The sequence below is a fragment of the Opitutia bacterium genome (genome assembly GCA_016217545.1).
Taxonomy (GTDB): domain Bacteria; phylum Verrucomicrobiota; class Verrucomicrobiia; order Opitutales; family Opitutaceae; genus Didemnitutus.
Map to the genome: position 1 here is coordinate 1 of JACRHT010000003.1, position 113991 is coordinate 113991.

The window sequence follows — 113991 nt, forward strand, 5'->3', positions numbered from 1 at the left end:
GCGCTGCATCGCCGATACCCGGCGCCGCCCACTCGCATCGCGATTCCCCGTATCGATCACCTCCGCAACAATCGTTCCCATCGCGACACTCTACCGCGGAAACTCCGCGCCGCCTACGGGGACGCCGACCGGACACTTACGGACAGCGGAGGCTCTAGTTTCTCGGCTGATGTGGTCGGTTTTCGGTAATTCGCACAGTGCTCTGGCCAAGTCTGCCGGAGGCAGCGAAGCCAGAGCACCGTGCGGACAAAGAAGGTTATAGTCTGTGCGCCACGCTTCAGTCTTATGCTGTGCGTCAGCGATCGTGAAGAACAGATGGACGTTCGGACACTCGTCGCGCTTTTGAATGGTCACTGTTCGCCTGAATAGCAAAAAAGGCCTTCCTCAATAGACGCCGTAGTCAATCCGTCTGAGAAGATTCGCCACATCCTTTCGGCCCTTCTCCGTGCGCATGACCCGTAGCGGCACTTTGCCTCCCAAGCCAACCGCCGGCTCGCAGAGCCAGCGCGCCAAGACAGACGCCGATTCGAAGCAGGAAATGCCTGCCAAAAACACCTCCCGATCGATTCGGCCAATTTGCCTGCGGCAGTGCTCGAGCCTGCGGATTTCAGCCACCAGACTTGCGTCGAGGCGACGCCTTTCGCTTGGGGTGAGCAGGCCGAAGACCTTTGGCGGTGCCTCCGGTCGCTCAGACGTGTTTTTCGTATTCGGTTTCATCATGCCGGCGGAGATGTTAGAGTTCATCCTGTTCCGGAGAGCTGGACCAGGATCGTATTAATGTCTGCCGAACCATGGCGAAGAATCCGTGTGTTGTGATGATCCACATAAAAGCAGCTTCGCACTCAGCCTCGGCCATAGGATGGCGTGCGCCCGCTCTTGGTTGATCTCTGTTTTTGCGACGCCATAACGTGACCGTAGGCGCGGAGCGCGGCGCGGGTCGCAGAGACGACGGCGTGCGAGGTGCCTCCCAATTCATAGCGGGATCTGGTATTTTGAACGGACCCGCTCTAGGTCGACTATCGCCAATCGGGGTGGCCCTCCGCCCTGCAATTCTCCCTGAGGGAAAGTGCGCTCCCAATAGCGTCCGTCATCGGGATCTTGGTAGAGGACTTCCCAGTCCCCCCATTGCTTGCTGGAAGCAATCTTTTTAAGGTGATGCGAGGTCAACCATTCAATGCGCGCAGAGACGGCATCTGCCTGCAATGTGTTGTCTTTCTGTATCCAAGCGCCCGAAAGATCGTGCTCGTTCGGCTGTAGTTTCATAGATATGCTTTTAGTGGACCTCGGTGATCGTTGCCTTTTCCGGGATTGGCCCATTTGGAACGACAAATTCACTAGCCTTTCCGGCGGTCTGCCCTTTTCCGACAAAACCTGGATTTGTTCGATTTATTGGCGTAGCCAGCCCTTCTGGCGTAGGAAACTCGATGACTTTGAACCCAGTTGGGCTCTCAGGAATGGTTAGCACGGTGGCGACCTGTTGCGCGTTCAGTCCTTTCAATTGTGCCGCATCTGCCACGAAGACATCAGGCGCTGAAGGGGCCCCCAGCGTAGTTGTCTTCAGTCCATTCGGAATGACTCGCGCCACTGTTTGAGGAACAGGGTTGGCAATCTGCGCCGCTGCGACACTGGATTCGCCAGACGCTAACGCGCCTTTGATGCCACCAGCAAGTCCTTGGGTTAGCTTAACGCCACCGTAAACTATTGCTGCATCTTCCGCGACGTTGGCCACGTTGCTAACCGTCGGATTCTTGATCGCCGCTTTCACATCTCCCGTGATTTTGCCCGGAAATCCAGAGACGATTTTCGGAATGCGATCGACGTTCGCTACTAGACTGGGTGCTCCTGTGCCAACTTCAACAGAAGCCAAGGCAAGCCTCCCGACAGTCGTTTCATAGCCTCCCAGTTTCCCCGATGCATTCTTTGCAGCCAAGTCCTGCTTTGCTGCTGCGATACTCTGCGGCAGCGCATTTCGGAAAACGTGAACCGTCGAGTCGAACGCTAGTTTCGGAAGCGCAGCGAGCCCATACCCCATCGCTTTCCAATTGTTACCCGCTGCCGTGTTTGCTTTCGATTTTCTCAACAGCCCATTGTCGTTTGGATCGTCGATACTAAAGCCTGATCTGTCCGTAAAAGTCAGCGGATTGTTGGCGACGTAGCTATACCGGTTGTAGCTCTGCAAGTTTCCCGGAGCCTGCACTACGATGTCGGCAGACAGCATTCGACCCAAGAGGGGATCGTAGATGCGCCCGTTCATATTCACCAACTCCAAGCCGTCCATCATCTCATGGCCGGTAAACCCACGGGGCGTGAGGGTGTTCAGGTCGTAGGTTGACGTCGAAGGTGTGCCGTTCCATGTTGCGGGATCGCGGCGCTGGCCCCAGGCGTCTTCGCTGTAGCGGCCGCTCTGGCCGCTCGCGCTGCGGGCGGTGACCGCGCTGGCGTCGCCGTAGCGCGTGATGCTCTCGATGGAGCCGAGATGATCGTGATGGTAAACCCAGGTCTCGGGAGTGCCGCCTTGGTTGAGCGAAGGAATCTCGACGGCGCCGACGGTGCCCTCGGGCGCGGACACGTAGAGGCGCACGGTCTTTTGCTGCCACACTGGCGCGCCGGTGGCGGCGGTGTTGACGTAGTCGACTTCCATCGCCGCACCGACGGCGTAGAGCTTTTTGCGCGTGTAGTGTGAAGGCGCAGAGCTGGCGCCGCCGCTCATGGCGTCGAACTCCAAGTGTGCCACGCGCGAGCGGTGCGCGTCGTAGAGAAATTCGCTGCCGGTGGTGACCGAACCGACGGTCTTGGCCATCCAGCGGGGTTTGTCGAAGCCGGTCCATTTCAACGACCATTTCTGCCAGTCGGTATTCCCTTCGGTGCCCTTGGTCCGCGTCTCGAGGTTGCCGTTGGCGTCGTAACCCATCGTGTAGCCGAAGGCGCTGGTGACGGCGTGAGGCTTCGTTGTGCTGTAGATGTAGGTGTCGCTGTCCGCGCCGGCGACGCTCTTCTTCGTCGCGATGTTGCCGTTGGCTTCATAGGTGGTGTCACCTTGCGTCGTCGAACTGGTCAGGCGATTGAGTGAATCGTAACCTAGGGTTTCGGTGAGGTCGCCGCTCGTGCGTTTACGCAAATTGCCGAGGCCGTCGAAGGTGACGCCGAGATTCTGGATGTCGGTGTCGCCCGCGGCCGGGCCGGTTTTGATCGAGGTGAGCACCCCGTCGCTGGCGCGATAGGCGCGCATCGTCCAATGTCCGGAGCCCTTCTGGATTTTGACGGGGCGGTCGAGGTGATCATAGCCATCGGTGGCGGCTGCCTGCCACCAGACGCGCGCCGCCGTGTCGGCGATTTGCGTGACGTGACTCTGGTCGTCGTAGCTGTAGGTGAAGCCGAAGTTTTCCCAGAGGTAGGGATAATCGCCGGGCGCTTCGTGCGCCGCAGGTCGCCAATAGTAGCGAACCGTCGCAGGACGACTGACGCTGTCGTATTTGGTATGTGTGTAGAACCATTTGCCGTCGATCGTTGTGAGCACGATTTCCGGGCGTCCCTTCGAATCGTAATAGAAATATTTCGTGCTTCCGGGGTCGGTGTAGCCGGGGGCATTGCTGAGAGCGTGTTCTTCGCGGGCGAGAGAACCAATCCAACCTTTGGTCGCCGCGACATCGTAGTAAAACCACGATGCTGCTTCCACAGGCGCGCCAGTGCCGAACTGGGTAGTGGTGCGGGTTTGCGGCCGACCTAAGTGATCGAACGCGGATTCGGTGACAGCTTTGTTTGCATCTTTCTGGCTAACGACCTGGCCGAGAGCGTTGTTGGTGTAGGTCCAAGCGCCTTTGTCGGGGTCGGTGAGCGTCGCCTGTCGTCCGAGCGCGTCGTAAGTGGCGGTAATTTTTTGCGTCTGCCCCTTGAGGATCGTCTCTCGCATCCGGCCGAAGCCATCGAGCTTGAACTCGAGCGAAGCGGTGCTGCTGCCGCCGGTGGTGGCGCTGATCGTGCCCGGCGAATTGTCGGCGTTCCACACCTTCACGGTGCGTCCCTTGGCGTCAACGAGGGTCGTGGTGGCTTGCGCTTCCGGATTCACCCCGCCGAGAGTGTCCGCATCGACTGAGACCGTTGTCGTTCGGCCGTTGTAGGTGGTCGAGGTGACGGTGCCATTGGGAGCGGTTACAGTGCTGACGCGCCCGAGCGCGTCGTAGGTGGTTTTCGTCCAGAGCTTGTTGGTGTCCGTAGTTTCCGAGGTGTAGGCATTCGAGACGGCGACGATCTGCCCGAGAGAATTGTAGGCGGTATCGGTGGTGGAGGTCTGCGAGGCGTAACCCTCTTTCACGACTCGGATCGCTCGTCCCAAGCGATCAAAATACGTGGTGACCGTCGGCTGGCCTGTGGCCGTCACTTGGACTTTGTAGACCGACGTGAGCGCAAGACCGGTAACTCCGGTCGGCGGTGAAACGCTGGCGCTGGAGTCCAGCGAATAGGTGGTGTCAGTTTGGAGACTCTTGAGCACGTCCTGGACCTGCGTGACGCGACCAAGGGCGTCGTAGATCGTGGTGGTTTCGGCGGCGTTGGGATCGGTGACGTTCGTGGGCAGACCGAGAATCGGATCGTAAACGATTTTGGTCGCATGCAGGTAAGGGGCGGCGTTCTGGACCGTCTTCGGCAAATCGAACGTCGCGTCGAAATCGTAGTCGGTCTCGGAGCCGGCCTTGAACGGGACAGACGAGGTGGAGTAGCTGCCAATGGTCTGAAGGCCGGTGGCAGTCGTGTTGGCGATCTCGGTTTTATACACGCGGCCCCGCGTGTCGCGCGAGTAAGTGGTGGTGAGATCGAGGTCGGTCTCGTCGGCGTCGATCGTCTCGGTCTCCACCAGCGGAGTCTGCACGACACCGTCGATCCAATAGCCGAAAGTTTTCTTGGGCGACGCCTCGGGCGCGGCGCTTGTGCCGTAGCCGCCGCCCCACACGAAAGTCTGCACGTCCTTCACCAGACCGGTTAGCCCACCAGAGGCAGGATGATAACTGGTGACGACTTTCTCGCCGTAATCGTCGCCATAGTCTGTCGTGAGCGTCGTGAGATTCCCGTAGGTGATTTTGCGCGGAAGATGACCAGAAATTGTCGAAAACGTCATGACTCCCGTGACGGCATTCGCTCCGGTCGACGTCGTGTCCGATGAATTGAACGACTCCGGCAAGGCCGTATGCACCGATGTCTCCTCATCGAACAAAGACTCGGCGGTGATTTTGATATATTCGCCGCTTTCCTTGGTCCGCGGGAACAGCGCCTCTGGCTGAGATGAAGGCGAGGCGAGGTTCAGCGTGAAGTGGGCGGTGGTTGAATCTTCCCAGCGGTATTCCGTCGCGCGTGAGATGTAGGGCCAGACCGTGCCCCACGCGGTCGGGTCGTCTTTGGATTTCACGACCTCATCGAAGACAACAGTGTTGTCGTGCGAGGAGAGGATGCGGAATTGAGCTTTGGTGCCGTTCGCCTCGGCTCCCTCGACCGGTCCTTCCCAGTAGCGATAGGTCTCCTCACGAGCGGTCAGACCCGTCATCGGAAACGACTGCGCGAGGAACTGATATTTGAAGAGTTTGGTTTGTTGGTCGAGAGTGACGAAGGCGTGGAAACCAAGGCTGCCGCGGCCGGAAAGATCCACGCGATTGCCAGCGTATTGGTAGCTGAGATGCTGGCGCTCATCGCCGGCGAAATTGCCGCCATTGTCCCGATACAAATCCGCCACAACTACTTGGCGACGGCTCTCGCGAATGGGATAGGCTACTGTCGCACCGGAGGTATAGATGGCGTCGGACGAGATTGGTGCGTAGATAAGCGCCGTTTGTGCACCCAGCCCATTGGCGATATCGACGATGCGGTGATTGTCGGTATGCGCAGCGGCGGCAATTGCGCACGCTTCCGGAAGCTCGAAAATGGTGGAATTCCGCCGTAGCAGAAGGATGCTCTCGGCCCCGTTTCCTTGGCCATCGATGGCCGCGACATCCCAGCCGAAATCGCCGGCGACGTTGTATTCCGTGCTGTCGCTGCTGGAATCAATCAGGGCAATTGGATTGGCCGTGTCGAATCCTCCTGCCTTTGCGAGGACGCAACGCCAACCTTTGGTCGGCGAATACCACGCGAAATCCTTCCTGCCGTCGGCGTTCCGATCCAGGAGCAGAACCGCGCTAATATCGAATCCCTTAACACTCTGAAATGTCTCGGTCGTTGTTTCGAAATTCTCGACGAGAACGTCGACCGTGCCGGATCGCTGGATAAACGTGTCGACCACACTACCGTCCACTGAGATGGCCGCAGGTAGTGTGGCAAAGGCAGTAGAGTCAAAATGCCCGTCGCCCTTGGAGAGCGCAACCCGCCAACCCGACTGCGCATCGAACTGCCCTCCTGCATACCGAGTGGCTTGGAAACAGAGGACATCGTCCAAGCCGTCTCCGTTGATATCGCCCACAAGGGAACGGAAGCCACCGGAGCCGTCGGTCCCGCCGTAACTTTGGCCAAAATTTCCGATCGTCTCAACGAAACCAAACGTCCCATTGCCGGTGTTGCGAAGGGCATGCATGGATAGAAAAACGCTCGGATGATAGGGGTCACTGGCATCGAGTTCGTTTTGCGTGGCAATGAGGTCCGAACGTCCATCCCCATCGAGATCGCATCTCTGCAACGTGTAGCCTCGTCCCAATCCAGGGTCCGGCAGCGGCAGATTTGGGAGTTCCGTATCTGTGAACGTTATGTTGGCGCCGGAAAGAATCGGCTGCACCCAATGCAAGGTGCCGTTGGCGGTATTGACCGATATGGTTCCCGCGCTCCCGGTCATTTGGTTTTCCGCCCACCTGTAAGCGGATTCAAAGCCGTCGATGGTGATAATCGGAGGAGGTAGACCGAAACCCGCGATACTCTGCACAGCCATCTCCTGATAGATCAACTCGTCGATTCCATCGCCGTCCAAGTCCACCACTACCGCAGACCCAGGCAGGCCGCGATTTTCCAGGTCCAAATAACTGACGACTCCGCCTTTTGTGCTCATGGGCACCCGATCGGCGAATCCGGTGCCGGTCGACAATGCCAGATACCATCCTTGATTCTGCGCGGGATTGGAGGTGCCGTAGTTGTGCCACACCAAATCCGATTTTCCGTCTCCGTTGAAATCACCGACGGCCACCGGCCCGGGGCCCCAGCCAAAGACACCCCAAGTTCCAACGGGGGCCGTGTAGCTGCTCCAAGATCCGTCTCCGTTTGGCGTCGCGACGACATAGTTGGTTCCCTCGAGGAAAAGGACGTCGCTGCGTCCATCGCCATTAAAGTCGCCTTGCCAGTTCGCTCGCAACGTGTGGCTGCTCGATGGTTCGAATGCAGCGCCGGGGGCGGATAGCACTGTGGGAGCTGCTCCCCAAGTCACCACCGTTCCCGGTGCTGATTGCAAATCGTAGTTCGCGCTCTGCGGGTTGGCGAACGCGGGGGTGATGGATTTGAGATGGGTGCGCCCTGCGGTAGCGGCGTCCTCATAGGCGAGCGAATATTTCGTGGCCAGCTTGTCGCTCGAACCGACTTTTATGTAACCCTCGATCGAAGCCAACCGTTTCGTGCTGTTTACATGGCGTCCCGCCAGATAGTTTTGTGCAACGTTCGTCCGAGCTTCGTAGGTGAAGGAAAGATAAGCCTGTGGATCGATCGACTCGCTGCCGCCGGTGTAGTCAATCTTCGTGAGGAGATGTTCGCCCTCACCTTGATCAGCGTAGGTGAAAGAGAGGAAATTCCCCGTGCGATCCTCAACACGCTTCAGGGCGTAGGCGTAAGCGGCTCCGGTAGTTTCACCGCCGGCTGACTGAAACCCGTCGGTGGTGTTCGAGTATTTGCCGAAAGTATACTTCATCCCCTCCTTGTCTTCCATGACAAAAGTATCGACATTGTTGTCAGCACCGCTGGCAGAAATGGTCACGAACGAGTCGACCTCGGTGCGATACGTGCTACCCGGTTTGAAATGAGTGTTCGTTGAGCTGGTCAGAATGAGACGTTTCCCTTCGAGGTAGAGTTGATCGTCGGCAGTGAAGGTGACGCCTCGGACTTCGTTATCGCGGGCCAGAATCGAACGACCTCGGGTGATGGCTTGAGGGAAACCCGTCGAGATCGAGAAGCCTACGCCAAGGGGACCATCTCCCGATTGACTATTGTAGGTCAGTGCCAGTTGCGGCTGCACCCCTTGCCGCCCCGGAGGAACCCTGAGCTGTATTGTGTAGTTCGCGGCACCGCGGTTGTCCACGGACACGCTGCCGGGAAGTGTGCCGACCAGATCGGCGGCATCGAGCGCCACCGACGCAGCGAACATTGCCAACAGCGTCGACAGCATGGCAACGCAGCGACGCGGGGAAGGTGAGAAGATCGATCGCATGACCCAAAGAGACTACGGTTTGCTCGAGTCTTTCGACTGCGTGCGGGAAAGAGATTTTTGCAGCATCGTCTGCAAGGCGGCGCGATTTGCGGTCGAATCGGGGTTGGCAACTTCGGGCGCGCGCAGCGGAGCGTGCGCCGCATACATCCGACGCGTGGCTTGCACTTCGGACGCGGTCGCGGGAACAGCGTCCGTTCCGTCAGGAGCGCCCGGAGGCGTGGAAGGTTCGGTCGTCGATGGCTTCGGGTCGACGCGGTCCGCAGAATTGGCAATCGCTGGTTCGGTGACCAGCGCTTCTGCAACCGATGCGATGGGCTCGGAAGTTTTTGGCGCAACGGGCGGCATCGTCTGAACTTGGGCGATGGCTGACGTGGCAGGGACGGTCGTCTTGCGTGCGACCGGGGATGCTTCGTGCGGAGCGTTATGCTGAGAGCGCTGCCATAGCCACAGTCCGGCGATCAGTGCCAGACCGAAGCACAAGACCAACAAATGCCGGACGGAACGGTTTGATGGGTTCATGGCGCGTCAGTGGCGGAGATCGCGCCGGTGGTTTTGTTCACCTTGTAATAAACGGCGTCAGGTGCGGAGAGAACCAAGTTGCCCCCGGGAGGGAGGGCGGAGGCGCTGTCGGCGCGGTTGGTCGGATCGGTGCCCGCAGCGTATTCGGCGAGGTCGGTGCGTCCGTCGCCGTCGGTGTCGGTCGGCGCTGCTGCCGCAGACTTCGGATCGAGGCCGTAGTGGACTTCCCATCCGTCGGGCAAGCCGTCCCCGTCGGTGTCTGCAAGGACGGGGTTGGTGCCAAGGCGATACTCTTGCAAATTTGTCAGTCCATCGCCGTCGGGATCGGCCTTCTGATCGACTTCGGTGACGCCAAAATAGAACCGCTCCCACTCATCGGAGAGCAGGTTGCCGGTGGCCGGATAATCGAACGGGTTGAACTCGATCGCACGGAAGAAAAGTTTCGGCGCGATGGTGTTCTGCCCCGTGTTTGTCGGATCGTAGTCAATCGCCGTCACGACGGTGAAGGGCTCATCTGCACCGCTCGGGTTCGTCGCGGGAAGAAAACTCCAGGTCTGCAAGTCGAGCGAAATCTGGACGAGATAGTGGCGACCGGAGCGGCCCCACCAACTGAAGCGCCACGTCGGCGGGTCGGTGTCGCCAATCGCCATCGTCGCCCCCATGTTGAGATCGGTGACCGTTTGCGAGAAGACGGACGGGATCGCGCCGAAGACTAGGCCAGCAAAAAAAATCAGATACCGAATGCGCTGCGTGTTCATCGCTTCGCCTCCGTTTCCAACCAGAACGTTATGACCGGACTTGGTGGCGGAGCTTTTCTCCGCTTCTCTTCCGCGGCCAACTCGTCGGCTTCCCGTTTGACGAGGTCGCTTCTGAGTTTGGGGCCGTTGAGCTGCGCGTAAGCGTGAAGGTAGTCGAGCAGATCGAGGCCTTTGGGCGCAGTTTTGGAGTCGTTGTTCGATCCGAGCAGAACGTAGTCTGCATGTTCAGCGCTGAGGTGCTTCAAGCCGTCTGTTGAAACGTTGGTGGGGGCTTCGTTATCGACTGCGCACACGAACGGAAACCAGAGAAATACGGCGCCCTTCGTCTCGATGTCGGTTAGCTGCGTTAGCAGGCGAAAATCGATGTTCGAGAGTGCGCGATAGGTTACGCCCTCCTCCTGCCATGACAGTTCTGTCACCGTGCGCGTCCCAACGTAGACATTCGCGGTGACTGTGATCGTCTCGTAAGATTTGGTCGCGCGGCGCGCGGCGGTCGCTTGCTCTTCGACTGTAGGTTCGGGCCGTGGCGCAGGTGCGTGGGCATGGGGAAGAATCGGCGGCTTCACTCGCACAAACGTAACCGTGTGGTCGCCGTGGTTCTCCACCTTGCGCGCGAGCACATCGAATGTCAGCTTGGCGCCAGTCGTGCTTGTCTGCGCTGCCGCGGGCGACGCCAGCAGTAGAGACGCGCACGCACAGAAAGGCCACCCCATCCCGAGGGATATTTTCATGAGATAAATTGAACCGCACCGGTGGCCCGGCCGGCGCGGCATGCGGATACTGCGCCAAACTGCATCGGGCCGACAATACGATTCTTTCGAGTGTGCATCATTTTACGGCATATTGTGCCGTTCTTAAAACTCTCAATTCACGGCATGATGGGGCGTGCCTTCGCCAACCCATATTCGCCGCGATCTCGTGAAGTTCGGCGCAAAACTCCGTCGGGAGCGACTGGCGCGGGAGGTTACTCAAGAACGATTGGCGGAACTGGCTGACTTGAACGTCCGCACGCTCCAAAAAATCGAGGCGGGGGAAACCAACGTTCTCGTGACGACTGCCATGCGGCTGCGCCGTGCGCTCGGCTGTCCATGGGATTCCGTTCTTCAAAAATAGCGCTGCGCTTGATGGAAAAGTGAGCGTCAATGCGGTTGCATCGTGTGCGCTAAAGGTAAACGCCGCGATCGATTGCTCGTAGGATACGCGCCACCTTTAGCCTCCCAGCAGCGGAGCGCATGACATCAAGGGGCGCCTTGTTGCCGAGAGTAGGTGCCGGTAACGGATTTTCTTCGCAGCTCAGTCGCCACCGCGGTTCGATCCGCCGCCCCCTGAATTTCTTTCAAGAAACGTTCAAAGAGGGTGTGTTTGCCAAGGGACTATCCGCGCGCCAAAGCTTGATCGTTTCACCCTTAGGAGATTCGAAAAGCGACATCGGGTATATCTTTTGATCGGTTTGCCGGTCTTGAAGCAGAAGGCCAAGTTTCAACTGCCAAATCTTGAATTGCTCGATCATTGCGACGGTGGTGACTTCGACCTCCCGTCCGTTGCTCCGAATCAGTTGCTCCTGGAAGTAGCCCAAAGAAAAAATCCTAACGTGAAAGCCCTCTGGGGCGTAGGGATCCTCCGATATCCACGCCTCGAGGAGGTGATCTGGGACATCATGTAGCTTCGCATTGGGGTGTGCCCGAATCCAAGCCGTGCTCGCTGCCAAGACCTCCTCGTGAGTCATCGGTTTCATCAACTTACGGTCTAACGCAGGCGGCTGAAGGTCAACCAGAAATGGTCCACCGGTGGACCCAAAACGAGCGGATGTTCGCCTACGATGGCGCGGCATGCCAAAGTCAGGATCATCGCGTCGTAACCTCGCCGGTAAAGTCGTGTTGAGGCTCCGGAAAGCCCAAGGACTCACACGTGAGCAATTGGCCGCAAAGCTGCACATTCGCGGTTGGGACGTGACACGCAAGGTGGTCGAGCGGATCGAAAATGGTCGGCGAGAAATCAACGATCTCGAGCTTCGCGTGTTAGCGCGTGCATTACGTGTCCCTATAGAAACGTTATTTGAATCGAACTAGCGGCCTATCGGTGAATACCGCGTTCATATCACGGCGGAATTTATTCATGGCAGCCGATTCCAGCAAAACGAAGTCTGACGGGGAGAGCGATGTATGGGATGCGGAGCGTCTCTGGATCGAAGGCGGTGAGCCTCGGCGAGAGATGGTCTCCTCCTTCATCGCGTGCGGAGATCTCGTAATTCTCGCGGGCGCACCCAAATCCGGCAAAAGTCTGTTGGCTTCGCAGCTTTGCCTCCAATTGTTGCGCGGCAGCGGCAATCTCTTTGGGCATCCTGCGCTAGCGATTAAACCGGCATCATCAGAGCGTCCGGGGTGGCGCGTGCTTTTCGTGTCTTTAGAAATGGAGCCGGATGCAGTGTGGGGACGTCTGTGCCGACAGGCTGAGAAGCTTGGAGTTTCGATTTTGGAGATACCGGGGGTGGCTCGCGGTTTCGCGAAAGCTCGCCCCAGTGAGGGGCATAAACGCAACGCCGCGCATAGCCCTCTGCCGCTTTTCCATGTGTTCCAGATCAACGGAGAAAAATCGTTTTCTATCAGGCGCCGCTCCAAAAAATCAGGCGTTTCGCTAGACGCTGCAGCGCGCAAATGTTGGCAAGACATCGTCACCCGAGTGCTGCCTGACGTCATCGTGTTTGATTCACTATCTCAGCTCCACGACTGCGATGAAAATGCGAACATAGACATGCGGCATGTGCTCCATGAGCTCGATAGCTTATGCAACTACGAGACGTCCAGTGGGCGTCAAAGACCCGCCAAGGTCATCATCCATCATACACGAAAACCATACGGAGATCGCTCATACGGAGCTACCGCTGCCACCTCGATTCGAGGAGCGTCGTCAATTCATGCCGAAGCTGACCTCGCGATTACCATCACCAAGTTTCAAGGCGTGCGCCGAGATCGCGAGGTCATGCTCACGTGCAGTTCGCGCCACGCAGCGCAGCTCGATAATTTCTCCTTGGAGCGTGAGGACGAGGGTTTGACCTACAAATACAACGGCGGGGAGACGCCCCGCACCGCGCGCCGTCACCACGAGAAGCTGTCCGCGGTCCATCGGATACTTTCGTCGGGGAAGCAAAATCTCACTGAGACTGAGATTATTCAAGGTGTCGCGCTGATAACCCGCGACCGCGGCACGTGGGCACGCATGTTGGTGAAAGACCTTGTTCACGTCGGTTTATTAAAAGAACTCGGCAAGAGCGTGAAAGGTAACCCGGCGCGCTTTGCGCTACCCCCTGAACACACCCGCGATTCTTGGATGAGTCTAGCGCTCGGCCATACGGAGATTAGTGAATCAACCTCACAGTCGAGTCGTGAGCGACCGTGACGTTTACGGAGACCGAAAGCAATGGCATGGCAGCGCCGCAGTCGCCGATGGAAAAAAGCAGGTCCGAGACAAAACCTGATCGGCCCAGCAATTCAGCGCATTCGACGGAAGCACCTGCTCACTCAGGCTGCCCTTGCCTCGAAGTGCTGCGAAAGCGGGTTCGAACTTGGGCCGACGGAAGTTGCCAAGATCGAGTGCGGAGTGCGCTGCATCACGGACGTCGAAATCGCTGCGCTCGCGCGAGTGCTGGCGGTCGAGCCCGGTGAGTTTTTCTTGGCGGAACCAGTCATCGAAGAACCCAATCCGGTGCCCAAGGGCCTTTTGCGTGCTCGACCGCTGGCTAAAAAGTCATAGCAGGCGGGTATTTCCATTATCGGAATAAATAGCCTAACGATATTCAGCCACAGATACTTGCTGTTGGCTGCCCGGCATGGATTCGAACCATGACTAGGCGAGTCAAAGTCGCCTGTGCTACCATTACACCACCAGGCAGTGGAGCGGCCGAAAGAAGAGCGCGCACCGGGGCGGGTCAAGGGCGGAATCGTCAATCCGTTCGCCCCTTCCCGGCGCCTCGGCTTCAGCGGGCGCGTTGCCGGTCAGCCTGCCGTTTTCCCAGCCAGACGCTCAACCCCAGCCACGCCATCGACAACGGCACCGCCACCAGCGAGATGCCCGTGAACCCGAGACCTAGCGCCGCCAGCCCCGCGTAGCTCCAACTCGCGAGCTGGTCGCCGCCGCGATACACCACCGTGTCGATGAAAACCTTCGCCTTGTAGCGGTCCTCGCGTGGCACGACGGTGTAGAGGACTTCGCGCGCCGGCCGCGCCAACGCGAAGTTGCTCACGCGCCGCGCCACCTGCACGACGACGAAAACCGCCACCGTCGGCGCCACCGCCAGCGCCCCGAATCCCGCGGTGCTCAACAGCGGCAGCGCGCCGAGCGTGAGCACGACGCCGGCCCGCGGCATCAGCCGTCCGGTCAGCAGCAATTGGCAGGCGAGGGTCAGCGTGTTCACCCAGAAATCCAAGTCGGCGAAAAACGCCGTGCGCGCCGCACGCTCCGGAAAATGCTGCTCCGCGATCGTCGCCTGCTGGAAATAAAGGAACGTCGACGTGATCGTGTAGAGCAGCATGAACACCGCGATGCCGGCCAGATACGGCGAGCGGAACGTGTGCGTGAGACCCGCGAGCACGCTGCCACCCACCGGCCGCTCCGCCTCCTCGCCCGGCGCCGGCCGCCGAAACGCCGCGCAGACTCCGCCGAGTCGTCGCGACGCGAACACCGCCACCTCGAGCAACGCGATCGCCGCGAACAACAGCCAGTGCTGCCCGAGTTTTTCCACGAAGCCCGACGTCAGCGCCGAGCCCGCGATGCCGCCGAGCGTCGCACCCGCCGCGAGGAAACCAAACAGCCGCTTCCCCTGCTCCGCATCGAACACGTCGACGATGAACGACCAGAACACGGACACGACAAAGAGATTGAACACCGACACCCAGATGAAGAACGCGCGGCCGATCCACACGTGCTGCGCCGGCGTCGCGACCGCGAGCAGCACCATGAACGCCACGAGGTTCACCATGAAGAACCGATACGTGAGCGCGATGAAGCGATCGCGCCGCCACCGCCGCACCGCCCAGCCGAACAGCGGATTCACCGCGAGCATAGCCACCAGCGTGCCGGTGAAGAGCCACGGCAGGTTCTTCACCCCGCCGGCGACGCCGAGCTCGTCGCGGATCGGCCGCAGCACGTAGTAGGACAGGAACAGCGCGAACACATAGAGCCACGCCCACGCCAGCGCGCGCGACTCCGAGGGTTGCACGACGAGGAAGCGCCGCAGGACGGCGGTCAAGGGATCCGGCCGCGAAGGCACGGTTCCGGGCGGAGGCGTGGAGGGGAATGCCACCGCGCGACCGTAGCAGGCCCCGCGACGGCGTCAGCAACGTTGCGGCGAAGCGAGCAACCCGTGCGACGACGCTGACCGAGGATCGGACGCGCGTCCCTTCGCCCCGTTCGCCACCGCACTCCGGCCGGCGGCCGGAACTCAGCCCGCGGGCTTCAGCCAGTTCTCCTGCAACCGCCGGGCCACGTCCTCGAATTGCGCGCCGCTGGCGGGCTTCTGGATATACTCGGTCGCGTTCAATTCCAGCGCGCGCCGGCGATCATCGGCGCGACCTGAGGAGGAAAACACGACGACCGTCAGTTCGCGGAGCTTCGCCTCGCGGCGAATCCAGCGCAGCACCTCGAAACCGGAGAGCAGCGGCAGGTTCAAATCGAGCAACACGACGCGCGGGAACGGATGCAGCACGCGATCGTCGTAGGGCGGATCGCCGCGCAGGTAGTTCACCGCCTGCTGGCCGTCGGAGACGCAGTGCAGCGGCGCGCGCAGGCCGGCGCGGCGGAAGGCGACGTGCATGAACAGCACGTCGTCCGGCTCGTCTTCCACGTAGAGAACGGAGTCTTGCGCCATGGTCACGCGGCCTTGAGGTCGAGCCAGAACCGGCTGCCGCGGCCGAGTTCGGATTCCACGCCGACGGAGCCGCCGAGTCGCTCGGCGACTTTCTTCACCAGCGCGAGGCCGATGCCGGTGCCCTCGTAATTCTTGCTCAGCCGCTGGAACATGCCGAACACGCGGCCGAGCATCGCCTCGGGGATGCCGATGCCGTCGTCCTCGAACCACACGCGCACCCAGTCGCCGCGGCGCTCCGCGCGGACGATGACGCGCGGCACGTGGCCGGGCTCGACGAATTTCACCGCGTTGCCGAGCAGGTTGGAGAAACACTGGGTGAGCGCCGCCTCGTTGCCGAGCACGCGCGGGAAATCGCCCGCCATCTCCACGCGCGCCAGCGGCGGCTGGAGATTCGGGTAGGAATCGAGGATGCCGCGCAACAGCGGCGCCATGTCCATCGGCTCGAGCGCGAACTCCTGCCGCACCGTGCCGCTGTAGCTGAGCGCGTCGGTGATGAGCCGGTCCATGCGGGCCGCGGCGGTGCCGATGCGGCGGAGGTATTCCTTGCCGTCCGCGCTGAGCCGGCCGGAGCACTCCTCCGCCAGCATCGCCGCGAAGCCGTGCATCGCGCGCAGCGGCGCGCGCATGTCGTGCGTGATCGTGTAGGAGAAGTGCTCGAGATCCTGCACCAGCTCGCGCAACTCCGCGGTGCGCGCGGCCACGGTGGCGTCGAGCTGCCCGTTGGTCCGCTGGAGCTCGTTGCGCAGGCGGTGGCATTCGAGCAGGAGCGAACACTGCGCGGCCACCCACTCGATCATGCGAAACTGCTCGGCGGTCCACGCCCGCGGGTGCTCGGAGTAGATTTTCACCGCGCCCACCACCGCGCCGCGCATGCGCAACGGCGTCGCGAGCACCGAGCGGAAGCGCCGGCCCGCCGCGCCGGGCGCGATGAGATCGGGCCGCGCGTCGAGATCGTCCACGAACGCCGTGCGATCGTGCGCCATGACGACGGCGGCGAACGATTTCGCGAACGGCCACCGCATGCGGTCGAGCGGGCCGACGCCGCTCTGCGCAAGCACGACGAGATCGTCGCCCGAATGCTCGACGATGGCGACGGCCGCCGCCGCTTCGTTGAAAAGCCGCAGCACGGGCTCGCAGATGCGTTGTGGCAGTTCGTCGCCTTGTTCGACGAGCTGGAGCGACTCGAGCAGGGTCTGCAGGAGGCTCTCGCGGCGCGCGATCGATTGGTTCGCGATCTGCAGCTCCTCCGTTTGCGCGGCGAGTTCCTCGGTCTGGTGCTGGAGTTCCTCCGCCTGCTGTTGGATTTGCGCGTTCTGCTGCGCGAGCTCCGCGCTCTGCGCGTGCAACTCCTCGTTCTGGCGCGCGATCTCCTCCTGTCGCGCGGATAATTCGTGGTTCGCCTGCTCGATCACCAGCCGCTTGCGCTCCAGCCGGTCGAAGAGATTCAGGATCAGGTTCACCGCCACGGCGACCACGACGGTGTTGATCCACTGCATGCCCAGCTGGAGCGCGCCGAGCGGGCTCAGCGTGCCGATCGGGTCGAGCACGTAGACGGCCTTGTAAGTTGCCAGGAGCAGGAACGCGCCCGTCATGCTCCACAGCAGCGCGCGGTCGCGATGCCACAGGCAAAGCAGGAGCGGCAGGCCGTAGCTCAGCGAGATGTTGCTGTTCCGAAACCACACGAGACGCAGCGCATACATCAACGCGAAGCTCGCCGCGAAGATCGCCACGGACACCAACCGGTTCGGCGGGCGCGGGGCGTGGGAGAGGGCGGCGAAGTCGGCGGGACGCATCACTCGGACAGACGTTGATACAGCGCCGGGCCCAGCCGCCGCAACGGCAGATAGTGCGGTGGCTTCTCGGCCTTGCCCGTCATCAGCACGCCGCCGGGCGCGAGCTGGTCGCAGAGATATTCCCACGCGCGGGCGGCGTGCGCCTCCGTGAGGTAGATCGCGACGTTGCGGAACAGGATCACATCCCAGCCCGCCGTTTCCTCGAACGAGAAGAGGTCCGCCGCCTGCCAGCGCATCGCGCGCGTGAGCGACGGGCGCGCACGATAGCCCGACCGGTCCGCGTCGAAAAACCGCGCGCGCCACTCCGGCGGCACGCGCGCCATCGCCGCTTCGGAAAACCACCCCACGCGCGCAGACGCGATCGCGTCCGTCCGGCAATCGACGCCGCACAGCTCGCTCCCGCCGATCACGCCCGCCTCGGCCAGCAGCATCGCCACCGAATAAAGCTCGTTGCCCGTGGACACGCCCGCCGCGTAGACGCGCAGGCCGCACCGCGTGCGCAACAGCTCCGGGATCGCCTCGCGCGCCAACTGGTCCCACACCGCGCGGTCGCGAAAAAAATCGGTGACGCCGATCAACACGGTGCTCAACACGCTGTCGACCAGCTCCGGCCGCGCCGCCAAAACCTCGCGCGCCGTCGAGGGCGTGGGCACGCCGAGGTGGCGCAGGCCCGCCGCGAGCCGTCGCTCGAGCGCGTGCGGCCGGTAGGCGCGCGCATTGAGCCCGGCCCGCTGCAACAGCCACGTGAGCAGCGGGTCGTGGAGTTCCCCCTCTCGCGGAAAAGTGCCCGCGCCCGCCGGCAGGAACCGCACGCGCAGATCCCGCAACGCGCCCGCGGGCGCCCCGGCGAAACCCGCGGCCTCTTCCCGACCCTGAAAGTAGATGTGCGCGAGATTTGCCATGCCGGTCGCGCGACTGCAATGGATGCGCCGCCCATCGTCAGGGGCAAAATGGCCCTGCCGACCGCTTCCGGAATTTCCCTGATGACGGCGCCCGGACGCAGCCCGGCCGAGGCGGAGCGGCGCAAAAAAATCTCCACGGTTGACGGACCTTTTGCGGGCGCGTTTCCTGACCTCCCAAATGGGAGCGAAGACCACCGGCCACACCGAACTGAAGTTCAAGCGCATCGTCCTCAAGCTGAGCGGCGAAGTCCTCCGCGGGCGCGGCACCGAGCCGATCGACGACGCCACCCTCGAGGCGATGTGCACCCAGGTGAAGGAAATCCACGACCTCGGCGTGCAGGTCTGCATCGTCATCGGCGGCGGCAACATCTTCCGCGGCCTCCAGGGCGCCAAGCGCGGCATCGACCGCACCACCGGCGACTACATGGGCATGCTCGCCACCGTCATCAACGGCCTCGCGCTCATGGACCGCCTCGAAAAACTCGGCGTCAGCACGCGCGTGCAATCAGCCATCCCGATGAACCAGATCGCCGAGCCGTTCATCCTCCGCCGCGCCATCCGCCACCTCGAAAAGGGCCGCGTCGTCATCTTCGTCGCCGGCACGGGCAATCCGTATTTCTCGACCGACACCACCGCCGCCCTCCGCGCCTCCGAGCTGCACGCCGACATCATCATGAAGGCCACCAAGGTCGACGGTATCTACGACAAGGACCCGAAGAAGCACGCCGACGCCGTCAAATACGACACCCTCACCTTCATCGACGCCCTCAAGCAGCGCCTCAACGTGATGGACTCGACCGCGTTCTCGCTCTGCATGGACAACAACGTCCCGATCCTCGTGTTCGACCTCAACGACGAGCACGCCATCCGCAAAGCCGTTCGCGGCGAGAAAGTCGGCACGCTCGTCAGCAACTGACGGCGGCGGACGCCGCCGAGCTGAGAGCGAAGAGTCCAGAGTCTGGAGCGCTCCAAATCCCGCTCTTGGCACGCAGTCCTCTTTCGCCTCAGCTCTAGACTCTCAGCTCTCAACTCTAGACTATTCTTCCCATGACCTCCGCCACCCTCGCCGACGCCCAAGCCCGCATGAAGAAGGCCGTCGACCACACGCTCCACGAATTCTCCACCATCCACACCGGCAAAGCCTCGCCGGCCATGGTCGAGTCCGTGATGGTCGAAGCCTACGGTTCGATGATGCCGCTCAAAGGCTGCGCCGCCATCACGACGCCCGACCCGCGCATGATCCAGATCCAGCCGTGGGACAAGGGCCTCACCCGCGCCATCGAGAAGGCGCTCCAGATGGCCAATATCGGCGTCAACCCCGTCGTCGACGGCCAGGTCATCCGCCTCCCCTTCCCCGAACTGTCCAAGGAGCGCCGCCAGGAATTCGTGAAGACCGCGCACCGCCTCGCCGAAGAGGGCCGCGTCGCCGTCCGCCACGTCCGCCGCGACGCCATGGAAGCCACCAAGAAGCTCAAGAAGGACGGCAAGATTTCCGAAGACGACGAGAAGCGCCTCGAAAAGGAGGTCCAAGTCGCCACCGACAAAGCGATCAAGGACATCGACGCCCACCTCGCCCACAAGGAAAAGGACCTGATGACGGTCTGAGGCGCGCGCAACGCGCGCCAGCCGTCAGCTCTCAGCGATCAGCTGTCAGCTTTTGTTTCGATCAGCCCGCGCAACCCGCGCGGGCTTTTTGTTTCCCGCCGATCCGCCTCGTTCTCGTTCCTCGTTCTCTTTCTCGTTCTCGAGTTCCCGATCCCCACAAACTCCCGCTCTCGCTCCCGAGAGAACGCGAACGGGTAGGAGAACGAGAACGATTCTCCGCCTCCCGCCCCGCCTTTTTCCTTCCCTCTCCGCGCTCCGTCCTCTGTCTTCAGTTCTCCGTCCTCCGCTCTCTTGCCCGACTTCGAACTAGACTCTCCCTTCCCGCACGCCGGCTCCGCGCCCGCGATCGACTTCCGCGCATCGCTCAACGACGAGCAGTTCACCGCCGTCACCGCCGAGCCCGGCCCGCTGCTCGTCCTCGCCGGCGCCGGCTCCGGCAAGACCCGCACGCTCACCTACCGCGTCGCCTACCTCCTCTCCCAGGGGGTGAAGCCCGGCGAGATCCTCCTCCTCACCTTCACCAACAAGGCCGCGAAGGAGATGCTCCACCGCGTCCACGAGCTCACCGGCGTCGAGCCCGCGCGCTTCTGGGGCGGCACCTTCCACTCCATCGGCAACCGCGCGCTGCGCATGTTCGGCGACGCCATCAAGCTCCCGAAAAACTTCTCCATCCTCGACGCCGACGAGTCCGAATCGCTCCTCAAGCAGTGCGTCGAGTCCATCGACAAGCTCTTCTTCAAGGACAAGACCAACCCCCGCCCCAGCCCGCTCTTCAGCGTCCTTTCCCTCGCGCGCAACAAGCAGTGCTCCGTCGTGGACCTCGTCGAGCGCCAGTTCCCGCACTACCGCGAGATCGCGCACCTCTTCCCGAAATTCGCCGCCGCCTACGACAAGGCGAAGCGCGAGCAATCCGTCGTGGATTACGACGACCTCCTCGAACTCTGGCTCCGCCTCCTCACCGACGCGCCCGACGTCGCGCAGTATTTCAACCACCGATTCCGCCACGTCCTCGTGGACGAGTATCAGGACACCAACACCATCCAGGCCCAGATCGTGGACAAACTCGCCTCGCACCACCGCGTCATGGCCGTGGGCGACGACGCGCAGTGCATCTACTCGTGGCGCGGCGCCGAGTTCGAAAACATCATGACGTTCCCCGACCGCCACCCGGGCACCGTCATCCACCGCATCGAGGTCAACTACCGCTCGACACCCGAGATCCTCGACTTCGCCAACGCCGTCCTCAACACCGCGCCCAAAGGCCGCCACTTCGAAAAAGAACTCCGCGCCGCCCGCAAACACGGCCCGAAGCCGTCCGTCATCCAGGCGATGGACGACCGCGAGCAAGCCGCCTTCGTCCTCAAGCGCATCGAGTCGCTCGTGCAAGACGACGGCGTCTCGCCCAAGGAGATCGCGATCCTCTACCGCTCGCACTTCATCGCGCTCGAGATGCAGCTCGCGCTCTCCCGCGCCGGCATTCCCTACGTCATCACGTCCGGCGTGAAATTCTTCGAGCGCCAGCACGTCCGCGACCTCATCGCGCTCATCCAATTCGTCTACAACCCGAGCAACACGCTCGCGTGGCAACGCTTCGCCATCCTGCTCCCGAAGGTCGGCGAAAAAGGCGCGCAGAAAATCTACGCCGCCGCGCTCGACCACGCGAAGCTCCTCCAGAAAAACTTCATCGACGCCCTCGCCGAGGACGACGTGAAGACCAAGGTCCCGAAGGACGCCAAGGACGACTGGCCCAACTTTTGCGCCTCGCTCCAGCAAGTCGCCGCCGCGATGGACGCCGGCAAACCCGCCGACGCCGTGCGCATCGCCATCGACGGCTGGTATGGCGACTACATGCGCGGCGCCTACGCCGACTACCTCGACCGCCTCGAGGAATTGAAGGGCTTCGTCGGCTTCGCGTCCCAATTCACGACGATGCAGGAAATGCTCACGCAAGTCGCGCTCCTCAACGGCGAGACCGCCGAAAAGGAAGTCGAGCCCACCGACGACGCCATCCGCCTGACGACGGTGCACCAAGCCAAAGGCCTTGAATACGATGTCGTCTTCGTGATCGGCGCCGCCGACAACCAGTTCCCCACCCGCCGCTCGATCGAAGACGGAGACGTGGAAGAAGAGCGCCGCCTCTTCTACGTCGCCGTGACGCGAGCCAAGAACGAGCTCTACATCAGCTACCCGAGAGTAGCGACGCGCGCGGGTCCGGGAGGGATGATGTTACAGCCGTCGAGGTTCCTGTTGGAGCTTCCCAACGACCTCTATGATGAACTCCGCATCAAGCGGAGTTGGGGTTGGTAACCGACGGCAGGACTTGTCCCGCCGTAGCCTCGGCGTAGGCGGATGCTGCAACCCTCACGCTTCCTGCTCGAACTCCCGAACGACCTCTACGACGAGCTGCGGATCAAGCGTTCGTGGGGCTGGTAACGAGACGATATCATTCCTTGTCAGGGATATCTTTAATCTTAAGGCAGGTGTCGAAGGACCCAACGTATGTCACCTCTTTCTCGTGGACCCATTTTGCCACTTTTGAGAACCACCGCAGACTCTGATCAATTTCGTTAGCGAACGAATACTCCTTGGACTGAACCTTCAGAATTCCGCTTCCGAACAATTCCAAGGCCTCATCCTTATCGATGACAAAACTGTGGTCCTTGTAGTGATTGACCAAGTGAGACGCCAGAGAGTTTGGCGTTCGCTTCGCACCCACGGTCTTACCAGCAAGCAACCGAGAAGCATACTGTATCGCTGATTCATTAATCCGCTCGAAATAACCCAAGATTCCCAGATCGAGTTTATTCTGCAGATACTTCGCAAACATATCGGCACTGCCCGGATGCTCTGAGACCATCTTGGCCAAAGTTTGAAGCGCATTTGTCATGGAAAGCGCCGGTATCTGGCCGAGTTGCGGGTCAATCGGACCAAGCTCACTCATGGCACCCATGTGAATTTCATCGGCGCCCAAAGCAAGCAGCGTGGCGGCTGACTTTGCTCGTCGCGGCACAGCAACAACAAATTTCTCCTTCGAAACCGCCTTGCAGTTCTTGCTGATCAAGTAGGCAGGTTCGATACGACCACCTCGGCTGCCGATAATGAGTAAAATATTCTGCTGCTTCTTGAAGCTGCAGACCGAGGTGTAAATGCGATCTGCGTGGTCTTCGCCAATCGTGTTCGATTGATCGAGAAAAAGGAGTGGGTTGTAGCCAGAAAGCCCTGATTTTCCGAATTCTTCACTGATGTAAAGTGGGATATGCTTCTTCAATATCTCCTCAGCCTCCTCCCATTTCTTGTGAAACAAAGCGTCGAAGATAATCTGTGAGTTAGTTTTTTGGGCTGGCGCAGGAGTTTCCGCGGATGCCGAGGGAGCGGAAGGGGGTAAGCTGTCGGTGCTCATATTTTTTGATACGATAAATGTTTCCGTCATCATTAAGCAGACTTGTTCTTAGCCTCCACGCTCGCCTTGAGCGATTCCTCCCACTCGCGCCGTTGTTCGATCGCCATTTCTTTTGCCAACGCATTGCTGCCAACGACCGAGATAACGAAGTAGCGAGTCTTCGTTTTTCCTCCGGAAACCGGCGTGCCGGTCACGATCCAAGCTGGGTATTCGTAACGGTGTTTCCCGCGAATCACGATCTTCATTCCCTTCCGCACGCCAACGATGCCAGAACGGTTCGTGCGTTTCGGCCGGATTGCCTGCTCGTAGGAATTGAGCGCGGGGCGGCTCTTCAATTCCTCGTCACGGCACTTTATCGCCTTTTCGAGCGCTTTTTCTTTCCCGCCACATTTCGCGTCGGAGAACGAACGGTGAAAGATACCGCTGGCTCGGATTATCTTCACCTCCCAACAGTGCTGCTTCTTCGGTTCGTCGACGTCGATACGAACGATGTGGGGTATCGCGGAGTTACGTGAGGGCATAGAGATTCCTTAGCGTTTGGCCCGCACCGGATCGTTACCGCGCGCATCTGAATGCGTCAATGGCTCACTACCCAACTCCCGAGCACCAGATTGAACCACGGATTTCACGGATCACACAGATCAGACTCCGCCAAGGCTTCGGCCGACAGCTCCGCCTTCCCTCGGCGCTCCATCCGTGCCATCCGCGCAATCCGTGGTCAAAAAATTCCGGTCGCCGCGGCGCGCGCCGCGCTTCCACTTGGAGATTTGACGCGCTCCCGCGCCCGCGCATCGTTCGCCTCATGCCACGCCGCAAGTTCCAGCAACTCGTCGAGGAGGCCAAGCAACTCCCCTACGGCGAACGCGCGGAACTCATCGAGCAGCTCATCGCCGCCTCCGCACAGGACATCGACCCCAAGATCGAGCAAGCCTGGGGCGACGAAGCGATGCGCCGCCTCAAAGAAATCGAAGACGGCAAAGTGCAGATGATTCCCGGCGAGGTCGTGGCGGCCAAGATGCGGAAGATCCTCGGCCGAGAGTGAAACCACACGCCCTCCACCCTGAGGCCGATGCGGAATACGAGGAGGCGGTCCGATATTACGCCGCCGTCACGCCTGACCTCGGCGGACGGTTTTTCGACGAGATCGAACGCCTGATGGCTGAAGCCGCCCGGATGCCGAAAGTGTTTCGCTTTATCCACCCACCCGCCCGGCGCGTCCTCGCCCAAGATTTTCCGTTCGGCATCATCTACGTCGATCAACCCGACCGCATCTGGATTCTCGCCGTGATGCACCTCCACCGCGCGCCCGGCTACTGGCGGCACAGTCTTTCGCCATGAAGGCCCGCAAACTCGACGCCCGCACGAAAGCCATGCTTGCAGCCATGCGCCGCGCCGCGAAAACCGCCCGTGCGACCGCCCGAGCCACCGGCACCAAGCTCTGCTACATGCGCGACGGCAAAATCGTCGCCGAATCGCCGTAACACCCATCTCCTCAAATCAACAAACAACGGCCTGACCCCATCAGCTCGGCGCACCGAATTTTCACGGCTAAGAACGCCAATCGTTGAGGAGGATCCGGCTCGCGGTGCGGGGCCGCGACCGGTAGGCACACGTCGCATGAAGTTCTTCTGTTTCCTCGTCCTCGCGATCGGCTGCTGGGCGACGCCTGCCGCCACCGCGATGACCTTTGTTCACCCCGGCGCGCGCAATGCCGCGGCGGAACTGGACTTCGTCAAGGGCCGCATCCGGACCGGCGCCCAACCGTGGACCGGCGAACTTGAGCGGCTCCGGGCGTCGGCGTTTGCGACCCGGACACCCCACGCGATGAAGCGCGTCAACTCCGCCTCCTCCGACGAGAACGTCGTGCGCGACGATGCGATCGCCGCCTACGCGCAGGCCTTGCTGTGGACCTTCACCGGCGAGCCGGTTTACGCCGCGCGGTCGCTGGCGATCCTCGACGCTTGGTCTGAATTGGAAGGCTTCACAGCGGGCACGCAGCAGGACCGCCTGCTGGCGGGCTGGATCGGCGCGGTGCTCGCGCCGGCGGCGGAGATCATGCGCGGCCACCCGGCGTGGACGGCAGACCGGACCGCCCGGCTCGCGGCGATGTTTCGACGCGCCTTCTACCCGCAACTCGAGCCCGCCAGCACGTGGAACGGCAATGTCGACCTCACCCAGATCGACGCGCTGCTGGCGATCGCGGTCTTCAACGAGGACGAGCCGCTGTTCCGCCGTGGGCTGGAACGGCTGCGCGTGCGGAGCGTGGCCTATTTTTATCTGGCGACGGATGGCTCCTTGCCCGCCTCGATTGCCGGCGACGGCGGCGACGTGCGGAAGTTTTGGTTTCAACCGCGGCGTTGGGTCGACGGGCTCACGCAGGAAACCTGCCGCGACAACGGACACCACAGCCAGTTCGGCCTCGGGTCGGCGCTGAACGCGGCGGAAACGGCGTGGCATCAGGGCGTGGACGTCTACGCGGAGCACCAAGCCCGCTACGTGGCGGCGATGGAGCTGCTCGCCGGGCAATTGCTCGCGGGCTCCATGCAGGGTGTGAGCGCGAACGATGTCCCGACCTCCAGCCGCTTTGCCACGTGGGAGCTCGGCTACCACCACTACCATCACCGCCGCGGGCTCGACCTGCCGAACACGCGCCGCCTGTTGGAGGAACAGATTCGCCCCCGCGCCGAGCGCGCGAGCTGGAACCTGGTGTTCGAGACGCTAACGCACGCCCGGTGAGGCGGGATTACCTTAGTCGCCCACTTACGCGTGGCGGCGGCCAAGCCGACGGGGTCAGGCCGTCGTTTGTTGCAGGCGGGTCAGCCAGAAAGGGTCAGGCATCCTCCGGGCGGATTCCGATCTCGTCACAGAGAGCACCGAGGCAAACAGGAGAACATGGATCAACCTACGCCGGAGGCTACGGCTGACAGGGCACGACGCCGCGCCCGTAGCCGCTGTCGGCCTCCCTTTGCTCTGTGCCTCCTCCGTGCCCTCTGTGTCCCAGCGTTTCCGCGCCGGTTCGGGATCCGACGCAGCCCAATTCGACGGATTCAGTCCGTTATCTATTGTCGAACTGCGCGCCACACTCGCTGCTGTTTTTTGGCCACGGATTTCACGGATCGATTCGGATTAGCCGGATCCGTTTCATCCGCCCAATCCGTCATATCCGTGGTCAAAGAAATCGTCCGCCTGCGGCACGCGCGGCGGTTCCACTTGGAGATTTGACGCGCTCCCGCGCCCGCACATCGTTCGCCTCATGCCACGCCGCAAGGTCCAGCGACTCGTCGAAGAGGCCAAGCAACTGCCTTACGGCGAGCGCGCCGAACTCATCGAGCAGCTGATCGCCGCCTCCGCGCAGGACATCGACCCCGCCGTCGAAAAGGCGTGGGGCGATGAAGTCATGCGCCGCCTCAAGGAAATCGAGGACGGCAAAGTGCAGCTCATCCCGGGCGAGGAAGTGATGGCGCGAGCGCGCAAGATCATCGGCCGGAAGTGAAGCCGTTTGCCTTTCATCCCGAGGCCGACGCAGAGTTCATCGCCGCGCTGGAGCGTTATGCCAGCATCACTCCCGAGCTAGGTCATAGGTTCTACGATGAAATTTACCGTCTCGTTGCTGAGGCGCGCACCATGCCGAAAGTGTTTCGATTCATCCATCCTCCCGCCCGGCGCGTGCTCTCCAGCGATTTCCCTTTCGGCCTGATCTACGTCGATCAATCCGACCGTATCTGGATTCTCGCCGTGATGCACCTCCACCGCGCGCCCGGCTACTGGCGGCACCGCTTGCCCCGCGCATGACGCAACGCCTCGATCCGCCCACGAAAGTCACGAACTCAGCGATGCGCCGCGCCTTCAGAACTGCTGTCCGCACCGCCCGAATCCATGGCCCGAAAATCTGGGTCATGATTGCATTGCTATTGCTGGGCTCTCAATCGGCGCAGGGCGCATCCGAGGCCAAGGGACAGGAAGCCCAGATTGACCGATCACCCGCAACGGTCGCGGAGGCGAAACCTTCGCGGGTGTCCCTCCGGTTCGCCTCCGGGATTCGCGCGATTTTTGAGGATAGCCAGGGGCGCTTCTGGTTCGGCAGCCACAACGAGGGTGTGAGCCGTTGGGATGGGCACGAGTTTGCCTACTTCACGGTGGCCGATGGCTTGAGCGGAAATCAGGTCCGCACGATTCAGGAAGATGCGGCCGGAAACCTGTGGTTCGGAACCGACCACGGGATCAGCCGCTTCGACGGCAAATCGTTCACCACCCCAGTCGGACGAAATCAGGACGACGGGAACGTCGCGCTGGGACAGACTTGGCGCAAGGACGCCGGTGATCTCTGGTTTCTCGGCGATAGCGGACAACCAGCGGCCCCGTTCAACGGCCAAGGCGTGTATCGCTGGGATGGCCGGAGGATGGAATTTCTGCCCTTCCCGGTGTCAGCTGATGGCGCCACCCGTGACGACTACCGCGTCACCGCCATCACCCGCGGGCGCAACGGGATGATCTGGTTCGGGACGTATCCGGCGGTGTTTGGCTACGACGGACGAAACTTCACGACCCTCGACGGCCGAACCTTGGGCCTCACGGCGGAAGACGAACCGTTTCACGTCCGCAGTGTTTTCGAAGACAGCCGCGGCGTGCTGTGGATCGGCAACAACGGCCTCGGCGTGCTGCGGTATGACGGTCGATCCCTGTCCAACTTCACCAAACAGCACGGCCTCGATCTCAAGGACAAGGGCGCGGCGGAATCCTTGAATCGGGTGTTCTCCATCGCCGAAGACGCGGCCGGCCACTTGTGGTTCGGCACCCGCGACAGCGGGGTGTGGCGCTACGACGGTGAGCGGCTGACTCACTTCACCCCACGCGACGGACTGACCGGCGCCATGGTGTGGACCATCTATCGCGACCGACGAGACAGGCTCTGGTTCGGCTTGGGCGACGGCAGTGTCTACCGCTTCAACGGCACGTCGTTCGACAAGGTCTATTAATCACCCGCTGACCGAGCCGAAGGGATCATGGGCCGAGCGGCACGCCGCGCTCGACGCCGTTTCTTAGTCACGGATTTCACGGATCGATTCGGATTAGCCGGATCCGTCTCATCCGTTTTCATCCGTCCAATCCGTGGTCAAAACACCGCCGGCCCGCGGCACGCGCCGCATCGCAGTTCGCGGTCTTGAATCAACCCTCTCGCTTCGTTCAATCTCGCGCCTCTCCCGCTCACCCATGCCCCTCTCCAAATCTCCCGACGCCTTCAAACTGCGCACGCTGTTCATGGGTTCGCTGGGCGAGATCCCCGAGAGCCACGCCCGCACCGCGGGCCCGAAGCAGCTCGCCGCCTGGCTCAAGGAAGGCCTCATCGAGCATCGCCGCGCCGATAAACTCTACGCCCTCACCGCCAAGGGCGAAGCCCGCATCCGGTAACTTTCAGACGAAGCCCGATCTCGTCACAGAGACCACCGAGGCAAACCGGCGCACACGGAGAATTTCGCGGCGTTCGCAGCCGCCTCAGCCCTCCTCAACTCTGTGATCCCTCGGTGCACTCTGTGACTCTACTCTGTCACGGAGGCACGATCCCCGAGCGCGCGACGCAGACCACGCTCCGCCGTCGTTCGCGGCTCCGCGCTTGCACCGCTTGAAATTGCCGCGAACTGCACCGGTGCGATCTGCCCCGGCCCTCGACCGCAACGGCTCCGCCGGTAGGTTGCCCGCGATCCCCGCACGACGCATGAAGGAAACCCGCGACGACCTCGTCCTCAGCACCCACCCGGCTGACCAGCAACCGGCCGCCATCCACGCTTACCTGACCCGTTCCTATTGGGCCGAGGGCATCCCGCTCGAACTCGTCCGCCGCAGCCTCGCCCATTCGCTCTGCTTCGGCGTCTTCGATCGCGGAGCACAAGTCGCGTTCGCGCGCGTCGTGACCGATCGCGCGACGTTCGCCTACCTATGCGACGTCTACGTGCTCGAGTCCCACCGGGGGCGCGGCCTCGCCTCGTGGATGATGGACGCGATCGGCCGGCATCCCGATCTCCTCGGCCTGCGGCGTTTTCTCCTCGCGACGCGCGACGCGCACGGTCTCTACGCGCGCCATGGCTTCGCGGCACCGAAGAACCCCGCCGCCTTCATGGAAATCAGCCGGCCCGGCCTCTACAAATCGACCGCGGCAACGGGACGCGCCAACGCGGATTCGCTCCGGCAGGAGCAGTGACAAACCAAGCGGAGCCAGAGGACTCGCCCGCTGGCGCATCGCTTGAGGATCGCCCAACCGTCGCGGCCCGCCGGGCGCAACGTTGGCCGCAGCCGAACCGTCGCCTTGGCGGCCCGATATAGACAATTGGGCGCGGCTGATTAACCGGCTGGCGCAGACAAGGACTTCTCAGCGCATCTCGCGAGCCATCCCACGGCGCGTTTGCGACGGTGCGTTCGCCTGCGCGCCGCGGCGCCGCGTGGCCATCCAGCACCTTCCGCCGCACCTCCCTCCGTCACCGCATCACCATGAGAAAACACCTCTTCCGCGTTGCCCTGCTCTGCGTCGCCTTCGCCACGGCCGAGGCCACGGACGCCAGCTGCGATTTCCAAAGCGTCGGCGATCCACGCAACGGCCTTCTCTTCATCGCCAAAACCCAGCGCACCGCCCTGACCCTCCAAAGCGCGCTCGGCCAGTTCCAGCAAATCGCGAGCGACGCCGGCTACGAACTCGGCAGCGAACTCATCACCGGCGACAGCGGTCGGCTCTCGTTCCTCCAAACGTCCAACAACCCCGCCCTCGTGTTCTGGGTCGATGCCGACAGCACCGGCAACGTCTCTCTCAGCGTGAAGCTGGCGCGCGGCCAGAAAACCGACGCGGCCGCCGTGAAATCCGAGTTCTGCACGCTGCTCGGCAAACTCAAGTCCGGCCCCGAAGGCGAGGTCCTCGCCTCCGCCGCGCGCGCACGCCACGGACTGGGACGCGTCATCGCCGCCGACGCCGTGAAACTCGCCGCCGACCTCGGCCGCGAGGTGAAGAGCGTCCTCAGCTCGCCCGCCGCCAAGGGCAAACTCAGCAAATTCCTTATCGGCACCGGCACCTACGCCACCTCCGGCGAATACCAGGAAGCCTTCGCGCCCATGGAGGCCAAATACCTCGGCCGCAAATACGAGATCGACGGCCAAATCTACACCGTGTCCCGCAACACGATCACCGGCGAGATGCAGATCAACTACCTCGTCACGCCCAAGCGCGGCCTGCTCGGCATCAAACAGGAGGGACAATACAACAACCTGAATTTCCAAATCCACTGCACGCTCGCCAAGGACCAGGCGCGGCTCTTCACGACCCTCACCGAGGGCAACTGGGTTAAACTCACCGGCACCGTCACCGAAATCCGTCCCGACGGCCTCGAGCTCACCAACTGCCGCCAAGCCAACTGAGCGCCGCGCCCGGAGACCGTTGAGTCACTCCCGCGGTCCCAGCCGTCCAGCCCGCACGCCGTCGCAAACGAGCCGACGCGAGCGCGCCAAGCGCGCGAACCAAGTCGGATGGTGGGCCGACGCCCAAACCTGCGCCGCGCCCGTCCGCGCCAATCCCTGAACCGCGCCAGTCCGCGCCCGCGTCAGGGCTTCGACTCCTGCGGCGCCGTGCGTTCCTCCAGCGAACCGGTCTTCGTCGTCTTCAAACCATCGAACAGCCGGAGTTCACGCCCGCTGGTGTCCACATACGACCGGACCTTTTGCGTCAGGCGATCGAGCCAGCGAGCGACACGAGCAGGACGCAACGAGAGAGAAGGATTTCATGGCATTGCAGGCGCGCTCCCGCAGGCCGGCCCGCGCTGTGGGAGTGTCGCGTAGCCTGCCACCCACTGCGGCGGCTTCAAGGCGTGAAGCACCGTCCGCGAACGCGCGGGAGGGAAAAAACCTTTCGCTCGCGCCGGGCGCATCCGTCACGAACATCCGCGCAGCTTCCACCCCGCTTCCCCATGTCCACGAACTTCACCACGCCCGGCGTCTACATCAACGAACTGAACGCCTTTCCCAACTCCGTCGTGCCCGTCGCCACCGCGATCCCGGCTTTCATCGGCTACACGCCGCGCGCCTCCTACAACGGCAAATCCTACACTGGCTTGCCCGTGCCCATTTCCTCGTGGCAGGAGTTCCTGCTCTATTTCGCCGCGCTCGATCCCGCCACCGCGCAGCCGCTCTCCACGCACCAGCAATCGACGCCGGTCTTCTATCCCGCCGCCACGACCGCCCCGACGCCCGACCTCGTCATCGCCGGCCACGCCTACGACGTCCGCCCCGACGCCGGCACGCTTTTTTACCTCTGGCACAGCGTGCAGCTCTTCTACCAAAACGGCGGCGGCACCTGCTACGTCGTCTCCGTCGGCCCTTACGGTCCGCTGCGCCAAAACGCCGGCAGCTCGAAATCCGCGCCGCTCGCCAACCCCAACGTCCGCCTCGCCGACCTCTCCGGCGCGCTCACTGCGCTCCAGCAAGTGCCCGCGGTCACTCTCATCGTCATCCCCGACGCCACGCTGCTCCCCGCGGCCGACTACGCCACGCTCGCCCAGCAAACGCTCGCGCATTGCGGCAACATGCAGACGTGCGTCGCGCTCCTCGACGTCATCGGCGGCGCCGCGCCGAATCCGCAGACGTGGTTCAACGACACGATCACGCCCTTCCGCACGGCCGTCGGCCTCCAGTCCCTGTGCTACGGCGCCGCTTACTACCCGTTCCTCCAGACAACGGTGCTCGCCGCCACCGACCTCGACTACCGCAACGTGGGCGGAGGCGCCGCAGCCCTCTCCGCGTTGCTGCCCAGCGCGGCCACGGCGCCGCTGAAAACCCTCCTCGCCCAAATCGGCTCCACCGCTCCCGGTGCGCCGACGCCTGCGCAGCTCGACACCGCGCTCCGCGCCGCGAGCCCCGCCTACGCGCAGCTTCAGGCCGTGATGCTCGCGCAAGCCAACATCCTCCCGCCGAGCGGTGCCGTCGCTGGCGTCTACACGCTCGTCGACAACCAAAACGGCGTCTGGAAAGCCCCCGCCAACGTCGCCCTCTCGGCTGTCACCGGCACGACGCTCGCGATCAACGACACCATGCAGGCGCCGCTCAACGTCGACGCCGCCACCGGCAAATCCATCAACGCCATCCGCGTGTTCCCCGCTCTGGGCCCCGTCATCTGGGGCGCGCGCACGCTCGACGGCAACAGCGACGACTGGCGCTACGTGAACGTCCGCCGCACCGTCATCATGCTCGAACAGTCGATGAAGTTGGCCGCGCAGCCCCTCATGTTCGAGCCCAACACCGCCAACACCTGGTCGCTCATCACGAGCATGCTAAACAATTTCCTCACCAGCCAATGGTCGCAAGGCGCCCTCGCTGGCGCGACGCCGGCCGCAGCGTTCTCCGTCGCGTGCGGTCTCGGCACCACGATGACGGCCGACGACATCCTGAACGGCATCATCAATGTCAGCGTGAAAGTCGCCATCTCGCACCCCGCGGAATTCATCGTCATTAATTTCCAGCAGGTTCAGCAAACCAGCTGAGCGCCCGAAGCTCCACGCACGCCACGCGCGAACCGTGGCGAAGACGCGGCTGATCGCTCGAGCTGTCGGCCACAGGAGTGCTCACCGAGCGCACCGAGGAAAATCGGCGCGCCCGCCAATCCGCCGTTTTTCCCGCCGTCGAATTCGGCACACGCGCAAGTTCCATCCCGGCCACTGAACGAGCGGCGGCCGCCTTCCCGCGCTGACGCTTTTGCCGCATCGAGAGCGCACTTTTTCGTCTCCCTGTCGGGCTCGACTGGCTTTTGTCCATGAACAACTTCCGCACAATCTTCGTGCAAGAAACGCAGAGCGCCGATCGCATTCGGCGTTAGCATGGGAACTCGAATTCCCATGCACACACCGATGGTTAAGTTCCGCCTGTTCCGTTCCATCACACTCATGTTTGCCACCGCGCTCGGCGCGGTCGGCCTCTTCGCTCAGACCGCGCTTACCGAGCTCACGTTCAACAACTCGGGCGATCGGCTGGCGAACACCGGCAGCGGCGGCACCACGTTTGCGAACACCGGCGTCAGCTTCACCACCGGACAAAATGGCGACGCCGCATCGTTCGACGGCAGCAGCTACCTCACCGCGAGCTCGGCGGGACTCACCACCGGCATGACCATCTCGTTCTGGATGAAGACGAATTCCTACGGCGGCACGGACCCGAACGGCAATTGGTATGAGGGTTCGGGTTTGGTGGATGCCGAGCAAGCCGGCACGCACCCCGACTGGGGCGTGAGTCTCTGGCAGGGCAAAATCGCCTTCGGCATCGGAGCCGGCGACCAGCACATGGGTCTCGGCGAGGCCGGGTCGACCATGATCTCCAACGCGTCGGTGAACACCAACAACTGGGTCTTCGTCGCCGCCACGTGGGACACCTCCGGCACGATGAACATCTACATCGATGGCGTGTTGGACAGCACCTACACCAACGTCAACCGCACCGACCCGCGCGATGCTTCCTACACCTACTACATCGGCGCGGACTCCGGAGCTTTCGACGGCAACCACCCGAGCAAATACTACACCGGCCTGCTCGACCAAGTGGCAATCTACAGCACCGCGCTCAACGGCACGCAGATCTCCAACCTTTACACCGCCTCGGCCGTCCCGGAGCCCGCCACCTACGCCGCGCTCGCCGGCATCGCGGCCTTGGGCTTCGCCGCCTATCGCCGCCGCCGCTGAAGCGATTCGCAGACGCCTTTCCGAAAGCCCGGCCCCGCGCCGGGCTTTTTTTTCGCCCGCGTCCGCTCCCACGACGCCGGGAAGACTCCGCTCAGAACTGCACGTTCGGCGCTTCCTTGACCGACGGCGGCACGCTGAAGAAATCGCCCGGCTCGAAACCGAAGGCGCGCGCCACGAGATTGCTGGGGAACGTCTCGCAGCGGTTCCGGAAATCGCGAACGTTGCCGTTGTAGAAGCGGCGCGCGGCTTGGATGCGATTCTCGGTGTTGATCAGTTCGGTCTGCAGCGCGCGGAAATTCTCGTCGGACTTCAGCTGCGGGTAATTTTCCACCACGACCAGCAATTGCTGCAGCGCGGCCACGAGCCCGGCCTCGTCTACCGACTGCGCGGCGACCGGCCCGTGGTTCGCGGCGCAACGGTTGCGCAGCTCGACCACGCGCTCGAGCGTCGCGCGCTCGTGCGCCGCGTAGCCTTTCACTGTCTCGACGAGGTTCGGGATGAGATCGTAGCGCCGTTTCAGCTCGGTGTCGATGTTGGCCCACGCATTGGCGACGTAGTTGCGCAGGTTGACGAGGGAGTTGTATTGCACCGCGACCCAGAGCAGCGGCGCGACGACGAGGAACAACAGCAGGACGCTCATGACGCTTGGGAAAAGAGATACGCGGGCAACAGGCGGCGGATTTCGAGCAACTCTTGCAAGCGCCCCTCGATCTCGTCCGGCTCGAGACGTGAATCGAACAGCAGCGCCAGCACGTTGCCATCGAGTTCGATCGACAGGTCGCGGTGCCGCAGGAGGAATTCCATCATCAAGCCGTGGCAGACATCGTAGGCGAATTTCTTGTCGGGACTGCGCACGCAAAACGCGCGGGAGAATTCCGCCGACTCGAAATCGATGTCCTCGTAGCCGACCGCCTGTGCGAGCTTCGAGAGCAAACCTTCCGGAGAGATCAGCAGCTCAGGAAACGTGCGCGGCAAGACCAGCAGCACGACCGAGAAACGATGATGATGGGTGTGACGCCCGCCCTTGGAGTGGGAATACGTCTCGTAGTGGTAATCGAAGGCCATCACCTGCTCGCCCTGATACTCGCCGTCGAGACAGTTGGAGACGTAGCGGTTCGAGCCTTGGTTGAGCTTGTCCAAGAATTCGAGGCGACCCGCGAGATCGGGATCGTCGTCGGCGCGGAAGTCGAGGCCCAGCTTCGCCGCAAGCGCCGCCATCGCCTCGGTGCGCTGCCGCGCGACCCAACGTCCGAGCAGGATGAGTCCGACGACGACGAGCGCGATCAGGACGAACAGGAAAACTTGCACGGCGGCTCTTGTAGCGGATTTTCTGCGGCCGCGATATTACAAATCGGCCGGACGTTCGCTCGACTGCGGAACCACGCGCGCAAACAACGCAGCGAGATCATGGCGACTTCCGCCGGGAATTTCCGTCCGCTCCTGGCGCGCGCGGCGGGGCCTCCACAAGTTTACGCGGGGCGAGTGCGTCCTCGTGGACGCCGCGAATCCCCGCCTCGAGCGGTGGCGCGCCGCGCTCCAACTCCGGCCCGGAACCGTCGAAGCCGCGCTCGCCGAACTTGAAGGATCACAGCGTCCCGCGACGAGCGCGCTTCCCGCCCTTCGCAACAACTCGAGTCGGGCCAATCGCCTCAGACCTCGCAGGCGAGATAAGCGATCTTGAAGCCGTTCGAGGCGACGCCGGTCGCGATCCGACGGAAACCGAGCCGCTCGTGAAAGGCGTGCGACTCGGGATTGGGCGGATCGAGGTTCACGTCGCAGCAGAGAAAGCGCGCTCCTCGCTCGCGCGCCACCTGCGCCACCGCCGCGTAGAACGCCCGCCCGATGCCGCGCCCGCGTTGCTCGCGGGCCAGCGCAACCTGACAGATGTAGTAGAACGGCTCGGCCAGCAACCGACGGAGCTCGGCCATTTCGGTGTCGTCGTAGGTCGAGTCGCGGGGAAAAGAGAGAAGGTAGCCAATCACGTGTCCGCTCGAATTCACCGCGACGAGGTGATGCCCCTCGCCCGCCAGGAGCCACGGCAGATCGCCTGCCTCGATGGTGGCCACCGCCGGACGATTCTCCGCATTCAAGCGGAGCACGGCATCGCCGTCGGCCGAAGTCAGGGGGCGGAGCATCCAGTCGCGCGAGGACATCGGAGATACGAGGCGGCGAGCGGGCGGTTATTCCGCGAGCGGCAACTTAAACGCCGACTTCCCGTTTGCCTCCGCGCGCACCCGCGCATTTCGTGACGCTCTCCTCCACGCCATGAAAACCCCGAAGGCCGAGAAATTGTCGGCGAAGCAGCGCGAGGAATTGCTCGCAACGTTGTCCGCGCGCTTCGCGAAAAACATGAACCGTCACGCCAAGCTCGATTGGGCCGCCGTGCAGAAACGCCTCGACGCCGCACCCGCCAAGCTCGGTGCGCTGCACCAGATGGAGTCGACCGGCGGCGAGCCGGACGTCATCGGGCAGGACGCGAAGACCGGCGAGTTCCTCTTCGCCGATTGCGCCCCGCAGAGTCCGGCGGGACGCCAGAGCTTGTGCTACGACCGCGCGGCGCTGGACGGGCGCAAGAAATTCCCGCCGAAGGGCTGCGTCACCGAACTCGCGGAGTCGATGGGCGTGGAACTGCTCGACGAAGCGCAGTATTTCGCGCTGCAGAAACTCGGCGAGTTCGACACCAAGACGTCGAGCTGGCTGACGACGCCGTCGGAAATCCGCGAACTCGGCGGCGCGATCTACGGCGATCGCCGCTACAATCGCGTCTTCATCGGTCACAACGGCGCCGATTCCTACTACAGCGGCCGCGGCTTCCGCGGATTGTTGCGCGTGTAGCCCGCTGGCCGCGGCGAATCCGGCAGGAGCCGTCGGCCGCCACGAGCGTCACGCATGTTCGCGCATCAGCAACACGCGGCCGGGCGCGCGCGACAGTCGCCGCCGCCGCACGATCGACGTCTGCGCGCGCCTACTCAGCCGATTCGCCGACGAGCGAATTCAGGTAGACCTCGAGATTCGTGTAGCCGGATCCGCCGCGAACGGCGGCGCCGTCGCCCGCGTTTTTCGGGTCGAGGCCGTGTGCGGTCTCCCAAGCGTCAGGGATGCCGTCGCCGTCGGTGTCCCAGCCGGCAGGGCGATGCACTTCCGGATAATCGTCCCAGCCACCCACGTCGTCCTGTGAATCAGGCAAGCCCCGCAAACCGGTCTTGCCGCCCTTGAACTTCGCGGCGCCGGAGCGGACCTCGCTGATCACACGTTGATCGTGCGGATCGAGCGCAGGAAAATTGCAGCCCACGTTCGCGAGCACATCCGCGTAGGCTTCCTCGGCCGTTTGCGTGCGGACGTGCGACGGGAAGAAATCCGTGTCAGACCATGGGCTGTAGTATTCCGGCAAGCGGCCGCCGCGCTCGGTGGTGGCGGTGCGCGCCTTGTCCTGCTCGTCGGCGCCGAAGTGCCCGGGCATGACGTTGCCGGCAACGTGATACCGCTGCGTGCCGGGGAAGTTGCCGTATTGCGCATTCAGCGCGTGGAAGAATTTCGTGGCCGGGCCGGGCTTGTAGTAATTGGCGACGAAGTTCACCTCGTGCGCGCCGCCGTCCGTCGTGCGGTTCTTCCAGTTGTAGACGACGTTGTTCCGGATATCGAGGCGGCCGGCGTAGGTGTAGCCGTGAGCCCGGTCGAGTCCGCCGGCGAGGCTCCAGTTGCGGCCGGCGCAGTGCGCGAGGAGGTTGTGGTGAAAGCTGCCAATGTCGCCGCCGATGCTCGCAGCGTAGCCGTGCTGCGTGCCGGGCGGGTAGTTTTTGTGGCCGGCGTCGTTAAGCGCCTCGGAGATGAGCGTCCACTGGAGCGTGATGTTGTGCGCGCCGCGCGAACTGAAGGCCTCGTCGAGCGTCCAGCTGATCGAACAGTGGTCGATGATGCAGTTGTTCGCGCTGGCCATGCCCATGCCGTCGAGTGTCGTGCCGGACGTGTTGCCCGGACGCACGCGGAGGTAACGGATGACGACGTCGTGCGCACCGAGGATGCCGAAGTTGTAGTTCGCCAGGCAGACGCCGAGGCCCGGCGAGGTTTGGCCGGCGATGGTGAGGTTCGAATTCGCCGCGCGCACCACGAGCTTGGATTTCAGTCGAATCAGGCCCGACACCTCGAACACGACCGTGCGCGGTCCCACAGCCTCGACTGCCGCGCGCAGGCTGCCGGGGCCGGAATCATTGAGATTGGTGACGACGATGACGCGCCCGCCGCGACCGCCTTGGGCAAAACGCCCGTAGCCCTCCGCCGAGGGGAACGCCAGCGGCCGGACCGGCTCGTCGGCAGCGCGCAACGACAGGGCGGCGACCGCAGCAATCAGTGCGGGCCGCAGGAAAGCGGCGAACGAAAGACACATGCGAAGGAAAACCATCGGTGGCGGCCGGAAAGTGGTGTGGCCCAAGACGCCGCGAGCCAAGGCAGGATTACGCCCGCGCGCGATTAGGACGCAGCGGCAGGCAGGACTATTTCCGGCATGATTTCGCAACGGATGCGCAGGTGCCGCCGGACAACGAGCCGATGTAACAGTAGCCACAGGCAGGCCCGCCGGTGGCCATTTCCCCCATGACCGATTGGAGTGAGCGATTCGAAACCGGAGATCCGCAGATCGATGCGGACCACCGTGAATTTTTCCTCCGCATCGAAGCCCTCAAGGCAGCGTTCGCCGCGGGAGCGCCGACGAACCGCGCGGCGGAGTTGTTGCAGTTGCTGCACGAGCACGCGCTGGCCCATTTCCAACGCGAGGAGCTCGCCATGGCTCGGGCCGGCTGCGGCGCGCACATCGAGAACTGCACGGCGCACCGCGAATTCGCGCGCAAGCTGGACGGTTGGACGCAGCTGCTTTGCCTCTCGGGCCCGACTCCCAGCCTGGTGGAGGATATCCACCGCGAGTCCGCGGCGTGGATGCGACATCACATCCTGCGCGTCGACTGCCGCCTGCGCGGCTGCCTGGCCGCGAAGACAAACCGGATTGCGACAGCGGCCGATGCGTGACGCACCGGCGTCGCGCGAGCGGTTCCAAGGACATTCTCCCGGACGAATTCACGTCGGCTTCATCGTCGTTTCACGGTCGGCCGGCAGACTCGCCGCATGATCAAAGACAGACTTCTGCTCGCTGCACTCCTCGTCCCTGCCCTGCTCTTGCTCGTGCCGCTGATTGCCATGCGATTCACCGACGAGGTGAAGTGGACCGGCTCCGACTTCGTCGTCGCCTACGTCGTGCTGGCCAGCGCGGGGCTCGCGTTCCGTTTTCTTTTTCGCCGTGCCGGCAATCCCGTCGCGCGCCTCGCCGCCCTCGCTGCGGTGGGCACGACGCTTTTCATGACGTGGGTGAACCTCGCCGTCGGTCTCGTCGGCCGCGAAAGCCATCCGGCCAACGCGATGTATCTCGGCGTGCTCGCCATCGGCGTCATCGGTTCCCTCGCGACCGGTTTCCGGCCCGACGGCATGGCGCGCACCTTCTTCGCGATGGCCGCCGCGCAACTGCTCGTGCCGGCAATTGCGCTCTACGTCTGGCAAGTGGAGCCCGTCATTCCCGTCGCGCACGTCTTCGGCGCGAACGCCTTCTTCGCCTTCCTCTTCGCAACCACAGCGCTGCTATTTCGAGCGACAGCGGACCAACCGCCGCAGCCCGCGGCTGAGCGGTCGCACTGATCAAGCCGCCTTCTCGCTTTGCGCCGAGCGACCGAACGCGCACCGGCGCACTGCGGCGCGGCATCCGCGTCTCGCGCCACGCCTTCAACCGCGCCCCCACCCCCTGGCGAACACCACATTCGCCCTCTGCCAAATGTTCGTAATACGAACAATCAGGCCGGCGGGCTCGATATCTCGGATTGCTCGGGCTGTCGACTGAGCCACAGCAACAACTGCAACGCCCGCTCCGCATCGGGCATCGCCTTCCCCTCGAAGAAATACTCACCGATCCGCGCGCGATGGAGATCGAGTTCGCGCGCGAGCAGGGCACGGTCCCCTCTCTTGATCAGCCGTCTTTTCACTGCGGACGCGAGCGCATTCCAGAGCGGCGTCTCGACGCTGGGACGGAGCGTGCCGCCGCGTCGCGCGCGTGGCTTTCGCGCCTCGACGCGCTTGCGGGTCTCACGCGCAAGCTCGCGCGCGGCGGATTCCAAAATGTCAGCAATCGCAAGCAAGTGGGCCAAACGGGCTGGGGTGTATTCAGGCATGAATGTTCGTATTACGAACATTGCTGAAATGCGAACCGGTTCGGGAATAGGTGCGGCGAGGAGGGCGGTGTTTCGACGTGCAGCTTCGCGCCGGACATGCTGAAACGGTCGCATGCTCATCGATCGCCTGCAGGCCTTCACGCTCGCGCTGCCGCACGTGACCGTCGTCGCCCAGTGGGGCGGGCTCGTCTACAAGGTCGCGGGCAAGGTCTTCCTTGTGCTTTCCCTCGACGGCACCTTGCTCGAAGGCGTGTGCTTCAAGTGCACGCCGGACGAGTTCGACGAACTCACCGAGATCGACGGCATCGCGCAGGCGCCCTACTTCGCCAAGCGCCATTGGGTAAAGCTGTCCGACACCGCCGCGCTGCCCGAGCCGCAGCTGCGTGAGCGCATCCGGCGCAGCCATCAGCTGGTCGCGGCCGGTTTGCCGAAGAAGACGCGCCTCGCGCTCGGTTTGGACTAGGCCGGTGCGAGAATCCCCGCGGAGGGCACCGCGCCGGAAGCCGGCGCGCGTGGGGTGGCTTCCCGTCGAGCAACTTGCCTGCAACCGCCCAAGGCCGCGTTTCGTAGCACTGTCGTGTCGCGGGAGTTTGCTCCTGCGGCCCGTTCAACGCCGCCATGGAAAAATCCGCTCCCACCGCACCAAACCGGCCCGTCGCCGACCGCCGGTTCTACGCATTCGCCACCGGGCTCCTGCTCGTCCTTACCGTGGCGGGTTTCCACCATTTTTATCTGCATGGTCGCGCGTCTCCCGGCCGCGAGATCACGCCGCCGATCCGCGGACTCGTGCTGACCCACGGAGCGTTGATGACGATCTGGTTGTTGCTCGCGCTGGCTCAACCCTGGCTCGTAGCCACACGCAACGTGAAGCTGCATCGCCGTCTCGGACTCTTCGGGGCGGGGCTCGCGATCGTGCTGGTGGCCGTGGGACTGCGCATCGCGGTGGCCTCGGCCGCCGTGACGCCGGCCGGGGTGATGATCGGCCCGCTCACGCCGCGACAATTCATGGCGGTGCCTTTTCTCGGCATCCTGCTGTTCGCCGCGCTCGTGACGCTCGGCGTCCGGCTCCGCGCCGACGCGGGCTGGCACCGCCCGTTGATGTTTCTCGCCACGCTCTCCGTTTGCGCGGCGGGACTTGGGCGCATCCAGTCGCTCACCGATTTTTTCGTCCGGCACGGCTGGTATGGCGTCTTCGGCGATTTCTGCGGCGTCGTGACGTTCGGCGCGCTCGCCGTCGTGGCGCACGGAGCGCTAACGCGCCGTTTCGACCGGCGACTGGCGGCTGGCTTCGCGGCTTTCGCGGTCGCCTGCACTGCCATCGCTCAGGCGACGACGAGCGCAAGTTGGGCCGCGGTGGCCGACGTCTTGTTGCGCTGACCTCGTGCGGGGCAGCTTCGGCCCAATTTTCCTTTGCTTCCCGGTCCCGGCTCTCCGCAAATGGCGCGGTGGGCTCCACGACGAACGTCACCCGACGTGCAGCCTCACTTCACGCACCTCCGTCATGGGCCCTTCTCCGACTCACCTCAGCGCGCGCAGCATTCTGCGCTGGCAGGCCATCGGTTTCTCCGCACTCGTCGCCGTCATGTGGGTCGTGGAGATATTCCGCATCCCGCACCTCCTGTTCGGCGAGTCGTCGGATTTCATCCTCGCGCGGCCCGTCATCCGCACGCTGACCGTCCTGGCCGTGTGGGCGCTCGTGCATTTCACCACCAAGCGTCTGCTGCGTCGCCTGCACGAGCTGGAGGAGTTCCTCCTGATTTGCGCGTGGTGCCGCAAGGTCGGCGACGGCGACCGCTGGCTGTCGGTCGAAGACTATTTCGATTCAAAATTTGCCACGGGCACGAGCCATGGCATCTGCCCCGAGTGCGCCAAGCAGCAACTCGACGCCCACCACCAGCGCATGTGCGCGGCGGTGGAGAAACCCGTGGGCGCTTCCGGCGATTGAGCGCGCCGCGCGCGGTCAGCGGCTGAAGAGTTCCTGGACGGTGCGGATCGCCTCCTGCTCGTCCTCTCCGCTCGCTTCGAGCTCGAGCGTCGCGCCCATCGCGGCACAGAGAGCGAGAACGCTGAGCAGGCTGCGCACGTCCGCAATCCGTTCCGCACTGCGCAAGCGGATCTCGGCGCGGAACTGCTGGGCCGCCCGCACCAAGCGCATGGCTTGCCGCAGATGCAGTCCTTCGGGCCACGGCACTCGGACTCGCGTGTTCTTCATTTCGGCTGTGACTGCGGCGAGCCGCGCGGGTTCACCGAAAATCGCAATCTCCGGATTTCTCCCGCGGCGTGCGGCGCACCGGCCACCCCGTCCCGCAAATGGAGCGCCCCTTGCCGCGCTGCGGAGAGCACGGAAAGGGGCGCGGGGGAAACGCGACGACGACAGCCGGGGAATTACCTGACCGTGCCGGCGGGCACCTGCACCGCGATCTGGTTGGGCACGGCGTAGAACGTGCCGGCGGAGAGCACGTGGCTGAGTGCGATGCGGCGCGGCTGGAGATTGGGCATGGGCGCGACGCTGGTGAACGTCTGCGGATTGTGGCACGAGAAGCAGTTGCCGACCGTCGCGGGCGTCGTGGTGCCGGCGGCGTTCTGCACGAAAGTCTCTGCCGTGCTGTTCGCGAGATTCACCGAGCCGACGGCGTTGCTCTGGTTGCTGTTCAGGTTGTAGGTGCCGGCATCCATCCACACGGTGCCGATGAGGTCGTAGTGGGCGAAGGTCGACTGCGGCTCCTTCTGCGTGCGGAAAAACCGCTGGGCGGACAAGTTGAGCGCGGCGATGTTGGCGGGGCCGTTGAGCGAGTGGGTTTCACTGCCCGTGGCGTTCCAGAGCACGACGTTGGTCGACGGCGAAAATTTCTGCGTCGCGGCGTCGAAGGTGTAGCGCGGGGTCTGCGTGACCGTGCTGTTCGTCGTCACTGTGGTCGAGGGCGTGCTGAGCGAGGTCACCGAGCTGGTGGTGCTGACGGTGGTCGCGGTGCTCGGGATGTTGCACTGGCCGAAGGGCGTGTTGCCGGCGTAGAGGGTGAAGTTCTCCGCCACGCTGGTGCTCGGTGCGGGCTTGTTGGTGCCGTCGGGCACGCGCGGGGAGTTGAGACGATGCTCGAACGTGGCCCAGAGAAACTCGGGGTGGTTGATCGTGTGGCCGACGACGTGCAGGCCGAGCAGCGCGACTTTCACGAGCTTGGTCTGGCCGTTGGGCGACGCGTAGAGGGTATTGTTGGGCGTGAGCGCGACGCCAAGGACCGGGACGCGAGCGAGCGTGACGTAGGCGCCGGGAGGCGGCATCTCGCCGTCGTCGAGGCGCAGCCATGTGGCCTTGAAGACGGCGGCGCCGACCGGGAAGTGGTCCGCGTCGGTGTTGGCCTGATAACCGCCATTGGAGACGAGGTTGCGCTTCGCCGTCTCGAAGTAGGCGTCGTTCATGTGCACGGAGGCGTAGATCGGGTAGCCGTTGGGTGCGACGAGCAGGTTGCCGTCGGCCTCGACGATCGCGCCCGCGCCCTCGATGTGCGGCGCATCGGCCGGATGCGCAGCGCGGAGGCCGAGATGGAGCTCGCGCGGCGCGCCGCCGGCCGGCTTGAAGAGATCCTCCGGCGTGTGGAGCGAGAGGAAGCGCGGCGTGCCTTGGCCGTCGAGCGCCGTCGCCCAAGTGAAGGCTTCCCACGACCATTCGTGGAACGCGCAATCGCGCGCGCCGATCGGCGTGTCCTGCGTGGGGAACGCGGCGCCGGGCTTGAGATAGTTGGGCAGGTTTTCCTGCCAGCCGTTGGGCGGACAGGCCTCGGGCACCGGAGCGGTTTCGGCGGAGGCGACATGCACGGCGCAAAGGCCGGCGAGAACGGAAACAAAGCGCAGCAAGGCGCGCGCGTGGACAGGGCGTTTCATGGGGGTAGCGATGGAGACCACAGGCTCCACGTTAGGAATGCGACCCGCGCGGCTGGTCGCGCGAGTTGTTCCACGGAGCCTGCGACTGGTTCTCCTTGGCCCCGGAGAATTTCGTCGCCCGAGACCCAACTCACCCGTCTCCGCGGCGGCAAGACCGAAGCGGCCGCGATCGCGCCGCAGGAGACGCGCGCGAAGCAGCCGGCGCGTCAGGCCGAGCGGTAGTGATCCTTCACGGCGTAGCCGCGCGCCACGAGTCCGAAGATCGCCGCCGCCACGAACGCGAAGGCCGCGAAGAAGAACATCTGGAACGCCGTCACGCCGAAGCCCGTGGAGGCGATCATGCCGGTCACGGCGTCGTTCTTCACCGCTGCGTTGGCGACGAGCACCCAGAGGTTGCCGATCGTGACGGACAGCAGCCAGAAGCTCATCAGCGCGCCTTTCATCGATTGCGGCGCCTGGCTGTAGGCGAACTCCAGGCCCGTGGCCGACACGAGCACTTCGCCGAGCGTGAGCAACACGTAGGGCAGCACCTGCCACGCAATGTTCACCTTCGCGCCGTCGTCGAGCGAGAGCTGCAACCAGCCGATCACGATCCACGACAGCGCGGCGAACGCGATGCCGAGCGTCATGCGACGCAGCGCCGTGACTTCGAAGCCCATCCGTCGCAGCGCGGGGAACAGCACGAGGTTGTTGAACGGAATGAGCAGCATCACGAACAGCGGATTCAGCGCCTGCATCTGCGACGGCTCGATCGTGGCGAAATGCCCGAAAATCGTCGCGAGCAGCGGACTCGATTCGCGCAACGCCGCCGCGTCGAACAGGTGCCACGCCTCCATCGCCTTGCCCTGCAGCACCCACGTCGAAGCCTTTTGGTCGAAGAGCGACCAGAACGGCGTCACGAGCGCGAACAGCACCAACACGCGCAACACGCCGCGCACGCCCTCGACCGCCTCGTCCGGATGCGCGCCGCGCGCGCCCTCGAGCTGCAGCCGCACGCCGATGCCGCCGAGCGCCACGATGGCGACGATGGCGAGGCAGACGGCCTTCACGAAATTCTCGAAGCCGGGCAACCAGTAGAAACCCAGCGCGGCCACCAGCACGCCGAGCGCCGCGAGCACTTTGCCCGCTGTGCCGGACATCAGCGCCGTCCAGCACACCCGCAGGAACGAGTGCGGGTCGGGCGGCGTCGGCGGCACCATGACGTATTTCTTCCGGCCCGCCCACAGCACGACCGTCGAGAGGAACATCAGCACGCCCGGAATGCCGAACGCCACCGCCGGCCCGAATTGCTTCAGGAAAATCGGCATGAGCAGCGACGCGAAGAACGACCCGAAATTGATGATCCAGTAGAACGCATCGAACACCACCTTCGCGCGGTGCTTGTTGGTCGAGTCGAACTGGTCGCCGACGAACGACGAGATGCACGGCTTGATGCCGCCCGAGCCCAGCGCGATGAGGAACAAACCGGTGTAGAACCCGACGCGGTTGTCGACGAACAGCGCGAGCATCCCCTGCCCCACGCAGTAAACGAGGCTCAGCCAGAAGATGACGTTGTATTTGCCCCAGAGCCGGTCCGCCAACCAGCCGCCGAGCAGCGGGAAGAAATACACGCCGATCACGAAGGTGTGGAAAACCTCCTTCGCCGCGCCGGCGCGATCGCCCTCCGGCAGATACATCAGCAACGACGACACGAGGAACACCGTCAGGATGTTCCGCATGCCGTAGAAGCTGAAGCGCTCGCAGCCCTCGTTGCCGATGATGTAGGGGATCTGGCGCGGGATCGGCACTTTGGCCGGTTCGCTCGCCGGGGTCGCAGGGGCGGTCGGGGAACTCATGGGGATTTTCGCCCCACGCTGCGGAGAACCGCGCCGAAATTCAAGGGACGAGTCGCGCGGGAAATCGGATTGCCGCCGCGCATTCGTTGCGACGGGATGCGTCCGGGGCCCATGACCATCCGTTCTCGACTGTTGATTCTGATTGGCGCGCTCGGCGTTTTTTCCACCGCCATCTTCTTCGGCCTGGAGCTCCTGCAGCAGCGCGAATACGAGGCCATCCGGGTGCGTCGCGAGCGCGAACTCGCCGCGCGCCTGCAATCGACGCTCGCCGAGAATTCCGGCGCGCTGCGGCGCTACGTGCGCAACTACGCCGCCCGACCGGCGCTGGCGGAGTTTGTCGCGACCCGCGACGCGCGCTGGGCCGAGCGCAACCTGCAGGACCGCCTCGACACCTACCGCGTCGACGCCGTCTGGGTGCTCGATGCCAGCGGCGCCACCATCCACGGCTTCAAACGCCTGACCGGCGAACTCACGAGCGAACCCCCGCTGCCGCAGGCGGAGTTGCAGCCGTTGCTCGCCGGATCGTCCGGGACTCTCGATTTCTTCTGCGTGATCGGCGGCGCCCTGCACCAGATGTTTGGCCAACGCATCAGCGCCAACCCGGAGCGGGCCCCGACGGGCGCCTGGCTCGTGGCCGCCCGCGTTTGGAACGCGCCGCTCCTGGAGGAAATCGCGACAGCGGCGCAGGGCCAGATCAGGCTGACGACCAGCGCCCACACGCCTGACGCCGTCGCCCACGGGGAGATGGAAACCTGGCAACCGCTCAAGGATCACCGCGGGCGCGTGGTCGCCGGCCTCGATTTTCACGTGCTCGACCCGCAGGCGAGCGACGTCGACGAGGAAAACACCGAACTCACGCTCTTCGCGCTCAACGCCGTCGGCACCGTGCTCATCGCGGGACTCCTGCTGCACTTCTGGATCTGGCGCCCCCTCGCCACGCTCCAACACAGCATCATCCAGAGCGACACCACGCCGCTGTTGCGCCTGATCCATCGGCGCGACGAGTTCGGGCGGCTCAGCCGCATCGTGCACAGTTCCCTGCGCGATCGGGAGGCGCTCGCCCACGCCCTCGAGGCGCAGGCCCGGGTGGGACGCGATCTGCACGACAGCATCATCCAACGCCTCTTCGGCGTGGGCATGTCCCTGACCAAGATAGAAACCCTCGCCGGAACCGATCCGGAAGCGTCGAAGCAACTGGCCGTGCAGACCCGCGCTGACCTGAACCACGTCGTCGCCGAGTTGCGCGGCTACATCGAGCGGACCGACCCGCGCCCGAGCGAGGGCGCATTTGCCGATGCCGCCCGCGCGATCGGCCAACAATTGCGGGGCAGCGCCGCCACGGAGATATCCGTCGACATCGACGAGGCGCTGGCCAGCCGCTATCCCGCGCTGATCCGCGGTCAGGTGCTTCAGTTCGCCCGCGAAGCCATGAGCAACGCGGTCCGTCACGGCGAGCCCAGCCGCGTGGAACTCAGCTGGTGCGCGGCGGAGCGCGGCTCCGTGCTGCGCTTGAGCGACGACGGCGGGGGCTTCGAGATCGCGGGCATCGACACCCGCGGCCGCGGCCTCGGCAATCTCACCGAACGCGCCATCGTGCTCGGCGGCCGCTTGAAAATCGACTCGCGACCGGGCACCGGCACCGAGATCACGCTGCACCTCCCGCCCCCCGAACGCTCGCCGTGAAAAATCCCGCAACCGCCCCGATCCGCATCCTCCTCGTCGACGACAGCGCCATCGTCCGCCACGGCATCCGCGCGGCCATCGAGTATGCGGCCGCCGGGCGCCGCCTCGAGATCGTCGCGGAGGCCGCGACCGCCGCCGATGCCCTGCGCGAAGCGCAGCGCGTGCAGCCGGATGTCGTGCTGCTCGACCTGCGGCTCCCCGACACCAGCGGCATCGCGATCTGCGGCGAGCTTCGCGGGGTCGCCCCCTCGGCGCGCGTCATCGTGTTCACTTCGTCCACCGACAGCCGGGCGATCTACGACGTGATCGTCGCCGGCGCCCATGGCTATCTTCTGAAGGAGATCGATCCCGCCGCGCTGGTCCAAGGCATCGTCGACGGCCACGCCGGACGTTCCGTCTTTTCGCCTGATATCGCCGGGCGCATGGTCGACATCTTGCGCGACGGCCACGCCCGCCTCGACCGCGCCGCGTGCCTGCAGGAACTCTCGCCCCAGGAACGCCGGGTCCTCGCGGCCATGGCGGACGGCCAGACGAACAAGGACATCGCCCAACTCCTCGGCCTGAGCGAGAATACCGTGAAGAACTACATCGGGCGGGTGTTCGAGAAACTCGGCGTCCAACGCCGGTCGCAGGCGATCGGGCTTTATTTCGACAACAAGGCCCGACCGACCACCCCCTAGGTAATTTCCGGCCTAGTGCTTGCCACCCGAACGCTAGAGGCCCTTCGCCCTACCGGACCGGGCGGAATTCCGGCAGATTGGGGCCGTGAAGCAACCTTCCGTCCCCTCCTCGACCGCACGACCGCGCCCGCGCGCCGTTTGCGCCGCCTTCACCTTGGTGGAAGTCATGTTCGCGTCGCTCGTGATGATCTTCGCCATCACCACGTCGATCACGGTGATCCAACGCGGATTCAATGCCATCGATTCCTCGCGCAACTACGTCCTCGCCTCGCAGATCATGCAAAGCGAGATCGAGCGCATCCGCGTGTGTCCGTGGACCAGCACCGGCACCGTGACCGGCGTCGTTGACTACACCGATAATTCCCCTGCCGTCGCCATCGACTCCGCCTTCACCGCCAACCCCGCGGTCGGTTCGCGTTTCACCCTCACCCGGAGCGTGAGCGACCTCGCGACCAACCTCCGCCAGTTCACCGTCACGGTCAGCTGGCGCAACTACGACGGCCGGCCGCTCTCGTGCTCGATGACGACCTTCTACGCGCGCTACGGCCTCTACGATTTTTTCGCCTCATGAAACCTGTCCGCCTCCGCCCCCGCTCCGCCGGCTTCACTCTGGTCGAAGTCATGGTCTCCGGTGTCCTCGGCTCGATCGTCCTCACCGGCGTGATGACCTCGTTCCTGATGATGGGACGCAGCGGCCAGCTGCTCTACAACTACAACAACATGGCCGGCGCCGCCCGCACCGCGCTCGAGGAGTTCGGCCAGGATGTCCGCATGGCGAGCGCCCTCACCTACAACAGCGCCACCTCGGTCACGCTCACCGTGCCGGACAACTACGCGGCCAACTCGAATCAAGTGACCTACGCCTACGGCACGGTCACCGTCGGCACGACGACCTACACCAACTGCTTTTACCGCCGGCCCGGCGGCAGCGCCTCCGCCGCGGCCGCCACCCCGCTCGTTCGCAACACCACCGCCTGCACGTTCACCCGCTACGACGTCCTCGGCACCGCCGTCGCGACCGACGCCGCCACCAAACGCCTCGAGCTCGCCATCAGCGTCAGCACGCGAAACCAGACAGTCCCTTCCGCGACCGACAACATCCTCTCCGCCACCTATGTCCTCCGGAACAAATAGGTCCGGTGAGCGTGGCGCGGTGTTGATCGTCGCGATGCTCCTCGCGGCCATCATCGCGGTCGCCCTCGCCTCCTTCATCAAGCTCAGCACCAGCTCGCTCAACCTCGGTCGACGCAACTTCTACGGCACCGCCGCGCTGAACCTCGCCGAAGCCGGCCTCGAGCGCGCACTCTACTGCGTCAACCGCAACCAAGTCGACGGCGTCGCCCTCGCGACCGCCTGGTCTTCCGCCGATGGCTGGACCACCAACAGCGGCACGCACGTCGCCACCGCGACATTTTCCGGCTTCACCCCCGGCCCCAACGCCACGGGCAGCACCAAGGTCTACGTCCGCAACTACGACCTCACGGGCACCGTGCTCATGGTTGCGAAATCCACCATCACCGTGCCCGACGGCGGTCCGCCGCTGGAGAAATTCATCGAGGTCACGCTCGCCAGCCGCTCCGTCTTCGCGGGCTTGGTCGCCAAGACCTCGCTGCGCGGCGACAGCAATCTCTACGTCGACAGCTGGATTTCCACCAACCCGTCGACCGGCGCCTTCACTCCCTACTCCACCGCCGTGCGCCGCGGTTTCGGCCCCCTCGGTGTCGTCGCCTCCGGCAACGGCGCCCTCAACGTCGGCGACAATCCCACCATCTACGGCACAGTGAACACCGGCGGCGGCACCATCGGCAGAAGCGGCTCCGCCAAACTCACCAGCACGCCCGGCGGCTCCGGCTGGAACACCGCCCTCGAGAACAGATCGTTCACCTACGCCTTCCCCACCGTCACCGTGCCCACGCCCTCCGCGGTCAACACCATCTCCACCAACATCACCTCGAACGTTACCTTCCCCCGAGGCGGCGACGTCGCCGCCTCGGACGGCAAATACTACTACAACTTCGCCTCGGGAAAGGTCATTTCCTACGCCGCGAACACCATGACGATCAAACAGCCCGTCGTGTTCATGATGACCAACCACACCGGCGTGAACGCCATCTCCACCAGCGATCACGCCACGTTCACCTACGGCACCGCCGCGGGCGACAACGGCTCGCTGACCATTTACACCAACGGCAACATCAACTTCGACTCCGGCGCCAACTGGTTCGCCAACGGCGCCCCCGCCCGCACCACGATCTACGGGACCGCATCCAGCAGCCAGACGTTCACCACTCGCGGCGGCGGCACGTTCTACGGCTCCGTCATCGCCGAGAACGCCGCCATAAATTTCGACTCGGGCACCAACGTCATGGGCGCCTTTTGCTGCAATACGATGCAACTGCTCGGCGGGGTGAATTTCCACTACGATGAGGCCCTCGGCTCCAGTGGCGGCGGCGGCTATCGCATCACGAAGTGGAAGGAGCTGCAGACCGCGGCCGAGCGGAACGTCTACGCCTCCGCCCTGAGCTTCTGACCCGGCGCCGCCGGTTCGCGCGGCGGCAGTGGCCGGCATTTTTTTTTGCGACTCTCCCTCGCCCGGCGGGTTTTTGGAGCACCAACCGCGCTGTCCCTCCGCCGTGCCCACGCCCGGCGGGGCCGCGCCATTTGCCCGCTCGCCCATGCTTCAGGATCTCCGCTTCGCCCTCCGCCAGCTCGCGCGCTACCGCTGGTTTTCCCTCGCCGTCATCGTCACTCTCGCCCTCGGCATCGGCATCAACACCACCGTCTTCACGCTGGTCAACGCCGTGCTCTTCAAGCCCGTGCCCGTCCCCGGCGGCGAGCGGCTCGTGGCCGTCACCCAGCAATGGCCGGAAAATCGCTACAACCGCGGCCCGGTCTCCTATCCCGAGTTCGAGGCTTACCGGACACAGAATCGCACGTTCGAGGGCCTCGAAGCCGTGGACCGCGCCGGCGGCATCATCGCAGAACCGGCCACGCCGCCCGAGAACTACGGGATGGGCGTCGTTTCGCCCGGACTTTTTTCGCTCCTGAAAACCCAGCCGATCCTCGGTCGCGCGTTCACGCCCGCCGACGGCGCCGCAGGCGCGCCCACCGTGCTCATGCTCAGCCACAAAGTCTGGCAGCAGCGCTACGCCGGCGCCTCCGACGTCATCGGCCGCACCGTCCGCCTCAACGGCCAACCCGCCACGATCGTCGGCGTCATGCCCGAAGGTTTCAAATTTCCCGAAAACGAGGAGTTGTGGACCGCGCTGCGTCCCACGAAGGAACTCGCCGACCGCCGCCATCGCAGCCTGATGCTCTTCGGCCTGCGCCAGCCCGGCGCCAGCGTCACCGAGGCCCAGACCGACCTCAACGTCATCGCCGCGCGCATGACGAAGGAATTCCCCGATACCAACAAGGACGTCGTGCCGCGCGTCCAGACGTTCCACGACCTGTTCAACGGCGGCCCGATCAAGCTCATCTTCCTGCTCATGCTTGGCGCCGTCGGCTTCGTCCTGCTCATCGCCTGCGCCAACGTCGCGAACATGATGCTCAGCCGCGCCATCGCCCGCGGCCGCGAGATGGCCGTGCGCGCCGCCATGGGCGCTTCGCGCACCCAGATCGTCCGCCAGCTGCTCATCGAGAGCGTGCTGCTCAGCGTGCTCGGCGGCGCGATCGGGCTCGGCCTCGCGCAATTCGGCGTGCACGCCTTCGACCTGGCCTCGCAGGACGTCGGGAAACCCTACTGGATCCAGTTCACGATGGACTGGCGCGCGTTCGTCTATTTCGCCGCGATCTCCGTCGGCACCGGCATCGTGTTCGGCCTCGTGCCCGCGCTGCGGGCCTCGCGCGTCGATCTCACCACGGCGCTGAAAGACGGCACCGCCGGCGGCACCGCGCGCGGCGGCAAGCTCACCGGCGCGCTCGTCGTGTTCCAGTTCGCCGCCACCGTCATGCTCCTCGCCGGCGCCGGCCTCATGATGAAGAGCTTCTTCGCCGTGCAGCGGATCAATCCCTTCGTGCCCGCCGAGCAAATCCTCGGCGTGCGCCTCGCGCTGCCCGACGGCAAAGGCGAACGCTACGAGACACCCGAAGCCCGCAAGGCGATGCACGAACGACTGCAACAGCGCCTCGCCGCGCTCCCCGGCGTCAAGCAGGCCGTGCTCACGTCAGATTTCCCCGGCCTCGGCTCGCAGCACCGCACGGTCGAAATCGAAGACAAGCCCACGCCGGACCCGAAGCGCCCCAACCAAGCCGCCGTGATCTTCGCCACGCCGGACTACCTGCCCGCCATCAATCTCCCCGTCCTCGTCGGCCGCGGCCTCAACGACTCCGACGGTGCACCCGGCAAGGAATCCGCCGTGGTCACGCGCGAGTTCGCCGCGCGCTATTGGGGCGACGAATCTCCCCTCGGCCGCAAACTGCGCTTCCTCGGCGAGGACCAGAAGCCCGGCCCGTGGATCACCGTCGTCGGCATCAGCGGCGACCTCGTGCAAAGTTTCCAGCAGCGCAACTCGCCGCCGCTCGTGTTCATGTCCGACCGGCAGGAACCGTGGGCTTGGATCGGCGTCATGCTGCGCGCGGAAGGCGATCCCACCGCGCTCACGCCAGCCGTGCGCGCCGCGGTGCAGGAGATCGACGCCGACCTGCCGCTCTTCCAGGTGCGCACGCTCAAGGAAGCCATCGCGCACGAGAGCTGGTTCCTCGCCGTGTTCGGCTCCCTCTTTTTCGCCTTCGCCGCCATCGCGTTGCTGATGGCCTCCGTCGGCATCTATGCGGTCGTCGCGCAAAACACCGCGCGGCGCACGCGTGAGATCGGCATCCGCATGGCACTCGGCGCCACCGCCACGAACGTCGTGCGACTCATGCTCGGGCGCGGCCTGATGCAGCTCGGCCTCGGCCTCATCATCGGCTTCGGCGGCGCCTTCGCCACCACGCGGCTCATGGACACCATTCTCGGTCCGACCTCGCCCACCGACCCCCTTGTGTTCGTCAGCGTGGCCGCCCTGCTCGGCGGGCTCGGGCTTTTCGCCTGTTGGCTCCCCGCGCGCCGCGCCGCGCACGTCGCGCCGACCGAGGCGCTGCGCGCCGAATAGTCGCCGCCGAACGCCGCCACCCGTGTCGGGTCAGCGCAGGAAATCTGCAACCCGCGCACTGCCTCGCGGGTGATAACAAGCAACACAACACCTGCGTCCCGCCGTTCCATCCGTTCGGCGAACTTCGTCATTGGATCGACACCATGCTCAACGACCTCCGTTTCGCCCTGCGTCAACTCACGCGCCACCGCTGGTTTTCCCTCGCGGTGATCGTCACCCTGGCCCTCGGCATCGGCATCAACACCACCGTCTTCACGCTGGTGAATGCCGTGCTCTTCAAGCCGCTGCCGATTCCCGGCGGCGAGCGGCTCGCCGTCGTCACGCAGGACTGGCCTGAGGGTCGCCTCACGCGCGCTCCGCTCTCGTTGCCGGAGTTTCGCGCCTACCAAAGCCAGAATCGCACCTTCGAGGGCCTCGAAGCGATCGAGACCAGCGTCGGCGTCATCGCCGAGCCGGGCGTCTCGCCCGAGCGCTACAGCATGGGCGTGTGCACGACGGGATTGTTCGGCTTGGTGAAAGCGCAACCGATCCTCGGCCGCGCGCTGTTGCCGAGCGATGGCACCCCGGGCGCGCCGACCGTGCTGCTCCTCAGCCACAAGGTCTGGCAACACCACTACGCCGGTGCGCTCGACGTCGTCGGTCGCTCGGTGCGCCTCAACAGCCAGCCGGCCACGATCATCGGCGTCATGCCCGAGGGCTTCCGCTTCCCCGGCAACGAAGACCTCTGGATCGCGCTCACGCCGACCCACGCCCGTGAGGACCGCGCCAACCGCAGCCTCGTGTTCTACGGCCTCCTCAAGTCCGGCGTCACGGCGGCCGAAGCGCAGGCTGACTTCGCCGTCATCGCCTCGCGCCTCGCGCAGCAATTCCCCGACACGAACAAGGACTACATGCCGCGCGTGCAGACCTTCCACGAGCGGTTCGCCGGCGGCCCGGTCAGGATCATTTTTCTCTTCATGCTCGGCGCCGTCGGCTTCGTCCTGCTCATCGCCTGCGCCAACGTCGCCAACCTCACGCTCAGCCGCGCCCTCGCGCGCCAGCGGGAAATTTCCGTCCGCGCCGCCCTCGGCGCCTCGCGCTCGCGCCTCGTGCGCCAGCTGCTGGTCGAAAGCGTGTTGCTCAGCGTCATCGGCGGCGCGTTCGGCCTCGGCCTCGCGCTGGCTGGCGCGCACATCTTCGACCTCGCGACGCAAGACATTGGTCGACCCTACTGGATCGACTTCGCGATGGATTGGCGCGCCTTCGCCTACATCTCCGCGCTCTCCATCGCGGCCGGCCTCGTTTTCGGTCTCGTGCCGGCCCTGCGCGCCTCACGCGTCGACCTCAACACCGCGATGAAGGACGGCACCGCGGGCTACTCTTCGCAGGGCGGCAAACTCACCGCCGCGCTCGTGGTGTTCCAGTTCGCCGTCACCGTCATCCTGCTCGCGAGCGCCGGACTGATGGTGCGAAATTTCTTCGCCGTTCAGCAGATCAATCCGTTCGTCCCCGCGCGCGAAATCCTCGCCGTGCGCCTCTCCCTGCCCGACGGCCCGGGCGAGCGCTACCACTCCGCGGCGGCGCGCCAGGCGATGCACGAGCGTTTGCAACAGCGTCTCGCCACCATTCCCGGCGTCACCCACGCCGTGCTCACCTCGGATTTCCCCGGCCTCGGCTCGCAGCACCGCGCCGTCGAGATCGAGGGCAAGCCCGCCGCCGACCCCAAGCAGCCGTTCCAGGCCGCCGCCGTTTTCTCCTCTCCCGACTACCTCGCCGCGATCAACCTCCCCGTGCTCGTCGGCCGCGCGCTGAACGCCGCCGACGGCGTCCCCGGCAAGGAAGCCGCCGTCGTCACCCGCCAATTCGCCGCGCGCTACTGGGAAGGCGAGTCGCCCATCGGCCGCCGCTTCCGCCTCACCGGCTTCGACGGAGTCGCGGGGCCGTGGGTGACGGTGGTCGGCGTGTGCGGCGACATCGTGCAGAGCACGCAGGAGCGCAACGCGCCGCCGCTCGCGTTCCTCTCCAATCACCAGGAACCGTGGGCATGGATCGGCGTGTTGCTGCGCACCCAACGCGACCCGACCGCCCTCGCCGCCTCCGTGCGCGCGGCCGTCCAGGAAATCGATCCCGACTTGCCGTTGATGCAGGTCTACACGCTCAAATCGGCGATCGAGCAGGAGCACTGGTTCCTCGCCATCTTCGGCTCCCTCTTCTTCACCTTCGCCGCCATCGCGCTGCTCATGGCATCCGTCGGACTCTACGCCGTCGTCGCGCAGAACACCGCCCGCCGCACGCGCGAGATCGGCATCCGCATGGCGCTCGGCGCCACCGCCGGCCGCGTCGTGCGTCTCATGGTCGGCCGCGGACTCGCGCAACTCGGCGTCGGCCTCGCGCTGGGATTTGCCGGCGCTCTGGCCGCCGCGAAACTCATGGCGAACATGATCGGCGCCGTCTCGCCGCGCGACCCGCTCGTCTTCGTCTCCATCGCGCTGCTGCTCGCCGCCATCGGCCTGCTCGCCTGCTGGCTGCCCGCGCGCCGCGCCGCCCGTGTCGCGCCGACTGAAGCGCTCCGCTCCGAGTGAGCGCGCGCGCCGCCGTTCCGCCCGATGAAAAATCCGGGGCGCGTGTAACGCCCCGCCGCTTGCGCGCCCGCGCAATGACGTGCATTTTGCGGGCGCAATGAAAACTCTCCTCATCGTTCTCGGCGTGCTCGCCGCGTTCGTCGGTCTGATCGGCATCGCTGCCGTCAGCAGCTACAACGGCCTCGTCAACCGCTCGCAAGCGGTCGACGCGCAGTGGGCGCAGGTCCAGAATGTCTACCAGCGACGCGCCGACCTCATCCCGAATTTGGTCAACACCGTAGCCGGTGCCGCGAATTTCGAGAAGTCGACGCTCACCGAAGTCACCGCCGCGCGCGCCTCCGTCGGCCAGGTGAAGCTCGACCCGAGCAAGGCGCCGACCGACGCCGCGCAACTCGCCGAGTTCGAGCGCGCGCAAGGCCAGCTCGCCACCGCGCTCTCGCGCCTGCTCGTCGTCGCCGAGCGCTATCCCGATCTGAAGGCGACCGCCAACTTCGGCGCGCTCCAATCGCAGCTGGAAGGCACCGAGAATCGCATCGCGGTCGAACGCGGCCGCTTCAACGACGTCGCACGCGACTACAACTCCGCGATCAAGCGTTTCCCGGCCGTCCTCTTCGCCGGCATGTTCGGCTTCCAGCCCAAGGCCTACTTCGCCGCCAAGGCCGGCGCCGACACGCCGCCCGAGGTGAAATTCGACTTCGGCGCGAAGAAGCCGTGAGCGCGCTCCCGCTTGCTTTCCGACGCCTTGCCGCGCTCGCCCTCGTCGCGTGCGTCTTCGCGTCGTCACTCCTCGCCGCGGAGCGCATCCCGCCCGCGCCGACGCGCTTCGTCATCGACACGACGCGCACGCTCTCGGGCGGCACGGTGGAGCGCCTGAATGCGCGTCTCGAACAATTCGAACGGGAGTCCTCGAACCAGTTTCTCGTCGCGATGTTCGCCCGCATGGAGACCGACTCGTCCGTCGAAGACTACACGGTGCGCGTCGCCGAGGCGTGGAAAGTCGGCCAGAAAGGAAAGAACAACGGCGCCGTGCTCTTCATCTTCAAGCAGGACCGCCAGATCTACATCCAAGTCGGCTACGGCCTCGAGCCCACGCTCACCGACGCGGTCTGCCACCAGATCGTGGAGAGCATCTTGAAGCCGAAATTCCGCGCCGGCGATTTCGACGGCGGCGTGAGCGCGGCCGTCGACGCAATGATCGCGGCGACGCGCGGCGAATTCAAAGGCACGGGGCGGACCGTTCATCAGGCGCGGCACCCACTCCAGCGCGAATCGGGAGATCCCAGCGCCGCCATTGGAGCCCTTTTCTTTTTGGTCGTGATCGTCGTGGTCGTGATTCGTCTCGCTCGCGGCTCGCGCCGGGGGCCGTTGGTGCTCGGTGGACCGCGACGCTACCGCAGTTCGAGCATTCCGAACATCTGGTGGGGCGGCCCCGGCTCCGACGGCGGCGGGGCCTCGGGCGGTGGTGGTTGGTCCGGCGGCGGGGGCGGCGGATTTTCCGGCGGCGGTGGCAGCTTCGGCGGCGGCGGCGCAGGAGGCAAATGGTGATGAAAACATTCCTCGATCAACTCGACCGCGCGCGCATCGAACGCGCCATCGCCGACGCCGAGCAGCTCACCTCCGGCGAGCTGCGCGTCGTTTTTCACCCGGGAAAAGTCGCCGACGCCACCGCGCTCGCCCGCACCGAATTTGCGCGCCTCGGCATGACCGCCACCCGCGAACGCAACGCCGTGCTCATCCTCATCGCGCCCGACGCACGACAGTTCGCGATCTTTGGCGACGAAGGCGTGCACGGGAAGTGCGGCGACGATTTCTGGCGCAACGTCGCGGCGGCGATGGAGGCGAAATTCCGCGCCGGTCAGCACACCGACGCCGTCGTGGAAGGCATCGCGCGCGCGGGAGAATTGCTTGCCCGCGAGTTCCCGCATCGACCGGACGACCGCGACGAGTTGCCCAACACCGTCGTGCAGGATCCGCCCCCGCCGACGGTGATCTGAGGCTCGAAACAAGCGGGGGCCGTGTAACGGTCGCTCGCTTGAGCACCGCGCTCCAAGCCGCTTAGCTGCCCGCCGTGAAAACGAACTCTGTCCTTCGCCTGCTCGCCCGCGCCACGCTGTGCGCCGCGGCCGCTGCGCTGGCTTGGGGTTGGATTGCCGCCCTCGAACAACCGCCGCGTCCCGAAATCTCCGGCGAGTCGGCCGACCTGGTGATCGCGGGCGTGGCGCGCGTCCCGCTCGCCGCTCCGTGGGTCGTGCAAATGACGTCGCTGTTGCGCGCGCGCTGAGACGCGCGGCGGCGGCGCTACTTTTTGTCGGGCAACTTGACGCCCGACTCGCGCAAGAGCCGGTCGAGATCGGTCGGCTTTTTCGGCTTCGGTGCCGCACTCGAAGGCGCGGACTGGATCGGTTTCTTCACGCCCTTCGTCGCCGCCGCGAGGCGCGCGCCGGGTTGCATATTGGCCGCGTTCATGCCGCACGGCGTGATGTGTGGTGACGGCGTGACGTTGCGCGTGGACTTCTTTTCGTCGAGCAGGCGCCGCGCGGTCTCGTCCAAGCCGAGCCGGTGCATCGTGGCGCGCAGCGCGGCCTTCATCTCGGGTTTATACCAAAAGAAAAAGCTGCGCTGCTCCTGCTTCGCGTCGGGCGTGCGCGCGACTTCGACGGGCTTGGCATCGTAAGGGTGCACGCCGGTCGCGTAGATTTCCGTCGCGACGGTCATCGGCGTCGGCGTGAAGTCCTGCACGGCTTCGAGACGATAGCCGAGGTCCTTCGTCTTCAGCGCGAGATCGGCCATGTCCTCCGATCGCGAGCCGGGATGCGAGCTGATGAAATATGGCGTCACCGGCATGTCGGGCTTGCCGGCCTTCGCGGCGGCGGCGGTGAACTTTTCCTTGAACTTGTAGAACAGGTTGAAGCTCGGCTTGCGCATGATGCGCAGCACGTGGTCGCTCGTGTGTTCGGGCGCGACTTTGATGCGGCCGGGCACGTGGTGCGCGGCGAGTTCCTCGATGTATTTCTCGTGGCTCGCCTTCACCTCCGGCGTCGCGCCTTTGTCGTGCAGGAAGAGATCGTAGCGGATGCCGCTCGCGACGTAGGCGTGCTTCACGCCCTCGGTGTTGCGCACGGATTCGTAGATGTCGAGGAGCGCGGTGTGATCGGTGTCGAGGTTGCGGCAGACGTCGGGCCAGATGCACGACGGGCGGACGCATTCGTCGCAGATCCACTGCTCCTTGCCCTTCATCTTATACATGTTCGCGCTCGGGCCGCCGAGGTCGCTGATTGTGCCGCGGAAATCCGGCATCTGTTTCACGGACTCGACTTCGCGCAGGATCGACGCCTTCGAGCGGGACGCGACGAACTTCCCCTGGTGCGCCGAGATCGTGCAGAAGCTGCAACCGCCGAAGCACCCGCGATGCATATTGATCGAGTGCTTGATCATCTCGTAGGCCGGAATCGGCCCGCGCTTGCGATACTTCGGATGCGGCAGGCGCGTGTAAGGCAAATCGAACGACGAATCGATCTGCGCCTCGCTCATCGTCGGGTAAGGCGGGTTCACGACCATGAGCCGCTCGCCCGTGCGCTGGAGGAGCCGGCGCGCCTTCACGCGGTTCGACTCGGTTTCGATGTTCTTGAAATTAGCCGCGTATAGCGCGCGGTCGGCGACGCAGGCCTCATGCGAGTGCAGCTCGAAGTCGTCCCAGTTCTTGTTCTTCGGCGCCGCCTCGCCCGCCGGCAGCAGGACCGCGGTTTGCGCGATGGTCGTGAGCGAGGCGAATGGCACACCGCGTTTCAGCAAGCGCAGCACTTCCATCAGCGGCAGCTCGCCCATGCCGTAGACGAGCATGTCCGCGCCGCTGTCGGCGAGAATGCCGGGCATGAGCTGGTCCGACCAATAATCGAAATGCGTCACGCGCCGCAGGCTCGCCTCGATGCCGCCGAGCAACACGGGCACATCGGGGTAAATCTGTTTCAGGATCTTCGAGTAGACGATCGACGCGTAATCCGGCCGGAAGCCATGCGCGCCGCCCGGCGTGTAGGCGTCCTCGCTGCGGAGCTTCTTGGCCGCCGTGTAGCGGTTCACCATCGAGTCCATGCAGCCCGCCGTGACGCCGAAAAAGTAGCGCGGCTTGCCGAGCTTCTTGAAGTCGCGCAGGTCGTCGCGCCAATTCGGCTGCGCCAAGATCGCGATACGAAACCCCTCGCGCTCGATCAGCCGCCCCACCACCGCCGTGCCAAACGCGGGATGATCCACGTAGGCGTCGCCGGAAACGAGGATCACGTCCACGTAGTCCCAGCCGCGCGCCTCCATCTCGTCGCGCGTCGTCGGGAGCCAGCGGGCCGGGTCCCAAGTCGGGTCCTTTTCGTGGGTGGTGGACATCTGCGCCGCGAAGGTGGCGCGCCCCGCTCGCGATGCAAGCGGACAACTCACCGGCGCGAGCAAGCTCGCGGCCTACATGGCCTCGCGAGCTTTAGCCCCTCCGTAGGCAGCGAGCTTGCTCGCGCCCCACACCCTCCGGCGCGCCAAGCCGGTCCCGCTCATCTGCTCGTTTGACCGCGAAGCGCCCATCGGCATCGTCCCTGCTACCCTACCCCGTCATGGATCAGCCCCGCACGATTCTCTGCCTCGCGAGTTTCCACAAAGGTTTCGAATTCCTGAAACAGGCCAAGGCCGAGGGCTGGATCGTCCTGCTACTCACCTCGCAATCGCTCCAACACGAGGAGTGGCCGCGCGAGGCGATCGACGAGATCTTCTACATGCCGGACGAGAACAAGGTCTGGAAACGCGACGACGTCATCAAGGGCGTCAGCTACCTCGCCCGCCGCCACAAGATCGACCGCCTCGCCGCACTCGACGACTTCGACGTCGAGGTCGCCGCGATGATCCGCGAACACCTCCGCATTCCCGGCATGGGCGAGACGACCGCCCGCTATTTCCGCGACAAGCTCGCCATGCGCCTGAAGGCGCGCGAAGCCGGCATCCCCGTGCCGGAATTCACCAACGTCGCCAACTACGACGACATCCGCGCGTTCATGGCGCGCGTGCCCGGCCCGTGGCTGCTCAAGCCCCGCCTCTCCGCCTCCGCGCTCGGCATCCACAAGATCGAGAAACCCGACGACCTCTGGCCAAAACTCGACGCGCTCGGCGACGAGCAGTCGTTTCACCTGCTCGAGCAATTCGTGCCCGGCCGCGTCTACCACGTCGACAGCATCGTCAACGACCGCGAGGTCGTCTTCTCGATCGCCAGTCGCTACGGCACGCCGCCGCTCGCCGTCATGCACGGCGGCGGCATTTTCTCCACGATCATCTGCGAACACGGCTCAGCCGAGGAACGCGCTTTGATCATGGCCAACGCCGCCGTCCTGAAAGCCATGGGACACGTCCGCGGTGCCTCGCACACGGAGTTCATCCGCGCCGAGGACGGCACGTTCCACTTCCTCGAAACCTCCGCCCGCGTCGGCGGCGCGAACATCATGGACCTCATCGAGACCGCCACCGGCCTCAATCTCTGGCGCGAGTGGGCCAAGGTCGAGACGCAGGAGAGCGCCTACCGCGTGCCGCTCTGGCGCCGCGACTACGCCGGACTCATCATGTCGCTGGCGCGGCAGGAATGGCCCGATCTCAGTGTCTTCGCCGACAACGAAGTCATCATCCGCCACCGCAAACGCCACCACGTCGGCCTCGTCTGGCGTTCGCCGAGCTACGCGCGCGTCGAGCAACTCCAGGTCGACTACCTCGCGCGCGTGCAGCGCGACTTCCACGCCAGCGCTCCGCCGCCGGCCAAGGCCACCGAGTAGTCGTTGTCCGGCGCGGCGCACTGCTCCCTCGACGCCCCCGGTGCACGTTTCGTCGCAAGGCCCTTGAGAAACACCCTCGCGGGCGACACCTTTCCGCCATGAAAAACGTGGAGCTCAGCGATGAGGCCTATGCGGCCCTGCAGCGGCTCGCGGCCGCGAAGAACCTGGCCCCGGCCGAAGTGCTCGCCTCCCTTCTCGGTGCCGGCAAACCGCTTTCCGGTGACCATCTGCTGTTCTATCTCGTCAGCGCGGAGTTCACCACCTTGCCCACCCTCACGGAGCGTTACCTCGCGCTGCTTGCCTGGGCGGCGAAAAACTACGCCTGCGATTTCGCGGACTTCATCTCGCACCAGGAAAGCGCCCGCCGCTACCTCATGCTAAGTCGCGACGAGGCGAACGACGTCCGCGCTCACAATCACGCGCGCCAGATCGACGGCACCCAATTCTGGGCCGTGATGACCATCGACGACGCGACCCGGGCCCGCTTCGTCCGCCGCCTCCTCGAATTCATCGGCTGCCACGACGAGACCATCGCGCAAGCCATCCGGGCCATCGGCCTCGAACACGCGCAAAGCCACGGCTTCCGCCTGCTCGCCGGTTGAAGGAGTAGGGCCGGTCTCCGACCGGCCGATGCATCCACGCCTCCGACGTTGCTCACAAGCAGGAGCGCGCCTATCGCTCGCGTCGCCGTCGCGTGACCTGTCTCTCGCGCCAAGACGGGTTCCGCGCAGCAGCCATACCGCACAACGCACTTTGGATTTGTCGCGCGTCGCGCCGCCCGCTGGACTGCGCGCGATGTCCGACGACGCGCCCATTCAGCCCGAGAACAAGACGCGGAGTTTCCAGAACTTCTTCCACTCCGTCCGCTACGCCGTCGAAGGATTCTGGGCCGCGCTGAAACACGAGCCGTCGTTCCGCGAGGACCTGCTTTTCGTCGTCTTCCTCACGCCGCTCGCCGTCATCCTGCCCGTCAACGCCGTCTCGACCGCGGTGATGATCTTCTCGCTCTTCCTGATCGTCATCATGGAGCTCGTGAACTCCGCCATCGAGTGGACCATCGACGACATCTCGCTCGCCAAGCGGCCGTTCGCGAAACGCGCCAAGGACATGGGCAGCGCCGCCGTGTTTCTCGCCTACATCAATTGCTTTGTCGTCTGGGGCGTCATCCTGTTCGCCAACTGGAATCGCATCGCGACGCTCGAGTTCCTGAAATGGCCGCCCAACTTCCTCCCGTAGTCCTCGTCACCGGCGCCTCGCGCGGCATCGGCCGCGGCATCGCGCAACACCTAGCCAAACACGACGCGCGCGTCGCGTTGCACTACGCCAGCAACGACACCGCCGCCCGCGACACGCTCGCCTCGCTCGCCGGCGACGGCCACGCGCTCTTCCGCGCCGACGTCGCCGACCCCGCCGCTTGCGAGCGACTCGTCGCCGACGTCATCGCCCACTTCGGCCGCCTCGACGTGCTGGTGAACAACGCCGGAGTCTACGAGGACGACTCGATCAAGACCGCCAGCTACGCCGAGTGGCAGCGCGTCTGGCGCCGCACCATCGACACCAATCTCCTCGGCCCCGCCAACCTCACCTACCTCGCCGTGCAACACTTCCGCACGCGCGGTGGCGGACGGATCGTCAACATCACCTCACGCGCCGCCTTCCGCGGTGAGTTGACCGCCCAGAGCTACGCCGCCTCGAAAGCCGCGCTGAACATCACCGGCCAATCCCTCGCCCGCGCCCTCGGAGCCGACCACATTCACGTCTTCACCGTCGCGCCCGGCTGGATCGACACCGACATGGCTGTCGCCGCCCTCACCGGTCCCGGCGCCGCCGACGTGCTCGCGCAACACCCGCTCGGCCGCGTCGGCACCGCCGACGAAATGGGCGCCACCGTCGCCTGGCTCGCCCTCGACGCTCCCGCCAATCTCACCGGCTGCATCATCGACGCCAACGGCGCCTCCTACCTGCGCACCTGAAGACGCCATGGCCGCCAAGCGGATCCTCCTCGCCGACGATCACGTCCTTTTCAACCAGGCCCTCGCGGCCCAACTGGCGCAATGGCTGCCGGGTTGTCGCTGCGAATTCGTCACCAGCCTTGCGGCGTTGCGGACGACAAAACTGACCGAGTTCGATCTCGCGATCGTGGATCTGAGTTTCGCCGACGGCGACGCGCTCGCGTGGCTCACCGCGCACGCCGCCGGCCGCGTCCTCATCGTCACCGCGGCGCAGGAGGAAGCGGTCATCCTGCACGCCGTCGCCCTCGAGGTTGACGGCGTCGCCCACAAGTCCGACGACATTTCCGTCCTGCGTCACGCCATCGATACCATCCTGAGCGGCGGCCACTATCTTTCGCCGCGGATCCGCGAGCTGCAGACCGCGATCAAACGCCGCCCGGACGCCCTGCACAAAATCCTGTCGCCGCGCGAGCTCGAGGTGCTCCGCCTCATCGGACGCGGCAACACGACCGACGAGATCGCCAGCACTCTCGGCATCCGGGCCAGCAGCGTTTCCGACCACAAGAAAAACCTCATGCAGAAGCTCGGCGCCGCGACGGCGAACGATCTCCTGCGCTGCGCGATCGAGCGTGGCGTCGCCCGCGTCTGAACGTCACGGGGTGGCCGCGCGGATCGCCGCCACCAGCCGCGCCACGAGTTTCCCTGCCACCGCGCGCAGTCCCTCCGTCGCGGACGCGTCGTTCGCCCGCAACGCCGCCTCGAGCAGTGCGAGTTGTTCCGCGAGTTCCTTCGCCCGCACCACCAGCACGCGCGCGCGCAACGCGTGCACCGCTCGCGGCGCATCGCCGCCCGCCGCGGCGCCGCTGACTTCACGCCAGGCGCGTTCGACGTCGTCCGCGAACTGCCGCCGCACCGCGGAAGGCTCGCCCAATCCATCCAGCAGCGACAAGTCGAACTCCGCGTGCTCGGGCTCGAATGGTTCGGCCTCCGCGGCAATCCCCTCGCCCCACCCCGCCACGTGGCGGCGCAACGCCGAATCCAGCGCCGCCGCGCTCACCGGCTTGGTTACGAATTCCACGATGCCCGCCCGGCTCCCGAGCGCGCGCTTCTCGTCCGTCGAATAGGCGGTGACGGCGAGGATCGGCGGCGCGCCGGCGCCCCGCACCTCGCGCACGATTTCCGCCACGCGCAATCCGTCGAGCGTGGGCATCGAAAAATCGGTGAGCACGGCCGCGTATTCTCCCTCCTGCAATGCTCGCCGCAGCTCCGGCTCGTCCTGCGCCCAATCGAGCCGGCACCCCATGCGGCCCACGAGGTGGCCGAGCACCAGCCGGTTGTAGACCTCGTCCTCCAACGCGAGGAGCCGCAACGGGCCCGCGGCGCGGGTCGGCCCCCCTTCGGCTTCCGGGGCGCTCGCGGTCGGCAACTCCAGGGAAAGAGCGAAAACGATGCGCCCGTCCTCCCAGCGCCCGGTCAACGCGCCGCCCATCGCCGTCGCCAGGCGCCGCGAGATATGCAGGCCCAAGCCGAGGCCCGGCGCCCGCCGCCGCCGCGCGTCCTCCCCGCGATGATACTCGGCAAAAAAACCCTCGATCTCGGCCGCGCTGAACTGCGGGCCCGCATTGGCCACCTCGAGCCGCACGGCGCAGCGACCTTCGTCGACCCGCCGCGTCACGGTCACTTCCACGCCGCGCGGCTGGCCGTGTTTCAGTCCGTTGCTCACGAGATTCATCACGATCTGGCGCAGCTTCGGGCCGTCGCCCCGCAACCAGCACTCCTCGACCCGCATCCCGCGCACGTCCCGCAACTCGGGATCCTGCGCGCGACACGCCGCTTCGATCGTCGTCGCCAGCTCGAACGGCTCGTCGGCCACCGCCAGCTCACCACGCTCGATGCGCGACCAGTCCATCACGTCGTCCAACATGCTGCGCAACTGCTGGGCGCAACTCTGCAGCGTCGCCGTCAGCGAGCGCGCCCGGGGCGTCGGCGCTTCCGCATGCAACATTTCGCACAGCCCCACGACGCCATTGAGCGGGTTGCGGATCTCATGACTCATCGCCGAGATGAAATACTCGCGCGCCCGCTTGGCCTCGACGAGTTCCGCCGTGCGTTCCTCCACCCGGCGCTCCAATTCCTGCGCCCGCCGCCGCAGCACTCCTGTGCGCCAACGATAGCCCCACCAGAGTCCGCCCACGGTCAGCACGCCATAGCCTCCGAGCGCCCACCCGGTGAAATACCACGGGTAAGGGCGATAGAGCCGCAGGGTGCGATCCTCCGCGAAGCCGACGTAGTCGCGATGCAGCTTCAGCGTGGACTCGCCGTAGGGCAGACGCGGCAGCGAGATCGTCCGCCCCTTGCCAAGATCCACCTTCTCCTCGCCATTGAACTCGTAAGCGTAGCGCGGGGTGTTCTCCCCGGGCAGGACGCGACTCGGAAAACTCAGCTCAAAGTCCCCCACCGCCGCCGGCAGTTCCCACCGCCCGCCGCTGTCGCGCGCGTTGCAGATAAACTCCATCGTGCCGATCTCGATCGGTTGCAGTTGCCCGAGCCGCACCACGCCTCGCGGCGTGGCGACATACAGCCGTCCCTGCCACGATTGCAGCGGGCCCACGCCGAGATCCCGCAACGGCACCCGCAAGGGCTCCCAGCGCGGGGTAACATAGCCGATCTCGCCCGCTGCATCTGCACCATGATCGAGTGCCACCACGATCCGCCCCTCGTGCTGAGTCACGCCGACGATTACGCCCGACGGCGCTTGCGCCACCCGTCGTCCCTGCTCGTCGAAAATCTCGTTCTTCGCGTTGGAAATCCACGCGGCCCCGAAATCCGACCAAACAAAACACGTCTCTGCCAGCAGGTGTGCTCGTTCGACCAATTGATCGTCGATTAGCGTCACGCCGTCCGTGCCCCCGAGCAGCCAGCGGCCATCGCCGCAGCGGGCATAGCCATACATGAAAGTCCTGTAGTCCCGTCTGGCCGTGATGTCTCCCTCTGGGCTGACTCGTTTGAGGCCCCTCTCTTCAACCGCGAGAATAGCACCGTCTGGCAATGGGTGGGATCCGTAGAATCTCGTGCCCACCACCCGGGTCACCTTGCCCCCCTCGGCAAAGAATCCGTCGCCCCCATATACTTCCCGCCTCCCATCATACCCGTAGCACATCGCAAGACCGGCGTCGGCTAACGATGCTCCCTCGACTACAGCCAGACCTGACCCGGCACTCAGCAGGAGTCGATTGTCAGCACCCTGCACAAAAGAGGCCATTTGGATTGTCTTGGGCATTATGGCCAGCCGCGCCGGATCGTGCAGATAAACGAGCGTCTGAGCCGGATCGGTCGCATATATTCTATCTCCGGTTTGGGTGCGCACGTTTACGCCTGCTAGCTGGGCCACCTTCTGCCGCGTGCGGCGCGACCAGACGTGGAGGCCATTCTGATTGGATGTCACCCAGACGTGCTCCGCCGTCACCGCCAACCCTGTCACCATCGGCGGCATCGGCGACTCCTCGACGAGATAGGCGCCGGTCTCGTAGCAAAATACCCCGCGACTGTTCAGACCGAAGTTCAGCCCCCAAAATTCGGTCGTATAACTCGCAGACTCCAAATGCACCCCGACCTTCTCCGGGGCCACCGACTCGAACCCGCCGTCCTGCCATCGCCAGCAGCCGGTTTTCGAGACCAGGAGCGGCACCTCGCCCAGCTCGATCAGCATCGCTCCATTCATCGCATCATCCAATCGCCGTGGTGCTGCGTCTCCATCGCGCCAAACATATCCGAGATAGCCAGTGGTTCCAGCTGCCGCTGCCGCCCACCACGCCCCCGGCAGCCGATACACCTTTCTCACATATCCCGTGACCGCTCCAATCTCCCACTTTCCCTGCCTCAAGCGCGCCAGACAATCGACGCCGCCTGCGCAGTATTCTCCCTCGGTCGCCGCCGCTGCCAGAAGCCACTGAACCCCCGCCGGGCAGGGTATGCGCCGCCAGCCCGCTGCGGTTTCCTCCAACAAACCATATCCTTCACAGGCTAGGAGCAGCCCACGCGGGCCTTTCGCGATCGTCCAGATATAGGGAATCCCGGTGGGAAATCCTTCGACCCGACTGAGCAGTGGCTGAAATCGACCCGGCGTCAGCTCGCCCACCGGCGGCGTCTCCGCGCCGGACGCACTCAAGCAAAATAACCCCACCAAAATTCGGGCCGCCCCCGCAAACCGGCGGTAAGTCCGATTGTGCTTCGGTCCGGTAAGGTGCGCTTGCATCGCGGCATGGACTATCTCGCCTCGCGCGTCCGGCAACTCCTTTGCCCCGTCGTTTTTTGCTGTTCTCTGACTCTCGCTCCCGCGCAGACGTGGACCGGCGCCGTCAGCTCCGACTGGAGCAATCCCAACAACTGGAGCCCCGCATCCGTGCCGACCAGTTCGAACGGCATCACGATCAACAGCAATGGCACCCATGCGCCCGTCGTCGGCACCGCCAACGCCGCCACCTTCAATCTCTACCTGGGCAACTCGGCGAACAGCACCGTGTCGCTCACCGTGCAAGACGGCTTCCAACTCAGCAGCGGCTACACCCAGATCGGCAGCGCCTCCTCCGCCAACGTCACCGTCAATATCAGCGGCTCGGGCTCGCAGTTGTCCGCCGCCGCCCTCTACGCCTCCTATTCCGGCACCGGAGCGCTCAACATCACCGGAGGCGGCAAAGTCACCAGCTCCTCCGGTATCGTCGGCTATAACGGCGGCTCCCACGGCACGGTGACCGTCGACGGCACGGGCTCACAATGGATCGACTCCGGCAGCTTGGACGTCGGCGGCAGCAGCTACTTTCTCGATCCGACCACGGGCACCGGCTCGCTCACTATTTCGAACGGCGGCAAGGTCACCAACACCACCGCTTCCCTCGGCTACCTCTCCGGCGCGTCCGGCACCGCCACCGTGACCGGCACCGGCTCGCAATGGCTCTCCAGCGGACGGCTCTACGTCGGCAACAGCGGCAAGGGCTCGCTCACGATCGCCGCCGGCGGCGCCGTCACGAGCGCCGGCGCGAACATCACCGGCTCCGGCAACGCGCAGAATCAAAGCTCCGTCGCCCTGAGCGGCAGTGGCTCGTCATGGACCAACAGCGGCACGCTCTCGCTTTCCGGGTCCGGGAGCGGCGCCTATGTCGCCCTCGATCTCGGCACCGGAGCGACCCTGCAAAGCACCGGCCTCACCACGCTCGCCAACGCCGTCGTCACCCAATCGGGCGGCACCTTCACCGCCACCGGCGGAATCAAGTTCAACACCGGCACGAACACCTACCACCTGCAGGGCGGCACGCTTCAGATCGGCGGCACCAACGGCATCCAAACCGGCGCGGGCAGCTACACCTTCGACCTCGCCGGCGGAACGATTCAAGTCACCGGCAGCGCGTTGACCACCGCCGCCCACGGTATCCTCGCCGCCGCCACCACGACCACCTTGGACACGAACAGCCTCGGCGCCACCTGGTCCGGCAATCTGTCGGGCTCCGGCGCGTTGACCAAATCCGGCAGCGGCACGCTCACCCTTTCGGGCAACAACTCCTACACGGGCGCCACGAGCCTCACCACCGGCACTCTCGCGCTCGGCTCCGACACCGCGCTGTCTTCCGGGTCCGCCCTGAGCCTCGGCAACGGCACCACGCTCGCAGTCGGCACCGCCCACGTCGAGGCCGGGTCGCTCTCCGGTTCGGGCGCCGTCACCTTCAACGGCGGCTCGCTCGCCGTCGGCGTGACCAACGCCGACACCACCTTCGCCGGCTCGCTCTCCGGCGTCGGCGGTCTCACGAAAGTCGGCAACGGCACGCTCACGCTGACCGGCACGGGCGGCGCCACCACCACGCTTGCCGGCAGCGGCAAGCTAGTCCTCGCCAACGTCGGCGGCCAGTCCGCCATCGGCAGCAGCTACCTGATCATCGGCACGGGCGCGACGCTCGCCGGCAGCGGCCTGGTCGGCGCATCCTCCAACACCATCCAAGGCGTGCTCGCGCCCGGCGATGCCGCCATCGGCACGCTTACTTTCACGCACGCCCTCACGCTCGAAAACACCAGCACGCTCCAACTGGGCCTCGGCAGCGCCTCGAGCTACGACCAGCTGGTCATCGGCGACACGTTCACCGCCGCCGGCACACTGAGCGTGGAACTGCTCAACAGCTACACACCCACTGCAGGCGCGACGTTTCAGCTCTTCGACCTCGCCAACCCCATCGCCGGCACCTTCGCCACGCTCGACCTCGCGCCGCTCTCGTCCGGTCTGACGTGGGACACCTCCGCGCTCTACAGCGCCGGCACGCTCGCGGTCGCGGCCACCGCCGTGCCCGAGCCATCCACTTTTGCCGTCACACTCGGCGTGCTGGGATTGCTGGCCGCCCTCCGTCGCCGCCTGTCGATCCAGCCCTGACACCCTTCCCCCATGAAACTCCGCCTCCTTCTCGCCACTGCAATCACCGCCCTCTGCGGCACATCGCTCGTCGCCGCCTCCCTCGACCGCGCGCAGGTTACCGACGCACTCAAGCGCGGCACTCTCGGCAAAATTCCCGCGCATCTCGTCGTCACCGACGCGACGTTCACGGAGACCTCGCGCGTCGACTCCGCCGTCACCTTGAAAGGCGAGGCGATCTTCGCCGCGACCGAAGACTCCTTTGTCGGCGTGCGCCGTCTCGGAGTGCAGCGCCCTTCCGGTGAGTTGAACGCGACCGTCATTCGCCGCGTCCACTCGGCCGGGGAAAAATTCTCCGCGCCCTTCCAAGCCGTGGTGTCCGTGAGCGACCCGGCCCCGTCCATCGCCCCGCAACTCACCGTGAGCGAACACGGCCAAACGCGCGCCACCTTCAAAGCCGCCGTCGCCGAGGGCAGCGCCGAACACCAAAAGCTGCTCGCGCTCAATGACGCCTTCGCGACCGCGGACGAGCGCTACCAACGCGTGAAGGAAAAGTGGACCACCCTGCAGCAAATCCGCTCCTGGCTCGGCAGCTACGATGCCTTCGTGGCGACGGATTGGGGCGTCATCAAGCAACGCCTCATCCGCGGACTCGACAGCCGCGACCTCGGCGTCGCCTACGAGAAGCAAGTCGCACCAGCGAAAAAATTCTCCAGCCGCCAGGCCCAGCACGCCGCCTTCATCCAACTCGTGAAGCCCGTCTTCGATCCCGAATACGCCCGCATCCAGACCATCGCCGAGCCACGCGAAGCCGCCGCGCGCGCCTACATCGATTTTCTCGAAAAACTCTGACGCCCCGTCGCCGCTGCCTTTAACGCATCCGGCCGAACAGGAACGCGCCGATGCCGATCATCGCGAGGTTCGGCAGACACGCCGCCCACACCGGATCGACGTAGCCGTTCCCGCCCAGCGTCTTCGCCAGCATCGAAAGCAGGTAGTAGCCGAAGAATAAACCGATCGACTTCGACACGCCCACCGCCGGATTCACGCGCACGCCCGAAACGGCGAACGGAATCGCGATCGCGAGGATGATCAGCGGCCCGAGCGTGTCGGCCAACAACCCCCAATAGCGCACGGCGTAGGCGATGACCTTCGGGTTATCCTCGATCGTGAAGTAGTCGACGATGCGCTCGAGTTCGAAGAACGAGAGCTCGTTCGGCTTCAGCGACAGCATCAGCATCAGCTTGGGATCTTCGTTGAAATGCGGCACCGTGCGCTCCTTGAACGCCACCGAGCGCATCACTTCGCCCGCCTCGACGTCGAACCACAGCTCGCGTCCGTCGCGAAACGTCCAACTCTTCGCCACCGCATCGTAAGTCGCTTCGCGCGCCATGATGCGCGTCTTCTCCCGGCGCTTCAGGTCCAGCTCCGACACCGTGACGCCGTAGGCCTTTTGCGCGAAACGGCTGTAGCGGTTGATATACCACATGCGGTTGGCCCGGGAGTTGTCGAAGGCGACGCTCGCCACGAGTCCCAGCGTGCCGGTGGCGCCTTTGCGCTCCTCGGCCCGATACTCGAAACTCTCGAGCAGCCGCCGGGACGTCTCCACCGACCACGGCACCACGCGCGCGTTGAGCAACAGCGAGACGCCGCAGAACACCAGTCCGGCCATCCACAGCGAACGCGTCGTGCTGAAGATGTTCAGCCCCGCCGCGCGCATCGCCATGATCTCGTTGTTGCGATGCAGCTTTCCCAGCACGAACAGCAGCGAGAGCAGCAGCGCCAGCGGCAGCACGATCGAGAAATAACTCGGCATCAGCACCGCGTAGTAGAACAGCATGTCGCGCGTGCTGGCGCCGACCTCGATCAGGTCGCGGAAATTGTCGTAGAGCGCCTGCATCAGCAGCAGGCCGATCGTGGCGCACAGGATCAGGCCGAGGATTTTCAGCCATTCGCGCAGGATGTAGCGATCGAGGAGCGTCACGCGCGGTCAGACAAGCGCCCGCGCCTCCGGTGTCCAAGCCAATATGTCATGCTGGCAGTCTTGCCCCGTGCGCCCGCCGCGCTTCCCTCCCCGCATGCAACTCGCCCGCCTCGCCGCCCTCGCCAGCCTCCTCGCCGCGACGCTCACCGCCGCCGAGCCGATCAAGATCGGCCAATACGGCGCGTTCACCGGCAAGGACGCCGACTTCGGCCTCGCCGCCCGCAAGGGCGTGACGCTCGCCGTCGAGGAAGCCAACGCCGCCGGCGGCGTCCTCGGCCGCCCGATCGAGCTCGTCGTCGAGGACAACCAGTCGAAGCAGGGCGAGTCCGCCACCATCGCGAAGAAGTTCGTCTCGCGCGACAAGGTCGTCGCCGTCCTCGGCGCCAACATGTCCAACCACTCGCTCGAAGCCGCGCCGGTTTTCCAGAACGCGAAGGTGCCGATGATCGCCATCACGTCCACGAATCCGCGCGTGACCGAGATCGGCGACTACATCTTCCGCGTCTGCTTCATCGACCCGTTCCAAGGCACCGCGCTGGCTCAATTCGCCGTCGGCTCGTTGAAGCTCAAGCGCGTCGCCATCCTCACCTCCGTCAACAACGCCTACAGCGTCGGCCTCTCGAAGAATTTCCGCGAACAAGTCACCAAACTCGGCGGCACCGTCGTCGCCGAACAGCGACACAACGAAGGCGACAAGGACTTCCGCGCCCAGCTCACCGCCGTCAAAGCCGCCGGCGCCGAAGGCATTCTCCACTCCGGCAACTACACCGAGGGCGCGCTCATCTGCAAACAGGCGCGCGCGCTCGGCTTCACCGGCCCGATTTTCGGCGGCGACGCGTGGGAAGGCCCCGAGTTCCTCGCCATCGGCGGCGCCGCGGTCGAAGGAACTTATTACTCAACGCACGCCTCCAACGAGTCCGACTACCCCGCGATGAAGGCCTTCGTCGCGCGCTACCAGAAGCGCTGGGGCGAGCTGCCCAACGCCACGACGACGCTCGGCTACGAGGCGGCCATCCTGCTCTTCGACGCCCTGAAGCGCGCCGGCACGACCGACAGCAAGCCGCTCCGCGATGCCCTCGCTGCCACCAAGGATTTCCCCGGCGCCACCGGCCCGATCACCATCGACGAGAAACGCAACGCCGCCAAATCCGCGACGATCGTCGTGGTCAAGGACGGCAGGTTCAAGTTCCTCGAGTCGGTGCATCCCTGACGGAGCAGCACCGTGCCCTGTAGCCGGGGTCGCCGATCCCGGCCACACCCAACCGGCGCCAAACCCGACCGACCGGCCGCCCCTTCACAGTTGAAGATTGTGGCGAACCCCGCCGGCCGTTTGCCTGTCGCACACTCCCGCATGAACCGCCTTACCCCGTTCGTCCTCGGCGGCGCCTTGTTTGCCGCCGCCTGCCTTCACGCCGCCGATCCGATCAAAGTCGGCGAATACGCCTCGCTCACCGGCAAGGAGGCCGCCTGGGGCCAGAGCTCGCACAAGGGCACGCTCCTCGCCGTCGAGGAAATCAACGCCGCCGGCGGCGTCCTCGGCCGCCCGCTCGAACTGTTGACCGAGGACAACCAATCCAAGCAAGGCGAGTCCGCCACCGGCGTGAAAAAACTCATCGCGCGCGACCGCGTCGTCGCCGTCCTCGGCGAAGTCGCGTCGATCCGCACGCTGGAGGCCGCGCCCGTCATCCAAAACGCGAAGATCCCCATGATCGCCCCGGGCGCGGTCAACGCGAAGATCACCGAGGTCGGCGACTACATCTTCCGCGTCTGCTTCATCGATTCCTTCCAAGGCGTCGTGCTCGCCAAGTTCGCCCGCGAGACCCTGCGCGCCCAACGCGTCGCCGTCCTCACCTCGGTGAACAGCGCCTACAGCGTCAGCCTCGGCAAGGTTTTCAAGGAGCGCTTCATCGCCGACGGCGGCACCGTCGCCATCGAGCAGAAATACAACGAAGGCGACAAAGACTTCCGCGCCCAGCTCACCGCCATCAAGGCCGCCAAGCCCGACGCCCTCATCGTGCCCGGCTACTACACCGAAGCCGCGCTCATCTGCGCGCAAGCCCGCCAGCTCGGCCTGACGCTGCCCATCTTCGGCGGCGACGGCTGGGACGATCCCGCGCTCATCGCCATCGGCGGCGCCGCGGTCGAAGGCACGCACTTTTGCACCCACTACTCGCCCGACAACCCGAGCAAGGCCGTGCAGGATTTCAACCAGCGCTACCGCGCCCGCTTCGGCGAGGCGCCCGGCGCCTATGCCGCGCTCGGCTACGACTCGGTTGCCGTGCTCGCCGACGCCCTCAAGCGCGCCGGCAGCACCGAGCCGAAGGCCCTGCGCGACGCCCTCGCCGCCACGAAGAACTTCGCCGCCGTCACCGGCAGCATCACGATCGACGAAAAGCGCAACGCCTCGAAGCCCGCCGTCATCCTCACCGTCAGGAACGGCCAGTATCAGTTCGTCACGAGCGTCGCGCCGTGAAATGCCCGCGTGCGGCGAGGTGGAACGCGTTGCCCCCAACGCGTTCAAGAACTCCCGCCGCAGTTCGAAAGTCCGAGCGCGTTGAGGTCAACGCGCTCCACCTGCGCCAGTTGAGAGTTGAGTGTTGAGAGCTGTGGGCTTCCATAGCGCGCAATCGTGGCTCGGCGCTCTCAACTCTCAGCTCTCATCTCTCAACTAACCGCGCTCCTCGCTGCGCTCGTCCTCGCCGCCTCCGCCCGCGCCGTGCCCGAGCCGATCAAGATCGGCATGTTCGCCTCGCTCACCGGCAAGCAGGCCTACTTCGGCGAAACCAACAGCCGCGGCGCCGCCTTCGCCGTCGAGGAACTCAACGCCGCCGGCGGCCTCCTCGGCCGCAAAGTCGAGTTGCTCGTCGAGGACACGCGCTCGATGCCGGGCGAAGCCGCTACGTCCGCGAAGAAACTCCTCCATCGCGACCACGTCGTCGCGCTGGTCAGCGGCACCGCGTCGTCGCCGGCGCTCGAAGTCGCTCCGCTGTGCCAAGCCGCCGGCATCCCGCTCGTCGCCGCCACCGCCACCAATCCGCGCGTGACCGAAGTCGGCAGTTTCATCTTCCGCGCGTGCTTTGCCGACCCGTTCCAGGGCACCGTGCTCGCCCGCTTCGCCAAGGACCGCCTCCACGCGCGCCGCGTCGCCATCGTCATCGCCAACGGCTCCGCCTATAGCGTCGGTCTCGCGAAATACTTCCGCGAACGCTTCACCGCCGACGGCGGCGAAATCGTCGCCGAGCCGAAATACAGCGAAGGCGAAAAGGATTTCCGCGCCCAACTCACCGCCATCCGCGCGGCGAAACCCGACGCCGTGTTCGCCTCGGGCGATTACCTCGAATCCGCGCTGCTCTGCGTCCAGGCCCGCGCGCTCGGCCTCACGATGCCGATCTTCGGCGGCGACACTTGGGACGCCACCGCGCTCGTCGAACTCGGCGGCAAGGCGGTCGAAGGCGGCTACTTCACCGCGCACTTCTCACCCGAAGCGCGCGATCCCGCCGTGCAGTCGTTCGTCGCCCGCTTCGAAAAGCGCTTCGGCCTCAAACCCGACACCGGCATGTCGCTCGGCTACGATGCCGTCATGCTCCTCGCCGACGCCATCAAGCGCGCCGGCTCGACCGACGGCCGCGCCGTGCGCGACGCTTTGGCCGCGACCAAGGACTTTGCCGGCGTCACCGGCCGCATCACGATCGACGCCCAGCGCAACGCCGCCAAGTCCGCCGCAATCTTCACCGTCCGCGGCGGCAAGTTCGTCTATCTCGAATCCGTCGATCCGCGATGACCGAGTTTCTGCAACAGTTGCTCAACGGCATCTCCCTCGGTGCGATCTTCGCGCTCATCGCGCTGGGCTACACGATGGTTTACGGCGTGCTGCGCTTCATCAACTTCGCGCACGCGGACGTGTTCATGGTCGGATCGTTCGTCGGCTACTACGCCGGCAAGCTCGTGCCGGAGCACTCGATCTGGGGCGGGATGCTGGTGCTCGCGCTGGCGATGATCGCGTGCGCCATCCTCGGCGTCGTGATCGAGCGCCTCGCCTATCGTCCGCTGCGCGGCGGTCCGACACTCAACGTCCTCATCACCGCCATCGGCGTTTCGCTCCTGCTCGAAAATCTCGGCCAATTCGTCTTCGGCGCCACGCCGCGGCCGTTTCCGGAGCTGTTTCCCGTCACGACCTACGACTTCGGCGGCATCTTCATCTCGAGCAACCAGCTCGTCGTGATCGGCGTGACGCTCTTCCTGCTCTTCGCGCTCCGCTTCATTGTCATGCGGACGAAAATCGGCACCGCGATGCGCGCCGTCTCGATGAACAAGCAGGCGGCCTCGCTCGTGGGCATCAACAACGACCTCGTGATCTCGTTCACGTTCGCGCTCGGCTCGGCACTGGCCGCCGCCGGCGGCATTCTCTACGCGCTCAACTACCCGTCGATCGACCCGCTCATGGGCGTGCTGCCCGGCCTCAAGGCGTTCGTCGCCGCCGTGCTCGGCGGCATCGGCAACATCCCGGGCGCCGCGCTCGGCGGCATGTTGCTGGGCATCGTCGAGACCTTCGTCAACGGCAGCGAGTGGTCCACCTACAAGGACGCCATCGCGTTCGCGCTGCTGATCCTGATCCTGCTGTTCCGCCCTGCGGGCCTGCTCGGCCGCTACGTGAAGGAGAAAGTCTGACATGCCGCGTCCGCTGCTCAGCCTCCTCGTCGCGATCGCCGCCGCCCTCGGCGTGTCGGCGCTGTCCGGCCACATCGATCCCTACCACCTCGACGTCGCGGTCGGCATCGGCATCAACATCATCCTCGCCGTCTCGCTCAACCTCGTGAACGGCTACACGGGCCAGTTCTCGCTCGGCCACGCGGGCTTCATGTCGGTCGGCGCGTATCTCTCCGCGGCGGTCACGATGCTGCTCGGTCCCAAACTCCTCGGCGAATCCGGCGGCACCGCGTGGCAGCAAGGCGGCTTGTTCTTCGGCGCGCTGGTCGCGGGCGGCTTGAGCGCGGCGTTCGCCGGCCTGCTGGTCGGCATGCCCTCGCTGCGGCTCAAGGGCGACTACCTCGCGATCGTCACGCTCGGCTTCGGCGAGATCATCCGCGTGGTTTTCCAAAACTGCGAACCGCTCGGCGGCGCGCTCGGTCTCAATGGCATCCCCGCCTACACGACCATCTTCTGGGTCCTCGCCTTCGCGGCCGTCACGGTCTTCACGATCTATTGCCTCGTGCACTCGACCTACGGCCGCGGTTTCCTCGCCACGCACGACGATGAGATCGCCGCCGAGGCGGTCGGACTCAACACCACGCGCTACAAGATCGTGGCGTTCGTCGTCGGCGCGTTTTTCGCCGGCATCGCGGGCGGGCTCTACGGGCATTTCAAGCAGACCATCTCCGCGAGCGGCTTCGATTTCACGAAGTCGATCGAGATCGTGGTCATGGTCATCCTCGGCGGCATGGGCAACACGCTCGGCGTGATCCTTGCCGCCATCCTGCTCACGCTGCTGCCCGAGGTGCTCCGCGAGTTCTCCGACTACCGGATGATCGTCTACTCGCTCCTGCTCGTCGTGCTCATGCTCGTGCGCCCCGAGGGCCTGTTTAACTTCCGTCGCCGGAGGCCCGCGCCGTGAGCGAACCGATCCTCCAGCTCGACCGTGTCACGATTCGCTTCGGCGGCCTAACCGCCGTCAACGCCGTGGATTTCTCGATCGCGGAGGGCGAGCTCGCCGGCCTCATCGGCCCGAACGGCGCGGGCAAGACCACCGTCTTCAACCTCATCACCGGCGTCTATCGCCCCACCGAAGGCGCCGTGCGCTACGCCGGCCGCGATCTCGCCGGCACGCCGGCGTTCGAGCGCGCCGAACTCGGCATCGCACGCACGTTTCAAAACATCCGCCTCTTCGGCAGCCTCAGCGTCCTCGACAACGTGCGCGTCGCCATGAACCTCCACCGCGAAAATTCGCCGGTGCAAGCGCTCGTGCGCCTCGGAAAATTCCGCCGCGAGGAAGACGCGCTCACGCAACGCGCCGACGAGCTGCTCGACCTTTTCAACCTTCGCCGCTTCCGCGACGCGCCGGCGAAAAGCCTGCCCTACGGCGAACAGCGCCGCCTCGAGATCGTGCGCTGCCTCGCCACCAAGCCGCGCCTGCTGCTCCTCGACGAACCCGCCGCCGGCATGAACCCGAGCGAGAAAGTCGCGCTCGTGGAGCTGATCCAGCGCGTGCACCGGGAGTTCCAACTCTCGATCCTCCTCGTCGAACACTCCATGCGCGTCGTCATGGGCTGCTGCTCGCGCATCGGCGTGCTCGACTACGGCGTGAAGATCGCTGACGGCACGCCCGCGCAGATCCAAGCCGACCCGAAGGTCATCGAAGCCTACCTCGGCGAAGACCACGCGACTTCTCTTTCTCACCACTAATGCACACTAAGGCCTCACTCATTCCACGGCGGTTTGATTCATTAGTGCTCATCAGTGTCCATTAGTGGTTCCCTCCGATGCTCGAAGTCACCGACCTCTCCGTCTCCTACGGCGCCATCAGCGCGCTGGGCGGGATTTCGTTCCGCATCGAGCAGGGCCGCATCGTCACGCTCGTCGGCGCCAACGGCGCGGGCAAAACCACCACACTCAAAACCCTCTCCGGCCTCCTGCGCGCGAAGAGCGGCACGGTGAAGTTCAAAGGCGAGGACATCACGCGCCTCGCCCCGCACCACATCGTCGCGCGCGGCCTCGGCCACGTGCCGGAAGGTCGCATGGTGTTCGCCAATCTCACCGTCGACGAGAACCTCGCGATGGGCGCCTACCTGCAAAAGGACAAAGCCCGCATCGCACGCAATCGCGACTACGTCTTCGGCATTTTCCCGCGCCTGAAGGAACGCCTCGACCAAGCCGCCGGCACGCTCTCGGGCGGCGAGCAGCAAATGCTCGCGATCGGCCGCGCGCTGATGGGTGACCCGCAGTTGCTCATGCTCGACGAGCCCTCGCTCGGCATCGCTCCGAAACTCATCAGCACCATTTTCGAGAAGATCATCGAGATCAACCGCGAGCGCGGCGTCACCATCCTGCTCGTCGAGCAGAACGCCAAGCTCGCGCTCGAGATTTCCCACGACGCCTACGTCCTCGAAACCGGCCGCGTCGTCATGCAGGGCCCCTCGGAAAAACTCCGCGCCGACCCGCAACTGAAAGCCGCTTACCTCGGCGGCTGAGGCCCCCGACAGTCCGGCACGCCCGGCGTTGCGCGGCGCCCGCGCCCCACGCAGCCTGCTTCGCCACCCCATGAAAGCTCGTCTCGCGCTCGGCTGTTTCGCCCTGTTCGCCTCCACCCTCCCGTTCGCGTTTGCCGCGCCGCTCGACTCCTGGCCCGAGCCCACGCGGGAGAACAAGCCGTGGGTCCGCTGGTGGTGGCCGGGCAACGCCGTCGACGAGCCAAACCTCACGCGCGAACTGGAATCGTTCGCCGCGGCCGGCCTCGGCGGCGTCGAGATCACGCCCATCTACGGCGCGCGCGGCTACGAGGCGCGCTACGTCGACTTCCTCTCGCCCCGCTGGCTGCAGCTCGTCGAACACACCGGCCGCGAGGCGAAGCGCCTCGGCCTCGGTGTCGACATGGCCACCGGCACCGGCTGGCCGTTCGGCGGTCCGGGAGTTTCCCTCGTCGATGCCGCGCAAAAACTCGTGCTCAAGGACAACCGCCTCGCCGGCGAACCCACCGGCATGCAGGTGAAGCGCGCCGCGCCCGGCGGCGCCGGCAATGTCGTCGATCCCTTTTCCACCGCCGCGCTCGACCGCTACCTCGCGCCGTTCGGCGCGGCCTTTGCGCAATTTCCGCGGGAGCTCCTGCGCGGCCAGTTCCACGACTCCTTCGAATACTACAGCGCCAGCTGGACACCCGCCGTCGCCGAGCGCTTTCGCGCCATGCACGGCTACGACGCGAACGACTTCGCGGCCGAATTGCTCGACCAGAAACCATGCGCGCCCGACCAGCTCGCGCGCCTCAAGGCCGACTACCGCGCCACGCTCGCGCAACTCCACCTCGAGTATCTCCAGGCCTGGTCCAAGTGGTCGCACGAGCGCGGCTGGGTTATCCGCAACCAATCCCACGGCGCGCCCGCCAACCTGCTCGATCTCTACGCAACGGCCGACATCCCCGAGACCGAGGTCTTCGGCTCGACGCCGTTTCCGATCCCCGGATTGCGCCGTGTCGTCGCCGAGCTGCGCAACGACCAGGACCTCCCCGATTCGCTCGTCATCCGCGTCGCCTCCTCCGCCGCGCACGTCGCCGGCCGCAAACTCGTGTCGAGCGAGACGCTCACCTGGCTGCGCGAGCACTGGAAGGAAGCGCCCTCGATGATGAAGCCCGAGATCGACCGTCTGTTCGTCGATGGCGTCAACCATATCGTCTATCACGGCACGGCCTACTCGCCCGCCGACGCACCGTGGCCCGGCTGGCTCTTCTACGCCTCCACCGAGTTCAACGACCGCAATCCGCTCTGGCCCGACCTCGCCGGGCTCAACACCTACGTTGCCCGCGTGCAGTCGGTCCTCCAGGCCGGCGCGCCCGACACCGACGTGCTGCTCTACTGGCCGGTGCACGACGTGTGGCACGATGCCGGCAAACTCATCAACCAACTCGGCGTGCACGACGTGAGCTGGCTGGGCAAATCGCCGACCGGCCAGCTCGCTCAGGCGTTTCAACGGCACGGCGTCATGTTCGACTACATCTCCGACGCGCAGCTCGCCGCGACCACCACCGCCGAGGGAAATAACCACCTCCTCCGCACCCCCGGCGGCAACACGAGCCGCGTGCTCGTCATCCCCGCCGCTCGCCGCATGCCGGTGGAAACCTTGCGCCAAATCACCGCCCTCGCCGCCGCCGGCGCGACCGTGATCGTGCAACAGCTCCCCGAAGACGTTCCCGGCTACGGCCGTCTGGAAGAGCGCCGCGCCGCGTTCCGGCAACTGCTCGCCGCCCTCGGGAAAACGCGCGCCACTGTCGTCGGCCGCACCGAACCCGACGCGCTGCTCGCCGCGCCTGCTTTCGCGCAGCAAGTGCGTCGCGAACCGATCGTGGACGCGGGTGTGAGCTTCATCCGCCGCCGCACCGACGCAGGCCACGACTACTTCTTCGCCAATCTCAGCGCCACACCGCTCGATGGCTGGGTCACGCTCGGCGTTGCCGCCGAAGACGCGTTCATCCTCGACCCGCTGACCGGTCGCTCCGGCCGCGCGGCGCTCCGCGCCGAGGCGGGACACGCCGCCGTCCATCTCCAGCTGGCCCGCGGCGAAACGCTCATCCTCCGCACGAGCGCGCGCCGCCAAACTGATGCGCTCGCGTGGAGCTACCTCGCACCCGCCGGCGAAGGCGTCGCGCTCTCCGGCACCTGGCAGATCAACTTCACGCGTGGCGGCCCCGCGCTTCCCGCGCCGATCCGCACCACCGAGCTGAAGTCCTGGACCGAACTCGGCGACGCCGAGGCGCAACGCTTCGCCGGCACCGCGCACTATCGTCTCGAATTCGACCTGCCCGCCGATGTGCGCGCCGACGACTGGCAACTCGACCTCGGCGACGTCCGCGAGACCGCTCGCGTCCGCCTCAACGGCCGCGACGCCGGCCTCGCGTGGTCGCTGCCGTTCCACCTCCGCGTTGGCGAATTTCTCCGTCCGGGTCGCAACCTCCTCGAAATCGAGGTCACCAACCTCGCCGCCAATCGCATCCGCGACCTCGATCGCCGCGGCGTCACTTGGCGAATCATGCACGAAATCAATTACGTCGACATCCGCTACAAGCCCTTCGACGCCTCGAACTGGGATCTTGCCCCCTCCGGCCTGCTCGGTCCCGTGCGCCTCGTGCCGCTGACCAAGCTGGCACCCCGCTGAGCTGCACAATTTTTGCGCGTTGGGTCGCTCGCCTCGCGTCGCGACCCTCCAGTGACACACAGGAGGAGAATTTCGCCTTCCCCCGGCGCGAGTGGCTCTCACGGTCGGCAGCGTGAACCCCGGGGACCCCAGCCCTTCCTCACCGACGGAGCCGCGCACGCCGAACGAGCTGCTGGCGGTCGTCTACGAGGAGTTGCGCCGACTGGCCGCCGCAAAACTGGCGCGCGAGGCCAAGGGACAAACCCTGCAGGCCACCGCGCTCGTGCATGAAGCGTGGCTGCGGCTCGGCGCGGACGCCCAACCCGCGTGGGCCAATCGCGCGCACTTCTTCGCCGCCGCCGCCGAGTGCATGCGCCGCATCCTCATCGACCGCGCGCGCCGCAAACGCGCCGTGCGCCACGGCGGCGACCTCGTCCGCGTGAACGCCGACGAAACCGGCTTCGACCTCATCGCCACCGCGGTGGACGACGAGGAAATGCTGCTCGTGAGCGAAGCCCTCGATCGCCTCGCGGCCATCGACCCGCGCAAGGCGGAGCTGGTGAAACAGAAATACTTCATCGGCCTCTCGCTCGAGGAGGCCGCCGATCTGCTCGGCATCTCGCACAGCACCGCGCACCGCGATTGGGCCTACGCCCGCTCGTGGCTGTTCGCCGAGCTCAAACGCCTCCGCGCCTGAGCCAGCCCGTCTCCCGCTCCTCCACGCCGAGCGCCCCTGATTTTCACCTCCAGATGACAGTTTCGGCCCGTGTTCCACGCATTGGAACCGGCCCGTCTCCCTCCACCGTGTTTATCTGTCGCCACCACGTCCTCACTTCACGGGCCGTCTTGCAACCCCCGTGACCCGAGAAGAGCAACTCTTCAACGAAGCCCTTGCCCTGCCCCCGGCCGACCGCGCCGCGTTCGTCGCACGCGCCTGCGCCGGCGACGAGCCGTTGCACCGGCGACTCGCCGAGCTGCTCGACGCCTACGCGTCGTCGGACGACTTTCTCGCCGCGCCGGCGCTCCTGCCTCCGCCCGGCCTGATCGAGGAGAAGCCCGGCGACGTCCTCGGCCGCTACACGCTGGTCAGCAAACTCGGCGAGGGCGGCTGCGGCTCGGTCTACCTCGCCGAGCAGCACGAACCCGTCCGCCGACACGTGGCCCTCAAGGTCATCAAACTCGGCATGGATACGCGCGAGGTCATCGCCCGCTTCGAAGCGGAGCGACAGGCGCTCGCGTTGATGGATCACCCGAACATCGCGCGCGTCTTCGATGCCGGCGCCACTGCCGCCGGCCGGCCGTATTTCGTGATGGAATTCGTCGACGGCGTGCCGATCACGCAGTTTTGCGACACGCAACAACTCGCCGTGCCCGAGCGGCTCGACCTGTTCGCGCGCCTCTGCCTCGCGCTCCAGCACGCGCACCAGAAGGGCATCATCCATCGCGACCTTAAGCCGTCCAACATCCTCGTCACGCTCGTGGACGGCGTGCCCACGCCCAAGATCATCGACTTCGGCATCGCCAAAGCCACGCAGGGCAAACTCACCGCGCACACGCTCGTCACCCGCTTCGAGCAGATGATCGGCACGCCGGTCTACATGAGCCCCGAGCAGGCCGACCTGCGCGATACCGACATCGACACGCGCAGCGACATCTACTCGCTCGGCGTCCTTCTCTACGAACTGCTCGCCGGCCGCCCGCCCTTCGATCCGCAGTCGCTCCTCCAAGCCGGCGTCGCCGAGGTCCGCCGCATCATCCGCGAAACCGATCCGCCGCGGCCCTCCGCCGCCGTTTCCACGCTCGCCGACGCCGACCGCACCACCGTCGCGCAACGCCGCCGCGCCTCGCCCGCCCGCCTGCCGTCCGCCCTCCGCGGCGACCTCGACTGGATCGTCATGCGCTGCCTCGAGAAACAGCGCGACCGTCGCTACGGCACCGCCGAGGAACTCGGCCGCGACATCCGGCGCCACCTCAGCCGCGAGCCCGTCACCGCGCGCCCACCCAGTGCGCTTTATCGCACCCGGAAATTCATCTCCCGCCACCGCCTCGCCTGCGCCAGCGCCGCTGCCCTCACTGTCGCCCTGCTCGCCGGCGCCACCGTCAGCACGTGGCAAGCGATCCGCGCCACCCGCGCCGAACACGAAGCCCGCCTCGCCCAATCCGATGCCCAACGCCGACAAGAGCAGGCCGAGGCGATCCTCGGTTTCATGCTCGGCGATTTTCGCGCCGAGCTGAAGAAACTCGGCCGCCTGTCGTTGCTCGATGGTGTCGGCGACAAGGCCATGGCGCACTTCGCCGCGCTCACGCCGGGTGACCAGACCGACAACGCGCTGCTCCAGCACGCAACCGCACTTTCGCAGATCGGGGAAATCCGCCTCGACCAAGCGCGCTTCGCCGACGCCGAGGCGGCCTTCGTCGCCGCCCACGATCGCGCCTCAACCTTGGCGACTCGCCGTCCCGGCAACGGCGACATGATCTTCGCCCGCAGCCAGGTGGAATACTGGCTCGGCGTCACCCGCCGCAAGAAGGGCGATTTGCCCGGCGCCAGCCGCTGGCTCACCGCCTATCGCGACAGCGCCCTCCGACTTGTCGCCCTCGATCCCACGAGATCCGCGTGGCAAATCGAGCTCGGCTTCGGCCACCACAGTCTCGCGGTGCTCGAGATGGATCGCGGCAACTACGCAGCCGCGCGCGCCGGCTTCCTCGCCGAGTTGGCCATCTTGGAGCGCGAAAGCGCCGCCAAGCCGGGCGGCGGCGACACCGCGTTGCGCTACAACATCGCGGACGTGCACTCTTGGCTCGGTTCAGCCGCCGAGCGCAGCGGCGACTTTGGTGAAGCGCGCGCACGTTACGAAGATCAGGTGCGACGGATCGAAGAGCTTCTGCAAGCCGAGCCAGACAACGTGCGCTGGTCGGTGCGATTGGCCGATGCGCTTGGATTCAAGGCCGAACTCGCATTGCACACACAACGCGTGACTGATTCCCAAGCTTCAAATCGAAGAGCCTTTGCGTTGATCGCTGCGCAGTGCGCAAAGGACCCTGCAAATCGCACGTGGCAGAGAATAGCGCTAGCCATTCGTCTCCGCGAGGTGGCGCTGCTGCGAGCACGAGGCGAGGTTGAGGGCGCGAGCGTAGCGGCGAACTCTGCACGCAACGCGCTGGAGAAACTCGTGCTGCTAGAGCCCTCATCGCGCGAGTTCGCAGTGTTGCTGCTGCGGGCGCGACATTGGGACGCGGAACTCGGTGCCGCGCTTGGCCAGCGCGATGCCGGCGCGACCATGGGCAAGGCCATCGAACTCGGCGAGTGGCTCATCGGATTGGAGCTGGTGAATGGCACCGGATTTGGCGAGTTCCTGACCACGTGTCAGGCCGCCGCTTCGCTGAGCGAGCAGGCGGGAGATACGGCCCAAGCGACGGCTCTTCGGCAACGCGCCGTCGCGGTCGCGGCCCCGTATTTGGATCAAAGCCGCGATTGGCGCCTGCTCGACCCCGCTGCCCGAGCCCTCTCGGGGCTCGGCCGCAACGAAGAAGCGCGCGCCTTGGTCGCGCGCCTTTCGCGCTCCGGCTACGTGCCGCCGTCGCCTTGGCCGGCCGCGCTGCTCCCGTGAATTTTGTCCCCAACCGTAAACCCCAAAACAACACCACCATGTCAGCAGCCATCATCACCATACCCATCAAATACCTCCACTTCCACGAGGCCAAAGCGGGGTATTGCACCATCCAGACCATGACCGCCGTCGGCGATTCACGTGTCTCGATCAACCCGCAGACCAACACGGTCGTCATCACGCCCGATAAGACCAACACCAGGCCGCTTGGCCTTGTTTTCACCATCGCGGACGCTGGCACGGAAGGTCCGCCCGTCGGGCAGAGCGTGACCTACACTATCATGGGCATCTTCTTCACGGGGGTCGGCAACAGCAAAGCATTCTGTCAACCCACGGGCGCGGGCACCAATTGCGTCACGATCGTGGATAATGTGAGCCCCGCCGGCTCGTGGAGCTTCACTGTCGTCCTCAAGCAGGTGGTCTCACAAGGCGACATCGAAATCTCATCGAAAATCGGTGTGATCGATCCGCAGATCGAAAACACCCAAGAGTAGATACACGGACCTCAACTGCGTCCGAGCGGAGGCTCGGACCAGCCGGCAGAGACGGCGCTCGCGGCCCGGCGGCTCGGACATCGACATCGGATACCCGCAATCGCTTTTGAAAGCACGGAATCACCCCGCTTGATTTTTCCCAGAGCCCGCTACACTAGCGGGCTCTTCTTTTTCGTCCCTCAACTCTCAACCACCACCTCTCAACCAGAGCCATGTCCAACACCACTCCGCAAAAATTCGAGTTCCAGGCCGAGATCAAGCAGCTGCTCGATATCGTCATCCACTCGCTCTACACGGAGAAGGAAATCTTCGTGCGCGAACTCGTGTCCAATGCCTCCGACGCGCTCGAAAAGCTCCGCCATCTCCAGCTGACCGAGAAGGACATCCACGACGACGCCCAGCCGCTCGAAATCGCCATCACCACCGACGACAAGGCCAAGACCGTCACCATCCAGGACTACGGCCTCGGCATGACGCGCGAGGAACTCATCCAAAACCTCGGCACCATCGCCCACTCCGGCTCCAAGCAGTTCCTCAAGGCCCTCGGCGAGTCCGGCGCGAAGAACTCCAACCTCATCGGCCAGTTCGGCGTCGGCTTCTACAGCGCGTTCATGGTCGCGAAGTCCGTGAAGGTTTACTCGCACTCCTGGAAAAAAGACGCGCCCGGCCACGTCTGGACCAGCGACGGCTCGGGCAGCTACGAGGTCGAGGAAGTCGCCGACCAGCGCCGCGGCGCCAAGATCGTCGTCGAGCTGAAGGACGACTGCGCCGACTTCGCCCAGGACTGGAAGCTCAAGGAAATCCTCACGCGCTACAGCGCGTTCGTCGGCTTCCCCATCACGCTCAACGGCGAGAAGATCACCACCGTCCAAGCGCTCTGGCTCCGTAACAAGTCCGAGATCAAGGACGAGGAATACACCGAGTTCTACAAGTTCCAGGCCCACGCCCACGACGAGCCGCGCTATCGCCTGCACTTCAACGCCGACGCGCCGCTCACGATCAACGCCCTCGTCTTCGTGCCGCAGGAGAACACCGAGAAACTCGGCTTTTCGCGCCTCGAGCCCGCCGTCGCGCTCTACTGCCGCAAGGTCCTCATCGACGCCAAGCCGAAGGACCTGCTCCCCGAGTGGCTGCGCTTCCTCAAGGGCGTGATCGACAGCGAAGATCTCCCGCTGAACATCTCGCGAGAGACGATGCAGGACAAGGCCCTGCTCGACAAACTCGGCAAGGTCATCACCAAGCGCTTCCTCAAACTCCTCGAAGAAGAAGCCACGCAGCGCACCGACGCCTACAACGAGTTCTACGCCCAGTTCGGCATTTTCCTCAAGGAAGGCGCCGCGCTCGACTTCACGCACAAGGACCAGCTCGTGAAGCTGCTCCGCTGGGAGTCGTCGCTCACCGAGAAGGGCAAGACCACGTCGCTCGCCGACTACGTCTCGCGCATGAAGGACGGCCAAAAGGAAATCTATTACCTCGTCGCCCCGAACCGCGAAGCGATCGAGTCCGGCCCGTATCTCGAAGGCTTCAAGGCCCGCAACCTCGAGGTGCTCTTCTGCTACGAGGCGGTGGACGAATACGTCTTCAACAACGTCCGCGAATTCGACGGGAAGAAATTCCTCTCCGCCGACCACAGCGACGTGAAGCTCGACGACGTCCCGCAGACCGGCGAAGCCCTCAGCGAGTCCGACGTGAAGGACCTCGCCGCGTGGCTCAAGGAATCGCTCGGCGCCCAAGTCGCCGACGTGAAGTCCTCCGACCGTCTCGTCGGCTCGCCCGCGCTCGCGACCAACGCCGACAAATTCGCCTCGCCGATGATGCGCCGCATGATGAAGGCGATGAAAAAGCCCGGCGAAGCCGACGAGCCCGTGAAGGTGAACCTCGAGATCAACCCGCGCCACGCGGTGATCAAGAAACTCCACGCAATGCGCACCGCCGACGCCGACAAGGCCGAACTCGTCGCCGAACAGCTCCTCGACAACGCGCTCATCGCCGCCGGCCTCCTCGAAGACCCGAGCCGCATGGTCGCGCGCCTGAACAAGCTCCTCGAAAGCGTCTGAGCGCAACGCTGCGCCGGTTTGCGCCTCAGGGGCAAACCGGCGCGTTTGCGACATCCGTCAGGCCAGCAGGTGCTGCCACTGGTCGTCGCGCGCGCCGCGCGCGGCTTTCAGCGCGCCGACCGCGACGTAGCGCTTGAAGTCCAGGCCCGCGAGCCGGACCTTCGGCTCCTCGAAGCCATCTTTCGCGAGCTTCTCCTGCAGGACCGTGTCGATGCCGCGAATCCGGCTGCCGCCGCCGGTGACGACGATGTTCTGCAGCAATTGCGCAACCGAGTCGGACGGCGCGCGGGCGATGAGCGTCGTGAGCGCCGGATAGATTTTGTCGAGCAGCCGGTTGCAGGCGCGGCCGACAATCTCGCCGAGATCGAGCGTGTGCGCCTTGCCGCCGATCAGCACTTTCACGTCGATCGGCTTGCGGATGGGACCGACATAGGAGTGCTCCTCCTTGATCGCGCGAATCGTCCCGCGCGTGAGGCCGTTGTTGGGATAGATGCGCTCGAGCTCGTCCTCGATGATCTTGTCGATGGCGTCGCCCGCAAAGGGAATGCTGATCTGATCCTCCGCCGTCGGGAAAAAGCCCTGGATCAGGCAGAGGTCGCTCGTGCCGCCACCGATGTCGACGAACAGCGAGTTCGTCACCGGATCGAGGTAGTTCGGCTGGCCGAGGCGCGAATCGTCGCGAAAGCCGAGCGCGGCAAGAAACGGCTCGGGAATCAACAGGATGCGATCAAACACGCCCGCCGCACAGGCCCGGATGTCCTCGCGCGCCGGATCGCCGGCATTGGCCGGCACGCCGACGACGGCGCGAATCTCCGCCCCGCCCGCAGGGTCGACCACGGCGCGGAGGCGCTGGATGAAATCCCGCGCGGCGTCGCGATGCGCGATGATCCCGTCCTCGAGCGGCGCGACCATTCGCAGCTGCAGGCGGTGATTGAGCGCTTCCTCGCCGATCAACGTCGTGGCGTTGCCGGCGATGATGCCGTCCACCAAACCCTCGCGGGCGTAGCCCACGACGGAAGGGATGACTTTGCTGACGGTGGTGTCGCGGGTCTCGGCCGGCCCGGCCAGCACGCAGGACGCGTTCGTGCCGAGATCGAAACCGACGAGCAGCCGTCGGCGTTCACCCATTCGCCGTGGCGCCGCGCTCTCGGCGGGACGATCGGCATTGGCGGGAATGGCGGCCGCGGGAACCTTCTTTTCTACGGGAGCAGTGGCAGTGGTCATATGATTTGGATTGTGGGTGGGATTAAATTCAGCGGCTCGCCGGGCGTCTCGCGGCGCGATCCCCCGCCAGCATCGCGTCGAGAAAATCGGCAATCTCCAACGTGCCACTCCGCGGCATCGCGGCGTCCGGCGCCTGGGTTTCGTCGGTCGCGGGAGCGGCGCGCGGAGGCGCTCCCGTCGGGAACGGCCAGCGCTCGGAGAGTTGCTGGAGCAGAAGATCGGCGACGATCACCGCCTCCGCCGCGCGCGCCGATTCCGTCGCGAAGATCCGATCGATTTCCGCCTGGCTCGCGGCCGCATCTCCGTGCGCGGCGCGCATCGCGGCGATCGCGGGACCGAGCCGATCTTGCTCGAGACGATCCGCCGCCGCCGCGTCGCCGCGCTCGCGCAGCACGCAGATCCGCCGGATGAGACGCGGGACTTCGTCCCGGGAGGAATCTCCGGGAAGTCGAATGGGAAGTTGATGGACGTTCAAAGCGATGACGGGCCCAACGACTCGGCGATCCGAAGAAGGTTCGAAAAATCTTTCCGCACCCGCGCCGGCTTTCCCCGCCGCCCCGTCGCCCGCGTCGCCCCCTTCGTGCGCGCACACCGTTCGCCGGCGGTTTTTCCCTCGGGCGGAGCGGGTCTTCGGAAAACGCGAACGCGTTTGCGCACCGCGTTCCCGCGAAGCGTGGGGCGTTTCCCCATGCCGTTTCCGTCGGATCTCCCGCCGGGCGAATCCCGCACGTCGCCCGTTGCCGGCGGGGAGGTGCCGCGGGATTGCCGGCCATCGTCTGGGGATTTCTCCGAGGGCTCTTCGGTTGACTTCGGCGCATCGCTCCGACTTTCTCCCGCGCACACGGGCCATGGCTGTCGCTCCATCAGCGACGCTTCCACGCTCCCATGCCCCAGTCCGACTCCTCCCCGAGCGCGCTGCCCGACGAAATCGTCCAAAGCATCGCGATCTCGAACGCCACCGCGATCGGATCCCAGCCGGCGATCCTGGCCAATCTGGCCCTCGCCAACGAAATCCTGAACGCAAACCTGCAACAGCAGGCGCAGATCACCCAACAGCAAGCGGTGAATCTGCTCACGCTCGCCGTCGTCGCCAAATCCGTCGCCACGATTCTGCGCGACCGCCCCGCCGACGGCGCTGCTTCCGCCAACGACATCAAGGACCTGCTTGGCGTCCTGCAGTCGCTGCGTCCCACGCCGCCGGCCGCCCCGGCGTCCTGATCCCCACCCTTCCTTCAATTCAACCCACCACGCCCATGGCCGACTCCTCCCTCAATCCCAGCATCGCCGAAACCGCCACCGTTATCGGCATCACCAACCTCAAGAGCATCGCCGAACAACCCGCGATGCTCTCGAACCTCGCGTATTCGAACGCCATCGCAAACACCAACCTCTCGCAGCAAAACGCCGTCGCCAATCAACAGGCGATGAACGAGCTCGGCATCTCGATCGTCGGCAAGACGGTGAACAAGGTCTCCGATCTCGGGCCGCTCGAAGCGCGCTCCGCCGTCGATGTCCTGACGGACAACGCGCTGGCCGACGAAATCGCGTCCCTGCGCGCCGTTATCCAAACGTTCACGCAAAAGCCCCAATCGTGACCCGCCCCCCGTCCGAGGCCTCACCCGCCACTGCCGCTGCGTCGGCGCGCGCCGAAGTGCGCGCGCTTTTGCAGAAAGCTGCGGCACGGTGCGCGGAGCTTCCGACGGCGCTGCGGGTCGACACGCAGCGGCAGCCGGGGGCGTGGCGCGACCACCCGCTGCCGCCCAATTCGGCGGACGCCCCTTACTGGATCGCGCTGCCCGCGGCACTCGAGATCACCAACATTCCCGCCCCGGCGCTGCGCGCGGTTCTGGCGCACACGCAACCGATGCCCTTCGGGAACGGCGGCTCCATCGTGATGATTCAGGTCCCTGCCCGCCCCACAGCCGCGCCTGCGACCCGCGCGGACGTCTCGCAGGCCGTGCTGGCGAAGACGATCGCCACGCTAAACGCACCGAGCCCCCTGCGACCGGCGATCGCCGCCGCTCTTGCGCGCACGGGCGCCCGCGCCGCCCCCCAGCTCGCCGCGCCGCCCGCGGACGAAAGCATCACGGGAAACGGGACCGCCACCGCGCCGTTTCGGGTCACGAACGGACAACCGCTCTACGTCCAAGCGCCCGTGACGCTCGCGTTCCCCAACGTGCCTCCGTCGGAGCTGGCCATCGCCAGCCTGTTCCCCTCCGTCTCCCACGCCTAGGCCCCACGTGCGCAAACAAGCCTCCATCGTCTCCGCCTCTCCAGAAGACTGCCGCAGCGTCACGGAGCAGCTGGATGGCTTGGCCGAAGATTTCGAAACGCGCGGCCGTCTGGCCGCCGCGGCTTACCTGCACCTGACACGGTTGCGCCCTGCGCAAAAACGCTGCGCCGCGGGCCCGTATCGCGTCTTCCGCATCGAGGCCACGCGGCAGCTTGTCGTGCTCCGCGATGTCGCCGCCCTCGACAGCGCCACTTGCGTGCACGAATGCGCCGCCTTCGCCGACGCCCTCGCTTGGGTCAACCAGCGGCTCGCCACCGAACTCGCCCCCGCTCCCGCATGAACTCCCCGCTTTCCCCTCTCGACCGCGCGCACCTCGCGCTCACGCTCCTCTCCGCCGCGCGTCCGGTCTTGCCCTCCACGCCGCCTGCCCACCTGCCCAACAGCGAGCGACTCGCGGAAGAAATCGCCGGCCACGCGACCGAATTCAGTCGCGCCTTTGCCGACCTCGTTCACTCCGGAGACACGGCCGTCTGTTCCGCACGGATCCTCGCCGCACTCGCCGCCCAGCACGACGTCATCCGGCGTCTTCACCACCTCCCGGCGAGTTCCGAGAAATCCTGAAACGCCAACGAGCGCGCGCCTTAGCGCGCGATGCCGACGTATTCGAGAAACGCGTCCTGCGACGGCGCGCGGCCGAGGAATTTCTCCACCGATTCGTTCACATCGCGCGTGTGGCCGACGGCGTAGATTTGGTCGCGCAGCCGTCGTCCGGCCACCGCGTCGAAATAGCCACCCACGCTGCGCGGGAAAACGCCCGCCACGTCGAGCGCGAGCACCTTGGCCCAGAGATAACCGTAGTAACCGGCATCGTAGCCCGCGAGGTGGCCGAAATACGCCACGAACGCAGTGTCGGGCGTCGGAGCCGTCACGACGCGCGCGAGCGTGTCGTTGCCCATGCGCACAACGTCCACCGCCGGCGCGTCCGCCGCGCCAAGCGCGTGCAGGCCGAGATCGATGAGCCCGAACGCCAGCTGCCGGCGCGTCGCGTAGCCCTCGGTCGCCTGCCGCGCCCGCTCGAGCGCCGCGATGGTTTCCGCCGGCACCTTCTTCGTCGCGTCGCGGTAATCGGCGGCGAAGGTATCGAGCACGGCCTTGTCCCACGCCCAACATTCGAGCGCCTGCGACGGCACCTCGACAAAATCGCGCGGCACCGCGAACGCGCTGAAACTCGGGAAGCGCGCGCGACTGAGCAGCCCGTGCAACACGTGGCCGAACTCATGGAACAGCGTCACGACGTCGTCGTGTTTCAGCAGCGACGGCTTGTCGGGCGCGGGCGACGGGAAGTTGCAGAGCAACGCCATCACCGGCAGATCATAGCGCCCGTCCGGCAGCACGCCGCCGCTCTTCTGTGGGAAGCAAGCGAAGTGGTTAAACTTTCCCTCGCGCGGAAACATGTCGAGGTAGCACGCGCCGAGCACCTCGCCGCTGTCGCCGTCGGCCACGATCCACAGTTGCACATCCGGCGCCCACGCGTAGGGCGGCTCGACGCGCGTGAACTTCAGCGCGAACACGCGCTCAAACGTCGCGAACATCCCCAGCAGCACCGCTTCGTAGGGGAAGTAGACGCGCAGCGCCTCATGGTCGACGGCGTAGCGTTGCTTCGACAGCTGGTTCAGATAATAGCTCACGTCCCACGGCTCGAGCACGGCGTCGGCGCGGCCGGTTTCCGCCGCCTTCATCTGGCGGAACGTCTCCAACTCCGCCGCGAACTTCGGCTGCAACCCGGCGACAAGTTTCTCCTCGAAGCCGATCGCGGTGGCCGCGTCCTTCACCATGCGCGTCTCCGTCTGGTAATCCGCCCAGCTCGCGTAGCCGAGACGGCGCGCGATCTCGGCGCGCAGCGCCACGAGTTGCTGCAACACAGCGACGTTCTTCTCGCGGGCGAGATTGCCTCGCAGCTGCGAGAAACGCCGGCGCGTCTCGGCGTAGCTCGCGTTCTGCATCAGGGTCGTTGCGTGCCACGTCACATGCGCCGCCACGCGATAGCGACCGTCCGGTTGCTTCACGCCCGGCGCCTCGAGAAAACTTTCCGGCACGCCTGCGAGTTCCTCGGCGGTGAAGTCGAGCGTCGCGCGCGCCTCGTTGATGTTCACGCCGAACTCCGTGTTCAGCGCGGCGAGCCGCTTCTGCAATTTCTCCACCTCCGCACGCTCGTCCGGCGGCAGCGCCAGACCCGCACGGCGATAGTCGCGCATCGTGAAATCCACCAGCCGCTGCTCCTCGGGCGCGAGCGCGGGCCGCGCGTCAGCGACGGCTTTCAGCGCACGATAAAGGTCCTCGCGATATGTGACGCCCACGGACCATTCCGAGAGTTTGACGTTCATCTCGTTCGCCGCGTCGCGCATCGCGCGATCCGGGCTCGACTCGGCCACCGTCTGGACCTTGGCCGCCTCGTCGTTCACGCGCGCGAGCGCGGCGTCGACCGCGGCAAAGGTGCTCGCGAACGTCCGGCCCGCCGCATCCTGCGCAACGATCGCCGCCAGCGCGGCGTCCGCTTCCCGGATGGCCGTCTCGGCTTGGGCTCGGACCTCATCGGCGCTCGTCGGATAAACGACAAGTTCGAGGCGCGCGCGGTGTTGCGCGGCGCGGGCTTGGAAATCGGCCAAGGTGACGGGGGTCGGGCGTGAAACCATTGCGGGATCGGTTGGTCGGCGAAACGACAGCTCACATCGCGCCTTTCGCGCGGGCAAACTTTTTGGGCGCGCTGGTTGTCCCGTTTAGCTTTGCGGACGGCCTTCGGCCGCGTTTGCTCTTTCCCCCTATGAAGTTCCTACCCCGCACGCTGCTGGCGCTGGCGCTCACGGCCACCGCCCTCTTCGCGCAAACGCCGCCGGATCAGACGCGCCTCCTGCGCTTTCCGGCTACCAACGGTTCGCAGATCGTCTTCAGCTACGCCGGCCAGCTCTACACGGTCGGCATGGACGGCGGCGTCGCGCGCCGCCTCACCGACGCGCCCGGCTGGGCCGTCTTCCCGCGCTTTTCCGCGGATGGCTCGCAGCTCGCCTTCACCGCCCAATACGACGGCAACACCGAAGTCTACGTGATGCCGGCCGACGGCGGCACGCCGCGCCGCCTCTCCTACACCGCGCTCAACGGTCGCGACGATCTCAGCGACCGCATGGGGCCGAACAACATCGTCCTCGCCTGGAAAAACCAGAGCAACGAAATCGCGTTCCGCGGCCGCTGGGTCGACGCGAACGACTTCCTCGGCCAGCTCTACACGATCGGCCTCGACGGCGACGTCCCGCAGCAACTCCCCGTGCCGCGCGGCGGCTTCCTTAGCTTCTCGCCCGACGACACGAAGATGGCCTACAACCGCGTGTTTCGCGAATTCCGCACCTGGAAGCGCTACCGCGGCGGCATGGCCGACGACGTCTGGATCATCGACCTCAAGACCGGCGCGCTCGAAAACATCACCAACAACCCCGCCCAGGACATCATCCCGATGTGGGCGCCGAACGGCCGCATCTACTTCCTCTCCGACCGCGACGGCCACCTGAACCTCTTCTCCTACGAACTCGCTTCGAAAAAGACCGCGCAGCTCACGACGTTCAAGGACTACGACGTCAAGTTCCCCTCGCTCGGCAAAGGCGGCATCGTCTTCGAGCAGGGCGGCCTCATCTGGCACTTCGACCTGAAGACCGAGAAGGCGCGCCAGATCCCTATCACGGTGAAGGAAGACCTCGCCGTCGCGCGCGGCGGCATCGTCAACGTCTCGAAATACGTCGCCGGCGTGCAGTCCTCCCCCGACGGCAAACGCGCGGTCGTCGTCGCCCGCGGCGAGGTTTTCACCGTCCCCGCGAAGAACGGCCCCGTCCGCAACCTCACGCAAACCTCCGGCGTGCACGAGCGCGACGCCTCGTGGTCGCCCGACGGCAAGTGGATCGCCTACCTCTCCGACACCACCGGCGAGAATGAAATCTGGGTTCGCCCGCAGGACGGCCGCGGCGAACCGCAACAGATCACGAAGGGCGCGACCACTTATTACTACGCGCCTGTCTGGTCGCCCGATAGCAAGAAGCTCCTCTGGGGCGACCGCGAGCAGCGCCTGCAGTTCGTCGACGTGACCACCAAAGAGGTCACGCTCATCGAGAAAAACGAAACCTACGAAATCACCGACATCGCATGGGCCCCCGACAGCAAGTGGGTCGCGTGGATCTCGCCGAACCGCGGCAGCTACCCGAAGGCCCGCCTTTACTCGCTTGAGGAAAAGAAGTCTCTCGACGTCACCGATGGCTGGTGGTCCGTTAGCAACGTCAACTTCAGCGACGACGGCAAATGGCTGCTCTACGCCTCCGGCCGCGACTTCAACCCGACCTACGGCGTCACCGAGTTCAATCACATCTATCGCGACTGGGAGCGCATCTACCTCGTCGCACTCGCGCAGGGCACCGACTCGCCCTTCAAGCCGAAGAGCGACGAAGTCGAAATCGCCAAGGACGACGAGGTGAAGGAAAAGCCCATCGCCGAGAAGTCTGCCGACGCGAAGCCCGCCGAAAAGACCGTGGCCGACGCCAAAGAGGAAAAGAAGGACGCGAAGGACGCCGCGCCCGCCACCGACAAGAAGGACGGCAAGGACGCGAAGAAGAAGACCGTGACTGTTAAGGTCGACCCGACGGGCTTCAACGAACGCACCATCGGCCTCCCGATCGCCGCGTCAAATTACGGCGCCGTCGAAATGGTGGGCGACAAGGTCTACTACCTGCGCACCTCCGGACCGTTCGGCGGCGGCGGCACGATGTTCGTCTACAACCTCAAGGAACCAAAGGAGACCGAGCTCGGCGCGGCCAACGGCTTCGCCGTCACCGCCGACCGCAAGAAGATGCTCGTCTCCGCGCAGCGCGAGTTCGCGATCATCGACCTGCCCGCGGCGAAGTTCGAGCTGAAGGACAAGCTCAACCTCAGCGGCCTCGAGATGAAACTCGATCGCGTCGCCGAATGGAACCAGATCTACAACGAAGCCTCGCGCCAGATGCGCGACTTCTTCTACGCGCCGAACATGCACGGCGTCGACTGGCCCGCGATGACCAAGAAATACGGCGCGCTCGTCCCGTCCGTCCGCCACCGCAACGACCTCAACTACCTCATCGGCGAACTCATCGGCGAACTCTCCGCCGGCCACGCCTACACCGGCGGCGGCGACCGCGTGAACGAGGCCCCGCGCATCGCCACCGGCCTGCTCGGCGCCAAGATTTCGCGCGATCCGCAGTCGCGCGCCTACCGCATCGACCACATCGTGCCCGGCCAGAATTGGGAAACCGGCCTCCGCTCGCCGCTCACCGAGATGGGCGTCGGCGTGAAGGCGGGCGACTACATCCTCGCCGTCGACGGCAAGCCCGTCCGCGACATGCAGTCGATCTACGCTGCGCTCGTCGGCACGGTCGGCAAGCAGGTCGTGCTCCGCGTCAACTCGAAGCCCACCGACGAGGGCACACGCGACGTCACGATCATTCCCATCGGCGACGAGAAGCCGCTCTATTACCAGGAATGGGTCGCGAAGAACCGCGACTACGTCGCCAAGAAGACCAACGGCCAAGTCGGCTACATCCACATCCCCGACATGGGCCGCGACGGCCTCAACGAGTTCGCGAAGCAGTATTACCCGCAGCTCGACAAGAAGGCATGGATCATCGACGACCGCGGCAACGGCGGCGGCAATGTCTCGCCTCAGATCGCCGAGCGCCTCAGCCGCACGCTCGACTTCTTCTCGGTCGGTCGCAACGGCCAGCCCTCGGCCAATCCCACCGCGATGGCCCTCGGCCCGAAGGTTCTTCTGATGAACGAATTCTCGGCGTCGGACGGCGACATCTTCCCGTATCGCTTCCGCGAGCGGAAGCTCGGCACGCTCATCGGCAAGCGCAGCTGGGGCGGCGTCGTCGGCATCCGCGGCTCGCTCCCGATCGTCGACGGCGGCTCGCTCAACCGCCCCGAATTCGCCAACGGCTTCGATAAAGAGGGCAAGAACTGGACCATCGAAGGCCACGGCGTCGACCCCGACATCGTCGTCGACAACGACCCCTGGAAGGAATTCCACGGCGAGGACCAGCAGCTCGACAAAGCCATCGAGCACATCCTCGGCGAGCTGAAGACCAAGGGTAAGGACATCCCGCCCACCCCGCCCTACCCGAACAAGAGCGCCGGCTCCTGAGCCGCCCGCCCATTCCCCGCACCCACGAGAGCCGGTCACCTGACCGGCTCTTTTCATTGGCAGCCCGCGACCTCCGGACGCGGGATCGTGCACATGAATGGTAGGGCGGGACCGCTGGGCCCGCCGAGAACGTGGTGCAAGCCGCCGGGCAGGCGCGCTCCAACACCAAACAATTTGCCGAGGGTTTCCCGCTCCTCCACCGTATCACCTCGCATGACGCCTCCCGACCCACTCCGCTCCCTGCTGAGACGCTGGCAGCACGAGCCGTCACCCGCGCCCGAATTCGCCGCCGGCGTGTGGGCGCGCATCAACGCGGCCCGGAAGGACGAGCGCGTCGTCATCGCGTTTCGCTGGGCGCTCCCAATCGCCGCGTCGCTCGCGCTCTTCCTCGGCATCGGTGCCGCGCGCCTGCAAGCCCAGCGCGCGCACGCCGAACAGATGGCCGATTTCTACGTTCGCACCATCGACGCCGTCCATCAGGCCGAGCAAACGGAACGAAAGTGAAACGCTGGCTCACGCTCTTCGCGGTCGTGGCACTCGTCGGCGGAGCCGCCTACGGCCTCACGCGCGTGCTCTGGCCCGCCGCGCCGGCGAACGAGGACCAAGTCACCTGGCTCGCCCGCGAGTTCAAGCTCAGCGCCGAACAAAAGGTCGCGGTGGAAAAACTCCACCACGCCTACCTGCCGGTTTGCTCCGACCATTGCGCCGCCATCGTCGATGTCCGCGAGCGTCTCTCGCTCACTCCGCAGGACGCCGCCCTGCACGCGGAACTCGCCCGACTCGAGCGCGAGTGCCAACAGGCCACGCTCGCGCACGTCCGGCAAGTCGCCGCGTGCATGGACGCAAAGCAGGGCCAGCGCTTTCTCTCGCTCGTCGAGCCGCGCATCCTGCACCACGACCACCACGCCGCCTTCGGCCTGAAATGACGCCTGCCGCGGAGCCCAGCGACGAAGAGATGATGCTCTCGCTCCAACAGGGCGAAGAGCTGGCATTGAACCGCCTCATGACGCGCTGGGAGCGGCCGCTGCGCAGCTTCCTCTACCGCTCGACCCGCAACGAGCACGACGCGCTCGATCTCGCGCAGGAGACGTTCGTCCGCGTCTACCAGCACCGCGCCCGCTACCGCGCCGGCGCGCGCTTCTCGACGTGGATGTTCCAGATCGCGCTCAACCTCGCGCGCGACCACGCCCGACGCACGCGCCGCCGGCCCACGGATTCGCTCGAGGCCGCACCCGAACAGTTCACCGCCCAGACGCCGCGACGCGACGCCACCGACGCCGAGGCCGCCGCCGCTGTCCGCGCCGCCGTCGGCGAGTTGCCTGACGACCTGCGCGAAGCCGTGTTGCTCTCCGAGTTCCAGGATCTCTCGCACGCCGAGATCGCCGAGATCGTCGGCGCCACGCCGAAGGCAGTGGAAACCCGCCTCTACCGCGCCCGCGAGAAATTGCGCGGCCTGCTCGCCCGTTATTTCAAGGACTGAGGGCGCTGTAGCGGTCGTCCAGCATTGCCGTTCGACAACCGCACCGTCGCCGCCGAACGTGCGGCCATGGCAATCGTCACCACGAACCCGGCCACCGGCCGCACGCTCCGGCGCTACCGCGAACACGACGCGCGCACCGTCGACCGCGCGCTCGCGCGAGCCGTGACCGCGTTCGCCGAGTGGCGCGAGCTGAGCTTCGCCGCCCGCGCCCGTCATCTGCGCGCCATCGCCCGCGAGTTGCGGCGCGACGCCCCAAAATTCGCCGCGCTGATCACCGCCGAGATGGGCAAGCCGATCACGCAAGCCGTGGCCGAGATCGAGAAATGCGCCGCGAACTGCGAACACTTCGCAGAACATGCCGCCGCGATGTTGGCCGACGCCTGCCCGCCCGGCGCGCCCGCGCATCGCTACGTGACTTACCAACCGCTCGGCGTCGTGCTCGCCATCGAGCCGTGGAATTTCCCTTTCTGGCAAGTCTTCCGCGCCGCGGCGCCGGCGTTGATGGCGGGCAACACGATGGTGCTGAAGCATGCCTCGAACGTCACCGGCTGCGCGCTGGCGATCGAACGCGTCTTCACGCGTGCCGGCGTGCCACGCGGAATTTTTCAAACGCTCGTTGTGAACGGCGCGCGCGCGGAGGCATTGGTCGCCGATCCGCGCATCGCAATGGTCACGCTCACCGGCAGCACCGCCGTCGGTCAGCGCGTCGCGGCACGCGCTGGCGCCGCGATGAAGAAGGGCGTGTTCGAACTCGGCGGCAGCGATCCCTACGTGATTCTCGCCGACGCCGACCTCGATCTTGCTGCCGAGCTGTGCGCCGAGTCGCGCCTCTACAACAACGGGCAGAGTTGCGTGGCCGCGAAGCGCTTCATCGTCGTCGCGTCTGTGCGGGCCGAGTTCGAGCAAAAGCTCACGGCCGCGCTCGCGCGTCGACAACCGGGCGACCCGCGCGATCCGGCCACCCAGCTCGGACCGCTCGCGCGCGACGACATTCGCCGCGAAGTGCACGCGCAGGTGCGCCACAGTGTGCGCGCCGGCGCACGCCTGCTGCTCGGCGGCAAGTTGCCGCACGGGACCGGTTGTTTTTATCCGCCGACGGTGCTCGCCGGAGTGCGGCCGGGCATGGCGGCGTTCGACGAAGAGTTGTTCGGCCCCGTCGCCGCCGTCGTGCCGGCCCGCAACGAGGCGGAAGCCATCGCCCTCGCGAACCGCACGCCATACGGGCTGGGCGCGGGCGTGTTCACGCGCGACCGCGCGCGCGGCGAGCGTATCGCGCGCACGCAGCTCGAAGCCGGCAATGCCTTTGTGAACGAGTTCGTGCGCTCGCACCCGACGCTGCCGTTCGGCGGCGTCAAGCAGAGCGGCCACGGACGCGAGCTCGGCGCGTGGGGCCTGCGGGAGTTCACCAACGTGAAGACAATCAGCGTTCGCTGACGTCGGGCGAATCGACCGGGGGATTCGAGTCCGCCGTGCCCCACGTTTCCTCCATGATCAGACGGACGCGCTCCGCCGAGACACGAAGCCGAAGGAGCCGATGCAGCGCGCCACGACAGCCCGCCGCAGTGTGATATTCGCCCGCTTCGGCATGGAAAAAGCGACGACTGCGCAGATCGCCGACGCTGCGCAAAAACTCGCGATCTGCGGCGAAATAGTCGGGCAATGTCGCCAGCGCGCCTCGAAAGGGCCGGGCGTGAAAATACAGTGCGCGAGGAAGCAAATGCTCCTCGAACTCGGTGAGATTAATACCGTGTTGCGAGCAGTAGCGCTCGCGAAATGACAGGCCCATGTCAGTCGGGGGGTAAGGTGACGGGCTCACCACATTGAGAGCCACGCGTCGCTGCAATACCGCCGATACCCCATCCGCAATCCGGCATTACTCCCACTTTGCACAGCGGCGGACAGCTCTCAGCGTTACCGCCCCGTAACTGTCATAACCGCTGTGGATGCGCGGGTCCGACAGCTGCGCTGTTTCTCCAATCTCAACCGTTGGAGACGGCCCGACTCCCCGGCTATCCTCCGCAGGCGTGTCCTGCGGGCACCGTGGCCGTGCGCAAAGACCATCGCCGAACCTCAAAATTCTGCTTCCGTTTTCGTTCCGGCGGTCTACGTTTTCGCGCCTTGCTTCCGGAGAGGTGGCAGAGTGGTTGAACGCGCCGCACTCGAAATGCGGTTTAGGCTTATACCCTAACGTGGGTTCGAATCCCACCCTCTCCGCCAGTTTCAGAGATCCGCCGCGCCGAGTGCCGGCGGATTTTTCGTTTTCCGGGCTTTTCGAGGAATCGGCTTAGTCAAACGTTCTCATCCTCGCGTCCGGACAGCTCGCGGCGGTTGGCCGGGAGGTGTTGGGGCAGGAAGAAATAGTAGAGCATCAGCTGCCAGCTGCGGGAGGAACGGTAGAGCACGAGCGGAACGAGCAGCGCCGCAACGATGGCGGCGACGGCCGCGACGGTGTTGCCCAGCACGCCGTAATACCAGAGCAGCGCGATCGGCGTGAGGAAGACGATGCACGTGACGCCGTAGTTGAGTGCCATCGCGCCGAGGAAGAATCCCTCCTCGCGCTCGAGCTTCAGGCCGCATTGCGGGCACTCGCGGTTCAGTTCGAGCGGCTTCGCCGGGCTGAACAGGGTCTTGCCGCCGCAATTCGGACAGCGGTTGGTGAGGCCGCGTTGGATGACTTGTTGCTGCGTGACGCGCATAAATGAAAACGCCCCACCTTACGGCGGGGCGTTTGGGAAAGCAAAGCGCGGACTTAGGCGCCGAGCTGGAAGCGGACGAAGCGGCGGATCACCATGTTTTCGCCGATGGTGCCGACCTTCTCCTTCAGCAGATCCTTGATCGTCTTGTCCGGATTTTTGACGAAGGGCTGATCGATGAGGCACACCTGCGAGAAATACTTCTCGAGTTTGCCTTCGACGATCTTCTGCACGGCGGCGGCGGGCTTGCCCTCCATCTGCGCAGCGGCGATCTCGCGCTCCTTGGCGAGTTCGGTTTCCGGCACCTGCTCACGCGAAACGTAGAGCGGGCTGGTCGCGGCGATCTGCAGGCAGAGGTCGCGGCAGAACGCCTTGAAGTCGTCGTTCTTCGCCACGAAGTCGGTCTCGCAACCGACTTCGACGAGGACGCCGACCTTGCCGCCGACGTGGATGTAGGACTCGATGAGACCTTCCTTCGTCGAGCGGCCGGAGAGCTTGTCGATCTTGTTGCCGAGCTTTTTGCGGAGGAGCGTGATGGCGTCCTCCATGTTGCCCTTCGTTTCATCGAGGGCCTTCTTGCATTCGAGCATACCCGCGCCGGTTTTCTCGCGGAGTTCTGCCACCATACTGGCTGTAACAGCGGACATTTGAGTGATCGGTTGGTTGAGAGATTAGACTTCTTCCGTGGAAACGGTGGACTTCTTCGCGCCGGCGGTGCGGCCGGTGCGCTTGCGCGGGGCGGCGGCGGGCTTCTCGGTGACGAGTTCCTTCACGTCCTGCGGGAGGGCGACGACCTTGTCGAGCGCCTCGTCGGCGTCCGCCGGGGCGGCCGCGGCGGCGGCGTCAGCGGCGGCCTTCTCGGCGCGCTGGACGCGGCGGGTTTCGCGGTGCGCGAGGCCGGACTGGATGGCGGCGACGACCGTCTCGACGACGATGCGGATCGACTTCGCGGCGTCGTCGTTGCCCGGGATCGGGTGCGAGAGCTGCGTCGGGTCCGAGTTGGTGTCGACGAGGCCGACACACGGGATGTTGAGGCGCTTGGCCTCGGCGACGGCGATGGCTTCGTAGCCGGCGTCGATGACGAACATCGCGCCCGGGAGGGCCGTGATGTTGGCGATGCCGTCGAAGTTGCGGGTCATGCGGGCCATCTCGCGGCGGATCGCGGACTCTTCCTTGGAGGAGAGTTTGCCGAGCTCGCCCGAGGCGTCTTGCGCCTGGTATTTCTTGAACTTGGCGAGCGACTTCTTGATCGTCTCGAAATTCGTGAGCGTGCCACCCATCCAGCGCGTGGTGACGTAGGGCATACCGGTCGCGGTCGCGGCCTCCTTGATCATTTCCTGCGCCTGGCGCTTGGTGCCGACGAGGAGGACTTCATCGCCCGAGGCGACGAGGTTTTCGAGGAACGCGCAGGCCTTTTCGAGGGCGCCGTGGGTTTTCTCGAGGTCGATGATGGTGATGCCCTGACGGTGACCGAACACGTAGGGCTTGGAGCGCGGGTTCCAGCGCTTGGTCTGGTGACCGAGGTGGACGCCGGCATCGAGGAGGTCTTTGGGAGTGACGTTCATGGGATCTATGTATGTCGAATACACAGGTCGGCCAACTGGGCCGCCTTGCGATCAGACTGTGCCGCGAGCGCTGCTCCTGTTCAGACAGAGCGCGCGACGAGTTTTCGTTGGGTTGGTTGAAGGAACAGGAAGGGCAAAAACAGAGATGGCGCGCGAGTGGAGCAAGACCTTTCTCCAAAAAACTCAAAATCGCCGTTGACAGCGCAAAACGCGGTTCGCACGTTGACCGCTCGCTTGTTGCAGGGTGGAGCAGCCTGGTAGCTCGTCAGGCTCATAACCTGAAGGTCGTTGGTTCAAATCCAACCCCTGCACCCAATTTGAAACCCCCGGAAACTGCTCCCGGGGGTTTCTGCTTAATGACTTGCGCGATTTTCGAAAGAGCGACTGCCCGCGTGCAACCTCAGTCAACACGAGGCAACTTTGGGACACCAAAACCAAACATTACGCCAAACATTTTTTCGAGCCGAAAAGCAGCTTTCCCCCATCGGCCTTCAGGCTCCGCACCCGCAGGCCTGACCGTTGAGCATCAATAAAATAGCCACTCCCGAAGGAGTGGCTAAGGCAGCTAAAACTGGAAGAAATTTAGGCGGCCGAAGGGATGCCCGAGACGCCCTGCTCCCGAGGAGAGCCGACCAAACACCCGATCCCACGTTGCGTAAGTCGCATAATTTCACCCAGCGGATAACGCCAGGTTCCGGGAAGAATCTCCACCGGGTGAAGCAGTCCCTCCTTGGTCATTCTCCAGATCGTCACGCGATTCACGCTGAGGAGTTCCGCCGCGCGCTTCTGCGTGACCAGGGCACGAGCGTCGCTGTCGGCTCCGCGTGCAGCCTCTTCCACCTGCCCGGAAATCAGTCGCTGCACCAGATCCCGCTCCCCGCTCGTCAAGGAGGAGTCGGTCGTCACGACGGATTGGAGAATGGCCCGGGACGTCGGATTCATGGCGATCAAACCCCTGCCAGCAAGCTATGCCGAACGGATGCCCGGAGGCTCTCGCGCGCCAGGACATCAGCCGCGAGCTGTTCGACCGTCGCATCGTGAAAGCGGTTCACGCGGTGATACACCGGGAAGCCAAAGTCGGTCTTTTCGGTCCTCCACTCCACCGCCGCGACCATACGCTGTTCACGATGATCGAAGAGGCGCACCTCGCCGCCATCGAAGGCGGGCGACTGATTCAAGAACGCCTCGACCGCCTCCGGCGCCGAGTCGGTGCGAAAGCCAGGAAGGAATAGCCCCGTGCGGTTCTGCCGATGGATTTGATAACGCGCCACTGACGCTTCCGCGTCGGGGCCGGTGATGGTTGATGTTTCGTGGTTGGTTTTCATGGATGCGGTTGGTTTTGCTGCATCCATCTCTGCGCCGGTTGGCGTCTTCCTCAACGCAGCCACCCTGCCGAAATTGCGGGACGATTCCTACACCGGATTCGGTAGGCTCAGAGTATCGGGCGAGGCCTGCCGATCCATCACCGTGGTGTCATGCGACTCCCGCACAACCAGACGGCGCTGACGGACCCAAGGCAGCCGGACCATGCCGCCCTCATCGCGAGGTCACTCCGGCGGATTTTCATGACGCGAGGCGCATTGACCGTGGGGTTCGTCCGCCTTGGCGGAGATCATCAGGGCCGGCGGTGTCGTGACTCGGCGTCGTCCCGAGCCGGGCGAGACCGTTGCGGAATTTCTCCAGCTTCACTCTCCCACGCGATGATCCGATGGCGGCACGGAGCACCCCGGCAGCGCTGCATGCGGTCATGCCTGCGAGCGGTCCGCGTTCTTCCGGGCAACGCCGCCACAACGGCACGTTCTTTTTTAACGGATCGTTTTCGCTCTCTCTGGCGGCCCCTCCAGCCGCGCCGCCGCTGCGCGGACGGGGACGGTTAGGTCCTCCTTGAAAGGAATCCCCCCAACCGTCCCCTCGTCCCGGCCGGCACCCCCGCCCTTCGACGAGAGAGCAATCCCGCTCGCTGCGCTGCGCTCCACCTTGCGCAACGGTGCTGATCGTCGGCATCCCTCCGGGGCGGCCGATTTTCGGTTCGGCTCGGGTAGGGGTCCGCGTCGCGCGGCCCGCGACTGATGCGCCCTCGTTGGGGCGCTCCAGAAAAAAAGGAAAGTTATGAACACGATTGAATCCGTTCCCGTTGCTCCCGCTCGCGTCTTCAAGGCGCTCTCGTCCGATGACCTCCGCCGTTGCGCTCCCTCGATCTTCGCCGAGCACGCGCGACCGGGGGTGTCCGCCCGTTACACCTTCGTTTCCACCCAGCAGGTCGTTGCCCTGCTTGGCGCGGAGGGTTGGGAACCAGTGAAGGCGTCGGAGCAGCGGGTCAGGCTGGAGGACCGCATCGGTTTTCAGATGCACGAAATCCGGTTTGCCCGACGCGCAGACCTGGAGGCAGGCGCGATGCAGGTCGGGAGCACGCGCGCGGAGATGATCCTGCAAAACGCGCACGACGGCAGCCGAGCCTACCGCATCGACGCGGGCCTGTATCGGTTGGTTTGCCGCAACGGTCTGACCGTCGCGGATGCCGACTTTGCCCATGTCTCGATCCGGCACATGGACGTTTCCGCCGAGGCCTTTGCCAAGGCGGCGCAATCCGTGGCGGAGAACACGCCGCGCGCGCTGGAGGCGGTGACCAAGTGGCAGGGCGTGCAGCTCCCGCAGGCCACGCGGGTGGAGTTCGCCCGGCGTGCAGCGGGCCTCCGTTGGGATGCTGATCAACCGGTCATGAAGCTCCTCAGCCCGGAGAAGCTGCTGACGCCGGTGCGTTACGGCGATGCCGCCACTGACCTCTGGACCACCTTCAACGTGGTTCAGGAGCACCTGATTCGAGGCGGCGACCGTTACATGGGCTACACCGCCGACATGGGCATCCGCCACAACCGGACACGCCCGGTAGGCGGCCTGAGCGAAGGCCAGAAGCTGAACAAGGCGCTTTGGAGTCTCGCAAGCGAGTTCGCGAACAACTGAGCCCGACAAGGGGAGCGGCCTGCGGGCCGCTCCCTTTCTTTCGGGAGGCGTGATCCCCCGTTTCCGGTAGGCGCGCTGGCGTGCCAGGCGCACGCGAGCCGCTTCAATCAGCCGCGCCGATCAGCACTCCGCTGACCGGTGCCTTCACAATCCAACGAAATTCACGATGAACAACGGAACCACCGAAACTCCCGCCGCCGCCGAACTCGAAACTCTCAAGCGCGAGCTGATGAAAGCCGAGGTCCGCCTCGCTAAGGCCCGTGCCACCGTCGTCAGCGCTGAGATCGACATCAAAGTCCTGAGTGCGCGGCTTAAGGCCGCCACAAAGTAAGGGAGAGGCCGATCCCGCGTTCATCCCATGTCTTGGGGGTATGGCGCAAAAGCAGAAATATGCGCGACCTGCTGGTGAAAGACGTTAAACCGTCCTCATGGCAAATCTCGGCGCCGCGCACAAAGGATATCTATATCAAGATATCGCGACGGCGTATTTCCTAGCCAACGCATTAGTCGATCCAGTTAGGGAAATTTCTGTCGACTTCAAACGCCACCCTGCCGATCGCTTTGACGACTTAAGTATTGTTGAGACTAACGCGACACAGTTGCGCAGGCAGTTCAAACACACCGACGGCGAGACCCCTTTTGCCCAGAAGTTTCTGTCCTCGGACAGCACCCGCGATCACTCGACACCATGTCGAGAAAGGGAACTGCTCACCCCGAATCGCAAGGATTTGAAGCAGGTCTTCGCCGACCAGTTCGAGGGCATGACGCTCGACCCGGTGCCGCTCGCGGTGCTGGAGGACACCCGTGAGCGGCTGATCGAACGGATCAACGCTGACCTCACCGCCGGCGAGCGGGAGTTCCTGCTCTTGATGAAGCGACTGGAGCCCAAATGGGAGCTGCTCGGGTTGCCGGGAGTCGAACGCCTGCCAGGACCGCAGTGGAAGCTCTACAATCTGCGCAAGATGGACGCGGCCAGGCGTCGCGCCGCCGAGGAGCAGCTCCGGAAGCGGCTCGGGCTGTAGTTGGCGTGTTCATCAGGCCGCAAACGCGGATTTGGGGAGGGCGGGCGGAGTGACGTTCCTTTCGGCCGGCAGGCGACGAAGGAGATCGTCCCGGATGTGCCGCCACGTCGTGTTTTCCATCGCGACAAGCTTGGCCCGGAGTTCACCGAGGTTGAAGGCCTCCGCCGGCTGCGCCGAGCGGTCCCCCAGCAGGGCCGGCAGCCGGCCGGCAAGCGTGCGCCGGAACTCCTCCCGGCCGGGTTGGAAGTAGTGCTTGAGCACAATCGCGGTGGTTCGATGCCCCGTGACCTTCTGCACGATTTCCAGCGGCACCCCGGCGGTCAGCGCCACCGTCACCCAGGTTACGCGGAACGAATGGAAATCGCGGAGCGAGGCCTTGCGCAGGCCGTGCTCGCGCTTCTGCTGCACCGCGCCGCGCGTGGGCCGCTGCGCCTCGTCCTCCTTCGGGTTGAAGAAGCCGGCCGCCTTCATCACGCGCCGCACCCGGTCGGTGAGGTGATCGGGGTTGACCCGATAGTGCGCCTCCAAGTCCGGGAAGACATAGAACGGCGGACGAGGCGCGGGTTTCGCCAACGCCTTTTCGAGCACGCCGCGCAGGAGCGGGAAGATCGGGATTTGCACCGTCTCGCCGGTCTTGGCGGTTTTCACCGTGATGAAGCCGCCTTCGAGATCGACCGAGCTGCGCAGCAGCGTGCAGCAATCGCCCCGGCGCATCGCGGTGCACATGCCGGTTACGACGAGCGGGTAGATGAAGGGATCGGCCTTGGCCTTCTCTTCCAGCAGCGAGAGTTCCTCGACCGAGAACGGTTTCCGGAAAACCGTCTCGCCGTCCTGGAGCGGAATGGCCGCGAAGGGGTTCTCGGCGATGCCCGCCTCCTTGCGCAGGACGTGAAACACCGAGCGCAGGTGAATCAGGGTGTGGTTGTAGGTCTTCGCAGCCACACCTCGCGCCAGCTCCGCCCGGCAGAAGGCGTTGGCCAGCGGAGCGTGGATTTGCGCCATCTCGTAGAGCGACGGGGAGGTCTTTTTCGCGAAGCGGATGAACCGCTCGATGCAGGCGACCTTCTGTTTCTGGTAGCTCGCGCTCAGCGGCCGGCGGCGCAGGACCGCACACCAGCGGGCGCCGATCTCCGCCAGCGGGATCGAGCAGACCCGCGAGCCGGTGCGGATTTCGTGAATCGTCTGGACCAGCTCCTCGGCGCTGCTGCGCTTTTTCAGATCGAGTTGGAGCTTTTCCAAGGCGGCCAGGGCCTTCGCGCGCGTGCGCTCGAAAGCCATGTCGCCGAGTTCGGTCAGCGTAGGCGGGACGGTGCCGCGGACTTCCACCGCGAGGTTTTTCAGGATGCGGCGCTCGCCGATGGCGACGCGGCCATACCACCACTTGCTGCGCGGATAACGTAGTTCCAATGCCATGACATTGTTCTCCTTGTTGCGTTGAGGTTTTGTGACCCCGAGCAACTGCGGGCAACGGACAGCACCTCCCGAAATCGCGGTAGCCAAACATTACGCCAAACATGCCCCGAAAGTGGGGTTAACTGCTTGAGGGTGCGGGAGGTCGAAGTTGCCCTCATAACCTGAAGGTCGTTGGTTCAAATCCAACCCCTGCACCCAATTTGAGGCCCTCCCACTGCTCGGGAGGGCCTTATTGTTGAATGGCTTGCGGGGTTCGCATCGCGCCCATCCGAAACGTGTAAATTCCGGCAGCGCAGCGTGACGCAGGGCCACAAACCCGCGGTGTTTTCCGTATTCTGCCTGCTGCGCTAACATTGATGAGTGGCCGTGCTTTCGGCCGAAGCTGGGATCGGTGGCGGCCAGTTCGACTTGGTCGAGAGCATCCCGTCTTGCAGACAATCCGAACGCGGCGCCGAAAACCGGACGGTGCCGAGTTAGCTGCGAAGGCTCATGGCGCGCGGACGCGGCTCGGCCAAAAAGAACCCCGCGGCGTCGCGCGGGGTTCGGCATTCCAAGAGGTGCAGCCGCCTCAGTTCAAGGTGATGCTGATCTGGCCGAGTTGCGGCGAGTAGGCGTAAGCAGTATCGGTGAACTCGACCTTCAGGTAAACGGTGCCCGTCGGCAGGTCGGCCGTCGGCGTGAAGGCGGTCGAATACCAACCGTTCTGGGTGAGCACCGGCGACGTGTAGCTCGTGCTCACGAGCGTCCACGTGGTGCCATTGGGCGAGCTGTAGAATTTCACCTTCGCGAGGTCGGAATTGGAGAACTTGTAGATCGCGGCATTGAAGCGTTTGCAGCCGGTCACGTTGTAGACGAAGTTGCCGGCTGCGGTCGAGGTGCGCTTGAAGCGCGCGGAGTCGCCCGAGAAATAGGCCGGATTTCCCGTATCCACCGCGGTGTTGCTGGTGCGACTGGTGACCTTGGAGAAATCGACGCAGAAGTCGGTATAGCCCGCATTGGTCGCGTAGCCGTTGTGCGCGCCGCGGTTCGGCGCCGACGCCGGGTAAACCGTGTTGCCCCAGAAATCGAGGCCGCCGTTATTCGCGATCGCCGTGCCGGCATTGATCGCGGGAGACGTGGACTGGAGCTGGTAGCCGAGCGTGGCGTTGTAGCCGTCGCCGCTCGTGCCGGGCGAGACGAACTGCGGATTGCTCGTTAGCTTGTGCGCGTCGGCAGGCTCGGACGCCGGGTGGTTCCCGTAGAAGAGATTGTAGTCGAACGTGCCGTATTTGACGCCGTTGACGGTCGGCAGCTCCCACTCGCCGGAGCCGAGGTTGTAGACGATGTTGTTGGTGAATTCGTAGTTGTTCGTGCTCGCATCGCCGTCGGTGTAGATCGGGCGGACGGCGCCGATGCCGGAGCCGATGTAGATCGTGTTGTTGTAGATCTTCAGGCCGGTCGGCGTGCCCCACGACAGCGTGAAAATGCCCTTCTGCGGACCGTCGTTGATGCTGAGATTGTAGCGGACGGTGACGTTCGAGTTGTAGCCGCCCATGAGCAGGAGGAAGCCGCCCTCGTTGTTGTGGCTGTAGTTGTATTGCACGAGCGTGTTGTCGCAGAGCAGGTCGACGTCGAAGCCCTGGCCGTCGATCTCGTTGGTGCGGCAGCCGGACGATTCGTTGAACTGCATGATCGTGTCGGCCGAACGCGTGGGCCAGATGCCCGCGGAGGCGTTCATGTTGAAACCCGGAATGGATTTCAGACCGGCGCCTTTGCTGACGTTGTATTCGATCACGGAGCCGACGTAGCCGAACACCAGGATGCCGTCGCCGTCGGAGTTCGAGACGACGTTGCCCTGCACGAGGAGGCCGGTGCTCATCTTCGTGCGATCGATCGTGGTCATCCAGACATTGTAGTATTTCTCGTGCCAAAGCACGATGCCTACACGGCCGCAGTGATCGACCGTGTTGTCGAGAATGGTAACGCCGTTGAATTTGCCGGAGGAGCCGATCGAATGAACCGAGATGCCGCCGTTGATGTGCGGATCCATCTGCGAGTTGTTGAACGAGCCGTTCACGTGGTGAACGTAGTTATATTGGATCTTGATGCCGTTCCGCGCCGCCGTCGCCTCGACGAGGATGCCGTAGCGTGCGACGCCGCCGGTGGTCGCGGTGCCGGAGTTGTCCGTGCCGGAATCGTTCGTGACCTCGAGATTCTGGATCACCCAATAACTCTGATCCTTGAGATAGACTGCGGCACCAGAGGCGAGACTGCCGCCGTTGATCACCGGCGCGTTGCCCGTGCCGTATGCGCCGAGCGTGATCCACGCCGCGGACGTGCCCGAGCCTTTCGGGTAGAGCTGGCCGTTCCACGTCGCGCCGCGCTTGAGCAGGATTTGATCGCCGGCGCCGAAGGTCGTGGCGTTGATCTTGGTCAGCGTTTGCCACGGCGTCGCGGTTGTCGTGCCGTTATTGGAGTCGTTGCCGGAAGCGGCATCGACGTAGTAGATGGTAGCGAGCGCCTGGGACGCAGGCGCGCAGAACGCGGCGGCGAGAGCCAAGCCGAGGAACAGCTGACGGGGTATCAGTTTCATGGGGTATTGGGGTTGCAGAATCTCGGCACCGCGCGTGGCGCGACCCGAGCAACTCGCGCGAGTCTAGCGCCGCGATCTCTCGCCGGGAATGTCCCGCCCGGAATTTCACCTGCCGTTTTCGGCGCGGAGTGCCGCATCGGCCCTCGCCTGTCTCAATCACCCGAAGGCACAAACAAATCCACGAAGCGCGGCGGAAACTCGACCGGCGCGGTCGCAGGCAAAACGAGATCGGTGAAAACGCCGCGCCAGCGCTGGGTCTGCGTCCAGTTCATCTTCGCGGGCTGCTCGCGCAGATTCGCGATCACAAGATAGCGCAGTTCGCCTTGCTCGCGCAGCGCGTCGATGCGCACGCCCGCGTCGGACCACGCCGGCTCCAACGTCGGATACACCCCGGCGCACTCGGTCGCGCGCCGCAGGATCGCGCGAAAGCCCGCGTCGTCGGTCGCACTGCCTTCCCCGAGATTCGTGCCGGCGTAGAAAACCGTGCCCGTCCCGACGCGCTTCGCCGCGAAACACAGCTGCGAACCGAACTGCCCGAGCGTTTCGAGTCCACGGCCGTCGAGCACCGCGAAGCGCTCCGCTCCCCACACCACGCCGCCTTCGCCGCGCAGCGAGATCGGGAAGCTTTTGCCGCCCTTCGGGCCGCGCATCACGAGCGCCTTGCGAACATCGTCGGACAACGCCGTGAGCTCGTAGTCACCCTCGCTCGTATCGAGGTGATAGGCGGAGGTCGTCTCGCTCTCGCGCAATCCCCAGCTCTCGGCGAGACCGCCGCCCGGCAAAGTCGTCTCGTGTCGCCCGGTCGCGGCGTTGTAGCCGGCGAGATGCGCTTCCACGAGCGCAACGCCACCCGCGCGCACCCAGCGATCGAGCGACGCGATCTCGCCCGCGGTGAGATAGTAGCAGCTAGGCAAGATGAGCAGCTTGACGCCGTCCAGGGCGCCGTGCTCCAGCGCCGCCTGATCGATGAAACGCACCGGAATGTTCGCCGTGTAGAGGGTATTCACGTAGCTCTCCACGCTGGCGTGCAGCGCCTCGAGTTTCTGGTGCTGCGCAAAATGGAAGAACTCATTCTTGCGGCTCTTCCAGACGCCGACCGCCGGCGCGTCCGTGCGACTCCGCATCAAGCCACCGAGATGAGGCGTTAGCTTCGCGACGAATGCACGCATCGCTTCAGTCACCGGTCGCGGCGTGCCGTCGGGATTCACCAAACCCCACGCCGGCGCCTCGCGCCCGAGCGTCTCCGGGCGATATTGCCAGAACATGAAACCACGAAACCCCGCGCCGATCTGGGGGAGCCAGTCGGCGAGCAGCTCCGGCAGGCGGTTCACCGGCTGATGCATGTTGAGCATCCCGCAGTTGAGGTGACTCTCCACGTTATACATCGGGCGACCGGCGGCAGCAGAGAGACATTGCACGAGCTGCATCGGCTCGGCGCTCGCCGTCGAGGCGTAGTAGGACGACTGCCGGAGAATGGCCGAATCGTCGGGACCGGTGATCGAATTGAAGATGCGCATCGTGTTCGGCACGACGTGCAGGTAGGCGGGACGCGCCCGCGTGTCGCCCTCGCGCACGCACGCCAGTCGCCAATCCGCCTCCGCGGTCAGCGAATCCTGCTGAAATTCGCGCCAGTCCACGAAGTCCGCGATGGCATCGCCGTTCCGCGGCAACTCGACTTCGGACCACGCGCTGTAGCAGCGGCCCCAGACCGCGTTGAGCCGTTCGATCGTGCCGTATTTGCGCGCGAGCCAGTGATTGAACTGCTCCGCGCAATGCGGGCAGTAACACACGAGATTGGTGCCGTCCTGATACACCTCCGGCTGCCGCACCGGATAGCAGAGTTCAGGCTCGTTCCACACGTCCCACATCGCCAGAGCCGGGTGCGCGTCGAAGTGCGCGACCGTCGCCTGCAGGAACCGGTAACGCTCGCGCCGCGCGCCGGGATGATTGTAGCACGGGCCGGGCGCGCCGCCGATTTGGCGATGCGCCGCCACGCGCGGCTCGATCACCCGCCCTTGCGCCGTGATCTGCTTCGCGTCGGGAAACTTCGTGTAGAGCCAGTGCGGTGCCACGTCGAAAATCACGTTGAGGTGCACCGCCAAGCGCTCCCGCGCGGCGAGGTCCATCAGCCGGTCGAGATCGGCGAAATGGAAACTACCCTCTTGCCGATGCGACCAGCGCCACTGCACCCAGAACTTCACGCTGTTGAGGCCGAGCTCGCGCATGGCGCGCAAGTCGTGCTCCCAACAACCCTCGTGCGGAGTCGGTGCGCGGTAATACTGTGCTCCCAGAATGAAAGGATGCTCGCTCATGTGACGGCTGCGAAATTGGCGATAGTTGGTCCGGACGTCGGTCCGGCGCGAAAAGTGACGACTGGAACTTCGCCCGCGCGCGGACGCTCTGTCTCAAGGAAGCCGCCGGCGCACTTCGGCCAGCAACGCACCACCACACGGCGCTCTTCCCCTGGGAAAATCGGCTCGAAGTCCCAACCCGCCTCGACCCACCAACCGCCGGCCGTCTCTTCCGCGCGCACGAACAGCGCCGTTTCGGTCCCGCGATTGCCGATCACATACTCGGCGACGAACACGCCGTGCGATTCCGGCTGCATTCCGCTTGTGGCACGAACCACCAGCCCGTGCGCCGTGGTCCGCAGT

General features: G+C 65.1%; 108 protein-coding genes and 3 tRNA genes (1 of these 111 only partly in view). 70 read left to right on the plus strand and 41 right to left on the minus strand.

Annotated elements, in window-relative coordinates:
- Positions 1-90 precede the first annotated feature (90 nt).
- The 7 genes from HZA32_02620 to HZA32_02650 form a co-directional block, all read right to left on the minus strand.
- A complete protein-coding gene (locus HZA32_02620; GenBank protein ID MBI5422952.1) occupies positions 91-354 on the minus strand; it encodes a transposase in 264 nt (87 codons plus the stop codon).
- 30 nt (positions 355-384) lie between these two features.
- Positions 385-744, minus strand: coding sequence for a DUF2384 domain-containing protein (locus HZA32_02625; GenBank protein ID MBI5422953.1), 360 nt, complete (start codon positions 742-744; stop codon positions 385-387).
- A gap of 228 nt (positions 745-972) precedes the next feature.
- Positions 973-1263 (minus strand): hypothetical protein, encoded by a 291-nt coding sequence (locus HZA32_02630; protein MBI5422954.1) that lies wholly within the window; start codon positions 1261-1263, stop codon positions 973-975.
- A 10-nt stretch (positions 1264-1273) separates the two neighbouring features.
- Positions 1274-8377 (minus strand): VCBS repeat-containing protein, encoded by a 7104-nt coding sequence (locus tag HZA32_02635; GenBank protein MBI5422955.1) that lies wholly within the window; start codon positions 8375-8377, stop codon positions 1274-1276.
- 12 nt (positions 8378-8389) lie between these two features.
- Positions 8390-8896 carry a hypothetical protein gene (locus tag HZA32_02640; GenBank protein ID MBI5422956.1) on the minus strand — a complete coding sequence of 169 codons (507 nt, stop codon included), beginning with the start codon at positions 8894-8896 and terminating at the stop codon, positions 8390-8392.
- A complete protein-coding gene (locus HZA32_02645; protein ID MBI5422957.1) occupies positions 8893-9654 on the minus strand; it encodes a hypothetical protein in 762 nt (253 codons plus the stop codon). Before HZA32_02645 ends, HZA32_02640 begins: the two co-directional genes overlap by 4 nt.
- Entirely contained in the window at positions 9651-10385 is a 735-nt protein-coding gene (locus HZA32_02650) for a hypothetical protein (protein MBI5422958.1), read from the minus strand. Before HZA32_02650 ends, HZA32_02645 begins: the two co-directional genes overlap by 4 nt.
- A gap of 154 nt (positions 10386-10539) precedes the next feature.
- Between HZA32_02650 and HZA32_02655 the strand changes: the two genes are divergently transcribed.
- Positions 10540-10767, plus strand: a complete 228-nt coding sequence (locus HZA32_02655) for a helix-turn-helix transcriptional regulator (protein MBI5422959.1) — start codon at positions 10540-10542, stop codon at positions 10765-10767.
- Positions 10768-10816: 49 nt separating this feature from the next.
- Here HZA32_02655 and HZA32_02660 read toward each other — a convergent pair whose 3' ends face one another.
- Positions 10817-10969, minus strand: coding sequence for a DUF2384 domain-containing protein (locus HZA32_02660; protein MBI5422960.1), 153 nt, complete (start codon positions 10967-10969; stop codon positions 10817-10819).
- Between the two features lie 21 nt (positions 10970-10990).
- Entirely contained in the window at positions 10991-11389 is a 399-nt protein-coding gene (locus tag HZA32_02665) for a hypothetical protein (GenBank protein ID MBI5422961.1), read from the minus strand.
- Positions 11390-11483: 94 nt separating this feature from the next.
- On the opposite strand from HZA32_02665, the gene HZA32_02670 reads away from it, so the two are divergent.
- The 3 genes from HZA32_02670 to HZA32_02680 are packed head-to-tail and all read left to right on the plus strand — an operon-like array spanning position 11484 to position 13404.
- Positions 11484-11723 (plus strand): helix-turn-helix transcriptional regulator, encoded by a 240-nt coding sequence (locus HZA32_02670; protein ID MBI5422962.1) that lies wholly within the window; start codon positions 11484-11486, stop codon positions 11721-11723.
- 46 nt (positions 11724-11769) lie between these two features.
- The gene (locus HZA32_02675; protein ID MBI5422963.1) at positions 11770-13050 is read left to right on the plus strand and encodes an AAA family ATPase; all 1281 of its coding nucleotides are present in this window, start codon (positions 11770-11772) and stop codon (positions 13048-13050) included.
- 21 nt (positions 13051-13071) lie between these two features.
- Positions 13072-13404, plus strand: coding sequence for a helix-turn-helix transcriptional regulator (locus HZA32_02680; protein MBI5422964.1), 333 nt, complete (start codon positions 13072-13074; stop codon positions 13402-13404).
- Positions 13405-13468: 64 nt separating this feature from the next.
- Here HZA32_02680 and HZA32_02685 read toward each other — a convergent pair.
- The 5 genes from HZA32_02685 to HZA32_02705 form a co-directional block, all read right to left on the minus strand.
- Positions 13469-13542 (minus strand) — tRNA-Gln (locus HZA32_02685).
- Positions 13543-13627: 85 nt separating this feature from the next.
- Positions 13628-14920, minus strand: a complete 1293-nt coding sequence (locus tag HZA32_02690) for an MFS transporter (GenBank protein ID MBI5422965.1) — start codon at positions 14918-14920, stop codon at positions 13628-13630.
- A 171-nt stretch (positions 14921-15091) separates the two neighbouring features.
- Complete coding sequence (locus HZA32_02695; GenBank protein ID MBI5422966.1) at positions 15092-15517, minus strand: response regulator; 426 nt, start codon at positions 15515-15517, stop codon at positions 15092-15094.
- Between the two features lie 2 nt (positions 15518-15519).
- On the minus strand, positions 15520-17310 hold the full coding sequence (locus HZA32_02700; GenBank protein MBI5422967.1) for a GAF domain-containing protein: 1791 nt from the start codon (positions 17308-17310) through the stop codon (positions 15520-15522).
- On the minus strand, positions 17310-18212 hold the full coding sequence (locus HZA32_02705; protein MBI5422968.1) for a hypothetical protein: 903 nt from the start codon (positions 18210-18212) through the stop codon (positions 17310-17312). Before HZA32_02705 ends, HZA32_02700 begins: the two co-directional genes overlap by 1 nt.
- Before the next feature lie 178 nt (positions 18213-18390).
- On the opposite strand from HZA32_02705, the gene HZA32_02710 reads away from it, so the two are divergent.
- The 3 genes from HZA32_02710 (at position 18391) to HZA32_02720 (ending at position 22124) form a co-directional block, all read left to right on the plus strand.
- Positions 18391-19128 (plus strand): UMP kinase, encoded by a 738-nt coding sequence (locus tag HZA32_02710; GenBank protein MBI5422969.1) that lies wholly within the window; start codon positions 18391-18393, stop codon positions 19126-19128.
- A gap of 131 nt (positions 19129-19259) precedes the next feature.
- Positions 19260-19817, plus strand: a complete 558-nt coding sequence (gene frr / locus HZA32_02715) for a ribosome recycling factor (protein ID MBI5422970.1) — start codon at positions 19260-19262, stop codon at positions 19815-19817.
- A gap of 291 nt (positions 19818-20108) precedes the next feature.
- The gene (locus HZA32_02720) at positions 20109-22124 is read left to right on the plus strand and encodes an ATP-dependent helicase (GenBank protein ID MBI5422971.1); all 2016 of its coding nucleotides are present in this window, start codon (positions 20109-20111) and stop codon (positions 22122-22124) included.
- Positions 22125-22260: 136 nt separating this feature from the next.
- Here the strand turns inward: HZA32_02720 and HZA32_02725 are convergent, their stop codons facing one another.
- Both HZA32_02725 and HZA32_02730 read right to left on the minus strand, forming a co-directional pair.
- The gene (locus HZA32_02725; GenBank protein MBI5422972.1) at positions 22261-23217 is read right to left on the minus strand and encodes a hypothetical protein; all 957 of its coding nucleotides are present in this window, start codon (positions 23215-23217) and stop codon (positions 22261-22263) included.
- A 32-nt stretch (positions 23218-23249) separates the two neighbouring features.
- On the minus strand, positions 23250-23738 hold the full coding sequence (locus HZA32_02730) for a hypothetical protein (protein ID MBI5422973.1): 489 nt from the start codon (positions 23736-23738) through the stop codon (positions 23250-23252).
- Positions 23739-24019: 281 nt separating this feature from the next.
- Between HZA32_02730 and HZA32_02735 the strand changes: the two genes are divergently transcribed.
- The 10 genes from HZA32_02735 to HZA32_02780 all read left to right on the plus strand — a co-directional run bounded on the left by HZA32_02735 (position 24020) and on the right by HZA32_02780 (position 30615).
- Complete coding sequence (locus HZA32_02735; protein MBI5422974.1) at positions 24020-24259, plus strand: addiction module protein; 240 nt, start codon at positions 24020-24022, stop codon at positions 24257-24259.
- Positions 24256-24555, plus strand: coding sequence for a type II toxin-antitoxin system RelE/ParE family toxin (locus tag HZA32_02740; GenBank protein ID MBI5422975.1), 300 nt, complete (start codon positions 24256-24258; stop codon positions 24553-24555). Before HZA32_02735 ends, HZA32_02740 begins: the two co-directional genes overlap by 4 nt.
- Complete coding sequence (locus HZA32_02745; protein MBI5422976.1) at positions 24552-24698, plus strand: hypothetical protein; 147 nt, start codon at positions 24552-24554, stop codon at positions 24696-24698. The genes HZA32_02740 and HZA32_02745 overlap by 4 nt, the downstream gene beginning before the upstream one ends.
- Before the next feature lie 136 nt (positions 24699-24834).
- Entirely contained in the window at positions 24835-25953 is a 1119-nt protein-coding gene (locus HZA32_02750) for an alginate lyase family protein (protein ID MBI5422977.1), read from the plus strand.
- Between the two features lie 517 nt (positions 25954-26470).
- Positions 26471-26710 (plus strand): addiction module protein, encoded by a 240-nt coding sequence (locus tag HZA32_02755; protein MBI5422978.1) that lies wholly within the window; start codon positions 26471-26473, stop codon positions 26708-26710.
- Entirely contained in the window at positions 26707-27009 is a 303-nt protein-coding gene (locus tag HZA32_02760) for a type II toxin-antitoxin system RelE/ParE family toxin (protein MBI5422979.1), read from the plus strand. The genes HZA32_02755 and HZA32_02760 overlap by 4 nt, the downstream gene beginning before the upstream one ends.
- Entirely contained in the window at positions 27006-28193 is a 1188-nt protein-coding gene (locus tag HZA32_02765) for a diguanylate cyclase (GenBank protein MBI5422980.1), read from the plus strand. Before HZA32_02760 ends, HZA32_02765 begins: the two co-directional genes overlap by 4 nt.
- A gap of 235 nt (positions 28194-28428) precedes the next feature.
- Positions 28429-28626, plus strand: a complete 198-nt coding sequence (locus HZA32_02770; protein ID MBI5422981.1) for a hypothetical protein — start codon at positions 28429-28431, stop codon at positions 28624-28626.
- Positions 28627-28930: 304 nt separating this feature from the next.
- Positions 28931-29413 (plus strand): GNAT family N-acetyltransferase, encoded by a 483-nt coding sequence (locus HZA32_02775; protein ID MBI5422982.1) that lies wholly within the window; start codon positions 28931-28933, stop codon positions 29411-29413.
- Positions 29414-29700: 287 nt separating this feature from the next.
- The gene (locus HZA32_02780) at positions 29701-30615 is read left to right on the plus strand and encodes a hypothetical protein (protein MBI5422983.1); all 915 of its coding nucleotides are present in this window, start codon (positions 29701-29703) and stop codon (positions 30613-30615) included.
- 182 nt (positions 30616-30797) lie between these two features.
- Here HZA32_02780 and HZA32_02785 read toward each other — a convergent pair whose 3' ends face one another.
- A complete protein-coding gene (locus HZA32_02785) occupies positions 30798-30959 on the minus strand; it encodes a hypothetical protein (protein ID MBI5422984.1) in 162 nt (53 codons plus the stop codon).
- A 201-nt stretch (positions 30960-31160) separates the two neighbouring features.
- On the opposite strand from HZA32_02785, the gene HZA32_02790 reads away from it, so the two are divergent.
- Both HZA32_02790 and HZA32_02795 read left to right on the plus strand, forming a co-directional pair.
- Positions 31161-32729, plus strand: a complete 1569-nt coding sequence (locus HZA32_02790) for a phage tail sheath family protein (protein MBI5422985.1) — start codon at positions 31161-31163, stop codon at positions 32727-32729.
- Positions 32730-33092: 363 nt separating this feature from the next.
- Positions 33093-33917 carry a LamG domain-containing protein gene (locus HZA32_02795; GenBank protein MBI5422986.1) on the plus strand — a complete coding sequence of 275 codons (825 nt, stop codon included), beginning with the start codon at positions 33093-33095 and terminating at the stop codon, positions 33915-33917.
- A 91-nt stretch (positions 33918-34008) separates the two neighbouring features.
- Here the strand turns inward: HZA32_02795 and HZA32_02800 are convergent, their stop codons facing one another.
- From HZA32_02800 to HZA32_02810, 3 genes are all read right to left on the minus strand, one after another.
- Entirely contained in the window at positions 34009-34557 is a 549-nt protein-coding gene (locus tag HZA32_02800) for a LemA family protein (GenBank protein MBI5422987.1), read from the minus strand.
- Positions 34554-35225 carry a hypothetical protein gene (locus tag HZA32_02805; protein MBI5422988.1) on the minus strand — a complete coding sequence of 224 codons (672 nt, stop codon included), beginning with the start codon at positions 35223-35225 and terminating at the stop codon, positions 34554-34556. Before HZA32_02805 ends, HZA32_02800 begins: the two co-directional genes overlap by 4 nt.
- A gap of 341 nt (positions 35226-35566) precedes the next feature.
- Entirely contained in the window at positions 35567-36070 is a 504-nt protein-coding gene (locus tag HZA32_02810; GenBank protein ID MBI5422989.1) for a GNAT family N-acetyltransferase, read from the minus strand.
- A 112-nt stretch (positions 36071-36182) separates the two neighbouring features.
- On the opposite strand from HZA32_02810, the gene HZA32_02815 reads away from it, so the two are divergent.
- Positions 36183-36752, plus strand: coding sequence for a DUF4256 domain-containing protein (locus HZA32_02815; protein MBI5422990.1), 570 nt, complete (start codon positions 36183-36185; stop codon positions 36750-36752).
- 130 nt (positions 36753-36882) lie between these two features.
- Here the strand turns inward: HZA32_02815 and HZA32_02820 are convergent, their stop codons facing one another.
- The gene (locus HZA32_02820) at positions 36883-38316 is read right to left on the minus strand and encodes a hypothetical protein (GenBank protein ID MBI5422991.1); all 1434 of its coding nucleotides are present in this window, start codon (positions 38314-38316) and stop codon (positions 36883-36885) included.
- 191 nt (positions 38317-38507) lie between these two features.
- Between HZA32_02820 and HZA32_02825 the strand changes: the two genes are divergently transcribed.
- Positions 38508-38936 carry a hemerythrin family protein gene (locus HZA32_02825; GenBank protein ID MBI5422992.1) on the plus strand — a complete coding sequence of 143 codons (429 nt, stop codon included), beginning with the start codon at positions 38508-38510 and terminating at the stop codon, positions 38934-38936.
- Positions 38937-39032: 96 nt separating this feature from the next.
- Positions 39033-39596: a hypothetical protein gene (locus HZA32_02830; GenBank protein MBI5422993.1), complete on the plus strand. Its 564-nt coding sequence runs from the start codon at positions 39033-39035 to the stop codon at positions 39594-39596.
- A gap of 152 nt (positions 39597-39748) precedes the next feature.
- Here the strand turns inward: HZA32_02830 and HZA32_02835 are convergent, their stop codons facing one another.
- Positions 39749-40123 carry a hypothetical protein gene (locus HZA32_02835; protein ID MBI5422994.1) on the minus strand — a complete coding sequence of 125 codons (375 nt, stop codon included), beginning with the start codon at positions 40121-40123 and terminating at the stop codon, positions 39749-39751.
- 112 nt (positions 40124-40235) lie between these two features.
- On the opposite strand from HZA32_02835, the gene HZA32_02840 reads away from it, so the two are divergent.
- From HZA32_02840 to HZA32_02850, 3 genes are all read left to right on the plus strand, one after another.
- Positions 40236-40586: an MmcQ/YjbR family DNA-binding protein gene (locus HZA32_02840; GenBank protein ID MBI5422995.1), complete on the plus strand. Its 351-nt coding sequence runs from the start codon at positions 40236-40238 to the stop codon at positions 40584-40586.
- A 155-nt stretch (positions 40587-40741) separates the two neighbouring features.
- On the plus strand, positions 40742-41500 hold the full coding sequence (locus HZA32_02845) for a hypothetical protein (GenBank protein ID MBI5422996.1): 759 nt from the start codon (positions 40742-40744) through the stop codon (positions 41498-41500).
- A 124-nt stretch (positions 41501-41624) separates the two neighbouring features.
- Entirely contained in the window at positions 41625-42068 is a 444-nt protein-coding gene (locus HZA32_02850) for a hypothetical protein (protein ID MBI5422997.1), read from the plus strand.
- A 15-nt stretch (positions 42069-42083) separates the two neighbouring features.
- On the opposite strand, the gene HZA32_02855 is transcribed toward HZA32_02850, so the two are convergent.
- From HZA32_02855 to HZA32_02865, 3 genes are all read right to left on the minus strand, one after another.
- Positions 42084-42335, minus strand: coding sequence for an HPr family phosphocarrier protein (locus tag HZA32_02855; GenBank protein ID MBI5422998.1), 252 nt, complete (start codon positions 42333-42335; stop codon positions 42084-42086).
- Between the two features lie 173 nt (positions 42336-42508).
- The gene (locus HZA32_02860) at positions 42509-44002 is read right to left on the minus strand and encodes a hypothetical protein (protein MBI5422999.1); all 1494 of its coding nucleotides are present in this window, start codon (positions 44000-44002) and stop codon (positions 42509-42511) included.
- A gap of 206 nt (positions 44003-44208) precedes the next feature.
- Positions 44209-45837 (minus strand): MFS transporter, encoded by a 1629-nt coding sequence (locus HZA32_02865; GenBank protein MBI5423000.1) that lies wholly within the window; start codon positions 45835-45837, stop codon positions 44209-44211.
- Positions 45838-45948: 111 nt separating this feature from the next.
- Here HZA32_02865 and HZA32_02870 point away from each other — a divergent pair, with 111 nt between their 5' ends.
- From HZA32_02870 to HZA32_02920, 11 genes are all read left to right on the plus strand, one after another.
- On the plus strand, positions 45949-47520 hold the full coding sequence (locus HZA32_02870; protein MBI5423001.1) for a hypothetical protein: 1572 nt from the start codon (positions 45949-45951) through the stop codon (positions 47518-47520).
- A complete protein-coding gene (locus HZA32_02875; GenBank protein MBI5423002.1) occupies positions 47517-48200 on the plus strand; it encodes a response regulator transcription factor in 684 nt (227 codons plus the stop codon). Before HZA32_02870 ends, HZA32_02875 begins: the two co-directional genes overlap by 4 nt.
- An 85-nt stretch (positions 48201-48285) precedes the next feature.
- Positions 48286-48771, plus strand: a complete 486-nt coding sequence (locus HZA32_02880) for a hypothetical protein (protein MBI5423003.1) — start codon at positions 48286-48288, stop codon at positions 48769-48771.
- Positions 48768-49334, plus strand: coding sequence for a prepilin-type N-terminal cleavage/methylation domain-containing protein (locus tag HZA32_02885; GenBank protein ID MBI5423004.1), 567 nt, complete (start codon positions 48768-48770; stop codon positions 49332-49334). The genes HZA32_02880 and HZA32_02885 overlap by 4 nt, the downstream gene beginning before the upstream one ends.
- Complete coding sequence (locus tag HZA32_02890; GenBank protein MBI5423005.1) at positions 49315-50730, plus strand: hypothetical protein; 1416 nt, start codon at positions 49315-49317, stop codon at positions 50728-50730. The genes HZA32_02885 and HZA32_02890 overlap by 20 nt, the downstream gene beginning before the upstream one ends.
- Before the next feature lie 145 nt (positions 50731-50875).
- Positions 50876-53293, plus strand: a complete 2418-nt coding sequence (locus HZA32_02895) for an ABC transporter permease (GenBank protein MBI5423006.1) — start codon at positions 50876-50878, stop codon at positions 53291-53293.
- Positions 53294-53436: 143 nt separating this feature from the next.
- A complete protein-coding gene (locus HZA32_02900) occupies positions 53437-55854 on the plus strand; it encodes an ABC transporter permease (protein MBI5423007.1) in 2418 nt (805 codons plus the stop codon).
- Positions 55855-55951: 97 nt separating this feature from the next.
- The gene (locus tag HZA32_02905) at positions 55952-56569 is read left to right on the plus strand and encodes a LemA family protein (GenBank protein ID MBI5423008.1); all 618 of its coding nucleotides are present in this window, start codon (positions 55952-55954) and stop codon (positions 56567-56569) included.
- Positions 56566-57399 (plus strand): TPM domain-containing protein, encoded by an 834-nt coding sequence (locus tag HZA32_02910; protein MBI5423009.1) that lies wholly within the window; start codon positions 56566-56568, stop codon positions 57397-57399. Before HZA32_02905 ends, HZA32_02910 begins: the two co-directional genes overlap by 4 nt.
- The gene (locus HZA32_02915) at positions 57393-57848 is read left to right on the plus strand and encodes a TPM domain-containing protein (GenBank protein MBI5423010.1); all 456 of its coding nucleotides are present in this window, start codon (positions 57393-57395) and stop codon (positions 57846-57848) included. Before HZA32_02910 ends, HZA32_02915 begins: the two co-directional genes overlap by 7 nt.
- Before the next feature lie 74 nt (positions 57849-57922).
- Positions 57923-58135 carry a hypothetical protein gene (locus HZA32_02920; GenBank protein MBI5423011.1) on the plus strand — a complete coding sequence of 71 codons (213 nt, stop codon included), beginning with the start codon at positions 57923-57925 and terminating at the stop codon, positions 58133-58135.
- Positions 58136-58152: 17 nt separating this feature from the next.
- Here HZA32_02920 and HZA32_02925 read toward each other — a convergent pair whose 3' ends face one another.
- A complete protein-coding gene (locus HZA32_02925; GenBank protein MBI5423012.1) occupies positions 58153-60228 on the minus strand; it encodes a YgiQ family radical SAM protein in 2076 nt (691 codons plus the stop codon).
- A gap of 218 nt (positions 60229-60446) precedes the next feature.
- Here HZA32_02925 and HZA32_02930 point away from each other — a divergent pair, with 218 nt between their 5' ends.
- From HZA32_02930 to HZA32_02950, 5 genes are all read left to right on the plus strand, one after another.
- Positions 60447-61646 (plus strand): ATPase, encoded by a 1200-nt coding sequence (locus HZA32_02930; protein ID MBI5423013.1) that lies wholly within the window; start codon positions 60447-60449, stop codon positions 61644-61646.
- Between the two features lie 98 nt (positions 61647-61744).
- Positions 61745-62248, plus strand: a complete 504-nt coding sequence (locus HZA32_02935) for a hypothetical protein (GenBank protein ID MBI5423014.1) — start codon at positions 61745-61747, stop codon at positions 62246-62248.
- A gap of 193 nt (positions 62249-62441) precedes the next feature.
- Positions 62442-62882: a diacylglycerol kinase gene (locus HZA32_02940; protein ID MBI5423015.1), complete on the plus strand. Its 441-nt coding sequence runs from the start codon at positions 62442-62444 to the stop codon at positions 62880-62882.
- Positions 62858-63619 carry an SDR family oxidoreductase gene (locus HZA32_02945; GenBank protein ID MBI5423016.1) on the plus strand — a complete coding sequence of 254 codons (762 nt, stop codon included), beginning with the start codon at positions 62858-62860 and terminating at the stop codon, positions 63617-63619. The genes HZA32_02940 and HZA32_02945 overlap by 25 nt, the downstream gene beginning before the upstream one ends.
- Positions 63620-63626: 7 nt before the next feature.
- Positions 63627-64247 (plus strand): response regulator transcription factor, encoded by a 621-nt coding sequence (locus HZA32_02950; protein MBI5423017.1) that lies wholly within the window; start codon positions 63627-63629, stop codon positions 64245-64247.
- A 3-nt stretch (positions 64248-64250) separates the two neighbouring features.
- On the opposite strand, the gene HZA32_02955 is transcribed toward HZA32_02950, so the two are convergent.
- A complete protein-coding gene (locus HZA32_02955; GenBank protein MBI5423018.1) occupies positions 64251-67307 on the minus strand; it encodes a response regulator in 3057 nt (1018 codons plus the stop codon).
- A 552-nt stretch (positions 67308-67859) separates the two neighbouring features.
- On the opposite strand from HZA32_02955, the gene HZA32_02960 reads away from it, so the two are divergent.
- Both HZA32_02960 and HZA32_02965 read left to right on the plus strand, forming a co-directional pair.
- Positions 67860-70010 carry an autotransporter-associated beta strand repeat-containing protein gene (locus tag HZA32_02960; protein MBI5423019.1) on the plus strand — a complete coding sequence of 717 codons (2151 nt, stop codon included), beginning with the start codon at positions 67860-67862 and terminating at the stop codon, positions 70008-70010.
- Between the two features lie 12 nt (positions 70011-70022).
- The gene (locus HZA32_02965) at positions 70023-70841 is read left to right on the plus strand and encodes a hypothetical protein (protein MBI5423020.1); all 819 of its coding nucleotides are present in this window, start codon (positions 70023-70025) and stop codon (positions 70839-70841) included.
- A gap of 19 nt (positions 70842-70860) precedes the next feature.
- On the opposite strand, the gene HZA32_02970 is transcribed toward HZA32_02965, so the two are convergent.
- Complete coding sequence (locus tag HZA32_02970) at positions 70861-71973, minus strand: LptF/LptG family permease (protein ID MBI5423021.1); 1113 nt, start codon at positions 71971-71973, stop codon at positions 70861-70863.
- A gap of 94 nt (positions 71974-72067) precedes the next feature.
- Here HZA32_02970 and HZA32_02975 point away from each other — a divergent pair, with 94 nt between their 5' ends.
- The 12 genes from HZA32_02975 to htpG all read left to right on the plus strand — a co-directional run bounded on the left by HZA32_02975 (position 72068) and on the right by htpG (position 87966).
- Positions 72068-73183 (plus strand): ABC transporter substrate-binding protein, encoded by a 1116-nt coding sequence (locus HZA32_02975; protein MBI5423022.1) that lies wholly within the window; start codon positions 72068-72070, stop codon positions 73181-73183.
- A 141-nt stretch (positions 73184-73324) separates the two neighbouring features.
- The gene (locus HZA32_02980) at positions 73325-74446 is read left to right on the plus strand and encodes an ABC transporter substrate-binding protein (GenBank protein MBI5423023.1); all 1122 of its coding nucleotides are present in this window, start codon (positions 73325-73327) and stop codon (positions 74444-74446) included.
- Positions 74447-74713: 267 nt separating this feature from the next.
- Positions 74714-75754 (plus strand): ABC transporter substrate-binding protein, encoded by a 1041-nt coding sequence (locus HZA32_02985; protein MBI5423024.1) that lies wholly within the window; start codon positions 74714-74716, stop codon positions 75752-75754.
- Positions 75751-76641 (plus strand): branched-chain amino acid ABC transporter permease, encoded by an 891-nt coding sequence (locus HZA32_02990; protein ID MBI5423025.1) that lies wholly within the window; start codon positions 75751-75753, stop codon positions 76639-76641. Before HZA32_02985 ends, HZA32_02990 begins: the two co-directional genes overlap by 4 nt.
- A 1-nt stretch (position 76642) precedes the next feature.
- Positions 76643-77584 carry a branched-chain amino acid ABC transporter permease gene (locus tag HZA32_02995; GenBank protein ID MBI5423026.1) on the plus strand — a complete coding sequence of 314 codons (942 nt, stop codon included), beginning with the start codon at positions 76643-76645 and terminating at the stop codon, positions 77582-77584.
- On the plus strand, positions 77581-78372 hold the full coding sequence (locus tag HZA32_03000; GenBank protein MBI5423027.1) for an ABC transporter ATP-binding protein: 792 nt from the start codon (positions 77581-77583) through the stop codon (positions 78370-78372). The genes HZA32_02995 and HZA32_03000 overlap by 4 nt, the downstream gene beginning before the upstream one ends.
- A 77-nt stretch (positions 78373-78449) precedes the next feature.
- A complete protein-coding gene (locus tag HZA32_03005) occupies positions 78450-79157 on the plus strand; it encodes an ABC transporter ATP-binding protein (GenBank protein ID MBI5423028.1) in 708 nt (235 codons plus the stop codon).
- 70 nt (positions 79158-79227) lie between these two features.
- Positions 79228-81828 (plus strand): glycoside hydrolase, encoded by a 2601-nt coding sequence (locus HZA32_03010; GenBank protein MBI5423029.1) that lies wholly within the window; start codon positions 79228-79230, stop codon positions 81826-81828.
- 112 nt (positions 81829-81940) lie between these two features.
- Complete coding sequence (locus HZA32_03015; GenBank protein ID MBI5423030.1) at positions 81941-82504, plus strand: sigma-70 family RNA polymerase sigma factor; 564 nt, start codon at positions 81941-81943, stop codon at positions 82502-82504.
- A gap of 160 nt (positions 82505-82664) precedes the next feature.
- Positions 82665-85415: a serine/threonine protein kinase gene (locus HZA32_03020; GenBank protein ID MBI5423031.1), complete on the plus strand. Its 2751-nt coding sequence runs from the start codon at positions 82665-82667 to the stop codon at positions 85413-85415.
- Between the two features lie 38 nt (positions 85416-85453).
- Complete coding sequence (locus HZA32_03025; protein ID MBI5423032.1) at positions 85454-85909, plus strand: hypothetical protein; 456 nt, start codon at positions 85454-85456, stop codon at positions 85907-85909.
- A 212-nt stretch (positions 85910-86121) separates the two neighbouring features.
- A complete protein-coding gene (gene htpG, locus HZA32_03030; protein ID MBI5423033.1) occupies positions 86122-87966 on the plus strand; it encodes a molecular chaperone HtpG in 1845 nt (614 codons plus the stop codon).
- Between the two features lie 57 nt (positions 87967-88023).
- Here htpG and HZA32_03035 read toward each other — a convergent pair whose 3' ends face one another.
- Both HZA32_03035 and HZA32_03040 read right to left on the minus strand, forming a co-directional pair.
- A complete protein-coding gene (locus HZA32_03035) occupies positions 88024-89190 on the minus strand; it encodes a rod shape-determining protein (protein ID MBI5423034.1) in 1167 nt (388 codons plus the stop codon).
- Between the two features lie 28 nt (positions 89191-89218).
- Positions 89219-89584 carry a hypothetical protein gene (locus HZA32_03040; protein MBI5423035.1) on the minus strand — a complete coding sequence of 122 codons (366 nt, stop codon included), beginning with the start codon at positions 89582-89584 and terminating at the stop codon, positions 89219-89221.
- 491 nt (positions 89585-90075) lie between these two features.
- Here HZA32_03040 and HZA32_03045 point away from each other — a divergent pair, with 491 nt between their 5' ends.
- The 5 genes from HZA32_03045 to HZA32_03065 all read left to right on the plus strand — a co-directional run bounded on the left by HZA32_03045 (position 90076) and on the right by HZA32_03065 (position 92044).
- Positions 90076-90408 (plus strand): FAD-binding monooxygenase, encoded by a 333-nt coding sequence (locus tag HZA32_03045; GenBank protein MBI5423036.1) that lies wholly within the window; start codon positions 90076-90078, stop codon positions 90406-90408.
- 125 nt (positions 90409-90533) lie between these two features.
- Entirely contained in the window at positions 90534-90785 is a 252-nt protein-coding gene (locus HZA32_03050) for a R body protein (GenBank protein MBI5423037.1), read from the plus strand.
- Positions 90782-91423: a hypothetical protein gene (locus HZA32_03055; protein MBI5423038.1), complete on the plus strand. Its 642-nt coding sequence runs from the start codon at positions 90782-90784 to the stop codon at positions 91421-91423. The genes HZA32_03050 and HZA32_03055 overlap by 4 nt, the downstream gene beginning before the upstream one ends.
- Positions 91424-91430: 7 nt before the next feature.
- A complete protein-coding gene (locus HZA32_03060; protein MBI5423039.1) occupies positions 91431-91763 on the plus strand; it encodes a hypothetical protein in 333 nt (110 codons plus the stop codon).
- Positions 91760-92044, plus strand: coding sequence for a hypothetical protein (locus HZA32_03065; GenBank protein ID MBI5423040.1), 285 nt, complete (start codon positions 91760-91762; stop codon positions 92042-92044). The genes HZA32_03060 and HZA32_03065 overlap by 4 nt, the downstream gene beginning before the upstream one ends.
- 20 nt (positions 92045-92064) lie before the next feature.
- Here the strand turns inward: HZA32_03065 and HZA32_03070 are convergent, their stop codons facing one another.
- Entirely contained in the window at positions 92065-94116 is a 2052-nt protein-coding gene (locus HZA32_03070) for a Zn-dependent oligopeptidase (GenBank protein ID MBI5423041.1), read from the minus strand.
- 128 nt (positions 94117-94244) lie between these two features.
- On the opposite strand from HZA32_03070, the gene HZA32_03075 reads away from it, so the two are divergent.
- The 5 genes from HZA32_03075 to HZA32_03095 all read left to right on the plus strand — a co-directional run bounded on the left by HZA32_03075 (position 94245) and on the right by HZA32_03095 (position 100545).
- Entirely contained in the window at positions 94245-97631 is a 3387-nt protein-coding gene (locus tag HZA32_03075) for a PD40 domain-containing protein (protein MBI5423042.1), read from the plus strand.
- A gap of 213 nt (positions 97632-97844) precedes the next feature.
- Positions 97845-98135: a hypothetical protein gene (locus HZA32_03080; GenBank protein MBI5423043.1), complete on the plus strand. Its 291-nt coding sequence runs from the start codon at positions 97845-97847 to the stop codon at positions 98133-98135.
- On the plus strand, positions 98132-98557 hold the full coding sequence (locus HZA32_03085) for a hypothetical protein (protein ID MBI5423044.1): 426 nt from the start codon (positions 98132-98134) through the stop codon (positions 98555-98557). Before HZA32_03080 ends, HZA32_03085 begins: the two co-directional genes overlap by 4 nt.
- The gene (locus HZA32_03090; protein MBI5423045.1) at positions 98554-99111 is read left to right on the plus strand and encodes a sigma-70 family RNA polymerase sigma factor; all 558 of its coding nucleotides are present in this window, start codon (positions 98554-98556) and stop codon (positions 99109-99111) included. The genes HZA32_03085 and HZA32_03090 overlap by 4 nt, the downstream gene beginning before the upstream one ends.
- A 66-nt stretch (positions 99112-99177) precedes the next feature.
- The gene (locus HZA32_03095; GenBank protein MBI5423046.1) at positions 99178-100545 is read left to right on the plus strand and encodes an NAD-dependent succinate-semialdehyde dehydrogenase; all 1368 of its coding nucleotides are present in this window, start codon (positions 99178-99180) and stop codon (positions 100543-100545) included.
- Here HZA32_03095 and HZA32_03100 read toward each other — a convergent pair.
- Entirely contained in the window at positions 100532-100942 is a 411-nt protein-coding gene (locus tag HZA32_03100) for a hypothetical protein (protein ID MBI5423047.1), read from the minus strand. The two genes, HZA32_03095 and HZA32_03100, sit on opposite strands and share 14 nt — an antisense overlap.
- A gap of 295 nt (positions 100943-101237) precedes the next feature.
- Here HZA32_03100 and HZA32_03105 point away from each other — a divergent pair.
- Positions 101238-101328, plus strand: a tRNA-Ser gene (locus HZA32_03105).
- A gap of 71 nt (positions 101329-101399) precedes the next feature.
- Here the strand turns inward: HZA32_03105 and HZA32_03110 are convergent.
- Genes HZA32_03110 through rpsB form a run of 3 tightly spaced genes read right to left on the minus strand, consistent with a single transcriptional unit; the run spans position 101400 to position 103369 of the window.
- The gene (locus tag HZA32_03110) at positions 101400-101807 is read right to left on the minus strand and encodes a DUF983 domain-containing protein (protein ID MBI5423048.1); all 408 of its coding nucleotides are present in this window, start codon (positions 101805-101807) and stop codon (positions 101400-101402) included.
- Between the two features lie 53 nt (positions 101808-101860).
- Entirely contained in the window at positions 101861-102451 is a 591-nt protein-coding gene (locus HZA32_03115) for an elongation factor Ts (GenBank protein ID MBI5423049.1), read from the minus strand.
- Positions 102452-102475: 24 nt separating this feature from the next.
- Positions 102476-103369, minus strand: coding sequence for a 30S ribosomal protein S2 (gene rpsB, locus HZA32_03120; GenBank protein ID MBI5423050.1), 894 nt, complete (start codon positions 103367-103369; stop codon positions 102476-102478).
- 238 nt (positions 103370-103607) lie between these two features.
- Here rpsB and HZA32_03125 point away from each other — a divergent pair.
- Positions 103608-103684: transfer RNA gene (locus tag HZA32_03125), tRNA-Met, on the plus strand.
- A 267-nt stretch (positions 103685-103951) separates the two neighbouring features.
- Here the strand turns inward: HZA32_03125 and HZA32_03130 are convergent.
- Both HZA32_03130 and HZA32_03135 read right to left on the minus strand, forming a co-directional pair.
- Positions 103952-104311 carry a hypothetical protein gene (locus tag HZA32_03130; GenBank protein ID MBI5423051.1) on the minus strand — a complete coding sequence of 120 codons (360 nt, stop codon included), beginning with the start codon at positions 104309-104311 and terminating at the stop codon, positions 103952-103954.
- A gap of 5 nt (positions 104312-104316) precedes the next feature.
- The gene (locus HZA32_03135) at positions 104317-104694 is read right to left on the minus strand and encodes a hypothetical protein (protein MBI5423052.1); all 378 of its coding nucleotides are present in this window, start codon (positions 104692-104694) and stop codon (positions 104317-104319) included.
- A 784-nt stretch (positions 104695-105478) separates the two neighbouring features.
- Here HZA32_03135 and HZA32_03140 point away from each other — a divergent pair.
- From HZA32_03140 to HZA32_03150, 3 genes are all read left to right on the plus strand, one after another.
- The gene (locus HZA32_03140; protein MBI5423053.1) at positions 105479-106330 is read left to right on the plus strand and encodes a DUF945 domain-containing protein; all 852 of its coding nucleotides are present in this window, start codon (positions 105479-105481) and stop codon (positions 106328-106330) included.
- Positions 106331-106496: 166 nt separating this feature from the next.
- A complete protein-coding gene (locus HZA32_03145) occupies positions 106497-106661 on the plus strand; it encodes a hypothetical protein (GenBank protein ID MBI5423054.1) in 165 nt (54 codons plus the stop codon).
- Between the two features lie 97 nt (positions 106662-106758).
- A complete protein-coding gene (locus HZA32_03150; protein ID MBI5423055.1) occupies positions 106759-107352 on the plus strand; it encodes a hypothetical protein in 594 nt (197 codons plus the stop codon).
- Positions 107353-107364: 12 nt separating this feature from the next.
- Here HZA32_03150 and HZA32_03155 read toward each other — a convergent pair whose 3' ends face one another.
- The 4 genes from HZA32_03155 to HZA32_03170 form a co-directional block, all read right to left on the minus strand.
- Positions 107365-108765, minus strand: coding sequence for a tyrosine-type recombinase/integrase (locus HZA32_03155; GenBank protein MBI5423056.1), 1401 nt, complete (start codon positions 108763-108765; stop codon positions 107365-107367).
- A 568-nt stretch (positions 108766-109333) separates the two neighbouring features.
- Positions 109334-111337 (minus strand): right-handed parallel beta-helix repeat-containing protein, encoded by a 2004-nt coding sequence (locus HZA32_03160; protein ID MBI5423057.1) that lies wholly within the window; start codon positions 111335-111337, stop codon positions 109334-109336.
- Between the two features lie 152 nt (positions 111338-111489).
- Positions 111490-113649, minus strand: a complete 2160-nt coding sequence (locus HZA32_03165; protein MBI5423058.1) for a beta-galactosidase — start codon at positions 113647-113649, stop codon at positions 111490-111492.
- Positions 113646-113991, minus strand: partial view of a hypothetical protein gene (locus HZA32_03170; protein ID MBI5423059.1) — the 3' portion only. Its footprint extends 2258 nt past the window's final position; the window shows 346 of its 2604 coding nt (coding positions 2259-2604); its start codon lies off the right edge, out of view — the gene reads right to left on this strand; it ends in the stop codon at positions 113646-113648. The genes HZA32_03165 and HZA32_03170 overlap by 4 nt, the downstream gene beginning before the upstream one ends.

Bases quoted from the DNA above. Each gene is read 5' to 3' on its own strand.
- HZA32_02625 (MBI5422953.1), bottom strand. From the start codon at position 744: ATGAACTCTAACATCTCCGCCGGCATGATGAAACCGAATACGAAAAAC.
- HZA32_02630 (MBI5422954.1), bottom strand. From the start codon at position 1,263: ATGAAACTACAGCCGAACGAGCACGATCTTTCGGGCGCTTGGATACAG.
- HZA32_02635 (MBI5422955.1), bottom strand. From the start codon at position 8,377: ATGCGATCGATCTTCTCACCTTCCCCGCGTCGCTGCGTTGCCATGCTG.
- HZA32_02640 (MBI5422956.1), bottom strand. From the start codon at position 8,896: ATGAACCCATCAAACCGTTCCGTCCGGCATTTGTTGGTCTTGTGCTTC.
- HZA32_02645 (MBI5422957.1), bottom strand. From the start codon at position 9,654: ATGAACACGCAGCGCATTCGGTATCTGATTTTTTTTGCTGGCCTAGTC.
- HZA32_02650 (MBI5422958.1), bottom strand. From the start codon at position 10,385: ATGAAAATATCCCTCGGGATGGGGTGGCCTTTCTGTGCGTGCGCGTCT.
- HZA32_02665 (MBI5422961.1), bottom strand. From the start codon at position 11,389: ATGAAACCGATGACTCACGAGGAGGTCTTGGCAGCGAGCACGGCTTGG.
- HZA32_02670 (MBI5422962.1), top strand. From the start codon at position 11,484: ATGCCAAAGTCAGGATCATCGCGTCGTAACCTCGCCGGTAAAGTCGTG.
- HZA32_02675 (MBI5422963.1), top strand. From the start codon at position 11,770: ATGGCAGCCGATTCCAGCAAAACGAAGTCTGACGGGGAGAGCGATGTA.
- HZA32_02680 (MBI5422964.1), top strand. From the start codon at position 13,072: ATGGCATGGCAGCGCCGCAGTCGCCGATGGAAAAAAGCAGGTCCGAGA.
- HZA32_02695 (MBI5422966.1), bottom strand. From the start codon at position 15,517: ATGGCGCAAGACTCCGTTCTCTACGTGGAAGACGAGCCGGACGACGTG.
- HZA32_02700 (MBI5422967.1), bottom strand. From the start codon at position 17,310: ATGCGTCCCGCCGACTTCGCCGCCCTCTCCCACGCCCCGCGCCCGCCG.
- HZA32_02705 (MBI5422968.1), bottom strand. From the start codon at position 18,212: ATGGCAAATCTCGCGCACATCTACTTTCAGGGTCGGGAAGAGGCCGCG.
- HZA32_02710 (MBI5422969.1), top strand. From the start codon at position 18,391: ATGGGAGCGAAGACCACCGGCCACACCGAACTGAAGTTCAAGCGCATC.
- frr (MBI5422970.1), top strand. From the start codon at position 19,260: ATGACCTCCGCCACCCTCGCCGACGCCCAAGCCCGCATGAAGAAGGCC.
- HZA32_02725 (MBI5422972.1), bottom strand. From the start codon at position 23,217: ATGAGCACCGACAGCTTACCCCCTTCCGCTCCCTCGGCATCCGCGGAA.
- HZA32_02730 (MBI5422973.1), bottom strand. From the start codon at position 23,738: ATGCCCTCACGTAACTCCGCGATACCCCACATCGTTCGTATCGACGTC.
- HZA32_02735 (MBI5422974.1), top strand. From the start codon at position 24,020: ATGCCACGCCGCAAGTTCCAGCAACTCGTCGAGGAGGCCAAGCAACTC.
- HZA32_02745 (MBI5422976.1), top strand. From the start codon at position 24,552: ATGAAGGCCCGCAAACTCGACGCCCGCACGAAAGCCATGCTTGCAGCC.
- HZA32_02750 (MBI5422977.1), top strand. From the start codon at position 24,835: ATGAAGTTCTTCTGTTTCCTCGTCCTCGCGATCGGCTGCTGGGCGACG.
- HZA32_02755 (MBI5422978.1), top strand. From the start codon at position 26,471: ATGCCACGCCGCAAGGTCCAGCGACTCGTCGAAGAGGCCAAGCAACTG.
- HZA32_02765 (MBI5422980.1), top strand. From the start codon at position 27,006: ATGACGCAACGCCTCGATCCGCCCACGAAAGTCACGAACTCAGCGATG.
- HZA32_02770 (MBI5422981.1), top strand. From the start codon at position 28,429: ATGCCCCTCTCCAAATCTCCCGACGCCTTCAAACTGCGCACGCTGTTC.
- HZA32_02775 (MBI5422982.1), top strand. From the start codon at position 28,931: ATGAAGGAAACCCGCGACGACCTCGTCCTCAGCACCCACCCGGCTGAC.
- HZA32_02780 (MBI5422983.1), top strand. From the start codon at position 29,701: ATGAGAAAACACCTCTTCCGCGTTGCCCTGCTCTGCGTCGCCTTCGCC.
- HZA32_02790 (MBI5422985.1), top strand. From the start codon at position 31,161: ATGTCCACGAACTTCACCACGCCCGGCGTCTACATCAACGAACTGAAC.
- HZA32_02795 (MBI5422986.1), top strand. From the start codon at position 33,093: ATGGTTAAGTTCCGCCTGTTCCGTTCCATCACACTCATGTTTGCCACC.
- HZA32_02800 (MBI5422987.1), bottom strand. From the start codon at position 34,557: ATGAGCGTCCTGCTGTTGTTCCTCGTCGTCGCGCCGCTGCTCTGGGTC.
- HZA32_02810 (MBI5422989.1), bottom strand. From the start codon at position 36,070: ATGTCCTCGCGCGACTGGATGCTCCGCCCCCTGACTTCGGCCGACGGC.
- HZA32_02815 (MBI5422990.1), top strand. From the start codon at position 36,183: ATGAAAACCCCGAAGGCCGAGAAATTGTCGGCGAAGCAGCGCGAGGAA.
- HZA32_02820 (MBI5422991.1), bottom strand. From the start codon at position 38,316: ATGGTTTTCCTTCGCATGTGTCTTTCGTTCGCCGCTTTCCTGCGGCCC.
- HZA32_02825 (MBI5422992.1), top strand. From the start codon at position 38,508: ATGACCGATTGGAGTGAGCGATTCGAAACCGGAGATCCGCAGATCGAT.
- HZA32_02830 (MBI5422993.1), top strand. From the start codon at position 39,033: ATGATCAAAGACAGACTTCTGCTCGCTGCACTCCTCGTCCCTGCCCTG.
- HZA32_02835 (MBI5422994.1), bottom strand. From the start codon at position 40,123: ATGCCTGAATACACCCCAGCCCGTTTGGCCCACTTGCTTGCGATTGCT.
- HZA32_02840 (MBI5422995.1), top strand. From the start codon at position 40,236: ATGCTCATCGATCGCCTGCAGGCCTTCACGCTCGCGCTGCCGCACGTG.
- HZA32_02845 (MBI5422996.1), top strand. From the start codon at position 40,742: ATGGAAAAATCCGCTCCCACCGCACCAAACCGGCCCGTCGCCGACCGC.
- HZA32_02850 (MBI5422997.1), top strand. From the start codon at position 41,625: ATGGGCCCTTCTCCGACTCACCTCAGCGCGCGCAGCATTCTGCGCTGG.
- HZA32_02855 (MBI5422998.1), bottom strand. From the start codon at position 42,335: ATGAAGAACACGCGAGTCCGAGTGCCGTGGCCCGAAGGACTGCATCTG.
- HZA32_02860 (MBI5422999.1), bottom strand. From the start codon at position 44,002: ATGAAACGCCCTGTCCACGCGCGCGCCTTGCTGCGCTTTGTTTCCGTT.
- HZA32_02865 (MBI5423000.1), bottom strand. From the start codon at position 45,837: ATGAGTTCCCCGACCGCCCCTGCGACCCCGGCGAGCGAACCGGCCAAA.
- HZA32_02870 (MBI5423001.1), top strand. From the start codon at position 45,949: ATGACCATCCGTTCTCGACTGTTGATTCTGATTGGCGCGCTCGGCGTT.
- HZA32_02885 (MBI5423004.1), top strand. From the start codon at position 48,768: ATGAAACCTGTCCGCCTCCGCCCCCGCTCCGCCGGCTTCACTCTGGTC.
- HZA32_02890 (MBI5423005.1), top strand. From the start codon at position 49,315: ATGTCCTCCGGAACAAATAGGTCCGGTGAGCGTGGCGCGGTGTTGATC.
- HZA32_02895 (MBI5423006.1), top strand. From the start codon at position 50,876: ATGCTTCAGGATCTCCGCTTCGCCCTCCGCCAGCTCGCGCGCTACCGC.
- HZA32_02900 (MBI5423007.1), top strand. From the start codon at position 53,437: ATGCTCAACGACCTCCGTTTCGCCCTGCGTCAACTCACGCGCCACCGC.
- HZA32_02905 (MBI5423008.1), top strand. From the start codon at position 55,952: ATGAAAACTCTCCTCATCGTTCTCGGCGTGCTCGCCGCGTTCGTCGGT.
- HZA32_02915 (MBI5423010.1), top strand. From the start codon at position 57,393: ATGGTGATGAAAACATTCCTCGATCAACTCGACCGCGCGCGCATCGAA.
- HZA32_02925 (MBI5423012.1), bottom strand. From the start codon at position 60,228: ATGTCCACCACCCACGAAAAGGACCCGACTTGGGACCCGGCCCGCTGG.
- HZA32_02930 (MBI5423013.1), top strand. From the start codon at position 60,447: ATGGATCAGCCCCGCACGATTCTCTGCCTCGCGAGTTTCCACAAAGGT.
- HZA32_02935 (MBI5423014.1), top strand. From the start codon at position 61,745: ATGAAAAACGTGGAGCTCAGCGATGAGGCCTATGCGGCCCTGCAGCGG.
- HZA32_02940 (MBI5423015.1), top strand. From the start codon at position 62,442: ATGTCCGACGACGCGCCCATTCAGCCCGAGAACAAGACGCGGAGTTTC.
- HZA32_02945 (MBI5423016.1), top strand. From the start codon at position 62,858: ATGGCCGCCCAACTTCCTCCCGTAGTCCTCGTCACCGGCGCCTCGCGC.
- HZA32_02950 (MBI5423017.1), top strand. From the start codon at position 63,627: ATGGCCGCCAAGCGGATCCTCCTCGCCGACGATCACGTCCTTTTCAAC.
- HZA32_02955 (MBI5423018.1), bottom strand. From the start codon at position 67,307: ATGCTGATCGAGCTGGGCGAGGTGCCGCTCCTGGTCTCGAAAACCGGC.
- HZA32_02960 (MBI5423019.1), top strand. From the start codon at position 67,860: ATGGACTATCTCGCCTCGCGCGTCCGGCAACTCCTTTGCCCCGTCGTT.
- HZA32_02965 (MBI5423020.1), top strand. From the start codon at position 70,023: ATGAAACTCCGCCTCCTTCTCGCCACTGCAATCACCGCCCTCTGCGGC.
- HZA32_02975 (MBI5423022.1), top strand. From the start codon at position 72,068: ATGCAACTCGCCCGCCTCGCCGCCCTCGCCAGCCTCCTCGCCGCGACG.
- HZA32_02980 (MBI5423023.1), top strand. From the start codon at position 73,325: ATGAACCGCCTTACCCCGTTCGTCCTCGGCGGCGCCTTGTTTGCCGCC.
- HZA32_02985 (MBI5423024.1), top strand. From the start codon at position 74,714: ATGTTCGCCTCGCTCACCGGCAAGCAGGCCTACTTCGGCGAAACCAAC.
- HZA32_02990 (MBI5423025.1), top strand. From the start codon at position 75,751: ATGACCGAGTTTCTGCAACAGTTGCTCAACGGCATCTCCCTCGGTGCG.
- HZA32_02995 (MBI5423026.1), top strand. From the start codon at position 76,643: ATGCCGCGTCCGCTGCTCAGCCTCCTCGTCGCGATCGCCGCCGCCCTC.
- HZA32_03005 (MBI5423028.1), top strand. From the start codon at position 78,450: ATGCTCGAAGTCACCGACCTCTCCGTCTCCTACGGCGCCATCAGCGCG.
- HZA32_03010 (MBI5423029.1), top strand. From the start codon at position 79,228: ATGAAAGCTCGTCTCGCGCTCGGCTGTTTCGCCCTGTTCGCCTCCACC.
- HZA32_03025 (MBI5423032.1), top strand. From the start codon at position 85,454: ATGTCAGCAGCCATCATCACCATACCCATCAAATACCTCCACTTCCAC.
- htpG (MBI5423033.1), top strand. From the start codon at position 86,122: ATGTCCAACACCACTCCGCAAAAATTCGAGTTCCAGGCCGAGATCAAG.
- HZA32_03035 (MBI5423034.1), bottom strand. From the start codon at position 89,190: ATGACCACTGCCACTGCTCCCGTAGAAAAGAAGGTTCCCGCGGCCGCC.
- HZA32_03045 (MBI5423036.1), top strand. From the start codon at position 90,076: ATGCCCCAGTCCGACTCCTCCCCGAGCGCGCTGCCCGACGAAATCGTC.
- HZA32_03050 (MBI5423037.1), top strand. From the start codon at position 90,534: ATGCTCTCGAACCTCGCGTATTCGAACGCCATCGCAAACACCAACCTC.
- HZA32_03065 (MBI5423040.1), top strand. From the start codon at position 91,760: ATGAACTCCCCGCTTTCCCCTCTCGACCGCGCGCACCTCGCGCTCACG.
- HZA32_03070 (MBI5423041.1), bottom strand. From the start codon at position 94,116: ATGGTTTCACGCCCGACCCCCGTCACCTTGGCCGATTTCCAAGCCCGC.
- HZA32_03075 (MBI5423042.1), top strand. From the start codon at position 94,245: ATGAAGTTCCTACCCCGCACGCTGCTGGCGCTGGCGCTCACGGCCACC.
- HZA32_03080 (MBI5423043.1), top strand. From the start codon at position 97,845: ATGACGCCTCCCGACCCACTCCGCTCCCTGCTGAGACGCTGGCAGCAC.
- HZA32_03090 (MBI5423045.1), top strand. From the start codon at position 98,554: ATGACGCCTGCCGCGGAGCCCAGCGACGAAGAGATGATGCTCTCGCTC.
- HZA32_03095 (MBI5423046.1), top strand. From the start codon at position 99,178: ATGGCAATCGTCACCACGAACCCGGCCACCGGCCGCACGCTCCGGCGC.
- HZA32_03110 (MBI5423048.1), bottom strand. From the start codon at position 101,807: ATGCGCGTCACGCAGCAACAAGTCATCCAACGCGGCCTCACCAACCGC.
- HZA32_03115 (MBI5423049.1), bottom strand. From the start codon at position 102,451: ATGTCCGCTGTTACAGCCAGTATGGTGGCAGAACTCCGCGAGAAAACC.
- rpsB (MBI5423050.1), bottom strand. From the start codon at position 103,369: ATGAACGTCACTCCCAAAGACCTCCTCGATGCCGGCGTCCACCTCGGT.
- HZA32_03130 (MBI5423051.1), bottom strand. From the start codon at position 104,311: ATGAATCCGACGTCCCGGGCCATTCTCCAATCCGTCGTGACGACCGAC.
- HZA32_03135 (MBI5423052.1), bottom strand. From the start codon at position 104,694: ATGAAAACCAACCACGAAACATCAACCATCACCGGCCCCGACGCGGAA.
- HZA32_03140 (MBI5423053.1), top strand. From the start codon at position 105,479: ATGAACACGATTGAATCCGTTCCCGTTGCTCCCGCTCGCGTCTTCAAG.
- HZA32_03145 (MBI5423054.1), top strand. From the start codon at position 106,497: ATGAACAACGGAACCACCGAAACTCCCGCCGCCGCCGAACTCGAAACT.
- HZA32_03150 (MBI5423055.1), top strand. From the start codon at position 106,759: ATGGCAAATCTCGGCGCCGCGCACAAAGGATATCTATATCAAGATATC.
- HZA32_03155 (MBI5423056.1), bottom strand. From the start codon at position 108,765: ATGGCATTGGAACTACGTTATCCGCGCAGCAAGTGGTGGTATGGCCGC.
- HZA32_03160 (MBI5423057.1), bottom strand. From the start codon at position 111,337: ATGAAACTGATACCCCGTCAGCTGTTCCTCGGCTTGGCTCTCGCCGCC.
- HZA32_03165 (MBI5423058.1), bottom strand. From the start codon at position 113,649: ATGAGCGAGCATCCTTTCATTCTGGGAGCACAGTATTACCGCGCACCG.